This is a genomic window from Streptomyces sp. NPDC033136, assembly GCF_055578235.1.
The window spans coordinates 202,073-317,415 of the sequence record NZ_JBVIPD010000007.1 but is presented as its reverse complement, the minus strand read 5'-3'; the positions used below and the strand labels follow the sequence as shown (position 1 = coordinate 317,415).

Sequence of the window (115,343 nt, the reverse complement as noted above, 5' to 3'; positions counted from 1 at the left end):
CACGTGCTGCGGGAGCCGAGCGTCCGGCCCTTCGCACCACCCCGGCCCCGGCGCCCGCGGGCAGAGACCGCCGCGCGAGGCCGCCGGGAGGCGCGCTGGGCGGACCTGGAGCATCTGCGGCGCACCAGTCCGATGAGCGACGCGGTCCTCGACGAGGTGAGCGGACGGCACATCCGCAGCGGCGACCACTGGCTGATCGACTTCGCGTCGTGCAACTACCTGGGCTTCGACTGGGACCCGGAGGTCATGGCGGCCGTCGGCCCGGCGGTGCGCCGGTGGGGCACGCACCCCAGCTGGTCACGGCTGCTGGGCAGTCCGCGGCTGTACCCCGACATCGAGGAGCGGCTCGCCGCGCTGCTGGGCGCGCCGGACACGCTGCTGCTGCCGACGCTGACGCTGGTCCACTCCTCGGTGATCCCGGCGCTGGCCGAGGACGGCCACGTCTTCGTGGAGGCGACCGCGCACCGGACGGTCTACGACGGCTGCGTCGTGGCCCGTGCGCAGGGCGCGATCCTGCACCGTTTCCATGCCGAGCGGCTCGACGAACTGCGCACCCTGCTGGCCGCGGTGCCGCGGGGCACGCCCCGGCTGGTGTGCCTGGACGGCGTCAACAGCATGACCGGCAACATCCCGGACCTGCCCGGGCTGGCGGCGGTGTGCCGCGCCGAGGGAGCGACGCTGTACGTCGACGACGCGCACGGGTTCGGGGTGATCGGGGAACGCGGACCGGGCGAGACGTGCCCGTACGGCATGCGCGGCAACTGCGTGGTGCGGCACACCGGCGAGTCGTACGACGGGATCGTGCTCGTCGGCGGCTTCTCCAAGGCCTATTCGTCCCTGCTGGCGTTCGTCGCGCTGCCGTCGGAGCTGAAGAACCGGCTGAAGACCGCCGCCGCCCCGTACCTGTACTCGGGGCCGTCGCCGACGGCGTCGCTGGCCACCGCGCTGGCCGGGCTGGCAGTCAACGAGCGCCGGGGCGACGCGATCCGGGCCGACCTGTACCGCAAGACGGTCCGGGTGCTCGATCACCTGGAGTCCATGGGGGTGAGCACCCTCAACACGGACCGGCTGCCCATCGTGGAGGTCCCGCTGGCGAACCCGGCGGACCTGGACGCGGTCGCCGCGTTCCTGTGGGAGGAGAGCGTCTATGTGACGCTGGCCGCCTACCCGCTGGTCCCGCGCGACCGGGTGGGCTTCCGCGTTCAGCTCACGGCCCTCAACTCCGACGAGGACATCACGCATCTGAACGCGACCCTGACCCGGTTGTCCGAACGCTTCCCGCTGCGGCTGAAGGGCTAGACGGCCATGACGACGCACAACGACGACGTGGACTGGGACCGCTGGCCGGTCGCCGACTACCTCGCCGAGAACTACCGCGAGGTGCATCCCTCGGACGCGGCGGTCATCGCGCACCACTGCGCCTTCTACCGGCGCTTCGCACCGGGCGCCCTGGCGCGCTCGGTGGAGTTCGGGGCGGGCCCCAACCTCTACCCGCTGATGCTCGCGTCGGCCGCGAGCCGCAGGATCGACGCCGTGGACGCGGGGGCGAGCAATGTCGCCTACCTGACCGACCAGATCTGTCACCGTCCGGACGCGAGCTGGCTCCCGTTCCACGCGCTGTGCCGGCGGCTCAACCCCGACGTGCCCGCGACCCTGGCCGGGGCACTGGCGCGGGTGGACATCGTTCATGCCGATGTCCGGGCCCTGCGGCCGGGCACGTACGCACTGGCCTCCATGCACTTCGTCGCCGAGGGCGCCACGGAGGACTTCGACGAGTTCGCCGACTTCTGCCGCACCTTCGTCCGCACGGTCGTCCCGGGTGGCCACCTGGTCGCCGCCTTCATGGAGGACATGCCGACCTACCGCATCGGCCCGGCCTCCCGCTGGCCGGGCTGCCCGGTGAACCCGGCCACCGTCACCGAGGTGTTCACCCCGCTGACCCGCGACCTGGACGTGACCCACATCGACGTGGACCCCACCCTGCCGGACTACGGGGACTCGGGGATGGTGCTGCTGACGGGGGTGGCGGGGGCGGTCTGAGGCAGGGCCGTCCGCGGACCGGTCCCGCCGGGGCCCCACCGGCGACTGCGCCGCCGACAGGGCCTTCGACGACGGCTCAGCCCTCCGCCCCGGGGCGGAACCGCCGGCGCAGTACCACTCCCCCGAGGACCAGCGCCGCGCTCGCCGCGACGGTCTGGAGAATGTGGTCCGTGCCGGTGTGCGCCAGGGCACCCGTGGTGCGGGGGGCGGCGTGCGGTTCCGGCGCGGGGGCCGGGAGCGTCCGGGGCGGGGTGGACGGCTCCGGGTCCGGCTTCGGCGGGTGGTGGGGCCGGTCCGGGCGGGCGGGGCGGTCGCCGGGGGTGCCGGGGGTGTTCGAGGACGCGTTGCCGGTGGAGGCGTTGCCGATGCCGACCACGTTCACGGAGTTGCCCGTGACGTTGACCGGCAGATCGACGGGCAGCTGCACGCCGTTGCCGGTGACCACGCCCGGTGAATCCTTGCCGCCGGCCTCGGCTACCGCGCCGCCGGGCTCGGCGTGCCGGCCGCGCGGCCGGTCGTCCTCGTTGGCGCAGCTGTTGCCCGCGGCGGGGTTCAGGAGCCCCACCACGTTCACGGTGTTCCCGCACACGTTCACCGGGACGTGCACCGGCAGCTGGATGGTGTTGCCGGAGACCACCCCGGGCGAACCGGCCGCGGAGCCGTCCGCCCCGGAACCGGCGTACGCGGGGGCGGTCATGGCCATCGCGCCCGAGGCGGCGGCGACGGCGATCACACCGTTTCGGGTAACCCGTCTCATAGGTTGCCTGCCTTCCAGACATCGTCGCGGGCACTCACCCGCACGGGATAGAACGCGGGGCGCCCGGTCCGAGTTATGGCTTATCCGCCTTTCACCCCATCGAGCGGCCCGGTTGTCGAACGAGCGGTAAAGCCTCTCGTATGCGGGACGCGGCGGCGCAGGACAGGGCGCTTTGCCGGGCCCCGCTCGCCCGGAGGCGGGGCTTCCGGGGCCCGCTTAAGGTGGGCGAGGGCGCCGTTTCCCGGTCCGCTGCGCGGCGTCCCGCGTCCCTGGAGGCATCGATGCTGGCCAAGCTGTCCACGCCCCCCTCGATACGGCGCTGCGCTGTCACCTCGACGGCCGGGCTCGCCCTGCTGGGCACAGCACTGCCGGCCGCCGACGGCCCTCCGCCCGGCCTGACACGCTTCTACGACCAGAAGGTCACCTGGTCGACGTGCGACGGCGCGGAGATGCCGAAAGACCTCCAGTGCGGGAAGGTCACCGTCCCGCTCGACTACGCCGAGCCGGGAAAGGGCACCCTCGACCTCGCCGTCGCCCGCTACCGGGCCACGGGCAAGTCGCGGGGCTCGGTGCTGCTGAACTTCGGTGGCCCGGGCGGTCAGGGCGTGGCCCAGCTCGCCATGGGCGGCAAGGACTTCATGGGCCTGACGAACGGCTACGACGTGGTCTCCTTCGACCCGCGAGGCGTCGGCCGCTCCTCGCCGGTCAGCTGCGGCAGCGCTTCCGACCCCCTGGCCGCGACCGACGGCGACGCCGACGCGGCCGATCCCCAGGCCGTGCTCGAGGAACTGCGCGCGGCGGCGGCCGAGTGCGCCGACCACTCGGGCCCGGTCCTGCCCCACATCGGCACGGTGAACGCCGCCCGCGACCTGGACGTCATGCGCGACGCGCTCGGCGACGACAAGCTCAACTACCTGGGGTTCTCCTACGGAAGCCGGCTCGGGGCGGTGTACGCGGCCGAGTACCCCGAGAAGGTCGGCAGGATGGTGCTGGACGGCGTCGACACGCTGACCCAGCCGCTGGCCGAGCAGGGCATGGTGGGCGCGCAGGGGCAGCAGACCGCGCTGGAGAACTTCCTCACCTGGTGCACCGAGGACATCGCCTGCCCCTTCGGCCGGAACCCCCGGGAGGCGAGGGAGCACGTCGTGCAGGTGGTCGAGTCGCTGGACAAGGACCCGGTACCGACGGACTTCGGCGAGGAGTTCTCCGGCCAGGACTTCGCGGGGGCCCTCGGACAGGGCCTCTACAGCAGGGAGCTGTGGCCCTCGCTGCAGCGGGCCATCGCCCAACTGCTGGAGGACGGTGACACGCGCGGCCTGGAGGCCTTCCTGTCCGGCGGCTTCACCCTCCCCTTGAAGCGGGCCCCGCACGCCGGACTCACCGACCCGGAGGACGTGCCTCTGGACAACCTGCCGGCGGCGCTGATGGCGGTGAACTGCGCGGACGATCCCGACCGTCCCTCCGCCGCGCAGATCACCCGGGACCTCGGCCGGCTGCGCGCCCGCTACGAGCAGGCATCCCCGGTCTTCGGCCGGTACCGGCTCACCCAGGTGCTGATGTGCTACGGCCGCCCCAAGGGCACCGACTACATCCGCGACAAGGTCAAGGACGTCGACACGCCGAAGATGCTACTCGTCGGCACCCGGGGTGACCCGGCCACGCCCTACCGCTGGACCGTGGAGACGGCGAAGCGGCTCGGGTCGTCGGCCGTGGTGCTCGACAACCGGGGCGAGGGCCACACCGGCTACGGCTCCTCCAAGTGCGTGCACAGCAAGGTCGACGCCTTCCTGCTGTTCGGCACCCTCCCGCCGGACGGCAGCTCCTGCGGCTCCGACCGCGACGCCGAGTGATCCGGCGCGCCCCGGGCGGGCGCCCTCGCCACCTCGCCGGGGCGAGGCCGGGGGAAGGCTCGACCTCGAAGGGGGGTGACGATTGCCCCGAATGCCCTATGGGCGAATTCGCTCTATCGTTCTGCTATGGAGCACGTTCTGAGTCCCGCGACCCTTGCCGAGCTGCGGCGCCCGCGCCCCTACCCCGCGGTCTCCGTGCTGACGCCGACCCACCGGCGCGAGCCCTACAACGCCCAGGACCAGGTCCGGCTGCGCAATGTGGTGGCCGAGGCCAAGAGGCAGCTGGAAGCCGATCCGGAGGTCTCCCGGGAGCGACGCACCGAGGTCTCCCGGCACCTCGACCGGGCGCTGTCCGAGGTCGATCTGACGCACGCCGAGGACGGTCTGGTCATCTTCGCCGCTCCCGGCGAACACCAGGTGTGGTCGCTCGCCAGGTCCGTGCCCGAACGTGTGGTGCTCTCGGACACCTTCCTCACCCGCAACCTCGTCTCCGCCCAGACCGCCGATCGCGCGTTCTGGGCGCTGTCGCTCGCCCCCGACCGGGCGACCCTGTGGAACGGCGGGTCCGGCCGGGTCACCGAGGCGCGCGTCGGCGGCTTCCCGCTGACCCGGCGCGTGGAGAACTTCGACCCGGAGCGGCAGCAGCGGATCGGGGACCAGCCGAGCGCCTTCCGCGAGGAACGCACCCGCCAGTTCCTGCGCGAGGCGGACGCGGCGATGAGCACCGTCCTGCGCGATCGCCCCCGGCGGCTGTACGTCACCGGCGAGCCGGCCGCCCTCTCGCTGCTCGACGAGGTCGGCGGCGCGGCCAAGGGAGCGGTGCACGTCCCGCGCGGCGGGCTTGCGCACGGCACGCCCGAGGCCGTGTGGCAGGCCCTGCGGCCGGTCATCGAGGACGAGGCCCGCAGGAGCACTGACGCCGTGACCCGGGCCCTCGAAGCGGCCCGCGGGCGGCGGGAGTTCGCCGCCGGCGTCGACGAGCTGTGGCAGAGTGCCCGCGACGGCCGCGTCCGGCTGCTGGCCGTCGAGGAGAACTACCGCGTGACGGTCCATGACGCCGGGGACCATCTGATCCTCACCGGGAGCGGCGACCTCGACTCCCGCGAGGACATCGTGGACGAGATCGTCGAGCAGTGCCTGGAGACCGGGGCGGACGTCCGCTTCGTTCCGGACGGCACCCTCGCAGAGGCGGACGGCATCGCCGGGGTCCTGAGGTACTGACCAAGGGCTCGAACACAGGGCCGTCGAACACGCGCCGCACACCCGCACGAGCGGTCCCGGCGAGGCGCCAAATACCCTGTGTAATCTACGACTTGGACCTCCGAGGGACCCGCTCCGCACCTACCTCGGAGTAACTCCGGGAGACTGTGGCATATGCCAGAAGCACCACCGTATCGTGTGGCGCCAAATCCCTTACAGGGCGTCGCGGGCTGTGCAACAGTCGTAACGGTCCCTCCGTCCGCCTTGGTCGTACCGTCCCCGCATCGGAGTGCGTCATGCCGTCCCACCTCTCCGCGGACCGCCCCGCCGCCCAGCCGCCCGGACGCGGCTCGGTCGACGCGCTCATATCGCAGACGCGGCGGCTCAAGGGCGAGGTGGACGCGGTGCGCCGCGATGCCGAGGGGGAGGAAGCCGACCACCCGCGAGGACGCTGGCAGCGTGCCGTGTACGACCTCGCCCTGCACCAGCTCGACGACCTCGACGAGCACCTGGCCCAGTTGCGGGACGGCCCCCCGCCCACCACGGCGGACCCGGGGCGCGCCGCACCCCCGCAGGGCTCGCTGCTCAGCCGGGTCGGCAGCGCCGAGTGGAACCTCCTCAACGACGAGGCACGTTGGTCCGGCGAGCTCTACCAGATCCTGGGCCGCGACCCCGCCGCTCCCCCGCTCACCCTCGACGATCTGCCGTCGATCGTGCTCGACGAGGACCGGCCGAAGCTGACGGCGATGGTCACGGACTGCCTCGTCGACGCCCGCCCCATCGACGGCGAGTTCCGCATCACCCGTCGGGGCGGCGACGTACGGACCGTGCACATGATGGGCGAACCGGTGCTCGACACTGACGGCAGCACCGCCTCGATGTGGGCCGTGCTGCGCGATGTCAGCGAACTGCGCCGCAGCCAGCGGGTGGTGAGCGAGACCCGTGACTCGCTCCACCACCAGCGGGAGGCCGCGCGGGGCGAGCACCGGCTCGCGGTCGGGCTGCAGGAGGCCGTGCTGCCGCCATGGCACGGCTCCCTGCGGCTCCCGCACGGCGGCGCCGGGGTCCTCGACCTCGCCGCCCGTCATCTGCCGGCGTCGACGCACACCCTCATCGGCGGCGACTGGTACGACGCGCTCGAACTGGCCGGCGGAGAAACGCTCCTGAGCGTCGGCGACCTCACCGGCCAGGGCGTCGGCGTCACGTCGAACACGACCATGCTGCTCGGCGCCGTACGCGGTATGGCGATGGCAGGCACCCAGCCGGGACAGCTCATGGCCTGGCTGAACCAGTTACTCGACGCCACCGTACAGCCCGCCCTCGGCAGCGCCCTCTGCTGCCGCTACCGGCCCGGGGCCCGCACTCTGACGTGGGCGCAGGCCGGGCACCCCGCCCCGCTGCTGTTCCGCGACGGGACGGGGCGCGTGCTGAGCGCACCGGACGGCGTCCTGCTCGGCGCCACCTCGGACCCTGTCTACGGGCAGGCCGAAGTGACCCTCGAGCCGGGCGACCTGCTCCTCCTGCACACCGATGGCCTGGTGCCCGGGCACACCGGAACGGCTGCCGCCAACCTCCTCCTCGACCTGGCCCCCCGCTTTGCCGGGAGCGGCACCGCCGAGGACTGCGTACGGACGGTCGTCGAGGAGTTCGGCGTGAGCGAGCGCGAGGACCACGCCTGCGTGCTCGTCGCCCACGTCACGTCATAGGGAACTCAGGCCTGTGCGTTGCCGCCTCCCCGGCCCTTCGTCTTCGGCAGGGCGAGCTCGATCTCCTCCCGCAGCTCCTGGATCTTCGGGTAACCCGAGTACTGGGCTGTCAGCCGGTACATCTGGCGCAGCCGGTCCCAGGTGCGGTGGGAGGAGTTGGATCCCATCGACACCAGGGCCAGCCGCGCGTAGCGGTCGGCCTGTTCGGGGTCGTCGGCGATGAAGCAGGCCGAGGCCATCGACAGGTAGTCGAAGATCTTCGACCGCTGCCGGCCGTCGACCCGCAGAGCGAGGGCCCTCTCCGCGTAGTACTGCGCGTGCACGGCCGCGTCCGGCTCGAACTCCGCCAGCGTGCGGTAGGACAGGGCCTGCATGCCGTACAAGTCGGCCTCGTCGAACAGCTGCATCCAGCTCGGCGCCGGGACATCGCCCTTGTCGGAGACGAAGAGGTCCTCCGCCTGCCCCAGGGTGCGCCGCATCGCCTGGCCCTTGCCCATGGAGGCCTGCGCCCAGGCCTCGACGGTGCACAGCATGGCCTGGGTGCGCGGCAGCACCTCCTCGCCGGAGCCGGACTGGGCCAGCTTCATGAGGTCCAGGGCGTCGTCCGGCCGGCCCAGGTGCACCATCTGGCGGGCAGCCCGGGAGAGCGCCTCGCCGGCCCGGGGCCGGTCGCCGCCCTCTCTCGCCGCGTGGGCGGCGATGACGAAGTACTTCTGGGCCGTGGGTTCGAGGCCGACGTCGTGCGACATCCAGCCCGCGAGGACGGCGAGATTGGCGGCGACGCCCCACAGGCGCCGCTGCAGATGGGGTGGATGACGGTAGGCGAGCATGCCGCCCACCTCGTTGAGCTGGCCCACCACGGCCTTGCGCTGGAGCCCGCCGCCGCGGGAGGCGTCCCAGGCGCGGAACACCTCGACCGAGCGCTCCAGTTCCTCGACCTCCTGCGACCCGATCGGGGCGGCCTCGTAGCGGTCGAACCCGGCGGGGTCGGCCTGCAGCGGATGGTTGAGGTCGGGGGCGTCGGCCGTCAGGGCAGGGTCGGTGTGCAGCCAGTCGTACATGGCGCTGCTGAGTGCGGATCCCGCGGCGAGCGCGGCGCCCGCGCCCACCAAGCCGCGTCGGTTGAGCATGAGGTCCATTCCCGTGAATTCGGTGAGGACCGCGGCGGTCCGCTCGGGCGCCCACGGCACTCCGTCGGGAGACTCCGCACTCCCGCCGTCCTGCCGTTTCCCCGCACGCCCGTGCCGGACCAGACCGATGTCCTCGATGGTCACGACACGGCCGAGACGCTCGGTGAACAGAGCCGCCAGCACCCGCGGCACCGGATCGCGCGGGATCTCTCCCGTGTCGATCCAACGCCGCACCCGGGAGGTGTCGGTCGCCAGCTGGGGATGGCCCATGGCCGCCGCCTGCCGGTTGACCAGCCTCGCGAGTTCGCCCTTGGACCAGCCGGCCAGGCCGAACAGGTCCGCGAGCCGGGTGTTGGATTGTCCGCTCACGTCAAGCCCCCAGGTTCTCGGCTGAGTTGACAGTAGCCCGGCCGGACTTGCCGGGCGACTATTCGCCAGGGTTCGCCAGGGTGCGCCAGATGGTGTGCCACCGGCCATCCGGTGTCAGGTAGGAACGCGCCACCCCGACCCGGTCGCCGCAGGGACATTCCCCAGGGTGATCCCGGACGACCGGGCCGGGGGGTGCGCTGTCATCGCAGGCACACGAAGGGATCTGTCCCGCCCATGTACGCAGCATCGTCCTCCGTGTCCGCACCGCCCCGGCCGCTGCACCCGCGTCCCGCGGACAGCGGCCCCTACCTCGCCCCCGCTCGGCCGGCGGCCCCCGTGCTCGGCGCGGGCAGGGCCCGGCGCGGCGCGGTCCTCGGTTCCGAACCGCTCAGCGGGAGACTCGACTTGTCCGGCCCCCAGGGCGCGCAGCTGCGCACGGCGATCGCGTCCGTGCACCGCATCTGTCCGGAGTTCGCCCCGGTGCAGGTCCTGCGCCGCAACGGACGGTCCGTGCTCCTGGCCGGTACGACCGGTCGCACCACGGCTGTCGCCAAGTGTTTACTGGACCACTCCCCCGCCTGGTCCGAGCGGATCCGCCACGAGATAGCGGCATACCGCTCGTTCGTCCGGCACCGCCCTCCGGTGCGGGCGCCGAGACTGATCGCGGCGGACCCGGACAACTGCACACTCGTGATCGAGCGGATGCCCGGGCGGGTGGCGGCCCTCCAGCGGCACCCGGCCGAGGCGCCACCCCGGGCTGACATCAGGACGGCGCTCGGCGCGATCTGCCGGCTGAACGCCTGGCGGCCGCCGGCGGGCACGTTCGATACCCCGCTCGATTACGCGGGCCGGATCTCGCGGTACCACGAACTGGGCCTGCTCACCGACCGTGACCTGGGGGATCTGCAGAAGCTGCTGCACGGCATCGCGCAGGCGGCCGGGCGGCAGGGTATGGGCCAGTTCTGCCACGGTGACGCACTGCTGTCGAACATCCTCCTGTCACCGGCCGGTCCAGTGCTGGTGGACTGGGAGCACGCGGGCTGGTACCTGCCGGGCTACGACCTGGCGACGCTGTGGTCGGTGCTGGGGGACGCACCGGTCGCGCGTCGGCAGATCAGCCAGATCGCGCAGTCGGCGGGCCCGGCGTCCAGGGATGCCTTCCTGGTGAACCTGATGCTGGTGCTGACCCGTGAGATCCGTAGGTACGAGACGGCCGTGCAGCGTTCGATGCACGACGCGGCCCCGGCGGCACCGGGCTCGGCCCACTCCGGTGCTGCGCCGTCCGGCGAGGAGCAGCGCCTGCTGCTACGGCGGCTGCACGACGACTGCCAGATGGCCCGGCGGGCCGTGCGCGCGGCGGTCGGCACTCGCTGACGGTGACGAAAGGGCCGCTGTGCGCCTGGTCAGGCGCACAGCGGCCCTTTCGTGTGCGGGCTGCCGCCGGGTTCAGTCCTGCTGGAAGAGCTCCGCGGGAAGTGGTTTGAGCAGGGCGTACAGGTCGTCCGTGATGGGGCGGTCCCAGGCCGCGATGGTCACCAGGACGTTGTCGCTGCGGTCGAACTGGACGCAGGAGATGCGGCCCTCGGAGAGCTTGACGCGCCGCACGATCAGGAGGTTGTCGCCCTGCATCACGGGGGCGTCCTCGATGCCGACGACGGTGATCTCCTCGTCGTTCTCCAGTGCCAGCAGGAGCTGGGCCACCTCGAAGGGGACCTGTCCCTCGGGGACCTCCCGGGCCGGTGAGCCCTCCGGCAGGTTGCCGATGATCATCGCGGGGCCGCGGCCGCCGAACAGGTCGTAGCGCAGGAAGACGCCCTGGCAGGTGCCGTCGGGCGCGGGCAGCAGTCCCGCACCGAGGTTGCCGGGCCAGTCGCCCGGGTCCATGGCCAGAACGTCGAAGTCGGGCCCGGCGGGGGTGGCGCTACGGCGGCGGAGGAACGACATGTTGCCCATGGTACGTGTCCCGGCCTGCGAAGTGCCGAGCGGGCGGCGGACTCGTCGGGCCGGACTGTCGCCTCGGGCCGTGGGTGAGGGGGGCCGGTCGGGCCCGGCGCCGCCGTGGGTGAGGGGGCTAGGCCGTGTTTTAGAAGTCCCCGTGGAAGAGGGAGCGGCGTTCGGTGCGTGCTCTCGGCGTGCCGGGCGTCGCGACGGTGTGGGTCAATGAACCTACGCCCTGGCCGCCGTCCACGCCCTGTTCGAGCACGGGCTTCGCGCACCTGAGGAACTGGCGTGCGCTGGCCAAGGGGCGTCCCGTAAGTCGCGCAAATCAGGCGCCTATGGGTCTATCTCATCCCTTCAAATTGGTTGACATTCAGGGGTGGAATGTCGGACGTTCAGCCGTGGCCCACCGAACAGGGACGGAGAGATGGCACGCAGATGACTTTCCGAGGAGGGAACCCGAACCCAGGGCGCGGGCGGCGCCCGGCGGCGCCTGCCGCGGTGGACGCGGGCTCGTGGCATGAGCTGAGGCAACTGGTTCCCGTGAAGAGTGTCTCGGCGCAGGTGCACACCGCAGGGCGGGTGAAGGACCTAGGAAAGGCGGTGCAGTTCAGCTGGCCTGGGGTGTACTTCGAAGGCCGCTTCCGCGGGACCGGGCTCGGGGTGGTACTCGACTGCGCGGCCGCCGACTACGACGTCCAGGTTGACGGGGCCACCGTCGCCACCCTGTTCACACCCGGCGACACCACGCACTGGATCAACGGCCTGCGGGACGGCGAGCACACGGTCCGGGTCGTCAAACGCAACGACACTCCGGGGGACACCAGCACGTTCGGAGGCTTCGTCGCACCCGGGGGCGCCGTACTGAGCAAGCCAGCGCCACGGGACCGCCAGATCGAGTTCATCGGGGACTCCCTCACGGTGGGCTACGGCAATGTCTCGGGCACCCGGGACTGCAATCCGGAGCAGCTCAAGCGGAACACCAACACCGACGTGAGCCACGGCGCCCTCACCGCCCAGCAGCTGGAGGCCGATTACCAGATCAACGGCTTGTCCGGCCTCGGAATGGTGCGCAACGTCGCTGGCATCTGCCCGGACGTCACGTACCGGACCTACTACGACCGCGCTTTGCTGAACGTGGACGGCGATATCTGGCAGAACCCGGGGACGTGGCGCCCCCAGATCGTGGTGGTCAACCTCGGCTCCAACGACTTCTCCGACCTCACCCCCGGTGAACCGTGGACGCCTGACAGCCTCGCGGCCGCCTACCGCACCGCCTACGGCAAGTTCCTCCGGAAACTGCGGACGCGCTACGGTGCCGGCACCACCCTCGTGGCCGTCGGCTTCGACAGAAACGCCGAGCATGTGCGGCAGGTCGTCGAGGCGCGCAACAATGCTGGCGACAGCGGGGTTCACTACTGGTTCCTCGATCAAGTGGGCCTGGACTTCCTCGGATGTGACGGGCACACCTCGGCTCACGACGACCGGGTGATCGCCGACCGCCTTGCCCCGTTCCTCAGGAGCCTGCGAACGGGATGGTGAGGGACATGGCCACCCGTGAACCGGGCCAGGGACTGCTGCCCCCCGCCGTAGCCTCCGGACCCCCTGCGTGCCCTGCCGCTGGGCAACTTGATCACCTGGGTCGAGGCCAGCAGCACGGGCGACGGGGGGTCCGCTGTGGGACAGGCCACCTCGGCAGCGGTCCCCGGCCTCGGCCCCGCTGTCGGGTCTGCCGCCAGGCGAGAAGCTGATCTCGTAGCCGAACTGGACGTCGCCTTATGCAGCGCCCATCGCCTCTGTCTCCCGTCGATCCTCTGACCTGATCGCGGCAGAAGGACATGTGGGACCGAGACGTCCGACAGGTCACAGCCACTCGTTGATCGCGGCGATGAGGACGGTCGCTTTGAAGCGGACCGCGAGCTTGTCGAACCGCGTGGCCACGGCCCGGTTCCGCTTGAGCCGGTTGATGCCGCACTCGACCGCGTGCCGGGCCTTGTAGTCCTCGCGGTCGAAGGCCGGAGGACGCCCACCGGCCGCTCCCCGTCGTTTCGCGGTGGCCTGCCTGGTCGGCAGGTTCTGGGATCGTGCAGCGGATCCCGCGGCGCCGCAGATAGGCACGGTTCGCCCGTGATGAATACGCTTTGTCGCCTCGCACCCGCAGCGGACGAACCCTGGGCCGCCCCAGTCCGAGACGAGGAACCCGGATGGCTTCCAGCACGGCCGTGAACTGCGGGCTGTCACCCCGCTGCCCTGCTGTGACCAGCAGCGACAACGGCCGCTGCCCTTGCTCACAGGCCAGGTGAATCTTCGTGGTCCAGCCGCCGCGGGACCTGCCCAAGCCGTGATCGTCAGGCTCGCTCTGGTGGCCGCCCGGCGGTTCCTTCTGTGCTTGACCGTCCCGCCGGGCACCGGCCGCGTGCTGATGTGCCCGGCAGATCGTGGAGTCGACGTTCACCTCCCAGGTGATCAGCCCGACTGCGTCCGCCCGCGCTTGCAGCCTGCTCAGTACCGACGACCAGACCCCATCGCGTTGCCAGCGGCGGAAGAGCCCGTAGACCGTCTGCCACGGACCGTACTCCGCCGGCAGATCCCGCCACGGGGACCCAGTCCGAACCCGCCAACGGATCCCATTGATCAGCTTCCGCTGGCACACCGACGGCCTGCCCAACACCGCGACCGGCAGCAACGGGCACAACACTGCCCACTGGTCATCAGAAAGATCCCCTCGCCCCACACCGAGATCATCACGGCACGATGCGAGACACTGGAAGCACTTCTAAAACACCGCCTGGGCCCGTCGCCCTGTGTCGCTGGTGGTGGCGGGCGACCCGGGCGGGGTTGCCGCAGGACGGCTTGCACCACTCCTGGCGTGGGTGTTCCTTGAGGAAGTACCGCACGGGGCGCGGCGCGTGGCAGGCCAGCAGCCGGTCCCGGCCGGGGCTCGCCAGGAACGCGATCACCGCGTGCGCGAGGGCCCCGGTCAGGTCTGCGGCGGTGCGGGCGGGCTGCCGGTGGAGGACCGGGGCGGTCCCCTCGGCCCAGAACAGGGCCGGCACGGTGGGGGTGCGGGCGGCCGCCTCGTTCAGGTGCCGCACGGCCTCGGGCAGGGGTATGAGCCGGGCCGCGTCCGCGGGGCTCGGCTTGCCGGGGCGCACGGCCCGGGCGAAGAGGGCACGGACGGCGGAACGCAGCTCACGGACGGCGGCGGGCTGCCGGCGGCGAAACGGCCGAACTCCGGCAGGACCTCGGGGTGTGCCCGGCCCCGGGCCGTCAGGTCCGCCGGGACGCTCAGGTCGTCGGCGATGCCGCCGTTGCCGTCGTGCCGGACGGTGAGGGCCAGGTCCGGGCGAGCCGGGCGTTCCTGTCGATCGGTTCCCGCATGCGGTCGATGATGGGCCACCCGAATCCATGACGGCGGGGTCAGTCCTCCCCCGGTGCCGGCGGGATCACCGCGACGGGGCTCGCGGCGTGCAGCAGGACGGCGTGGGTGACCGAGCCCATCATGCGGGCCGGGGCCAGCAGGCGCCTCCGGTGGCGGCCCACGACGACGAGGTCCGCGCCCCGGGAGGCCGCCACGAGGTGCCCGGCCGCGTCACCCGCCACCGCGACCACCTCCACCCGGACGTCGGGGTGCCGCTCGCGGTGCGGGGCGAGGAACCCCTCGGCGAGAACCCGCGCCTCGGCCTGGATGACGTCCTGGTCGACGACCGGCGGGGGAATCTCCCCGGGCAGCAGCCACGGCTGCGCGGGCCACGGATAGGCGGCGACCGCCTGGAGCCGGGCGCCACGCCGGGCGGCCTCGGCGAAGGCGAACTCGAGGGTGGCCTCGTCGGGGCCGTCCACTTTCAGTCCGACGACCACGCGCGAGCCGGGACCGGCCGGCGGCTCGCCGTGGACCTCACGCCCCGGCCGGGGCACCACGACGACGGGGCACTCGGCGTCGCGGGCGGCGGCCATGCCGTTCGAGCCGAGCAGCAGGCTCGCGAAGCCGCCGCGGCCCCGGGAGCCGAGCACGAGCAGCTGGGCGGTCGCACCCAGTTCGGGCAGGACCGCGCCGGTCGCGCCCTCCAGGCCGACGTACTCGGTGTCCGGCCGGCCGCCCTGGCCCTCCAGGTGAGTGCGGACCCGGTCGAGAACGGGGTCGTCCTGCGGGTCGGCCGGCCCGGCGGCGAGGTTCTCGGGCTGTGCCCAGTGGGCGTACTGGCGTACGTGGACCACGCGCAGGGGTGCCGCGCGCCGGTGAGCGGCGTCGACGGCCCATTCCAGGGCGCGCAGGGCGTCGTCCGAACCGTCGACCGCGGCGACGACCGGCAGGGTGTTCATGGGGTTCCTCACCTCCGGGGGTACGACTGTCCCCTCCCGTGCCAGCCTGACGCAGGCGGCGGCTCCGGGAAGATGCCTCGGGTCGCGTGTCCGGAAAACGCGGGCGGAACACCCCGGATCGGCCGTCGGATCACGACCGCCCGGGCGGGTTCACGCCTGCCTTCAGGTGAGGTCGAACTCCCCTTCCCGCGCTCCCGAGACGAACGCGCCCCACTCGGCGGGTGTGAAGATCAGGGAAGGGCTCTCGGGGCGGGCGCTGTTCCGCATGGCGATGAAGCCCTCCACGAAGGCGATCTGGACATCCCCCCGCCCCCGGCTGCTGGACTGCCACTGCGCGTTGGTGAGGTCCAGCTCCGGCTTGTCCCAGCCTGTGAGCGGGCGCTGCTGGGTGGTGGTCTCGGCCACGTCCGTGCTCCTCCCGGTTCGTCGTCCGCGGCCAGCCTAGCGATCGTGCCCCATGGCCAACAGGGCACGTGAAGGGGACCTTTCAGGAGTCCGGGGGCCGGGCTCCCACGAGCCACATGGAGAAGAACTGCGATCCGCCGCCGTAGGCGTGTCCGAGGACCCTGCGGGCGCCGTCCACCTGGTGTTCTCCGGCCTGCCCGCGCACCTGGAGCGCCGCCTCCGCGAAGCGGATCATGCCGGAGGCGCCGATCGGGTTGGCGGAGAGCACTCCGCCCGACATGTTGACGGGCAGGTCCCCGTCCAGTTCGGTGACGCCCGCCTCGGTGAGCTTCCAGCCCTCGCCCTCGCCGGCGAAGCCGAGGTTCTCCAGCCACATCGGCTCGTACCAGGAGAAGGGCACGTAGATCTCGGCGCCGTCGATCTCGCGGCGGGGGTCGGTGATGCCGGCCTGCCGGTAGACGTCGGCCGCGCAGTCCCGGCCGGCCCTCGGGGAGACGAAGTCCTTGCCGGCGAAGAGGGTGGGTTCGCTGCGCATCGCGCCGCCGAGCATCCAGGCGGGCGCTCGCGGTGCCCGGGCGGCTCCGGCACGGTCGGTGAGGATCATCGCGCAGGCTCCGTCGGAGGAAGGACAGGTCTCCGAGTAGCGGACCGGGTCCCACAGCATGGGCGAGGCCATGACCCTGTCGAGGGTGATGTCGTGCTCGTGCAGGTGGGCGTAGGGGTTCCTCAGCGCGTTGCGCCGGTCCTTGTAGGCGACGAGGGCGCCGATGGTCTCGGGGGCGCCGCTGCGTCGCATGTACGCGCGGATGTGCGGGGCGAAGAATCCGCCGGCCCCGGCGAGCAGGGGCTGCTGGAAGGGGACGGGCAGGGACAGGCCCCACATGGCGTTCGACTCGGACTGTTTTTCGAAGGCGAGGGTCAGGACGGTGCCGTGGACGCGGGCGGCGACGAGGTTCGCGGCGACGAGGGCGGTGGATCCGCCGACGGAGCCCGCGGTGTGCACACGGAGCATGGGCTTGCCGACGGCGCCGAGGGCGTCGGCGAGGTAGAGCTCCGGCATCATGACGCCCTCGAAGAAGTCGGGCGCCTTGCCGATCACGACGGCGTCGATGTCGGCCCAAGTCAACTCGGCGTCATGGAGGGCGCGTTGGGCTGCCTCCCGGACGAGTCCCGCGATGGAGACGTCCCGGCGGGCGGCGACGTGCCGGGTCTGGCCGATGCCGACGACGGCCACGGGCTCCTTGCTCATCGGGGTTCCCCTTCGAGTACGGCGACCAGGTTCTGCTGGAGGCAGGGGCCGGACGTGGCGTGGGCGAGGGCGCGGCAGGACGCGCCGCGGTGGATCCGGGCGGCGGCCTCTCCGATGCGGATGAGACCGGCGGCCATGATCGGGTTGGCGGCGAGGGCACCGCCGGAGGGGTTGACGCGCACGTCGTCGCCGAGGCGGAGGGCCTTGCGGAGAACGATCTCCTGGGCGGTGAAGGGCGCGTGCAGTTCGGCGGTGTCGACGGGCCGCTCGAAGACCCCGGCCCGCTCGGCGGCGAGGCGGGTGGACGGCGAGTCGGTCAGATCGCGCACACCGAGGCCGTGTGCCTCGATGCGGTGGTCGATGCCGCGTATCCAGGCGGGGCGCGCGCACAGCTCACGGGCCCGGTCGCCCGCCGCGAGGAGCACGGCGGCGGCCCCGTCGCCGACGGGCGCGCAGTCGCCGGTGCGCAGGGGCTGTACGAGGTAGTCGCCCTGCGGCACGGGTCCGCGCAGCTGGGCGTGGGGGTGGTCGCTCGCGTTGTCCCGGTTGCGGGCGGCGACGGCGGCGAGCGCGGTTTCGTCGGTGTCTCCGGCGTCGATGAGGGCCTGCGCCTGGAGGGCGGCGAGGGCCACGGAGTCGGGCCACAGGGGTGCCACGTAGTACGGGTCGAGCTGCCGGGTGAGGACGTCGCGCACCGAGCCGGGCGAGGACTTGCCGTACGAGTAGACCAGCGCGGTGTCGGCGTCGCCGGTGAGGAGCTTGGTCCAGGCTTCGTACAGGGCCCAGGCGCCGTCCATCTCGACATGGGACTCGGAGATCGGCGGCCAGGCGCCGACGCCGTCGAGGGCGAGGGTGAAGGAGAAGGCGCGGCCTGCGAGGTAGTCGCTGGAGCCGGAGCAGGTGAAGTCGATGTCGGAGGTCTTCAGGCCGGTCCGGTCGAGGACCTCGTGCAGCACCGGCATGAGCATCTCCACCTCGGAGAGCTCGTCGCTGGTGCGCCGGTGCTCGGTCTGGGCGAAGGCCACGACGGCGATCTCGCGGTCCCGCGGTGCGCTCGTCACAGCAGCTCCCTGTAGGTGTCGTAGTCCGCGTCCGGTTCGCCGGTGGGCCGGTAGTGGCCGGGATGGCGGCCGCCCTCGGTCCACACGGGTTCGACGCGCAGCCCCATGCGGACCTCGTCGTACGGGATACCGCCGATCCGGCCGTGCAGTGCGAGGTCGGCGCCGTCGAGGGCGATGTGGGCGTAGACGTAGGGCACCTCGATGTCGAGGTTCTTCGCCTTGATGTTGACGATGCAGAACGTCGTCACTGTGCCGCGCGGCCCCACCTCGACCTGGTCGGACGTGGCCACCCCGCAGGTGGGGCACGCACCCCTCGGCGGGACGTAGACCTTGCGGCAGGCGGGGCAGCGCTCGCCGACGGTCCGCCGGCCGGAGAGGGCGTTGAGGTAGGCGCTCTGGGCGCGGCCGGGGGTGTAGGTGTAGTCGAGGCGGGCGGCGGCGACGATGCCGGTGACCGGGTCTTCGAACTCACCCGTGTGCCCCGCCGGTTGGGCCCGGCTGCCGTCGTACGGCTCGAAGCAGGCGATGTCCGTGATGGCACCGGTGCGTTCGGCCGCCCAGCGGACGCGGACGCGCATGCCGGTGTGCACGGCGGCCGGGCCAGGGGCGTCGAGGGCGTGCAGGAGGGCGGTGTCGGCGCCGTCGAGGCGGACCAGGGCCCAGGCGAAGGGGGTGGTGAGGGGCTGGCCGCGGCGGGGGGCGTGGTTCCAGGCCCAGGTGGTGACGGTGCCGGTGGGGGCGACCTCGACGAGGTCGCGAATCTCCTCGGCGGTGACGGGGTCGTACTCGACGGGCGGGACGAGGGTGCGACCGTCCCGGGTGCGCACGCCGAGGACGACGCGTTCGCGCAGGCCGGTCAGGAAGGCGCTCTGGACGGGGCCGAGGGAGCGGGTGAAGGGAAACTCGACGACGAGGGGGGCTTTGAGGACTTCGGGCATGCCGGACGGCTCCTTCGGTCAGGCGCGCTTGTAGACGGGCGGTCGTTTCTCCGCGAAGGCGCGGGCCCCCTCCTTGGCGTCGGCGGTGTCGAAGACGGGCCAGCCGCGGGTGAGTTCGGCCGCGAGACCGTCGGACTCGGTCATCTCGGCGGTCTCGTAGACGGAGGCCTTGACGGCCTCGACGGCCAGCGGGCCGCATGAGTTGATCCGCTCGGCGATCTCGAGTGCCCGGCCCAGTGCGGTGCCGTCGGGTACGACGTGGCCGATCAGCCCGATGGCTGCGGCCTCGCGGGCGCTGTAGGGGCGGCCGGTGAGGAGCATCTCCAGGGCGTGGGTGCGCGGGATCTGGCGTTGCAGCCGGACCGTGGATCCGCCGATGGGGAAAAGGCCGCGCTTCACCTCGAACAGGCCGAAGGTCGCGGACTCGCCGGCGACGCGGATGTCGGTGCCCTGGAGAATCTCGGTGCCGCCCGCGACGCAGTACCCCTCGACGGCCGCGATCACCGGCTTGCGGGGGCGGTGGTGGCGCAGCATCGCCTTCCAGTGCAGGTCGGGGTCGGCCTTGAGCCGGTCGCGGTACTCCTCGCCGGCCATGCCGTTCCCAGCGAGGGCCTTGAGGTCCATGCCCGAGCAGAACGAGCCGCCCGCGCCGGTGAACACGATCGAGCGGACGGAGTCGTCCGCGTCGGCTTCGAGCCAGCCGTCGTGGAGGCCGACGAGCATCGGCAGCGAGAGCGCGTTCCTGGCCTCCGGCCTGTTGAGCGTGAGCACCAGTGTGGCGCCTTCGCGCTGCACGGTGAGGTGTTCCGTCCCACCCATGACCAACTCCCCTCTCGAAGAACGAGAACAGGTTGCAGTAGGGAGGGAGGCACTTCAAGGGCTTTCTGACAGGCAGTCAGATTTTCTCGCGCGGGCCCTTCACAGTTGGACCGCCCTTTGCTCTGATGACCGGCGAACCGTCCGATGCCAGGCACGTCCCGGGTCAGGAGGAGCGGTGGAGTACAACCTTGCCGACCTGTTCGAGTCGGTCGTCGACGTCGTTCCCGGCCGTGAGGCGCTCGTCCACATAGACCATCCCGGTACGGGAGCGGAGCGCCGGCTGACGTACGCGGAGCTGGACGCGGCGGCCAACCGCGTCGGCCACCATCTGCTCGACAGCGGGATACGGCCCGGTGAGCACCTCGGCCTCCATCTCTGCAACGGGGTGGAGTACCTGCAGACGGTGCTCGGTTGCCTGAAGGCGCGGATCGTCCCGGTCAACGTCAACTACCGCTACGTCGAGGAGGAGTTGGCCTACCTCTACCGGGACTCGGATCTAGCGGCGCTGGTCTTCGACGCGGAGTTCACGGACCGGGTGGCGGCGGCACGGACCCGAGCGCAGAGGCTGCGGCATCTGATCCGGGTGGGCGCTCCCCCGCCGGGGGCCGCCGCGCTGCCCTGCGTGGAGTTCACCCGTGTGGAGGCCGCGGGGTCGCCCGAGCGCGGCTTCCCGGCCCGCTCGCCCGATGACCAGTTCATCATCTACACCGGCGGTACGACCGGAATGCCCAAGGGCGTGATGTGGCGGCAGGAGGATCTTTTCTTCGCGGGTCTCGGCGGGGGCGCGCCGACGGGTGAGCCGGTGAAGAAGCCGGAGGAACTCGCCGAGCGGGTCGCGGCCGGCGGGGAGGGAATCACGTTCTTCCCCACCGCCCCGCTGATGCACGGCACCTCCACGCTCACGGCGTTCATCGGCTTCAACTTCGGGCAGCGGGTCGTGATCCACCGCAAGTTCGTGCCCGAGGAGGTGCTGCGGACCGTGGAGAAGGAGAAGGTCAGCAGTATCTCGCTGGTGGGCGACGCGATGCTGCGGCCACTGATCGACGCGCTTCGCGGTCCGCTGCGGCACATCGACCGCTCGTCGCTGTTCAGCGTGTCGTCGTCCGGCGCGATCATGTCGGACACGGTGCGCCGGGAGTTCCAGGAGCTGGTGCCGAACGCCATGCTGCTGAACAACTTCGGCTCCTCGGAGTCCGGGTTCAACGGCACGGCGACGGAGGACTCGGGACCCGAGCGGGGCTTCCGGGTACGGGTCAACTCCCGGACGCAGGTGGTGGACCCGGCCACGTACGAGCCTGTCGCCGCCGGTGAGGTGGGCCGGGTCGCCCAGTGCGGACATGTGCCGCTCGGCTACTACAACGACCCGGACAAGACCGCCGCGGCCTTCTTCGAGAAGGACGGCGAGCGGTGGGTGCTGCTCGGCGACATGGCCACCGTCGACGAGGCGGGCGTGGTCACCGTCCTGGGCCGTGGCTCGCAGTGCATCAACACCGGTGGCGAGAAGGTGTACCCGGAGGAGGTCGAGCAGGCTCTCAAGGCCCACCCGGACGTCTACGACGCGCTGGTGGCCGGGGTGCCGGACCCTCGGTGGGGCCACCATGTGGCGGCCGTGGTCCAGTTGCGCGAGGGGGCGGCGCGGCCGTCGCTGGAGGACATCCGGGCGCACTGCCGTGACCGGCTCGCCGGCTACAAGATCCCGCGCCAGCTGGTGTTCACGGAGTCGGTGCAGCGGTCGCCGAGCGGCAAGGCGGACTACCGGTGGGCACGGGAGGTCGCGGTGGCGGCGGACGGGTGATTCTCCGGCCCGCCGATTGAACCCTGAGTGACGTGCGGACGTACTGATGATGGCAGGCTCGGTCACCGAGCTCTGTTTGCTATGCCATGGCATGACCGCACGGAAGGACCACCGGGTGTCGCTCTTCACTCGCTCCCACCAGCAGTCGGACACGACCGAGGGCGGCGCGGAACCGGATGACGACGCCGGTGCGGCGGGACGGGGCGGGGAACCGGGCGCGGAGCCGGGCGCGGAGAACTCGGAGGACACGGACAGCGCGAAGGGCACGGCCGAGCCGGACGGGGAGACCGACGCCGGTGCGGCGGAAGCGGACGCCGAGGCCGGTGCGGCGGAAGCGGACGGGTACGCCGACGCCGGTGCGGCGGAAGCAGCCCGGGAGGCCGACACCGGTACGACGGGAGCAAGCCGGGACGGGGACACCGACGCGACCGACCCGGACGACCGAGTACCGGAAACCGGCACCAGCGCCTCCGACCCCGACGACGGAGTACCGGACACCGCCACCACCGCCTCCGACCCGGACACCGCCACCACCGCCTCCGGCCCGGACAGCGGCACCGCCGCCCGTGGCGAGGGCGACGCGCGGGAAGCAACCCCCCGGAGCACCCCGGACGCAGCAACGAGCGGGACCAAGCCCGGCTGGTTCGGCTGGCGGCGGCGCCACCCCCGTGCCGCACGCGGTGTCTCCGTCGGGACGACCGTGCTGGCCGGGGCGCTGGTGGTGTTCGCGCTGCTGCTGCCGAACCGGACCGAACGGCTCGAGTTCACGTCGTTCGTCCGCATCCCCGCCGAGGGTGTGCTGCTCGCCGGGCTGCTGCTCGCGCTGCCGCCGAGGCCCCGGCGGATCATGGCGGTCGTCTCGGGTGTGTTCCTGGGGCTGGTCACGGTCCTGAAGTTCGTCGACATGGGCTTCTACCAGGTGCTGGCACGGCCCTTCGACCTGGTCCTGGACTGGATTCTCATCGAACACGCCACGGACTTCCTGAAGGAGACGTTCGGCCGTACCGGACAGGTGCTGGCCGTGATCGGGGTGATCGTCCTGTTCGTCGCGCTGCTCGTGCTCACCACGCTCGCGGTGGTGCGGCTGACGAACCTGATGGTCGGCCACCGCCCCGTCGCGGCCCGTACGACACTGATCCTCGGCACGGCGTGGATGACCTGTATGACCCTGGGCGTGCAGGTCGGCGGCGCGCCCCTCGCCACCAAGGGCAACGCTGAGTTGCTCGCCAACCGGGCGGACCAGGTGCGGGCGGGCCTGGAAGACGCCCGGGTCTTCGAGAAGCAGGCCGCCGCGGACGCCTTCGCGCAGACGCCGCCGGACCAGTTGCTCACGGGGCTGCGTGGCAAGGACGTCCTGTTCACCTTCATCGAAAGCTACGGCCGGGTCGCGATCGACGACCCCGCGATGGCGCCGCACCTCGACGCGGTGCTCGACGAAGGCACCGAGTCGCTGAAGGCGTCCGGGTTCGCGTCGCGCAGCGGCTGGCTGGAGTCACCGGTGACGGGCGCGGGCAGCTGGCTCGCCCACTCCACCTTCCTGTCCGGCCTGTGGATCAAGAACCAGCAGCGGTACCGCAGCCTGACCACGAGCGACCGCATGACGCTGACCAAGTACTTCGGCAAGACGGGTGCCTGGCGGACCGTCGGCATCGTCCCGGGTGTGCGGCGGGCCTGGCCGGAGGGCAAGTTCTTCGGCCTGGACCACATCTACGACTCCGAGCACCTCGGTTACCACGGCCCGTACTTCAGCTGGACGCCGGTGCCCGACCAGTTCAGCATGGAGGCCTTCGAGCGGCTGGAGCACGGCAAGAAGGACCGCGAGCCGATCATGGCGGAGATCATTCTCGCCTCCAGTCACAACCCCTGGTCCCCCATCGCCCGGATGATCGACTGGGAGGACCTCGGCGACGGCTCGGTGTTCCACCGGATCAAGAAGGAGGGCACCGACCCCACCGAGGTCTGGAAGGACCCGGAGAAGGTGCGCACCGAGTACCGGCGCGCCATCGAGTACTCGATCCAAAGCCTGACCGAGTGGGTCGAGCGCTACGGCGACGAGGACACGGTGCTGGTCTTCCTCGGCGACCACCAGCCGGTGCCGACCGTCACCGCCGGGGACACCGGAAAGGACGTGCCGGTCACGATCGTCGCCCACGACAAGAAGGTCCTGGACCGGGTTGCCGACTGGGGCTGGACGGACGGCCTCAAGCCGGCCCAGAACGCGCCCCGGTGGGGCATGGACAAGTTCCGCGACCGCTTCATGACGGCCTACGGTCCGCAGGGCTGAGGAACTCCTCCACGACCGCGAGGAACTCCTTCGGCCGGGCCTCGTACGGCGCGCTGCTGTGTGTCCATGCCGGGCACGGTAGGCGAGCGGTACTCCCGGGACAGGGTGCTCTGCCGACAGCAGAGGGACGCACCGTGCGCGCTCCCGTCCGGGGCGTGGAAGATCGGCATGGCCCTGACTCCTCGTCCCGGGGGCGCCGCGGCGCAATGGGTTCTCCCGTCGGCGTCAGCCCTCGGACGCCGCGAGGCCGGCACCGCCCCCGAACCTCTCCCTGAGTTCCCGCTTGAGGATCTTCCCGCTGGCGTTGCGCGGGAGGTGCTCCACGAACTCCACGCGCTTCGGCGCCTTGAAGGGGGCGAGTCTGTCGCGGACGTGATCGATGAGTTCCGTCTCCGAGACCTGGCCGCGCGGGACGACGACGGCTGTGACCGCCTCGATCCAGCGCTCGTCCGGCAGGCCCACGACCGCGGCCTCGGCGACGCCGGGGTGGGTGTACAGCGCGTCCTCGACCTGGCGTGAGGCGATGACGACGCCACCGGAGTTGATGACGTCCTTCACCCGGTCGACGATCGTGAAGTAGCCGTGCGCGTCGCGTACCGCGAGGTCGCCGGAGCGGAACCAGCCGTCGCGGAAGGCCTCGGCGGTCTCCTCGGGCTTGTCCCAGTAGCCCTCGCACAGTTGCGGGGAGCGGTAGACGATCTCGCCGGGGGTGCCGTCGGGGACGTCCTTGCCGTCCTCGTCGACCACGCGCGCGTCGACGAACAGCACGGGCCGGCCGCAGGAGTCCATGCGGCCCTTGTGCTCGTCGGGGGCGAGGACCGTGGCCAGGGGGCCGATCTCGCTCTGGCCGAAGCAGTTGTAGAAGGCCAGGCCCGGCAGGCGCTCCCGCAGCCGTTCCAGTACCGGGACCGGCATGATCGACGCACCGTAGTAGGCCTTGCGCAGACCGCTCAGATCCCGGGTGGCGAAGTCGGGGCGGTTCGACAGGGCGATCCAGACGGTGGGCGGCGCGAACAGGCTGTCCGCGCGGCCCGCTTCGATCAGGTCGAAGAGGCGGTCGCCGTCGGGTGCGTCGAGGATGACGTTCGTCGCGCCGACGGTGAGGTACGGCAGCAGGAACACGTGCATCTGCGCCGAGTGGTACAGAGGCAGCGCGTGCACGGGGCGGTCACCCGCACTGAGGTCGAGTGCGGTGATCGCGCTCAGGTACTCGTGCACCAGGGCGCGGTGCGTCATCATCGCGCCCTTGGGCAGAGCGGTCGTCCCGGAGGTGTACAGCAGTTGCACGAGGTCCTCGGCGCGCGGCTCGGGGCCGTCGTACGCGGGTGCCTCGGGCAGCCGTTCGAGCAGCGAGTCGTCGGCGTCACGCAGGGACAACGTCCTTACCCCGTGCGGTAGTCGCCCTGCGAGGTCCGGGTCGGTGAGGACCAGGGAGCTGCCGGACTGGCGGACGATGTAGGCGAGGTCGTCGCCGGACAGGTTCTGGTTGACGGGTACGTGCACGAGGCCGGCGCGGGCGCAGGCCAGGAAGGCGATCAGGTAGGCGTCGGAGTTGTGGCCGTAGGCGCCGACCCGGTCCCCGGGGGTCAGCCCCTGGCCGAGGAGCACGCTCGCCGCGCGGGAGACGGCGGTGTGCAGTTCGTCGTACGTCCAGGTCCGCTCGGCGTACTCCACCGCGACGCGCGCCGGTGTGCGCCGGGCGCTGCGCCGCAGGACTCCGTCGACCGTGCTGCCGTGTCCGGGCGTCGTCATGCCACAAGATCCTCGGTTCATCGCCGGAGGAGGTCAAGGACCCCGGGCAAGACGGGCCGAGGCGGTGATCGGCCACGGTCGGGCAACCCTGCCGCCGTCGAGGGCGTCCGGTGTCATGAAACCGACGGACGTTCGAATCAGTTTCGTACGCTCGTCACTCCTTTCCCTCGACGATGTTGGAGGGCACGATGCGCAGCCGTCTGAGACGACTCGTTCTCGGGGCCACGGCCCTGTTCACCACCGCGTCCGCGTTACCCGCGGCCGCCGCCACGACCGGGCAGGCAGAGCAGCACCCGTCCCGCGACGGCCTGTCCGCCGTCATCCGCTACACCGAGTACGGCATTCCGCACATCCTCGCGAAGAACTACGCGGACCTGGGCTTCGGTACGGGCTGGGCGCAGGCCGCCGACGAGGTGTGCACGCTCGCCGACGGGTTCGTGACGCTGCGGGGCGAGCGGTCCCGGTACTTCGGCGCCGATGCGCCGGCCGGCGGCGATCTCTCGGCGGCCAGGACGAACCTCGCCAGCGACCTGTACTTCCGCGGGGTCCGCGAGAGCCGCACGGTGGAGAAGCTGCTCGCCGAGCGGGCGCCCGTGGGGCCGAGCCGTGAGGTCCGGGACATGATGCGGGGCTGGGCTGCCGGTTACAACGCCTGGCTGAAACAGAAGAAGATCACGGATCCGGCCTGTGCGGACGTGCCCTGGGTCCGGCCGGTCACCGAGCTGGACGTGGCGGCCCGTGGTCTCGCCATCGCCTCGATATCCGGCGAGGGACGGTTCGTGGACACGATCACGGCCGCGCAGCCACCGACCGGGGCCGGCGCCGGCACCGGCGCCCCGTCCGCCCGCACGCCGGGCGCGAAGACCGTGGCGAAGGCAGCGGGCGAGCTGTGGGGCGACCCCGGCATGGGCTCCAACGCGGTCGCCTTCCGCGGTGACACGACGGCGAACGGCCGTGGCCTGCTGCTGGGCAACCCGCACTATCCGTGGGACGGCGGGCGCCGGTTCTGGCAGTCGCAGCAGACCATCCCGGGCGAGCTGAACGTGTCCGGCGGGTCCCTGCTCGGCACCCCGGCGATCTCCATCGGGTTCAACGCACATGTGGCGTGGAGTCACACCGTCTCCACCGGCATTCCGGCCAACTTCCACCAGCTGACACTCGATCCGGACGATCCCACGACCTACCTCGTGGACGGCAGGCCGGAGCGCATGAAGAAGCGGATCGTGACGGTCGCGGTGAAGGACGGCACGCCGGTGACCCGCACCCAGTGGTGGACCCGCTACGGCCCCGTCGTCACCTCCCTCAGCCCCCAGGTCCCGCTGCCGTGGACCGGCAAGGCGGCGTACGCCCTCAACGACCCGAACGCCGCGAACCTCCGCTTCGCGGACACCTCGCTGGGCTTCAGCAAGGCGCGGAGTACAGCCGATGTCCTCGCCTCCCTCGACCGGCACCAGGGCATTCCCTGGGTGAACACGATCGCCGCCGACCGCGCGGGGCACTCCCTCTACACCCAGTCCCAGGTACTCCCGCGCGTCACCGACGAGTTGGCCGAGCGCTGCTCGACGGAACTCGGCAGGACCACCTACCCGGCATCCGGGATCGCGATCCTCGACGGCTCGCGCGGCGACTGCGCTCTCGGCAGCGACCCCGGCGCCGTCGTACCGGGGATCTTCGGCCCGGCGAGGATGCCGACGCTGAAGGACGCCCCGTACGCGGAGAACTCCAACGGGACCGCGTGGATGACCAACGCCGACCAGCCGCTCACCGGCTACGAGCGGATTTTCGGCACGGTGGGCACTCAGCTCGGCCTGCGCACCCGTGGCGCGATCGAGGACGTGGACGCGATGGCGGACCGCGGCGGCCTGACCGTACGCGACCTGCAACGGCAGCAGTTCGCCAATCGGGTTCCCGCGGGTGACCTCGCCGCCGGGGACGTGGCACGAGCGTGCGCCGCGCTGCCCGGCGGTACGGCGACGGGCAGCGACGGCACAGCGGTCGATGTGTCGGGGGCCTGCGGCGTGCTGAAGGTGTGGGACCGCACCATGGACACCGGGAGCCGGGGAGCGCTGCTCTTCGACCGGTTCTGGCGCGGGCTCGAACGGGCGGTGCCGGCCGACCGGTTGTGGAAGGTGCCGTTCTCGGCGGCGGATCCGGTCCGTACCCCGAACACCCTGAACACCGACGCGCCCGGCTTCTCCACCGCGCTCGCCGACGCGGTGGGCGAGCTCCGGGCCGCGGGCATCGCGCTCGACGCGCCGCTGGGCGCGCACCAGTTCGTCGTCCGCCACGCCGAGCGCCTGCCCGTGCCGGGCGGCGCGGGACGGCTCGGCGTGTGGAACGTGATCGAGCCGACGTGGGACGCGGCCGGCGGCGGCTATACGAAGGTGCCGTTCGGGAGCAGCCACCTCCAAGCGGTCGGCTGGGACGGCAGCCGCTGCCCGGTGGCGCGCACGCTGCTGACGTACTCCCAGTCGTCGAACCCGAAGTCGCCGCACTTCGCCGATCAGACCCGGCTGTTCTCCGGTGAGAAGTGGGTGACGTCGCGCTTCTGCGAGAAGGACATCCTGTCCTCGCCCGAGCTGAGGGTCGTGCGGGTGCACGAGCGCCGCTGACCGTGCGCGAGGTGTGCCGCCCCCAGGGGCGGCACACCGTTCAGGCCCCTCCCGGCGCGGAGGCATGACGATCGCGGCCGAAGCCCCAGTGGCCGAAGCCTCGGTGGCCGAGCCGCGGGGCGGTCTCACACCGGTCGCGTCCGGCCCTCCCAGTACGGCTCGCGCAGCCGTCGCTTGTACAGCTTGCCGTTGGGGTCGCGGGGCATCTCGGTGATGAAGTCGACGCTCCGGGGCCGTTTGTACCCGGCGAGCCGGTGGGCGCAGTGGTCGAGGAGGCCGGCCGCGAGGGCGGGTCCGGGCCGGTGTCCGGGGGCCGGTTCGACGACGGCCTTGACCTCCTCGCCCCAGTCGTCGTGGGGGATGCCGAAGACGGCGGCGTCCGCGACGGCGGGGTGGGCGAGCAGGGCCGACTCGATCTCGGCCGGGTAGATGTTGACCCCGCCGGAGATGATCAGGTCGATCTTGCGGTCGCGCAGGAAGAGGTAGCCGTCCTCGTCGAGATGGCCGAGGTCGCCGACGGTGAAGAAGTCGCCGATGCGGTTCTTGCGGGTCTTGGCCTCGTCCTTGTGGTAAGAGAAGCCGCCGGTGTTCATCTTCATGTACACGGTGCCCAGTTCACCGGGCTGCAGCCGGTTGCCGTCGTCGTCGAAGATCGCGAGTTCGCTGATGGGCCAGGCCTTGCCGACGGTGCCGGGCCTCTTCAGCCAGTCCTCGGCGGTGGCGAAGGCGCCGCCGCCCTCGCTGGCCGCGTAGTACTCCTCCACACAGGGGCCCCACCAGTCGAGCATGGCCCGTTTCACGTGGTCGGGGCAGGGGGCGGCACCGTGGATGGCGTGCCGCATGGAGGAGACGTCGTAACGCTCCTTCACCTCGTCGGGCAGGGCCAGCAGGCGGTGGAACTGGGTGGGGACCATGTGGGTGTGGGTGCAGCGGTGGGCGTCGATGAGGCGGAGCATCTCCTGAGGTGTCCACTTGTCCATCAGGACCAGCCGGTGCCCGATGTGCAGGGACGCTCCGGCGAACTGGAGGACGGCCGTGTGGTAGAGCGGCGAGCACACCAGGTGGACGTTGGCGTCGAACGGCCGGATGCCGAAGATGCCGAGGAAGCCGCCGAGGTAGGCCTCCTCCGGGGGTTTGCCGGGCAGCGGGCGGCGGATGCCGCGGGGGCGGCCGGTGGTGCCCGAGGTGTAGTTCATGACCCAGCCGAGGGTGCGGTCGCCGGGCGCCGACTCGGGGTTCCCGTCGAGGAGTTCGGTGTACGGCCGGAAGCCCTCGACCGTGCCGACGGCGTACCGGTGGGTGCCCGGCAGGCCGGCCTCGTCGGCGGCGTGGCGGGCCGCCTCGGCGAAGCGCTCGTGGGCGAGGAGGACCTTGGCGCCCGAGTCGGAGACGATCCAGGCGATCTCCGGCCCGACCAGGTGGTGGTTGACGGGGACGAGGTAGAAACCGGCCTGGCTGGCGGCGAGGTAGGCGGTGAGGAACTCCACGCCGTTGGGCAGGACCACCGCGAAGGTGTCGCCGCGTTCCAGTCCGGCCGCGCGCAGGCCGTGCACGAGCCGGTTGGCGGCGGCGTGCAGGCGTCCGGCGCTCCATTCCTCGCCGTCGGGTGCGACGAGTACGTCACGGCCGGGGTCGTCGGTGGCCTGGGCCCAGAATCCCACGGGAGGTGTGCTCACGGCCGGCCGCTCCTTCCGGCGATGCGGTTGACGCGGTCCACGGCCTTCTCGAAGCCGCGGGTGAGGTCGTCGAAGACCGCCTTGACGCTGCGTTCGCTGGTCATCCGCCCGACGATCTGCCCGACGGGTGTGCCGAGCAGCGGTTCGACCTCGTACTTCTGGATGCGTGAGACGGCCTCGGCGACCAGCAGGCCCTGCAGCGGCATGGGCAGCGGGCCGGGCCCGGCCGGGTCCTCCCAGGCGTCGGTCCACTCGGTGCGCAACTGGCGGGCGGGCTTGCCGCTCAGGGCGCGGGAGCGGACGGTGTCGCCGGAGCCGGCCGCGAGGAGCTTGCGGGTCAGGGCGGGCGAGTGGAGGTCCGCCTCTGTGGTGGTCAGCCACAGGGAGCCCAGCCATACACCTTGGGCACCGAGGGCGAACGCGGCAGCCGCCTGCTGTCCGCTGCCGATACCACCGGCCGCCAGGACGGGCAGGGGGGCCACCGCGTCGACGACCTCGGGGATGAGCACCATGGAGGCGATCTCGCCGGTGTGACCGCCGGCCTCGTAGCCCTGCGCCACGACGAGGTCGATCCCGGCGTCCTGGTGCTTGCGGGCGTGCCGGGCGCTGCCCGCGAGCGCGGCGACGAGGACGTCCTGGTCATGGGCGCGGGCAATGACGTCGGCGGGCGGAGAGCCGAGGGCGTTGGCGAGGAGTCCGATCGGGTAGTCGAAGGCGACGTCGAGCTGGCCGCGGGCGACCTGCTCCATCCAGCCGGTGATGCGCCAGCCGGCCGCCTCGCCCTCGGCGAGCTCGGGCACGCCGTGCTTGGCCAGGGTGTCCCGGACGAACTGCCGGTGCCCCTCGGGGATCATCGCCTCGACATCGGCCTCGGTGACGCCCTCCACCTTCTTCGCCGGCATCACGACGTCCAGGCCGTACGGCCTGCCGTCCACGTGCGCCTCGATCCAGTCCAGGTCGCGTTTGAGCTCGTCGGGGGCGGTGTAGCGGACCGCGCCGAGCACGCCGAAGCCGCCGGCCCGGCTGATGGCCGCGGCGACGGCGGGGAACGGCGTGAAGCCGAAGACGGCGTGCTCGATTCCCAGTTTCTGGCTCAGCTCCGTCTGCATGGGCGCAGGATGCCGGAGTCCCGCGGAGGACGGAAGAGATTTTCTGATGATCCGTCAGATTTTCTGCTCCCCCGTCGGATCGTCCCGGTCTCGCCTTCACCGCGCACCGCGTTCACTGCCCGGTTCGCCGAGGCGGGCGCCGGACATACTTTCGGGGACACGCGCGACGGTTGAGGCGAAGGGGCACGAGGTGACCGACAGAGCGGCGAGCGGTGAACTGACCCGGCGTCAACTGGGCAGAGCGGGCCTGGCACTGGGCGGTGCGCTGGCCCTCGCCCCGCTGCCCGCCGGACCCGCCGAGGCCGTCCCGGCGGCGACCGGCCCCCGCCCCACCCTGCGGCACGGCTCCGCCGCACGCGCCGGGCTGCTCCCCTCCCATCTGCGCCGGCTCGTCACCGACGCCGAGGCCTTCCTCGGCCCCTCCCCCGAACACCCCTGGTACGCGGGCGCCGTCCTGCTCGCCGGACGCGGGGGCACGGTGGCGCTGCACCGGCCCATCGGCATGGCGGTGCGCTACCGGGCCTACGACGAGAAGACCGACACCGGCGTCGAGTTCCCGCCGGACCAGCGGATCCCCATGGCCCGGGACACCGTCTTCGACCTGGCGTCGGTGTCGAAGCTGTTCACCTCGATCCTCGCCGTTCAGCAGACGGAGCGGGGTGGCCTGGAACTGGAGGCGACGGTCGCCTCATACCTGCCGGACTTCGGGCGCGCGGGCAAGCAGGACATCACGATCCGCCAGCTCCTCACGCACACCTCGGGCTTCCGCGCCTGGATCCCGCTCTACAGCGCGCCGACGCACGAGGAGAAGCTCCAGCTCATCTGGAACGAGGCGCCGGTCAGCACGCCGGGGACGGCGTACCTGTACTCGGACCTGAACCTCATCTCGCTCCAGCTCGTGCTGGAACGGATCACGGGCCGCTCCCTGGACACCCTCCTGCGCGACGAGATCACCGCGCCGCTCGGCATGCGCCGCACCCGCTACAACCCGCCCGCCTCCTGGCGGCCCGGGATCGCGGCCACGGAGGACGCCCGCAAACCGTGGTCCGGGCTGGACCGGGGCCTGGTGTGGGGCGAGGTGCACGACGAGAACGCCTTCGGCCTGGGCGGCGTGGCGGGCCACGCGGGCGTGTTCTCCGACGCGTGGGACCTCGCGGTCCTCGGCCGTACGCTGCTCAACGGCGGTGTCTACGGGCGGGCGCGGATCCTGGCCCCGGAGTCGGTGGAGCTGATGTTCACCGACTTCAACACCGCCTTCCCCGGCGATGAGCACGGCCTCGGCTTCGAGCTCTACCAGCACTGGTACATGGGCGCGATGGCCACACCGCGCACGGCTGGGCACACCGGCTTCACGGGCACCTCGCTGGTGCTCGACCCGACGACCGACTCGTTCCTCGTCGTCCTCGGCAACTCGGTTCATCCCGTGCGCGGTTGGCGTTCCGGGTCCGCTCCCCGGGTCGCCGCCGCCGACCACCTGGCGCGCGCCGTGCCGGTCCGGCCCGTACGGGGGCGCACGGCCTGGTTCTCCGGTATGGCCGTCGCGGCCACGGCGACGCTCGCCCTCCCCGCGCTCGACACGTCCGCCGGCCGGGCGCGGCTGCGCTGCGCGCTGTGGTGGGACACCGAGCCGGAGGCCGACGCGCTGGTCCTGGAGGCCTCGGCCGACGGCGGGACGACATGGCAGCCGGTGCCCTTCACGACGTCCCGCCGCGGCGAGGCCCCCGAGCGGCACCCGGCGGGCTCGGTCACCGGATGGTCCGGCCGCGTCTGGCACCGGCTCACCGCCGCACTGCCCGCCGCTCGCGGGCTCGTCCTGCGCTGGCGGTACGCGACGGACCGGCGGTACGCCGGCCGCGGCTGCTACGTCGACGGGCTGCGTGTGGGGGCGGCCGGCGGCGTCCTGTTCGACGAGGCGCGCCCGGCGGACGCGTCGCGGATCGAAGCGGTGGGATGGGCGCCTTCGGCCGACTGAGGGGTCAGGGGCCGGTGTTCTCCAGTACCGCCATCGCCGCGTTGTGCCCGGGCACCCCGCTGACCCCGCCCCCGCGCACCGCGCCCGCCCCGCACAGCAGCACGTTCGCGTGCCGGGTCTCCACGCCCCAGCGGCCGGTGCCGTCCTGGGCGTAGGGCCAGCTCAGCTCGCGGTGGAAGATGTTGCCGCCGGGCAGGCCGAGGTCCCGCTCCAGGTCGAGCGGGGTCCGCGCCTCGATGCAGGGGCGTCCGTCCGCGTCGGTGGCCAGGCAGTCGGCGAGGGGTTCGGCCAGATGGGCGTCGAGCTGGGCGAGCGTGGACTTCAGGAGCTCCTCGCGGACGGCGGCGTTGTCCCGGTCGAACAGGCGGGCCGGGGTGTGCAGGCCGAAGAGGGTGAGGGTCTGGTAGCCCTGCTCGGCCAGGCCCGGGCCGAGAATGGTCGGGTCGGTGAGCGAGTGGCAGTAGATCTCCGAGGGCGGCGCGACGGGCAGGTCACCGGCGGCCGCCTGGGCGTGGGCGGTGGCCAGTTGCTCGTAGCCCTCGGCGATGTGGAAGGTACCGGCGAAGGCCTGGCGCGGGTCGACGGAGCTGTCACGCAGCTGCGGCAGCCGCTTGAGCAGCATGTTCACCTTCAGCTGGGCGCCCTCGGCAGGGGCCGGGGGCGGGTCGCCGGTCAGTTCCGCGAGGGCTTGCGGGGAGGCGTTCACCAGCACGTGCCGGGCGGCGACGGTGCCCTCGCCGTCGGCCGTGCGGTACGTGACCTCGGCCGTTGCGCCGTCCGTGGCGATACGCACCGCCTCGTGCCCGGTGGCGAGGACCGTCCCCGCGGCGCGTGCCGTGTCGGCGAGCGCGTCGGTGAGGGCGCCCATGCCGCCGACCGGAACGTCCCAGTCGCCGGTGCCGCCGCCGATCACGTGGTAGAGGAAGCAACGGTTCTGCTTCAGCGAGGGGTCGTGGGCGTCGGTGAAGGTGCCGATGAGCGCGTCGGTGAGGACGACACCGCGCACCAGGTCGTCCGCGAAGCGCTCCTCGACGGCGCCGCCGATCGGCTCCTCGAACAGCGTGCGCCAGGCCTCCTCGTCGTCGAGACCGCTGCGCAGTTCATCGCGCGTGGGCAGCGGCTCCGTGAGGGTCGGGAAAATCCGCTGGGCGGCGCGGCCGGTCATGCCGTAGAACTCCTGCCAGGCCCGATACTCGCGGTCGGAGCCGGTGAGCCGGGCGAAGGCCTCCCGGGTACGCCGTTCGCCGCCGCCGACGAGGAGGCCGGTGGGGTGGCCGTCGCGTTCGGTCGGCGTGTAGGAGGAGACGGTGCGGGTGCGGACGCGGAAGTCCAGACCGAGGTCCCGGACGATTTTCTTCGGCAGCAGGCTGACCAGGTACGAGTAGCGGGACAGCCGGGCGTCGACCCCGGCGAAGGGGCGGGTGGACACCGCCGCGCCGCCGGTGTGGTCCAGCCGCTCCAGGACCAGCACGGAGCGGCCCGCCCGGGCCAGGTAGGCGGCGGCGACCAGGCCGTTGTGGCCGCCGCCGACGATGACGGCGTCGTACGTCCGGTGTGCGCGGGGTCCCTCGGGTGCGGTCATGGTTCTTGGTAACACGGGGTGATCCGGGTCGGCCAGACGGACGGCGGCGCCCCCGGCCGCCCGGCCGGGAGGATCCCCGGGCCGGTCCGGCCACCGGGTTCGCCCAGTCAGCGCCCGGCCGGTGCCCGCTGCTCCCGCAGCGCCGCCACCCTGCGGTACAGCGCCACGGCCTCGGCGCCGCGGCCCAGTTGCTCCAGACAGTGCGCCTCGTCGTTGCGGCTGGCGAGGGTGTCGGGGTGGTCCGCACCGAGGACGCGTTCGCGGGCGGCGGCCACGCGCCGGTACTCGGTGAGCGCGTCGGCCCAGCGGCCCAGCCAGCCCAGGCCCACGGCGACCTCGCGGCGGCTGACCAGAGTGTCCGGGTGGTCCGGGCCGAGGACCCGCTCGCGGTGGGCGCAGACGTCCCGGGACTCGGCGAGGGCCTCCTCCCAGCGGCCGAGCCGGCCCAGGTTGACGCAGCGGCCGTGGCGGGCGCGCAGGGTCTCGGGGTGGGTGGGTCCCTGGACACGAGTACGGTCCTCGGCCAGGTCGCGGTAGAGGTCCAGGGCCTGAGCGCTGCGGCCGAGGCGGCCCAGGCTGATGCCGATCTCGTGCCGGGCGGCGAGGGTGTCGGCGTGGTCGGGGCCGAGGGCGCGGCCACGGGCCTCGGCGACCTCGCGGTAGGTCTCCAGGGCTTCCGTCCAGCGGCCCAACTGACCGAGGGCGTAGGCGACTTCAAAGCGGGTGACCAGGGTGTCGGGGTGGTCCGGGCCGAGGACACGGGCGCGGGCGTCGGCCACCTCGCGGGCCGTGCGGTAGGAGTCCTCCAGGCGGCCGAGGCGGCTGAGGTTGAAGGCGAGGTTGTGGCGGCAGCGCAGGGTGTCGGGATGGTCCGGGCCCATGGTGCGCTCCCGGGCGGTGAGCACCGACGTGTAGACGCGGTGGGCGTCGAAGGGGCGGCCCAGCTGGCCGAACACGTAGGCCATCTCCTGGCGGGCGGCCAGGGTGTCCGGGTGGTCGGCGCCGAGGGTGCGGATCCTGACCTCGGTGACGTGCTTGTACTCGCGCAGGGCGTCGAGGGCGCGGCCGGTGCGGCTGAGGGTGAAGGCGACCTCGTAGCGACTGGCGAGGGTGTCGGGGTGGTCGGGGCCGAGCAGGTGCTCGCGTTCGGCGGCGACCGCGCGGTGCACCTCCCCCGCCTCCGCCCAGCGGCCGAGTCTGCCGAGGCTCAGGCCCGCGTTGTGCCGGCCGGCCAGGGCGGCACGAACCTCCGGGGGCGGGGCGGGCCGCTCCTCGGGGGCGGGTTCCTCGACGGGGCCGATGGCGGGCCGGGCGATCCACTCGCCGGACAGGCCCGCCGCCGGGTCGGGAGGCGTGCCGGCCAGTCCGGCACCGGCCGCCTTGTGGCCGGTGGTCATGCCCCGGGTCCAGGACGGCAGCCGGCCCGCGAGTGCCGGCGCGCCGGGAGCGGAGCGGGGCGCCGCGACGGCCGGCACGTACGCCGGGGCGGCCCGGTGCGCGCTGATCCTCCGCGCCAGCTCGCGTGCGTCGTCGGGTCTCTCCGCGGGCTCCTTGGCCAGGAGGTCGAGGATGACCCGCTCCAGGTACTCCGGCAGTTCCGCGCGGTGTTCGCGCGGCGGCCTGGGCGGGGTGTCGCGGTGGCCGACGAGGATCGCCCAGGCGTCGTCGAGGTCGAACGGCGGCACGCCGGTGGCCATCTCGTAGAGCACGCACCCGAACGAGTACAGGTCGCTGCGCTGATCGACCTCGGTGCCGCTGATCTGCTCCGGGGACATGTACAGCGGGGTGCCCATGGCGATGCCGGTGCCGGTCAGCCGGGAGGTGAAGCCGATGTCGTGGCCGAGTCGGGCGATGCCGAAGTCGCAGATCTTCACCGTCCCGTCGCCGAGCCGCACGATGTTGGCGGGCTTCAGGTCGCGGTGGACGATGCTTTGTTCATGGCAGTAGGCGAGGGCGGCGGCGACCTGCTCGGCGATCTCCACGACGTCCGCGACCGGCAGCGGATGCCGCTTGTTGTCCTCCAGCAGCTGGCTGAGGTTGCGGCCGTCCAGCAGCTCCATCACGAGGTAGAGGACGCCGTCGGACTCGCCGAAGTCGTGCACGACGGTGATGCCCCGGTGCTGCAGCGCGGCGGCCACCCGGGCCTCGCGGCGAAACCGTTCCCGCAGGACCCGGGTGAAGGCGTGGTCGTGGTTCGGGCCCAGTGGTTTCAGGCACTTGACGGCGACGTGCCGGCCCAGGGACTCGTCCCGTGCCCGCCACACCTCGCCCATGCCGCCGCGCCCGATCCGATCGAGCAGCCGGTAACGGCCATGGATCAGCCTGGTGTCCCCCATGTCGCGCGACGCTCCCCCCCGGTAGCTGTTCGCCCGCCCTCCCCTGGTCCACCCAGTATGGCGGCCTATCGTCCGAGTTTGTACGGGGCCGGACGTACGTCCGGGCCGAGCCGCGCCATGGCCCGCAGGATGTGTTTGGGCGGGAGTCGCCACCGCACACGTGCGGGAACGCGGCGCAGCAGGTGGCCGGTGAGGCGCAGTTGCCGGGAAACGGTGGCGGGTGCGGAGGCCGGTCTGCCGTACAACTCGTGGGCGTACGGTGGCAGGGAGGCGTACGCCAGGTGTGCCACGCGCCGCCACAGCACTGCGCGCGCCGGTACGAGGAGCGGGTGCGTCGGAGGGCGGAGCAGGAAGTCGTCCACCTCGCGTGCCTCGGGTCCGGCGGCCAGGTCCGGGCGGACCTTCTCGAAGTACTCCGCCATGCCGGACCGGTCGGCGGGTACGGCGCCGGGGCCGAGGCCCACCAGGCGTGCGCTCTCCTGGTGTTCGGCGGGGTAGCGGTCGGCCTCGGCGTCGGTGAGCCGGAATCCCGACCTGCGCAGCACGTGCAGATAGGAGTCGATCTCGGCGCAGTGCACCCACCCGAGCCTGTTGCGGGCGTGCTCGACCAGGTCGAAGCGGGCTGCTGTGAGGTACAGACGCAGGTGTCGCCTCACACCGGCACCGCCGTTGCGGGGTGCAGGACGCCGACCCGAAGTCGCCACAACTCGTCCAGGCGTTCGGCGTCATAGGCCAGGTGCGAGACGACAAGGACTGAGCGGCCCGCATCGCGTAACCGTGCCGCCAGGTCCCAGAAGCGCTGGTAGGTGTCCCAGTCGAAACCCTGGTAGGGCTCGTCAAGCAATCGTGGAGTCCGTGCGCGCACGGCCACCGGCCTTGACCAAGCCGTGCTCCGCAGCGGCCTCAAGGACACGGTCCAAGAGCTCGGCCCCGGCGTCTCCCGCGATCAGCCGGTCCCTGAACTCGGTGAGCACTGAGTGTCGAATCCCGGGTCGGTCAGCTCCAGCCCCAGCAAGTACTTCCAGTCCAGCCGCCCGCGCACCGCGTCCGCGGTCTGCCGGTCCGACAGGCCGAACCGCATGACCGAGACGAGCGCCAGCCTGCCCGGTGACCACGCAGGCTTCCCCCTGTTTGGGTACAGCTCGGTGAAGTCCGCGTCCGAGAACAGCTCGCCCAACCCGTCACGGATCCCCATGGCCAGGCTGCCCTTCGGAAACGCAGCCCGCACCACCCGGGCCGTCTCCTCGGGGACCCCGTCGATCTTCCTGGCGTGCAACGACACCGACACCCTCCCCAACACAACGTCGGCCTTCACGACCACAACGGGTCGTGAAGGCCGACGTCACGTTCAGCCCCAGGATTCGCCAACAGCGTCTTCCAACTGCCGGGGGCGTGGCGCTTCGCATGCCAACCGCACCTGATCGCTGTCGTCGCTGGGCAGTGTCCGGGTATCAACCCGGGTCGGCAGGTGTGAGGCGTGCGGCACCGGCCTGGCTGCTGCTCGCGGCCATGTGCAGTGGCTGTTGCTCTGGTGGTGGTCGTCAAGGGGCAGCAGAGGGGCGTCCCGGGCGCAGCGGGCCCTCGCGCTTGGCGGTGGCGCCGAGGGCGGACGGCTCAGGAACTTCGTCGGTCCAACACGCTCAACACCAGCCCCGGTCGGCGGCTGGAGCCAACGTCATCCGGATTTGACCTGGGCCCCTGTGCGCCGGTCTGACAGGGTGGCAGGCGGTGGCAGCAGCCCCGCCGCGGAGACCGTCAGGTCCGTCCGGTAGCCGTAGCCGTTCGACCGCGACGGTGCCGCATTGAGGACACAGCCGAGGAAACGGGCGTTCAAGGCGGTCAGCGCTTCAAGGGACTGGCGGAGGTGGCGGGTCCTGGTTTTGGGGCACCGCGCGACGAGGAAGGTGCCGTCGGCGAGCCCTGCCAGGACACCGGCGTCAGCGTACGGCAGCAGTGGGGGCAGATCGAAGAGAACGACGTCGTAGCACTCCCTCAGCCGGGACAGTAGTTCCTTGCATCTTCCGGAAGCCAGCAGTTCGCTGGGGTGGGGCGGCAGCGGCCCAGCGGGGAGAATCATCGGACCGCCCTCGCCGAACTGCTGGACCACCTCTTCCAGTCGGGCGTGGCCGGACAGCACGGTCGTCAGTCCTTCCGCATCCCCCAGACCCAGGTACTGTCCACTGCGCGGTCGACGCAGGTCGGCTTCGACCAGAAGGACACGGCGCCCGCCACGGGCCATGGCGATCGCCAAGTTGCAGGCGATGTTCGACTTTCCTTCGTTGGCCACAGGGCTTGTGATCGCGATGAGACGGGGCGGGGAGTTCATCTCGACGCACTCCAGGTGGGTGCGCAGGCGGACGAACGCCTCCGACCACGCGCCCTGGGGGCTGTGCAGGATCAGTGGATTGCGGGGGACGTTCGCATCGTACGGAATCGAGCCCAGGACGGGCGCGCCTGTCGCCTCGCGCAGATCGTCGATGCCCCTGACCTTGTCGTCCGTCAGAGCCCGCAGCCGTGTCAGGCCGACGCCGACCAGCGATCCCAGCAGCGCACCCAGGAGCCCGTTGAGCAACGGCCTGGGTGATACCGGACGGTTTGGTGCTGTCGCCCGGTCCAGCAACTCCGCGCTGACTGATCCCATCCCGTCGTGGCGAATCCACCCCACACGGGGCAGCAGGACTTTGGCGGTGGCGTTGGCGATCGCGGCGGCCTTGTCGGCCGTCGGCGCGTCGGCGGTGAGCGCGAGGATCTGCACCCCCCCCTGGGTGTCAGCGCGGATGTGGCGGACAACCTGCCTGGTCGGCAGCCCCATGGTCTTGGCCGTGGCCTCGGCGACCTTGCCGGATTCGGCGAGCCGCGCGATGGTCGGCATCAGGTTCTGGGTGGCGTTGCTGACGTAGATCTGCTCACCGGAGACGGCGCCGCCGGTGACGAGCACGGTCGCGGTGGCCTCGTACCTCGGAGGCGTCATCGCGGTCACCACCAGGGCCCCGGCGATTCCGGCCAGGAGCGACAGCAGCACAAGCCCGCCGTTGCGCCAGGCCATGGAAAGCACCCGGGTGGCATCACGTGAGGTCGCCACTGGGCCCTCCCTTCGACAGGATGCCGGCGGCCGTCTTCGCGGAGTGGGTGACGGGCCCACGGCCGGGCTGGACTGACGCCTTGTGGCCGGTGCGGCCCTGGCCCGGCAGGTGAGGGACGAGGCGAAGGCGGAAGTGGCCACCGTGCCCGTCCAGCCATTGCGGGGCCCGCCCGGTGAGCGCGGACAGGCCGGACGCGTGGACGGTGATCTGGACGTCCGTCCGATCGGTGAGGACATCGAAGAGGCTGATCCAGTGTTCGGTGCGCTGTCCGGCAGCGGCGGTCAGAACGTGCATCGGCCCTCCCTTCTCATAGTGCTGGCGGTCGCGGTCAGGGCGATGCGGGCCACGTGCCACCAGGCCCTGCCCCGAGCAGGGTGCTGCCCGCGGCGGCGTGCGACGGAGAGCCCGACGCCCAGCAGCGCGCGGAGCAGCACCGCCGCCCTCACCAGGGGGTAGGTGCGGCGTCGGTGCCGGGCGAAGAACCGGAGCATGCTGCGGTACAGATGGGGCCAGATCCACGACGGATCTCGGCTGCTTGCCCCGACGACGTGTATGGCTTCGACCTCGGGTACGTAGTACACGCGGGCCCCGAGCCGTCCCGCCTGCCAGCACAGTTCCTCGTCCTCGTAGTACATGAAGTAGCCCTCGTCGAGACCGCCGAGCTGTTCGAGCAGCCCGGTGCGAATGGCCATGCAGGCTCCGGACACCCAGTCCACCGGGACGGGCGGTCCGGGGTTGCGGCAGACGTCATAGGTACGTCGCCGGGTTCTGCCGGACAGCAGGCGGCGCAACCCGACCGGCATCAGGCTTCCGCCGAAGCGGCTGGCCAGCACGGAGGTCAGCGACTCGAACGGGTGGGCGCTGACGGCGACGCGCCCGTCGGTACCGACGAGCCGGGGACCCGCGATGCCGACATCGGGCCGGGCTTGCAGCAGGGCTACCAGGGCTCGGGCGGTGGCCGGCGGCACCACGCAGTCGGGATTCACCAGAAGCACGATGTCGGTGTCCACCGTGGGGAGTGCCTGGTTCACCGCGGCCGCGAATCCGATGTTGGTCGGGTTGACAGTCCGCGCAACTGTGGGGAACCGGGTGGCGAGCAGCCGTGCGGTCCCGTCCGTGGACGCGTTGTCGACCACGCGTACCGCCAGCCCGGCACCGCGCAACGCGGTCAGGCAGTCGGCGATGTGGGCCTCGGAGTGATAGGTGACGACGATCGCGGTGGCGACGGGCCCGGCGGTGCCCGGCTCGTCGGCTCCGGTCCGTTCGGCCGTCATGGGCGACCTCCTGTGGTCGGTGGATCGGTGGTCCAGGTCCGGGTGGTGAGCAGCGTCAGCGCGGGCAGTAGCCCCAGTTCCCAATGGCCGTCGGTGGGGCCCGCGAAAGCCGCCGCCGCCAGGAAGCCGCAGAGGAGAGCACCGAAGGCCAGAGGGATGCCCTCCCGCACGGCGAGGGCCGCGCGCAGTGGGCGCAGCAGCGGCCACAGGACGGCGATGAGGCCGACGAGGCCCAGATTGGCGAGGATCATCACCCAGAAGACGTGGTAGGTCGGCCCCACGTCGGTGATCTTGAAGGTGGGGAGGTAGACGTCGCGGGTCGTCTGGCCGAGACCGGCTCCGGTCAGCGGCCAGTCGGCGAAGACGCGCAGCCCGACCATCGCCTCGGGTGTCCGGTAGCCGGCCGTTTCGTTCAGGTGCTCGCCGGACAGCAGGATCCGGGCGCGCAGCCCGGCGCTGACCGTGGCTCCGCAGACCACGAGCACGGTTGCCCCGACCGCGGCCATGACCACGCTGAGGCGGACTCGCCTGGTGCCGCGCACCAGCAGAACCAGCAGGCCGACCCCGGCGGCCAGCCACATGGCCCGGTAGCCCGCGACAGCCGTGTCGGCAGCGAAGAGGGTGATCAACGCTCCCAGACCGACGCGTCGCCACCCGCGGGTGCGGCCGGCGACGACGAGCAGTGGCACAAGGGCGAGTACCGAGAGCAGACCGCCGTGCCGCCCCGGCATCGTGAGCTCCACCGCGGCGAGGGCGGCCGCCCCGGTCACATAGAGCACCGCCGCCGCTCGCATCCTGCGCGCGTTGGTCAGGGTGTGGGTGGTGACGAAGAAGTAAGCAGGGATGACGCCCATGTGATAGGTGGCGATCAGCACCTGGTGTGGGGCGTGTCCGCGTGCCAGACCGAACAGCGCGCCGGCCAGGGCGATCACCGCCAGGAGCGCCATCGCCTGGTCCACGGCGGTTCGCCGGGGTCGGTCGTCGGCCGCAGAGGCGGCGCGGCGTACCAGCAGCGCCAGGCAACCGATCGCCAGTACGCCGGTGTGAAGGGCCGTGATGAAGGCGACATCGGAAGTGCCCAGCGCCTTGGTGGCCGCGACGCCACCGACGATGCCGACCGGGAGAACGGCCCATGGCCACAGGACAAAGGTCACCAGACACACCAGGGCCGCGCCGGGCAGGATGCTCAGACGACCGGGAAGCACTTCCGCCGAAAGGGCTCCGGCGGAGCCGAGAGCGGCCGCGAGGCAAGCGGCCGACGCGGGAACGACGAGCTTCCCCGGAACGACGAGCTTCCCCGGAACGAGGAGCTTCCTCGGAACGACGAGCAGCCCGCTCATGGGCCGGTCCTCTCCAGCCCCTCGAGCAGGCCCCGGATCTGCTCGCCCCGCGCCGACCAGCTGTTGCGGGCCGCGGCGGCGCGACGCCGGGCCAGCGCGGCCGGGCAGTGGCGCGAGTCCAATGCCTCCTCGATGGCCTGGACGAACCCTTGCGGGCCGGAGCCTAGATGGACGAGACCGGCCATCGGGATCAGAGACGGCAGCGGTGTGGCGGCGACAGGTTTACCTACGGCCAGGTACTCGTACAGCTTCTTCGGGTGCACGTAGTCGATCCGGCCGCCCACCCGATAAGGGATCAGGCCGACATCACAGGCACGCAGTACGGCGGGCATCCCGTCAAAGTCGACCGGACCCCGCAGATGTACGTTGGGCAGTCCCGCCAGCGGTGCGCGGCCGGTACGGGTGGACGGCCCGACCAGCAGGAAGGTCCAGTGGGGGCGAAGACGGGCCACGGCGGCGAGGAGTTCCGCGTCAAAGGCCCGGCTGTCGATCGCCCCGGCATAGACGAGCCGGGGACCGGCCAGCTGTGTGATCCACTCGGCGAGCGGACCTTCCGCGACGAATCTCTCCGGATCGCACCCGTTGGGGACGATCACGGGCGGGCGCCGCGAGGGCGGCAGCCATCGCGGCAGCGCCGACGACGAGGCCAGGACGAGATCTGCGGCGCCGACCGCCTTCCGCAGGGCGCTGCGCAGGTAGGGGCGGTTCCAGCGGTGCGTGAACGTCCAGTCCAGGTCCACCGCGTCGTAGACGAGCACATCTTCCCCCAGCCGGCCGGCTGTCGGCGCGGCCAGGTCTTCATCGATCCACAGGAATCTCCGGCTGCCCGGGCGGTGGTCCAGCCAGCGGCGCACCAGCGCTGCGGCAACCCGGCGGTTGATCCAGTTGAGCGGGGGCAGCAGCCGGCCGAACGGCACCACGGTGGGAGGCACCGCGTGCCACAGGGATGGGGCGACCTGGCTGACGTCGAAGGTCCAGCGAGGGCGTCGGCCCGGCGGGTCGACGAACAACACCCGGCGGTCGACTGCGAGTTCCCGGGCGAGGGCATGCTGACGGTGCGCTCCGGCGAGCCAGGGCACTCCGCTGAGCATCACCGACCAGCTTCGCCCGTCACCGTCCGGCAGGGGGCCTACGTCGCCCTGGACGACGGCCCAGAGATCCCGCAGCCCCAGTTGACCGCGCCACCGCAGCGCGCGCCGAACCAGCCAGTCCACAAGCACCAGGGCCTTGAGTGTCCGCAACCGCCATCGGGGCTGTGTGACCCCGGCGTAGCGGATGAGCCCGTCGAGACGGAACTTGCTGCGAACGGCGGAGCCCAGCAGGCGGGTCGACGCACCGAGAGTGTGCGTAACGACCGCGTCCGGTGTCATCCAGAGCCGATGGCCGGCGAGGCGGAGGTTGCGGGCGAGCAGAACGTCATTGAAATAGAGCGGAAACCGCTCGTCGAAGACTTCGGCCGGATCCAGCACGGCACGGCGTAGCAGCAGACAGCTCGCGGACGGTTGTTCCACCTGCCCCTGGCGGGACAGGTCCGCTCCGCTCATGAGGTGTTCGCGCCATGGGCGCCTGAAACCCGGCACGTACCGCAGCGTGGTGGCCAACGCCACCAGGCTGCGGAACGTGGGCAGGCGCATGTAGTGCTGTTGAACGCTGCCGTCAGGGTTGAGGTACAGCGGCGCCACACCAGCCACGTCGGGGCGCTCGCGCAGGAAACCGGCGAGGGCTGTGAGTGCTCCGGGCCACAGACGGACATCACTGTTGAGGAGAAGGATCATGTCCCCGCGAGCTCGGGCGTATGCCTGGTTGACCGCCGTGGCAAAGCCGAGGTTCCGCTCGTTGCGGAGAAGCAGCACGTTCGGGTGGGCGGCAAGCATGTCCGGGGAGCCGTCCCGCGACCCGTTGTCGACGACGATCACCTCATACCGCACCCCATCGGTCGCGGCACGGGGCAGAGAGTCCAGACAAGCACGGGTTTCGGCACAGGTGTTCCAGCTCACCAGGAGCACCGAGACTTCGGGCAGGGTCATGAGCTGCGCCACCCCGGCAGCCGGGCGGGCAGTTCGAGCACTTCGCGGACCGGGTGCTGCCGGATCCCGGTGAGGCCAGCCCGGATGAGAGGGCACAACACCCCGTACCGCAGCCGTGCCGTGATGTTGGGATCTCCGGTCAGCCGGTCGTGAGCAGCCTGAGGCAACTGTGCAGACGCGCCCATCAGATTAATCATGTGAAGCACGACCACCCTCCGAGCAGCAGACTGCCCGATCGACACCACACGACACTCCCAGTCGCATTGATTCATTTCAACCTCGGTCAGAGGTGGCTTTACTGGGTGTCGGCCTATTCGGTCAGACGGTAATGGTGTCGACATCGATTCAATTCCGACACGTCGGCGTGTCGTCTGCTTTTACTGCATTCGCGCTACTCGTCTTTGCGATTCTCAGTCATTGCGGCGCCGGAGGGGTGTAGGTGCGACACCCCTCCGGGTGGTCATCGCCCCCGTGGCGTTAGCTCTGCTTGACATGGCGTTATATCTGCCTGCGCCAGGATTTTTCTCGTCGCGGCCGGCCCTGCCGCCGGGCCGGTACCCATCCACCGAGAAGGTGTGAGGAGCGTGGAAAGTGACTACGTCTCGCAGACGGCGTAACGTCCTCGCCTCCGCGGCAGCAGCCGCTGTCGTCGTCGCCGGCCCGCTGGTGCCCGCAGAGACGGCACATGCCGAGTACCCGCCGAATGCACCCGGTCTGAGCATCGATACGACAGGGATCGCCGGTGATCCGCTCATTTTCACCGCGAAGGGGTTCGCCGCCAAGCAGCAGGTCGTCGCGGAACTCATCTCGAAGGCACCGGTGCTGGGCACGTTCTTCGCCGACTCGAAGGGCACGGTCTCGGGGACCGTCACGATCCCCGCCACCACCAAGCGCGGCCCACACACCTTCAGACTCACCGCCCGTGATCCGGACCTGGTCCTGTCAGCGGTGATCAATGTGCTGCCGCGACACCAGAAGCCCCCACCGGACGGTCAGCTCCCTGAGACCGGTTCCGGCCAGAGGACCTTCGTCATGTTCGGCACGGCTGTGGGTTTGCTGGCAGCCGGCGGGGGAGCCGTCCTGGTGGTACGACGTCGGCGCACGCGCCGCTGACCCGGCCGCCACCATGCAGTACTCCCCGGCCCCTGGAAGCACACATCCCGCACAACCGCACCGCCGACGTCGGCGAGTCCGATATCTGCCGGCGGCCGTCGTGTTCCTGCTCCTGGCGGGAGCGGCCTGGATCGCTGTCACCGGTCTGATCGCCCGTACCGAACTGCTGGCCGCACAGCGGGATCTGCACACGCTGCGGCAGTCGGTCAACGCAGGGCCGTCGCGGGACTCCGCCGCCGCACCTGTGCCTGGCACGTCGAAAGCCGAGGCGGCGCTGCGTTCCGCGGCGGCACACGCCGCCCGAGCGCACGACCTCACCACCGGGCCCGCTTGGTACCCGGCCACGCACCTGCCCTTCCTCGGTGACCTGGCACGTGTCGTGCGCGGCACGGCGCACGCCGCTGACCGGTTGACCCACGATGTGCTCAGTCCCCTCGTCCGCAGCGTCCCGGATCTCACGGCCGACGCACGAGGCGGCGATACCCATCACCTGCTGACCGCCCTGCACGACGCGGCCCCGGCACTCGAGCGCGCCGCGCGGGAGGCCGCGGAAGTCCGTGCCCAGGCCCGCGGGCTGCCACACGCCACCTGGTTGCCGGCAGCCGAGCGGGCCCGTACGCAACTGGTCCGCCAACTCGACCGGCTTGCCCCGACGACGGCCGACGCCGCCCTTGCGGCCCGGCTCCTTCCGCCGATGCTGGGGGAACAGGGGCCGCGGCGTTACTTCGTGGTCTTCCAGAACACCGCCGAAGCCCGCGGTACCGGCGGGCTGCCCGGGGCCTTCACGGTGGTCACGGCCGACAGGGGCCGCATCGGCTTCGACACCTTCGGCAATGACACCGTGCTGCAGCCGACCCGGCCCACAGTGGACCTGGGAACGGATTACGCCGCCCTGTACGCCGCCAACGAGCCCACTCAGTTCTGGGGGAACTCCAATCTCAGCCCTCACTTTCCCTATGCGGCCCGAATCTGGGCCGAGGCATGGAGAGAGCACAGTGGCCAGAAGGTGGACGGGGTGCTCGCCGTCGACCCCACTGTGCTGGGCCGGCTGCTGGAGGCCACCGGGCCGGCCCGTCTGCCCGACGGCACCCTGCTCACCGGCGCCAACGCCGTGGAGCTCACCGAGCGCACGAGCTACGCGGCCTATCAGGACGTCACCGCCCGCAAAGCGTTCTTCCTCGACGTCGCCCGCACCGCCGCCACACAGCTGACCGGCGCCGCCAAGGATCCGCGGCGGATTCCCGCGCTGCTGCGGGCCGTGTACGACGCGCAGCGGGACGCACGTCTGAAGGTATGGAGCACGCTCCCGGCCGAGCAACGCCTCATCGAGCCCATGGCATTCAGCGGCTCACTCCCCAAAGACGCGGGCCCCTTCGCCGGGGTCGTCGTCAACAACGCGGCGGCCACCAAGCTCGACTACTACCTCGACCGAAGGCTGACGTGGGAGCCGGGCCCCTGCACCCCGCACGGACGAACGGTCACCGCCACCGTGACGCTGACCAACCGGGCGCCGGCCTCGGGACTCCCGGCCTACGTCACCGACCGCCTCGACACCCGGGCCCGTTCCTCCCGGCCGGGTGACAACCGACTGCTGGTCTCCTACTACGCCAGTGCGGGAGCCGCCCTGACCGGGGCGATGCTGGACGGGCGTCGTATCCCGCTGAACCATGCCGTCGAACACGGCCACCCGGTGTACACCCTCGATCTGGAACTGCCGGCGGGGAGCACCCGCACCCTGAGGCTGCACCTGTCGGAGCCGGTCACCGATCGTGCCCCGACCCTGCTGCGCCAACAGCTGGTGAATCCGCTGCGGACCGAGGTGAAGCCGTACCCGCCATGCCGCCGTTGACGACGGCCGTCAGCCGTTCGGATCCGTCACCGGTCAGCCGGGCACCGGCGTGGCGAGCGGCCCACCCACTCCCCGATCCGCATGACACGGCGACGCGGCCCCGCCCCACCCTGGGCCGCAGTTCGCGTACCACCGTTACCCGCTCCCCGGGCCCCGGTTGCGGCGTGGCGCCCTGGGGGGCGGCAGGGCTTCCCGCCCCGGTCGTTGACGGCGGCTTGCCGAGAGCTGGGCGACCGGGAGGCCTCGGGAGCGATCAGCGGATCGGCGGGTTCTCCGGCAGGCGGGCGAGCAGCCGCAGATGATCGCCGAGCCGCGGATGGGTGGCACGCGGTGAGCCGCAAGCGCCCCAGTCGGCGAACAGCAGCGACATCCCCGACGGGCTGGGCAGACGGGAGGGCCTCATGTAGTACCGGGCGAAGACGGTGTCGCAGCGCTCGACCACAAAACCGCACTCCTCCACCAGCGTCGTCAACGACCGCGCCGAGAAGTGCCAGCGGTGGCAGTCCGGCTGCAGATGCGGCCATGATCCACCCTGCCGTTGGGCGGAGGACGATGCGATGTTCGGCACTTCGAGGGCGAGCCATCCTCCGGCTGTGAGCGATGCCTGGGCCTTGGTGAGGAACCGCCGGGGCTCGTCGACGTGTTCGAGCACATGGAAGGCGCACACGGCGTCCACCGCGGTGGTCGGTGTGACCGTCTCGAAGCAGCCCTGTCGTACCGGCATCCTGAGCTTGTCCCGCGCGTGGCGGACACAGACCTCGGACAGTTCCACTCCGTCGGCTGCGATGCCGGCTCTCCGGGCGGCTTCGACGAAGTAACCGCCTGCTGAGCCGGCCTCCAGCAGAGACCTCGGGCGGGTGGCCGACAGGAGCCACCGCATCCGTCGGGCGGCTTCGTACCGCCACTGCCCGGCGCGGGCGAAGTAGCGTCGGTAGTAGTTGCCGTCGAAGAGGTCCCACTGGTGTGCCCCATCGCCGTTCGCGGCGGTCCAGTGGAACGCGCAGGCCGGGCAACGGCGCAGCAATCCGCCGAAGACCGGCTCGTCGCCCGCGGCCTGGTGGCAGAGGGGGCAGCGGGTCGCTTCCGTCTGCAAGGTCATGCGTTGCTCCTTTTCCGCGCGGGAACCGCGCCGCGATGTGGTGTCAACCCGGCAAGAGCCATGCGCAGCCGGGCCAGGTCCGATGCGCCGAAGAATCCGAGCAGGGCCAGCAGCGCGGCCGCGACCAGCACGGTCAGGCCACCCCGGCAGGCGACTGCCACGGCGGCGTCGGCCCGGTCCGTCCCGGGAGCCAGTTGGAACGTGACCAGACGGGCAAGGACTCCCGCCGTCACGGCCGCGAAGACGGGTGGCCACAGTGCCCGCAGCAGCGGTGCCACCGGCCGCCGGGATCTGCTGTGAAAGTGCGCGAAGAAGTAGACGGTGCTCCCGAAGGCCGCCAATGTGGTCGCCAGCGGCACCCCCCACGGACCGAGAAGCCGAAGCAGCGGAACGGTGAGCAGCAGATTGAGCACGGCGGCCAGCACCGCGCCGCGGGTCTCACACCCGGGCCTGCCCTCGGCCCGGGTCACCATCGCGGCCGCGCCGGCGATCACACTCGCGGCGCAGCCGGGGGCCAGGACCATGATGGTCACGGACGCGGCAGGCAATGGACGGCCGAGCCACATCCGCACCAGCGGATCGGCCGACACCACCAGGACGGTGGCCGCGACCGCGGCGAACGCCGTCAGATACCGGGTCAGATCGATGTAGAGCCGGTCGAGCCGACCGGGTTCATCGTCGGCCGCCGCGGCAGCCGACGGGAAGGCTGCCGTGAGAATGACCCCCGAAGGCCACCGCAGCAGCCCGACAAGGCGGCTGCCCAGGTCGTATCCAGCTACCGCCGACGGACTGTGGAAGCCTGCGAGCACCAGCCGGTCCGTCTCGCTGTTGACCGCGGCTGCCGCGCCTGCCACCTGGACACGTGAGCCGTACGACGCCACGTACGCCACATCGGACGGTCTGATGTCCCGCAGGCTGGGCGTCAGCCGAGCGGCGTACCGTCGGGCCAAGCACACGAACATCAGTGCCCGCAACGCACTGCTCACCACCACCGAGGCGGCCAGCTCGACCAGCCCGCCGCCCAGCGTGACCACCGCTGCCGCGAGCCCTGCGCCGAGCACCGCGGTGCCGGCGACGACCCAGGCCACCGGGCCATAGCGCTGGGTGCCCTCGAGCACGCTCCGCCAGGGCAGCGCGAGGCTGTCGAGAAGAAAGCCCACCAGCAGGAACAGGGCGGCGCCCCGCGCCGGCGCGGAGAGCTCATCCAGATGGAACACGCGGGCCAGCCACGGCCAGCAGATCGCCGTCCCGGCAAGGGCCAGCGCGGCGAGAACGGCGCCCCACACAACGCCCAGGCCCAGTACGGCGCAGACTTGTCGCTGCCGCCCGCTTTCGGCGGCTCGGGCGACCTCCCGGATCTGAATCGAGCCGAGCCCCAGATCGGCGAGCGACACGATGGCGATCAGACCCGTAAGCAGCGCCCACACACCGTACGAGCGGGCGCCGATGCTCCCGTACACCACCGGGAGCGACGCGACGCCGGCCAGCGCGGTGGCGACCCTGGCTGCGAGAAGCCTGGCGCTGTTGCCGGCCACCCGAGCCGCAACGGCTTCGGCCGGAGCGGCGCCACCGCTGGAGAACCCGGGCGGGCTAGCCACCGGAAACCCACCCGGGCCGGTCGGGAGCACAGAACGGATCACGCTTCATAGCATTTATGTTTTGCCGTCAGATCCCAGGCTCACCACTTGAGAAGCCAGGATTGCGTCATAAGGGAGCGAATCACTACACGCATGCACGCCGGTACCTACCAGGATGACGCCGTTCGCCCTGTTAATCTCCGGCCACAAAGGGCCTTTTCCCCAATAAGATCGAGTACTCAATCATGCCGGAATCCAAGACAGTCGGCGGGCAGCACGGCACACCCCTCAGTTCGCCGAGCCATGCTCGGCCATCACGCCACGATGCTCAGCGGATGAGCGGCCTGCGCTGCGTGTGCTGCGGGAGCCGCAGTTTCACGCAGCGTCCGGCCTTGTGGCCGAAGCTGATCGAAGAGTGGCAGCTGAGCGAGGAGGAGGCCGGCTATATCGATCGGCAGCAGGGTTTGCATTGCACCCGCTGCGGGGCAAGCCTCCGGTCTCTGGCCCTGGCCCATGCGATCATGAAGGTCTACGGCTCGACGAGACTTTTTCCCGTCTTCATGCTTCGCCATCCTCTGCTCAAGGTCCTTGAGATCAATCGGGCCGGAACTCTTCACCGCTTCCTGCGGAGGATGCCACGCACGAAGCTGATGAGCTTCCCCGATATTGATATGATGGCGCTTCCCTTCGATAACGCGTCGATGGACTTGGTTGTGCATTCGGACACGTTGGAGCATGTGCCCGATCCTGTGCAGGGGCTGCGCGAGTGCTTTCGCGTGGTCCGGCCGCGAGGCTGGGTCTGCTTCACGATTCCGGTTGTCGTCGGCCGGCTGACGCAGACGAGGGCCGGTAAGCCCCCGAGTTACCACGGAGTGCCGCCGGAGGGGACACCCGACTGCCTCGTCCAGACGGAGTACGGCGCCGACATGTGGACCCACGTCATGGAGGCCGGCGGCGGCGAGTGCCGCATCATCCGTCTCGAGTTTCCCGCCGCTCTCGCCATCGCCGCCCGTAAATTCTAGTTCGGCGTCCCGGTCGTGGCTGGGGGCTGGTCGGAATCCTGCTCCGCTCGACGCGTCGGCCGTGTCACGGTGCGGCGGTCCAAGGCCGTGCCGTGCGCGAGGTGCTGCCAGGTGTGGCAGAGGTCGTCGGCGATCCTGCGCCAGCTGAATTCGTTGTCGGCACGGCTGCGTCCCTCGGCGGCGAGCCGCCGGGTGAGGCCGGGCTCGTCGCGGATCCGGGCCAGCCGGTCCGCGAGCGCCGCGGCGTCGCCGGCGGGAAAGAGCAGGCCCGTGGAGCCGATGACGTGGGGGATGTCTCCGACGTCGCTGCCGACAACGGGGACGCCGCAGGCCATGGCCTCGATCAGGACCCGCCCGAACTGCTCCCGCAGCGGGATGCCGATCCAGGGCACCACATTGCGCTGCACGATCTCGACCGACGGCAACGCCAGCACGCTCATCCGGGCCAGCAGCGAGGGCAGTTCAGCATGGTCCGCCCACGGTGTGAGGCGGACCCGCCCCGGACGGCGCTCACTTGCCCGCCGTACCTCGCCGCTCAGGGATCCGTCGCCCACCACCTGCAGGTCGCAGTCGAGAAGCTCCGCGGCCAGGAGCAGGTCGCCGATGCCCTTGTGCGGCTCCAACCGGCCGACGAATCCCACGGTGAACGTCTGCGGGCGCTCCTGCTCGAAGGGGCGGAAGACCCCGGTGTCGACCCCCAGTGGCACGACGGTCGCAGGCCCTGTGTAGCCCTTGGCGCGCAGCACGCGCAGTGCGCTCGGGGTGATCGGGAACGCATGGCTGACAGCACGGTAGGCACGCCGTTCCAGGAGCGGGAACGGGAACGGGAAGCGCATCACGATGTTCTGGGCTGCGTAAAGGGTGACCGGTGTACCCGGCCGGATCCGGTCGCGCAGCCTGATCGCCTGCCAGGTGGACAGGTAGGCGGCCTCACCGATGACATGCACGACGTCCGGTGCGGGCACGTCGCGCAACGCGTGCCCCGCGCCAGGGCCGAAGAGTACAGAGGCCATGTGACCGGTGCTGTCTTCCCCGAGCAGATGAGGCCGGAGCACGGGGCGGAAGTTGCGGTATCGGTCTGCCAGTCCGCGCAGCCCTCGCTCGGTCAGCGGTGATACGTCGGCGGCGACCACCGTCAAGGTGACGTCGGGGCGGTCTGCGAGCGCGGCGAAGAGGTCCAACCAGTGTTCTGTGCGCTTTCCGACCACAGTGATCAAGATGTGCATGGCATGACATCCTTCTCGTTCAGGCGGCTGGTAGTGAGAGCGGGCCGGACCTCGCCGGCCCGTGCCTGGGCCCTGAGGTTCCGGGTGAGGGAACATTCGCGCCGGGGAACGGCGGTGAGGGCCCACGCCGAGAGACGCCCGGGCCAGGGCCAGTGCCCTCGCCCGTCACCGGCGGGTAGCTGTGCCGCCGGTGACGGCCGAAGAACCGGAGCATGCTCCCGTACACATGTGGCCGCAGCTATATGGCATCCCTGCTGCTCGCTCTGCGGAGGTGCACGGCCGTGAGGGCCGGCACATACAGCACCTGGGCTCCGCATCGCCAGGCCCGCAGGCACAGTTCCTCGTCCGCGTAGTACATGAAGTCGCCCTCGTCGAGACCACCGATCTCGGCCAGCAGGGAGGCCCGCACCGCCAGGCAGGCCCCGGACACCCAGTCGACGGTCACCGCACGCCCGTAGCGGCCGCAGTCGGCGTAGGTACGGCGCCGTTTCCTGCCCCAGAACAGCTGGTGCAGTCCCAGCGGCGCCAGGCTGCCGCTGAGGCGACCGGTCAACGCCAAGGCGAGGGAACCGAAGGGATGTGCGCTGGCCACGAGCCGCCCGTCCGGGTCGATGATGCGGGGACCGACAACACCTACCTCAGGCCGGAGCCGCAGCGTGGTGACCAGAGCCCGTGCGGTGGGTTCCCGCAGGATGCACTCGGGATCGACCAGAAGCACGACGCTTCCGACGGCGCCCGGCAGCGCCTGGTTGACGGCCGCGGCGAAGCCGACATGGACGGGGTTGGCGATCAGCTCGATCTCGGGGAAGTGTGCCGCGACAACGTGCACGGTGCCGTCGGTGGACGCGTTGTCCACGACGCTCACCCGCAGCCCGGCGTGACGCAGGGCTGACAGGCAGGCCACGACATGGTCCTGAGAGTTGGAGGTCACCACGATCGCGGTGGCATCCAGATCACTCACAGGTGCCGCCGTCCCGGTGGTGCGGGCGCTCGGGCCGGCGCTAGCCACGGGGAAATCCACGGAGCAGATCGAGCAGCGTGCGCACGAGCAGCATGAGGTCCAGGCGGGGGGAATGGCAGCCCACATAGAGCAGGTCGCAGCGGAGCTTTTCCTCCACACTCGCTCGGTAGCCACCGGTGAGCTGTGCGATACCCGTGAGTCCCGGCCGGACCAGGTGGCGCAGGTCGTAGTGGGGGACGTTCCCGAAAGTCGCGATGAGTTCGGAACGCTCCGGGCGAGGCCCCACCAGACTCATCTCGCCGCGCACGACATTCCACAACTGCGGCAGCTCATCCAGCCTGGAGCGGCGCAGGAACCGGCCGAATGGAGTCATCCGTGGATCGTCGGCGGCAGCCAGCACCGGCCCTGTCGCCTGCTCCGCGTCCACTCTCATCGTGCGGAATTTGATGATGCGGAAGGGCCGGCCACCCGCGCCCACCCTGTCCTGGAAGTAGAACATGGGGCCGCCCCGGCAGAGCAGCATCGCGATGGCGAGCATGATCGGAATGACGAGGGGCGCGCCCAAAGTCACCAGCAAAAGATCGGACGCTCTCTTGATCCGAGCGCTGGAGGCGCGGTTCCGCGCAGTTGCCCGAAGCCGCAGCCACGGCAGCCCGCCGAATCGGTAGAAGCGTGCCGAACCGAGCAACCCATAGGCAGGGTGCGCCAATACGAATACTTTGACGCGATGCGCTCTGCACAGCTCCACCAACCGGTAGTCGAGGCCTTCCAAAGAGGCCTTCACCAGGAGCAGATCGGGATGATGCAGCATCAGAGACGTCTCGAAATCGGCGCATCCTTCGGAGAACGTGAAGCGCCTGACGACGTCGAACTCTTCCTCCAGATTGTCTGAATGCCCGATCTCCTGTGCCGACTCGGCTACGATGATCTTTCTTTTCCTCCTCCACCGCACTACGGAGGGCGATGGAACCTGACGGGACCGCCAGCTGGCTCTCCCGGTCGAAGAGCTCTCGGTGACCGGAATCAGGGTGGCGCGGTTCATTCGCATTACTCCATTTCAGTTGCGAGATCGCACACCTCAGTGAAGCCAGTCAAACCCTGGGCTTCAGGAGTCAATCACACAATACGTATGGAGAAGCGGCTGGCGCCCTGCGAAACTGGAAAGACTACCTGTTGGGAGCAAAGGCTGTACGGTCGCGTCCTGCCGTCGATGAGAGCAGTGCTTGAGCGCCATGAGAAGGCTGCTTTGGTGCGGATGGAGGAACTGCGGGCTGAGTTCGAGCGGGTGAAGGAAGCCCTCGCGGCGGGATCATGACGGTCTCCCAGGACCCGGTGGTGGCATCTCCACCAGAGGCTTCACGTGCTTGTCTACGCGTCGGACGCCGACGCGTAGACAGCTCTGCCCTCCGTTTCCTCACACAGCAGTTGCGGCGGCACCGCCGTGCGATCGGCTCCCGTTGGCGGCGCCTGAGTGCCGACCGCCAGGCTTTGCTCACCCTCGCCCATCTGCGGATGGGGCACACGCATGCCCAGCTCGCGGCCGGGTTCGGCGTCGGAACCACGACGGCCTACCGCTATGTCACCGAGGCCGTCGACCTCCTGGCCGCTCTCGCCTCCGGACGGGCCGACGCTGTGCGGACCGCGTCGGTGAAGGCGTATCTGATCCTGGACGACACGCTGCTGCCGATCGACCGCATCGCCGCGGACCGGCATAGTCGGCACCCTCGCCGAGGCCGGCATTCAGTGCTGGGCCGACAAGGGTTACCGGGGTGCCGGCGGCACGATCCGCTCCCCGTGCTGGGGACGGGGGGAGACCCTCCCCACAGGCCAGAAGGCGGTGAACCGGTCCCACGCGAGGATCAGGGCACTCGTCGAGCAGGCCGTCGCCACCCTCCAGTCCTGGAGGCTCCTCCGCAAAATGCGAGTGAAGAGTGAAGGTGGAAAAGGGGTCAGTGCGGCCCCAAAGCTAACCTCCCTGTTTCGCCTGGGGTGGGCTGAGCTGGTGGATCTGTGATCTCGGTTGCCGGCCGCCGTGCGGGCAGGGCTGTGGCCCGACGCTCGGGTCGGGTGCTCCAGGATTCCTCGGGGCGTGGGTGGGCAGGGTCTGTCGCGGTTCAGGTAGCTGGTCGGGGCAAGGCCGTGAGGCGGGTGAATGCACTGGTCAGCTCGTGTCGCCAGGGCCAGGTCACGGCGATCCGCAGGTGGAGGCGGCGGCCTCCGCGGGTGATGCGGGCGGCTGCGTGCAGCAGCCGGTAGCGGAGCTTCTTCGGCTCGGCCGTGGCCAACTCGCCTTCCAGTAGCAGTATGTGAGTCCAGGCGAGCAGGTCGACACCGGTCAGAGACAGTTCGAGCCAGGCAGCGTTGATCGAGAAGTGGCGGGAGGGGAAGCAGCCGAAGCCGGTGCTCTTCCCCACAGTTCCGGCGCAGCCGAAGGCAACATCAACCGGCTGAAGATGCTGAAACGTCAGATGTTCGACCGGGCCGGCCTCGATCTTCTTCGCAGACGCGTCCTGCCCGCGCGATGAGTCCAGCCCGTCCGGATCACAAGATTCGAGATTGCCGGCAGAACCTTGAGCTTTCACCTACCCGGCTGAGAGTTTGGTAAGGCTCCCCTTATATGCTGACGTCGCCGATCAAGCCCCGGACCGGGCCCCAGCGGCGTGCCCGATCTTCCCGCACGACAGGATCCGACATGCGCACCACCTCCCGCGGCCTCATAGCGGCGCTCGCTCTCACCCCTCTGCTGGCCGGCTGCTTCGCCCCTGGCGACAGCGACGCCGGCACCGGCGCGGGATCGGGCGGGCGGCTGCGGGTCGCGCTGGCCATACCGCCGGTGCAGGCACTCTCTCCCTATAGCAACGACGCCACCGTACTGAGCAAGCTGTCCGTCGCCGAGGGCCTCACCGCCCTCGACAAGAACGGCACGGCGAAGCCCGCGCTGGCGAAGTCCTGGAAGCAGGACGGCGACAACACCTGGACCTTCGAGCTGCGCAAGGCCGAGTTCCAGGACGGCACCGAGCTCACCGCCCAGTCCGTCGTCAACGCGCTCGACCACGCGGGCGCCGCCAAGCCCAAGCCCCGCGTCCTGAGCGACGTGTCACTGACCGCCAAGGCCGAGGACGCCGACACCGTCACCCTCACCACCAAGTCGCCCGACCCGGTGCTGCCGCTGCGGCTGGCCAGCCCCGCACTGGCCATCCTGTCGGCGAAGGCGTACGCGAAGGACGGCGCCGTCAGCCCCGTCGGCACCGGCACCGGTCCGTTCGCGATCACCCGGCTGAACGGCAAGACCAAGGCGACGCTCGACCGCTTCGACGGCTACTGGGGCGGCAAGGCGAAGGCACCCGGCATCGACGTCAGCTGGATCGCGGACGGCACGGCCCGGGCCAACGCGCTGCGCGGCGGCGAGACCGACATCGCCGAGTGGATCCCGACCGCCCAGGCGAAGCTGCTCGACAAGGAGACCCGGCACGAGGTCCCCTCGGTGCGCACCGACAGCCTGATCCTGAACACCGGCAGCGGCCTGTTCACCGACGCCGGTCTGCGGGCCGCCGCCCGGAAGGCCGTCGACGGCTCCGCGCTGGTCGACTCCGTCTTCGGCGGCTACGCCGACCCCGCGCAGGGCCTGTTCGGGCCCGCCGTCCCCTGGGCCGCCGGCAAGCGCGCCGAGGTGACGGGCCGCGCCAAGGCCGCGACCGCCGCCGAGGTGAGGGCCGGGACCAAGGGCAGGACGCTGCGGCTGGCCACCTACACCAACCGCGCCGAGCTGCCCGAGGCGGCGACCGTGCTCCAGCAGCAGCTGCAGAAGGCCGGGTTCACCGTGAAGCAGGACGTGCGCGAGTACACGCAGATGGAGGCCGACCTGCTCGCCGGGAAGTACGACGCCCTCGTCTTCTCCCGGGTGACGCTGCTCGACACCGGTGACGCGGTCGACTACCTCGCCAGCGACTTCACCAGCGAGGGCGTCTACAACATCGCCGGCCTGAAGGACGCCGCGGTGGACAAGGCCATCCGGGCCGCCGCCGCGGAGCGGGAGGCCGGGAGCCGCCAGGAGAAGATCATGCGGGCGGAGGCGGAGATCCTGCGCACCGACGCGGTGGTGCCGCTGGTCCACGAGCAGGTCGTGCAGGGCATCGCGTCCGGTGTCGAGGGCGTCATCCTCGACCCGCGCGAGCGGTCCCTGGTCGACGTCGACACGCGCCTGAAGTAGCCGCATGAGCCTCGCGCACGCCCCCGCCGCCGCCCGCCCGTCCCGCTGGCCGGCGACGGCCGGCCGTGTGCTCGCCGGAGCCGCGCTGCTCGGCGCGGTGGCCCTGCTGCCGTGGCTGTCCGGCGCGGACCCGGCCCGCACGGTGCTGCGCGCCCGTTCCGCCGACCAGAACCCCACGCCGGCGGAACTGGCCGCCGTGCGCGAGCAGTTGGGACTGGACGAGGGCCCTCTGGTCCATCTCGCGCACTGGCTGGGCGGCCTGCCGCGGGGGGACGCGGGCGTCTCGTGGGTCTCCGGCGAACCGGTCATGCCGCAGGTGGGGACGGCCCTGTCGGTCTCCCTGACAATGATGCTGGGCGCGTTCGCGGTCACGGCCCTGGTGGCCGGAGCGGTGTGCGCCCGTACGGTCTTCCTCGGTTCCCGGCGTCGGCTGCGGCAAGACCGGGCGGGCGCCACGGCCGCCGTGCTGGCCGCGCTGCCGAAGTTCCTGCTCGCCTCGGTGCTGGCCACGGTGTGCGGGGTGTGGTGGGGCTGGTTCCCGTCCAGCGGGTGGGAGGGGCCGCAGTCGATGGTGCTGCCCTCGCTGGCCCTGGGCATCCCGTCGGGCGCGATGCTCGGCGGGCTGCTCGACCAAGCGCTGCCCGCCGCGTTCCACGAACCGTGGGCGCGCACGGCGTACGCCGTCGGACTCCCGCCCGGCCACATCGCCCGCGACGCGCTGCGACGCTCCCTGCCCGGCATGCTGCCCCAGTTGCTGCCGACCGTCGTGGCCCTGGTCGGCGGTGCGGTCGCGGTGGAGAAGATCTTCAACATCCCCGGGCTCGGCCGGCTCGCCCTGGAGGCGGCCGTCGCGCAGGACCTCCCGGTGCTGCAGACCGCGACGCTGGCCCTGGTCCTGCTCGGTGTCGCCGCGGGCATGCTGATCCGGGCCCTGCGTCACGCCCTCCTCGGCCGGCCTCTGCGTGACGGCGCCCTGCCGGCTCTGCACCGGCCCCCGCTCACGGTGCCGCGCTCCCTGCGCCAGGTCACCGCGGCCTGCGCCCTGATCCTGATCGCCCTCGTCACGGCGGGGCTGCTGCGCGACCCGCTCCAGGTCGACACGGCGGCACGGCTGCTGACCCCGTCCCTCGAACACCCCCTGGGCACGGACGCCCTGGGCCGTGACCTGCTGGCCCGCCTGGGCCACGGGGCACTGCGCACGGCAGGGGTCGCCCTGGTCGTGACGGCGGTCAGCGCCGTCACCGGACTGCTGCTGGGCATGGCACCGCGGACGAGCGCGGGCCCGACCGAAGTCGTGTCGACGCTGCCCGCCGTGCTCGCGGGCCTGCTCATCGCGGGCGTGACCGGACCGTCGGTGTGGGGCGCGGCGTGCGCGGTCTGCGTGGTCGGCTGGAGTCCGTACGCCGCCCAGACCGCCGCCCTGCTCGAACAGGAACGCGCGAGCGGACACATCGCCGCGTCCGTCGCACTCGGCGCGGGGCGGCTGCACCTGCTGCTCCGCCACCTGCTCCCCGCGGTGATCCCGGCCCTGCTCCGCAACGCCCTGCTCCGGCTGCCCACGACGGTCCTGGTCCTGGCCTCCCTCGGCTTCCTGGGCCTGGGCGAACAGCCGCCCACCCCCGAGTGGGGCCGCCTGCTGTCGGAGAACCAGCCGTACGCCGAACTGGCCCCCTGGACCGTGCTCGGCCCGGCCGCCGCGCTGGTGGTGCTGTCCGTGCTGGCGGTGACGGGCAGCGTGCTGGGACGCGAGAAGGGCGAGTAGCGCGCGTCCCGGCATGCCGTGCCGGGGCACAGGGGGCGTTTGCTGCGCCGCCGGCACCTCCACACCGTCGAACGACGGCTCCTCGGCTGCGATCCGGAGTCGGGCCGGAAGTGCACGTCCCCGCACGTCGCGGTGCCGGTGCCGGACGCTCGGGGAGCGGTGCCGCCGGGGTTCGATGGACATGCCCACTCTCTCGGTCGACGGAAGGCGGATGGCGGCACCGGCCACCGTCCTGTGCACGGATGTCCCGCCGCCGCGGTGGCTGCCGAGGACGAAGAGGAAGCGGCGGGACAGTGGGGGCTCCTTGGTCGGCGCGTGGACGACTGCCGCGTGGCGTGGTCCGGCCGGATGACGTCGTGTGGTCCGGGTGCCCCGGCGGTACCGGACGGACCGGCACATCGGGACACGGCGGCCCCTCGGCCCGAGGAGTACGGCGGCCGGGAACCGGACAGGGCCGGCAGCCGCCGCACCGGGCCTTGGTGCGGCACGGCATCCACTGTGCTGCACACGGCGCGATCCAACGAGCAAACAGTTTTGGGACGACTGCGGTACCTACCACTGCCGTTGGTACGTCTGGTGGTAGCAGGCAGGACGCCCGGCTGCCGGCGGCTGCCGTCAAGACGTCGTGACCGGTGCCGCCCAGGGGTCGTCCGCGGTTCAGCCTGACGCCGGGGGTTCACGCGCGGCGTGCACGAACTGACGCACGGTGCGTGACCCAGCGACCAGGAACACCGCCGCCCGCCCCGCGAGGCCGGTGGGCGTCCCGCGAGCCGCCGAATCCGATTGCGTCCCGCCAGGTGGTGTAGGGGATCAAGGTGCTGGAATTCGCAGGTCGGCGGCGGTTGTTCAGTACGACCGAGAGCTCAACTCGCCTCAGCGGGGCGCCTCGTGGATCGCCGCCCTCTACGAAGATCGCCTGGGGCCTTGCACCGGAACGCACAATGCTTGATCCCCTACACCACGACGCGGGACACGACCCCGAATCCGCCGAGCGGCCGCCACCCGAGCGCGGGGCATCGCGACACCAGCGGCACGTGCCGATGGCGCGCCGGGGCCAGTGCCGAACGACCGAGGCCGCCCCTCCTGGCCGACCAAGGCGTTCCCACGGCCGACCAAGGCGTTCCCACGGCTGACCGAGGCGGTCCTGCGGCGGCGGCACCACCACGTCGGCACACCGCGACTTGCTCCGGCAAAGAGTTACCGCAGCGTTACCAGACCGGGCGCTGCCAACTTTAACTAACAGTGCTAGTTTTTCGCGCACCCTGCAACGAAGCAGCGCGAGGAGTGACCTGTGAGCCGTTACAGAAGCCGTCCGCGTTCCCCCTTCAACCGCCTCACCGCCGCCGCGATCGCCACCGTGGTCTGCGCCGGCGTCGGCGCGGCCTCGGCCGGCGCCACCGAGACCGGTTCCGAGCCTGTCGTGTCCCGGGGCGTCACCATCCCGGCCTTCTACACCCCGCCAGCTCAACTGCCCGCCGCCAACGGCACCTTGATCCGGCAGGAGCCCCTCCCCCTGGGACTCTCGCTGCCCGGCCTCGACGGCCGCCCCCTGCCGGGCACCGCCACCCGCCTGATGTACAAGTCCACCGACTCGGGCGGCCGGGCCGTCGCGGTCACCGGCGCCTACATCGAGCCATCGGCGAAGTGGGAGGGCGACGGGCCCCGTCCCCTGGTGGCGGTGGCCTCGGGCACCATGGGCCAGGGCGACCAGTGCGCGCCCTCGTTCGCCCTGCAACACCCGCTCACCATCAGCGGGGAGACCCTGTCCGTCGCCTACGACAACCTGGCGATCTACCGCCTCCTCGCCACCGGAGCGGCCGTCGTCGTCACCGACTACGTCGGCCTGGGCGCCACCGACCGGCTGCACACCTACGTCAACCGCCTGGACGGGGGGCACGCGGTGCTGGACGCCGTCCGTGCGGCGCGCTCTCTCCCCGGTACGACCCTCACCTCCGGCTCCCGCGTGGGCCTGTACGGCTACAGCGAGGGCGGCGGCGCCAGCGCGGCGGCGGCCGAACTCCAGCCCACCTACGCGCCCGACATCCAACTGGCCGGCACCTACGCGGGCGCGCCGCCCGCCGACCTGACCGCCACCATGAAGGGGATCGACGGGAGCGCCCTGGTCAGCGCCCTGGGCTGGTCGGTCAACGGCTTCACCCAGGCCTACCCCGAAGTGCGCGCCCTCCTCGATGCGCACCTCAACGACGCCGGACGCAAAGCCCTCGCCGACACGTCGACCATGTGCGTCGGCGAAGCGATCCTCAGCTACGGCTTCACCCGGAGCACCGCCTGGACGACCAGCGGCAAACCCATCGGCGACATCATCGCCGCCGAACCCCGCGCCCAGGCCGTCCTCGACGAACAGCGCATCGGGACGCTCAAGCCGTCCGGCCCGGTCCGTGTGGCCACCGGCGTCCACGACGACATCGTGCCGCACGGCCAGGCCCGCCAACTGGCCGTGGACTGGTGCCGCAAGGGCGCCAACGTCACCTACGAGGCCGTAGACCTGCCCAACCTCGGCGACAGGATCCTCACCAACCACCTCGCCCCTCTCCTGGCCGACCAGGGAGCGGCGATCTCATGGCTCACCGACCGTCTGGAGGGCGAGCGAGCCGCGTCCAACTGCTGGACGATGCCCTTCCAGCGCTGACCGAGCCATCCGGCGGCCCGCCCACGGCGGCGGCCGGCGGCGGAGCGGCAGCGGTTGTCCGGACGTCCTTGCCCCGCGCCCACGTCTACGACGCGGGCGCGGTCTGAGGCCGGTCGCCCAGCTGTGCCGGAGCCGGAGAACCCGCCGCAACGTACCCCGGGAAGACGATCTGGGCGGAGCAGGCCCTGACGACGGGACGACCGCGCGTACGGCCACCATCCGCGTCTGAGTCCCTCCACGTACGCGGCTGGCGCCGGGATGCGCCCTCCTCCCGCTGCCTCCACGATGAAGACATGGTTCCCGTCGGTCCCGCCGACCGTGCGTTCCGGGCCCGGGCCGACCGGCGCGGGCGGCCCGGAGACAGGCTGATCGAGTCCCTGGCCGAAGCCAGGGCGGGAACAGCGAACGGTCCCGAGGGCTGGGCTCCGGGTGTCGCCGCCCGAGCCCGACTGCCCGCTGCCGCCGCGCTCGGACCCGCGCCTCACTGCGCGGACCTCGCCGCCCCGCACAGCCGCCGTCATGTCCGGGTGTGCGCCGCTACCGCCTGCTTCGCGGCACGGGCCGGACGCCACCTCAAGGACGTCGAGGACGCACCCGGTGGGCAGACGGCGACTGCGCGGGCGCGGAGGCTGTCTGCCCTCAGCCCCGGGCGGAGCTCCCCGCGATGTCACGCTCGGCGACGTCCACCAGCTGCCGGCCGAGGTCGCGCAGGGCCCGGCCCGCCGCCAGTTCGTCACCGATCTCCGGCACGTCCGTGTCCTCGGGGTTGCGGTGCGCGTCCCCGTGCCCGGAGAGCTCCGTCGTCCCGGTGTCAAGCACCGCACGTGCCTTGGTCGTTCCCTCCTCCTCGAAGAGGTGGAGGCGCACCTTCCATTCCACTGTATGCGGCATCACTGTCCTCCTCGTCTCGGGTGCGGAGCGTCTCGGTGCGGGCCGGGACGCGTGGTGCTCCGCACCTGGTAGCGCCGGTCCGCGTCCACGGATGAGGCGGCGACGGTGTCCTCGATACGACGCCGGACCTGGCCGGCGAGGGCGGTCAGCTGCTGCGAGGTCCTCGCCCGTGGCGCGACGGGGGCCCGGATGCGGCGTGCCGCGGGCGGGAGCCCGGCCAGGTCGGCGGCGAGCCGCTCCGCGCTCTCGTCCAGGGTGGGGCGCCCGGTGGTGCGCCTCCCGCCCCGCATCACCGTGTCCAGCAGCGGTACGCCCTCCCCGGGCGGCCTCTCGTCACGCAGTCCGATCACGTCCGCGTATCCGGGGCGGCGGAACACCTGCTTCTGCCCGGGAGCGGTCACCTTGGCCGACGAGAGCTTCATCACCGGCCGGCCGTCGTACTCGACCATCTTGTAGGCGGAGTCCAGGAACGGGGCGTCGGCCGAGACCCCGACGCGGGTGCCGACGGCGTAGAGGTCGATCGGCACTCCGGAGCGGACCAGTTCGTCCACGCCGTACTCGTCGAGACCGCCGCTGGCGATGATCCGTACGTCCGGCAGTCCTTCCGCGTCGAGGAGGGCGCGTGCCCGCACTGCCAGGGCTCCCAGAGCGCCGCTGTCCAGCCGTACGGCCGAGCCGGGCCCGCGGTCCAGGTCCCGCAGCACGCGGGCCGCTGCCCGGACCCCCTGCTCGGTGTCGTAGGTGTCCACCAGGAACGTCAGCGGGCCGGGGTGGGCGCGGGCGAAGGCCTGGAAGGCCGCCTCCTCGGTGCCGAACGCCTCGACGTACGAGTGGGCCATGGTGCCGACAGCCGTCAGCCCTTCGGCGGTGGCCGCGGCCACGTTGCTCGTTCCGGCGAAACCGGCCAGGGCGCTCAGCCGGGCGGCCTGGTAGCCGGCTTCGGGACCGTGGGTACGGCGGAGTGAGAAGTCCACGACCGGGTGTCCCGCCGCGGCCAGGACGCATCGCGCGGCCTTCGAGGCGATCGTCGTCTGGTGGTTGACCTGGTTGAGGAGGTACGTCTCGACCAGCTGGGCCTGCGGGAGCGGAGCGGTCACTTCCAGCAGCGGCTCGCCCGCCAGCACGATCCGTCCCTCCGGCACCGCCCGTACCTGTCCGGTGAACTCCGTACCGAGCAACGGCTCCAGGTCACGCGCCGGACGACGCAGGGCCGAGGCGAAGGCGTCCGCATCCTCCGGGCCGACCCGGAAGCCGGACAGGAAGTCCAGCGACGACTCCAGCCCGGCGGCCACGAGAAAGCCCCGGTCGGGCGGCAGGTCGCGGACGAACAAGCTGAACGTCGCCGGGCCGGTCATCCCCTCCCTCAGGTACGACATCGCCATCGTGACCTCGTACAGGTCTGTGGTCGTCGCATCGGACATCGGCGTCACCTCCTGGACGGCGTTGCGGCCGCCTGGCCTGTCACCTGTCGAACCGCGCGGACCAGAGGGGCTCCACCCGGTCCCATTCGGCGTCCCACTGGGCGTACCTTCTGCGGTTCAGGGCCAGGCGCACTCCTCCGCGCGCCGCGAGGAAGCCGGCGTACACGCCGGCCGCCGTCATGCCTCCCATCAGCCAGCCGGTGGCCTGCGCGTTGCTCGCGGGCATCGGCGGGGCCTGAACGTTCCCCTCACGGTCGACCCAGATCCGTACGTTCGAGCCCGGGGTCTCGTCCAGTGGTACCCGGGCGCTTCCCGTCCGCTGCCGGCCGTCCTCATCGGTCCACTTGAGCTGAACCTCCTGTTTCTCGTTCGCGGCGCTGCCCCGTGCCGCTTCCGGGGCCGCGGTCACCTGTGCGGTGACCTGGAGCCGCTCCGCGGCCTGACCTCGGACGGTGCGCATCGTCGAATCGTGGACGGCCGTCCCCGCGCTCACCGAAGCCGCGGGAAGCCCGAGGACAAGCACGGCCAGCAGGAGACGGGAGCACCAGGTCTCGACCCGATCGGACCCGCGCCTCAGTGGGTTGACGTCCTTGTGCCGGTGCTTCTCCTGGTGCGGTCGGTGGGGACCGGATGCCTGCGACGGATCCTGTGCGCTCATGATCTCGCCTCCAGCTGTGGCTGGTGCTCCCTCCACCCTGCCTTGTCTCCCCCACCACCCTCCACCGCGGACGAAGCCCGGTCCCAGGGCCGAAGGTCCCTGCCCACCGGCCACTCGGCCCGCTGTGCTCGCCGCCCGTCACCGGTTCAGATCTGGGGAACGACCACGATCGGACACGGCGCGTGATGCAGCACCGCGTGGTTGACCAGACCCAACTGCAGCCCCACGTGCGGCAGCCCGTGCCGGACCGCCTCGTCCACGGCCCAGTCCACCGCCTCCAGGCTCGCCTCGGACCCGTCGACGCCGGCCACCAGGGGAACGGTCACCGCTCCCACCTCCTTCTCCGGACTTCGCGCCCGTCCGGGCGCCGCCCGCCGGGACCACATGCGCCGCGAGGGGATCTGGGGTAGTCCTCGATGTAGAAGCGCGGTGTTCCTGTGGATCGGCGGTCCTGACGGTGTGGCCGCACTCACGTCCTTCCAGCTTCGTACAACATGGAGGCAGTCGCCATGGAACGAGCCCTCACCGTCGGCCTCGACGGCTCGCCCGAGAGCCTGGCCGCCGCCCGGTGGGCCGCGGACGAGGCCGAGCGGCGCGATCTCACCCTGCGTCTGCTGCACGCCTGGCCCCTGCTCGTACCCGAACCGGCTCGCGCCCCCGCTGAGGTCGATCAGAACTACTGGGCGAAGCGGCTCATGCACAACGCCCAGGCGGAGCTCCGGGCACGGCACCCGGGTCTCACCGTCGTCGGCGATCTGGTCTCCGATGACGCCCAGAACGCGCTGATCCATGCCGCGAAGGAGTCCGAGATGCTCGTGCTCGGCTCGCAGGGCCTGGCTGTCGTGGAGAGCTACTTCCTCGGCGACATCAGCCTGGCCGTCGTCGCACGGGCCGAGCGGCCCGTGGTGCTGGTGCGCGCCGAGCGGCCGGGACGGGAGCACGTGCCCGAATCCACTGGCCCGGGCGATGTCGTCGTGGCCCTGAAACTGCACAGCCCGTGCGACGACCTGCTCGAGTTCGCCTTCACCACCGCCGCCGCGCGAGGCGTACTGCTGCGCGCGGTCCATGGCCGCAGCCTGCCGCTGCACGCGTACACGCCCTGGGGCGTGGACCACACCGTGACCCAGGAGGAGCAGCTGGACGCGCACAAGGGCCTGCGGCGGGTCCTGCGCCCCTGGCGCGAGAAGTTTCCGGGCGTCACCATGTCCGACAGCGTCCGCCTCGACAGCCCCGCCAAGGCGGTCGTGGCCGCCGCCTCGGGCGCCGCGGTACTGGTCGTCGGACGACGCAAACACCACCCTCCCCTGTCGCCCCGTCTGGGCCCCGTGGCTCAGGCCGCGGCCCACCACGCTCCCTGCCCGGTCGCCGTCGTCCCCCATGACTGAGCCGGACCACGCCGCGATGCCGACGGGCTCGGCGCGGCGGGACGAGGCCCCCGGCCCCCCGTCCTTCGCGCGCGCCGAGGTGCGCGAGACCCACACGGCGGTGGTGCTCTTCGTCGGAGACCGCGCCTACAAGGTGAAGAAGCCAGTCGACCTGGCGTTCCTGGACCACAGCACCGTCGCCGCCCGGCGGGCCACATGTGAGCGAGAGGTCGTCCTCAACCGCCGCTTCGCCCCTGACGTCTACCTCGGCGTCGGCGAGTTCAGCAGCCCGGACGCGGACGCGCCCGAGCCCGTCGTGGTGATGCGCCGCATGCCCGCCGAGCGCCGCCTCTCCCGCCTCGTACGGGACGGAGCGGCCGTCGACGACGTGCTTCGGGCCGTCGCCCGGTTGCTCGCCACCCACCACGCGAGCGCACCCCGCAGCCGGGAGGTGGACGAGGAGGGGACGCGCGACGCGCTGTCGTCGCGCTGGGAAGCGAGCTTCGCCCAGGTCCGCGCCCTGGCCGCCAACGGCTCCGCGCCCGACGGGGTGGCGGAGATCGAGCGCCTGGTGCGCCGCTACCTCGCCGGCCGCGAGCCCCTGTTCGACCGGCGGATCGCGCAGCGGCGCGTGGTCGACGGCCACGGAGACCTGCTCGCCGAGGACGTCTTCTGCCTCGACGACGGTCCTCGCGTCCTGGACTGCCTGGAGTTCGACGACCACCTCCGCTACGTCGACGGCCTGGACGACGCCGCCTTCCTCGCCATGGACCTGGAGCAACTCGGCGCCCCGGAGGCCGCGGCGTTCTTCCTCGCCGAGTACGGCGAGTACTCCGGCGACCCGGCGCCTCCCTCCCTGCGCCACCACTACGTCGCGTACCGCGCGTTCGTCCGGGCCAAGGTCTCCCTGATCCAGGCCCGTCAGGGCACGCCCGGCGCACAGGCGGCGGCACGCCGACTGATCACCACCGCCCTGCGGCACCTGCGTGCCTCCGCCGTCGGCCTGACCCTGGTCGGCGGGCTCCCGGGCAGCGGCAAGTCCACGCTCGCCGGCGCGCTCGCCGATCGTCTCGGCGTCACGCTGCTCAGCAGCGACCGCCTCCGCAAGGAACTGGCGGGCATCCCGGCGGAGCAGCCGGCCGGCGCCGCCTACGGCGAGGGCCTGTACTCCCCGGAATGGACGAGCAGGACGTACGCGGCCCTCCTCGACCGCGCTTCGACCCTGCTGTCCCAGGGCGAGTCCGTCGTCCTGGACGCCACCTGGCACGACGCGGGACAGCGTGAAGCCGCACTGGGCGTGGCCGAACGCGCGCAGGCCGACCTCGTCGCCCTGCACTGCCAGGTGCCGGACGAGGTGACCGCGACCCGCCTGACCACCCGCGCTCCCGGGGCGTCCGACGCCGGCCCCGACGTGGCCGCCGCCATGGCCGCCACGGAACCGGCCTGGCCCGAGGCCGTCAGAGTCGACACGAGCGGCTCCCTGGCGGCCGCGGTGGTGCAGGCACTGGCAGCGATCCGCCCGCGCGCCGACAGCCAGGCCCCGGTCTTCCGTCGCCCCTACATGGAGCCGGACTGAGCGAGTCGGGACGCCGCGCGGGGCCGGGGCGGTCAACCGACTGCCGGACCACGGCACCAGGTCTCGCGGGACGCGGCACACTCCCTCATGGTGGTGGGTACGGGAGGGGTTCCAGCCCCGCACCAGGCGCGGCAGGACCGCGCACCGCCCGCCCGTCACGGCGCTTGGGGAGGAGGCCATCATGGGTGAACAAGGGCCCCTGGCACCTGGCGAGGCATGGCGGTCCGTGGCCGCTTGCTTCCTCTCCACCTTCGGGCTGCTCGCAGGGCGCCGGGTCCGGCTGCCGAAGAAACGGCAAGGGATGCGGCTCCGCTTCGCCGACGGCACCTCGGCCCGCGTGTACCGGGAGACCCGCCTCGGCAGCGGCTCGGCGAAGAACCCCTGCACGCTGGTGGTCGCCTTCCGGCTGCGTCTGGTCCGCGGGCCCGCGCACGCCCTGTTCCGCGCGGAGAGTCTGCTGAACACCCCGCTGTTCGTCGGTTTCCCCGGCTTCGCCTCGAAGCTGTGGCTGGCCCACGACGAGCGCGACCGCTACCGCGGGGTGTACGAGTGGGACGGCCCGGAACGGGCCGAACACTACGCCCGCTCCCTGTGGCGGGTACTGGCGCTGGTCAGCGTGCCGGGTTCGATCCACTACACCGTCCTGCCCGGCCTGCGCCGCGACGAGGCCCTCGCCGGCCCGGGACCGGGCGACGGCCCGGCCCCGGGCTACGACGCCGCGGCCTGGTGGCGCGTACGGGGCACGGCGTGACGACGGCGGTGGACGTCCTCGTGGCCGGGGCCGGTCCGGCCGGCCTCACCCTGGCCCTGCAGGCCCATGATCACGGAGCGCGGATCCGGATCGTCGAGCGGCGTCCCGAGGCTTTCCGGCCCTCCCGCGCCCTCATCCTGCATCCACGCACCCTGGAGGTCCTGCGCCCCCTCGGTGTCACGGACGCCCTGCTGGAGGTGGCGGACACCGCCCCGGCCGCCACCCTTCACCTCGGCTCCCGCGCCGCCGAAGCGAGCCTCGCGGACCTCGCCCTGCCCGACACGGCGTTCCCGCACCTGTCGCTCGTGCGGCAGATGGACGTCGAGAGGGTTCTGGCACAGGCACTGGCCGACCGCGGGGTGGCGGTGGAACGTGGCACCGAACTGGTCACCGCACGCGATGACGGGAACGGCGCGCGGGCCGTGCTGCGCACGCAGCAGGGCATTGAGGAGATCGGCTGCCTCTTCGTCGGCGGCTGCGACGGCCCCGCCAGCACCGTGCGGTCCTGCGCCGGCATCGGGTGGCCCGGCAGGCCCTACACCGAAGAGGTGGTTCTCGCGGACCTCGACCTCAGCAGCAGCCCCGGGGGCCCCGATGCCCAGCTGTTCGCCGGGCGTCAAGGGCTGCTGTTCCTGTTCCCCCTGGGCGAGCAGGCCACCTGGCGGCTGCTGGCCACGCGGGCGTCTCACCGTGGGACCGACCTGGACTTCGGCCAGCCCGGACCCGCCGTCGCGAGGACCGAGCTCCAGCGGCTCCTGGGCGACGCCGGACTGGACGCACGGATCGAGCGCCTCGCCTGGTCGGCACGGGTGCCGTTGCAGTTCCGCCTCGCCCGGCGGTTCCGCCAGGGGCGGCTCTTCCTCGCGGGGGACGCGGCGCACAACTACTCGCCCGCCACCGGCCAGGGCATGAACGCCGGCGTCCAGGACGCCGCGAATCTCGGCTGGAAGCTCGCCTTCGCGGCCGGCTGCTCCGGCGGTCCCGCGGGCGAGTGGGCTGCCGACGTGCTGCTCGACTCCTACGACAGGGAGCGCAGGCCGGCCGCCTGCCGACGGCTGATCCTCACGCACACGGCGTTCTGGGCAGAGGCGTCGACCGGTCCTGTCCCTTCATGGCTGCGCGCGGTGACCGCCGCTCGCGCCGCCCCGGCCGTGCCGGTCCTCCTGGACCGGCGGCGGCTGGTCGCGGAGGGGATCCGCCTCATCTCCCAGCTACGGGTGAACTATCGGCGCAGCCCCCTGTCGGTAGAGGGAACACCGCGCCTTGTCGGCGCTCCACGCCCGGGAGACCGCCTGCCGGACGCGACCGTCAGCCTCGGCGGGCCTCCACACCGGTTGCACGCACTCCTGGCACGCCCGGGCGTACACCTGCTGCTCCAGCGCGACGCCGATCCGCCACCACACGCGGTGCTCGGCCCCCATGTCACCCTCCTCCGGCTGGCGAACAGCCCCGGCAGCGGCGTGGTGGCCGTCCGCCCGGACGGACACGTCGGCTTCCGGTGCGGACGAGCCGACGCGGCCGGGCTGGGCGGCTGGCTGTCACTGGTCTGCGCCGCGGCCCGGTCACCGAGCCGGCCGTGGCCGCCGGGCGCCGCCGGATGACGGCGCCCGGCGGTCCCGGTTGCCCTCGCAGGCGGTGAGAGCGACGGTGGAGGGGGCAGCCGAGGGAGCCAGGGAGTGGGTGACCATGCGAGCACTCGTCTACCACGGCCCCGAACAGACCTCCTGGGACACGGTCGCGGACCCGGAGATCGAGGACCCGACCGACGTGGTCGTACGCGTCGACGTCACCACCGTCTGCGGCAGCGACCTGCACATCCGGCACGGGCACCTGCCCGAGGTGAAACCAGGAACGGTCCTCGGCCACGAGGCCGTCGGCGAGATCGTGGAAGCCGGCCGCGAGGTGCACTCCGTCGTCCCCGGGGATCAGGTGATCGTGTCGTCCGTTTCGGCCTGCGGCCACTGCCGGCTCTGCCGGGACGGCATGTTCGGGCAGTGCCGGGGCGGGGGCGGCTGGATCCTCGGGAATCTGGTCAACGGGACACAGGCGGAGCTCGTACGGGTGCCCTTCGCCGACTACTCGGTACGGCGGCGGCCCGACTCCCTGACGCTCGATGACGCGGTGCTGCTCGCCGAGGTCCTCCCGACCGCCTACGAGGTCGGCGTGCGGAACGGACACGTGGGCCCCGGGGACACCGTCGTCGTGGTGGGGGCCGGCCCCGTCGGTCTCGCCGCGGTCATCGTGGCACGCGTCTACTCGCCACGCAGGGTCATCGCCGTGGACCTCTCCCGTCCCCGGCTGGAAGCCGCCACCCGCCTGGGAGCCGACGCCGCCGAGGTGCCCGGACGGCTGATCGCCGACCTGGCCGAGGGACCCGGCGCGGACGTGGCCATCGAGGCCGCCGGAGACCCGGAGAGCTTCATCCTGTGCACCCGGGTCGTACGCCCGGGCGGGCACATCGCCAACATCGGTACGCACGGCAAACCGGCCACGCTGCATCTCGAGGCGCTGTGGCGCAAGAACATGACGATCAGCACCGGCCAGGTCGACACCTCCTCCACACCCTGGCTGCTCGACCTCGTGACGTCCGGACGCCTGCACATCTCCCCGCTCGTCACCCACACGTTCGGCCTCAGCCGGATGGAGGACGCCTACGAGGTGTTCTCCCACGGTACCGACACCGGCGCCCTCAAGGTGGTCTTGCACCGCGAATAGAACATCCGGGCCCCGACCTGGACCGTGCGGGAGGCTGAGGCGGCCTATGCGCACGCCTTCGTGGGTGCGGGCATCGGCGCCGCCCTCGCCGGGATGCGGCCGATCGTCGAGTGCCCCACCAGGACGAGCCCGGCGGTGGTTCAGGGTTTGGTGAGAGGACCGGCGTGCAGGGCGTTGCGTCGGCGCCGGTACTCCTCCTCGTCGATCTCCCCGCGGGCGAGCCGGTCCCCAAGGATCTGCTCGGACGTCTGCGGCGCGGCGGGGGTGTGATCGTGCTCGTGAGACCGGTTCACAGCGCGGTAGATCAGCACTCCCACCGCGATGATCAGCGCCCAGAACACGACCATGCTGGCGGACATGGCGAACCAGCCCCATCCGCTGACGTCGTGGCCGTACCAGAACATCGCCACTCACCTGCTTCGGTTCTTTCGGCGATCGGGGCCGGACGCTGGGGTCCGGCGCCTCGAGGAACCCGTGTCCTCGTCTTCATCGTGCCTCTGCCGGGGTCGGCGTGCTGGGGTCGGACGGGCCCCGAGCGGGTGGGCCCTTCGGCCCCTACCGGGGTGCTGTAGGGATACGGGACGCCGTGGGTGCCGTCAATGCCGGCCGTGAAGCTGATCGCCGCCCCCACCACCTGGTCAGCCGCCGCGTCCCGGCCGATCCGGCCGTCTACGCCGACAAGCCCGGCCGTACCGCGCGCCTGAGGATCATCAACGCCGGCAGTGACGCCGCAGACCGGGCCGTCCTCGGTGGCCACGGGATGACGATCACTCACGCCGACGCACCGGCTCCGGCCGCGCGCCCACGGCCACGGCCACGGTGCGGCCGACATCACAGGCCGGGAGCACCCCAGAGGGGGAACCAGCGCGTCAGATCCTGCTCGATGCGCAGGTCGTCCTTGACTATGCTCCTGACCTGCAGTTCGAGCGGGTTGTCGCGCTTCTCGCCGGGCTGGGGTGCGAAGGGGTAGAACGTGCCGCGCTTGTAGAGGTAGACCAGGGCCAGGGGGCGGAGCTCGGCGTCGTGGAAGGCGACGAGGGAGCAGAGCAGTTGGGGACCGAATCCACTGTCCCGCAGGGCGGCGTTGACCGCGTGCAGGTCGTTGACGAGTGCGGGCAGGTCGTCCGGCCCGCGGCGCGAGAGCAGCCATGAGTAACCGTAGTCGTCGCGGCTGAACTCCACGGGCATACCGCCGCGTTCGGGGTCGGAGTCCAGCAGGGCCCGTACGTCCTGCTGGACTTGGCTGAAGGCGCCGCCTTCGATACTGGCGAAGCAGACCGAGCCCGCTCCGGTCGGTGTGAAGCCGACGGCCGCCTGGAGTGTGATCGCCGCCGAGGGCAGGCCGAAGAGCTGGTCGAGGTCGGGCTTGACCGGCTTGCTCCGTCCCAGCAGGGCATCGAGGAAACCCACGGGCGTTCAGCTCCTTCCTGTCGTTCCCGGTCGGGGCACCGCCCGCCGTTCCGGGTGGCCGGTACGGCAATGGGCGGCGGTCATGCCGTCTCGCCCAGCTCCGCGGAGATCTCCGCGAGCGCCTCCAGACGCCGCTCCAGGCTGGGATGGGTGGAGAACACCCTGGCCACCGCGGTGCCGGGCCCGAGGGCGGGGGTGAAGAAGAACGCGTTGAACGCCTGTGCGGTACGCAGGTCCCGAGTCGGGATACGGGCCATGTCGCCGGTGACCTTGGTCAGCGCCGAGGCCAGGGCGGAGGGCCGCGCGGTGAGCATGGCTGCGGCCCGGTCGGCGGCCAGTTCGCGATAGCGGGACAGCGCCCGGATCAGCAGGAAGCTGATCACGTAGACCAGGACGGAGACCGCCATGACGAGTGCGATCGCCGCCGCGGCGTTCTGGTCGCGACTGCGCCCGCCGAACAGCTGGGAGTAGAAGGCGAAACGGACGACGAGGCCCGCGAGCACGCCCAGGAACGAGGCGATGGTGATCACTGCGACATCGCGGTGCGCGACATGGGACAGCTCGTGGGCCAGGACGCCTTCGAGCTCGGCGGGTTCCAGGCGGCGCTGAAGCCCGGTGGTCACGCAGACGACGGCGTGGTCGGCGTTGCGGCCGGTGGCGAACGCGTTGGGCAGGTCCATCCGGGAAACGGCCACCCGTGGTTTGGGCATGTCCGCGGCGGCGCACAGCCGGTCGATGACGCCGTGCAACTGGGGCGCCTCCTCCCGGGTGACCAGGCGGCCGCGCATGGCGTACAGGGCGATCCGGTCGGAGTACCAGTACTGGGCGGCCAGCAGCCCGGCGGCGATGACGACCACCAGGACGACGGACTTGAGCAGCACGATCAGCGCGGCGACGAACGCCACGTACAGCAGCCCGAGCAGGAACATCGTGACCAGCATCCGGGCGGTGAGCTGCCGGTCGGGCTCGAATCGGCTGCGCATCGCCATCACCCCGGGATCAGGCCCTCGTCGGAGAGCAGCTTCCGAACCTGTGTGAGGCTGGTGTCCTCGTCAGGCAGGACCAGGTCGGACGGGGCGATCGTCCGGTCCGGCACGGGCGTGCCGTAGCTGCGCACCGCGTCCAGCAGGGCCGACAGGGCCCCGGCGAACACCGTCTCGTCGCCGGCGTCTGCCGCCGACTGCAGGGCGGTATCGAGCTCGTTGAGCCGGTCGAGGTGGTCGTCGGCGATCTCGTACTGGCCCTCGCCGAGAATTCGCATGATCATCATGTCGCCTCCTGGTCCGGCGGGCCCTTCTCGGCGCTCTTGCCTTCGACGGCCGGCGGGGTGGCGGACGCCGGGAGCCGGGCTTTCATCCGGGCCAGTTCCCGGTCCACGTCCTGGCCCGTGGCGCGCTCGAGTTCGGCCTGGATGTCGTCGCGGCCGGCCGGGAGGGTGGCGTCCTCCAGGGCTCCGGAGGCGAGCAGTTCGTCCAGTGCCCCGGCGCGGGCCTGCAGCTGTTGTGTCTTGTCCTCGGCGCGCTGCATGGCCAGGCCGACATCGCCGAGTTCCTCGCCGATACCGGTGACGGCCTCGGTGATGCGGGTCTGGGCCTCGGCCGCCGTGTAGCGGGCCTTGATGGTCTCCTTGCTGGTGCGGAAGCTGTCCACCTTCGCCTGCAGTCGCTGGGAGGCAAGGGTGAGTTTCTCCTCCTCGGCCTGCAGCACCGCCTGCTGGGCCTGCAGGTCCGTGAGCTGGGAGTCCACGGCGGTACGCCGGCTCAGGGCCTCGCGGGCGAGGTCCTCGCGTCCGGCCCCGAGCGCCCGCTGAGCCTGTCCCTCCAGCTTGCCGCCGGACTGGCGCAGCTGGTTGATCTGCAGGTCGACGCGCTTGCGGCTGGTGGCCACATCCGCCACACCACGTCGTACCTTCCGCAGCATCTCCTGCTGCTGGACATAGGAGTAGTCCAGTGCCTCGCGCGGGTCCTCGGCCCGGTCCAGGGCCTTGTTCGCCTTCGTCCGGAAGAGGGTGGCTATGCGGTGGGTGATGCTGGTCATAGCGGCCTGCCTCCTCTCGATCGGTGAGGAATCAGCCAGTCCGTGCCCCGTCCGCGGGACACCTCCAGGCTCCGGCGGCGTGGTCCGGGCCGCAACCCTGGTCCTGGCGTCGTTCACGGCCTTGACGGCAGGCACGGGCAACACCGCACACCCCCATCCTGCGCCTCCGGCGCGAGGCGTGCTGGTCGGGCGGCCATGGTCGCGAAGAGGCCGGAGGCTGCGCAGCACCCGGGGCGGCCGTCGGTCCCGGCCACGGCCCGATCGACGATCATGCCCGGGGAGTTCCCGCTTGCCCGCCCGCCGCCGCGATCGTCGGCGTCCGGCTGCTCCGGCCGAGGTCACGAGGCTCGGGGCCGGCCGGCGCGCACCGCCCGCCGCCTCCTGTGCCCGCGGCAGGACCGTCGGGGACTCCGCATCCGGTGCGGGAGCCGGAGCGGTCCTGCCGTGGAACAGTGGAACAGAGGCGGCACGGGCCGCGTGGTTCCCGCTGAGGTGCGCGCCGAGCGGAGGAGGACGCGATGAGTCACCCGGTGCTGGCGGGTATCGACGGGTCCGCGCACAGTGCGTCGGCAGCGGACTGGGCGGCACAGGAGGCCGCGCTGCGTGGTGTTCCGCTGCACTTGGTACAGGCCTCCCCGCCACTTCCGGGCACCCCCGTGCCGGTACCGGCCGCGGACAGGCTGCGCGACATGGGTGAGCGGATGCTTCAGCGGGCGGTCAGCGACCTCGGCGACCGCTACCCGGACCTCGAGGTACGGGGTGAACAGTCCGACAGCGCCCCGGTCTCGGCACTTCTCGCCGCCGCGCACGCTGCCGGCATCGTCGTCGTCGGTACGCGGGGGACGGGCGGTTTCGACGGACTCGCGGTCGGCTCCGTGGCCTTGCGGATGGCGATGGCAGCACCGTGCCCCGTCGTACTGGTGCCCCAAGGGCACCCCGGCATCATCGGGGACGCGTCGCACCCGGCACGCGACGCCGCCCGGATGGTGGTCGGTTTCGACGCGCACCACCCGGTCGGTGAGGTGGCGGACTTCGCGTTCTCGGCCGCCGAGTCGCGGGGATCCCGTCTGCGGGTGGTCCAGGCATGGGCCCTTCCGGCCGACTCCGTGTCCCCCCGGACTCTGGCGGTCACCGAGGAGGACCGCGCCACCTGGGAGGACCAGGAGGTCCTGCGGCTCTCCGACGCCCTGCGCGTGTGGCAGGAGAAGTATCCGCGGGTGGCCGTCCGCCCCGACGTCGTGCTGCTCCACCCGGCGGAAGCGCTCCTGAACACGTCCCGCGGAGCGGAACTGCTCATCGTGGGCCGCCGTACCGATCCGCAGGCGGTCGAGGGCAGGCTGGGGTCCGTCACCCACGCCGTGCTGCACCACACCCGCTGCCCGGTGGCGGTCGTGCCGCACGGTCGCTGAAGTCGGATCAGCGGCTGTGACGGCGATCCGGCAGAGGCCTGGCGCGGTCAGCCGAAGAACACCTCGAACTCGTCGTACAGCGACCGGTCGACCCGCTTGGTCTTCTCCGTGGCGTCCGCGAGGGGGACGCGGACGATGTTCGCGCCCTGGAGGGCGACCATCACGCCGAAGTCACCGTCATTGACCGCGTCGACGGCGTGCAGCCCGAAGCGGGTGGCCAGCCACCGGTCGAAGGCGCTCGGCGTACCGCCCCGCTGGATGTGCCCCAGGACCGTGGTACGGGCGTCCGTGCCGGTGCGTGCCGAGATCTCCTGGGCCAGCCACTCGCCGATGCCGGACAGCCGCACATGGCCGAATTCGTCAAGCGTCTGGTCCTTGAGCATCATCTGTCCCTCGTGAGGGACGGCCCCCTCGGCCACGACGACGATCGGCGCATAGTTGATCTTGAATCGGCTCCGCACCCACGCACAGACCTGCTCGATGTCGAACGGCCGCTCCGGGATGAGGATCACGTTGGCGCCGCCCGCGACACCGGCGTGCATCGCGATCCACCCGGAGTGCCGTCCCATCACTTCGACCACCAGGGTGCGCATGTGCGATTCGGCCGTGGTGTGGAGGCGGTCGATGGCCTCGGTCGCGATGCCGACGGCGGTGTGGAAGCCGAAGGTGTAGTCGGTGCCGGAAACATCGTTGTCGATGGTCTTCGGCACGCCGACCAGGTTGATCCCCTGCCGGCTCAGTTCGGTGGCCACTCCGAGCGTGTCCTCGCCGCCGATCACGACGAGCGCGTCCACGTCGTGCCCGGCGAGGGTGTCCTGCACGCGTCGCAGCCCGTCCTCGTGTTTGAGCGGGTTGGTTCGGGAGGAGCCGAGGATGGTTCCGCCGCGGGGGAGGATGCCGCGCACGCTGGAGACGTCGAGCGGCACCACATTGCCCTGGAGCGCGCCGAGCCAGCCGTCTCGCAGGCCGACGAGGTCAAAGGCGTACTCCTGGACGCCTTTGCGGACGACGCTGCGGATCACAGCGTTGAGGCCGGGACAGTCGCCGCCGCCCGTCAGCACGCCAACCCTCATGGCTTCCTCCCATCGGCTGCTCACCGGCCTGGTTGCAGCCTTCTCCGCGGTCGAATCCGCTGCCGGAGGTCACGGGACACCTCCTCTCCAGCCTCCCTCCGTTCGGTCCGCAGTGGCTACTCGACGGCCCGGGACCCGGGTGGCTCGCACGATGCCCCAAGGGGGCGCCGGGCTCGTGCGACCACTGCCTCATGGGTGGTCGTCGCTCCTTCGCGGGCGACGAGCCAGGCGTGCGCGACGACGGCGACGCGGTGACCGCACCGGTCCGGAGTGGCGGCGCCCGGTCGCCGAGGAGGCCACCCCGCCGTCTCGGCACGGCGCTCGCGTCACTCACCGAGACCGCTGCCGGCGCCTGACGCCGCCTGCCCGCAGCCGACCGGTAGCCCCTCCGCCGCGCCCGGGGTCCGGTGCGGCGAGAGACGGTGATCGAGCACCGTCGCGCTGTCCGGTGTCAGCCGTCGCCACCTCGGGGGGGGCGGCAGCGCCCCGGCAAAGCGCAATAGACCGATCGGTTTTCATTTTGTCCACTCGAGTAACCTCGCGGTATGACCACCGTAGGGAAGTCAAGTACCAGAGAGCGGCTACTGGAGGCGGCGGCCACGCTCACCTACCGAGACGGTGTCGGCATCGGCGTCGAGGCGCTGTGCAAGGCGGCGGGGGTGTCGAAGCGTTCCCTGTACCAGCTGTTCGAGAGCAAGGACGAACTGCTGGCGGCGAGCCTGGGGGAACGCGCCTCCGCCTTCGCGGCCGGGCTCCTGCCGGCGGCGGACGACGGCCGTCCACCCCGCGAGCGGATCCTGCACGTCTTCGACCAGCTGGAGGAGCAGGCGAGTGAGCCCGACTTCCAAGGCTGTCGGTACCTGGCTGCTCAGATCGAGCTCAAAGACCAGAGCCACCCTGCAAGCCAGGTGGCCCACCAGGTCAAAGAGAATCTGACCGCCTTCTTCCGCGCCGAGGCCGAACGGGGCGGGGCGAGCCATCCCGACCTGCTGGCCCGGCAGCTCAGCCTGGTCTTCGACGGCGCCAGTGCCCGCGCGGGGATCGGAGCCGACAAGCTGACCGGGCTCGTCACACCCACGGTGACCACTCTGCTCGACGCGGCAGGCATGCGCTGACGCACCCCCGGGCTGACGGCTCCCCGCCCCTGATTCCCGCAACCGGTGCAGGCCTCCAGCCTGTTCGCCGCCGCCCGCGAACCCATGATCCGCCTCCGCGACACGGTGAACGAGACCATCCATCTCTCGGTGCCCGACGCGCTGCACAGCATGGTCGTCGTCGACCGCGTCGACTGCGACCACCCCGTACGGACCTTCCACACCATCGGCGACACCTCACCGCTGCACGCCACAGCCACCGGGCACGCGATCCTCGCCCATCTCCCGCATCCCGAGGTCGACGAGTTCGCCACGGGCACGTTCGAGGGATACGGCGAGGAGACCATCACCGACCCCGAGGAGCTGCGCACGGAACTCCGGCGGGTCAGGGAGCGTGGCTACTCCGTCAACCACAACCAGTACCTCCAGGGGATCTGCGCCATCTCCGCACCCGTCCTGGACGGTGACGGCGTCCCGCTGGCCGCCGTGGCCGTCTCCCTGCCTGATTCACGCTTCGAGCCCGGTCGGCTCGCGGAGCTGGGGCGACTGGTGACCGAGACGGCGGCGGAGATCACCGCGCGCCACCTGCGCTGAGGGCGCCTTCGGCCCGGCCCGCCCTACGGCGAGGCAGGGCCCTCCCCGTGCCCGGCCAGGAGGACAGAGCGGCCGGGCACGGCGTGGCCCGCGCGGTGTGCGATGCGGCGAATGTCAGGGCAGGACCGCCGTCATCGCACAGGCACCGCGAGGTACTGGTACTCCAGGAACTCGTCGATCCCGACCCGGCCGCCCTCGCGGCCCAGCCCGGACTGCTTGACGCCGCCGAAGGGGGCGGCCGGGTTGGAGACGAGGCCGGTGTTGAGGCCGACCATTCCGACCTCCAGACGCTCGCTGACCCGCAGGGCGCGGTCCAGGCCCTCGGTGAAGACGTAGCCGACGAGGCCCCAGGGGGTGTCGTTGGCCCGGCGGATCACCTCGTCCTCGTCGTCGAAGGTGAGGATCGCCGCGACCGGGCCGAAGATCTCCGTGTCCATCAGGCGGCTGTCGGCATCGACGTCGGTGAGCACGGTCGGCGGGTAGAAGCAGCCCGGCCCCTCGGGCGTACGGCCGCCGACGAGCACCCGGGCGCCGCGCTCCACCGCGTCGGCCACCAGTTCCTCGACCTTGGCCCGTCCGACCCTGTCGATCAGCGGGCCGACGTCGACGCCGTCCCGGGTGCCGGGGCCCACGACCAGCGCGCCCATGCGCTCGGCCAGGCGACGCCCGAACTCCTCCGCCACGGAGGAGTGGACGAAGAACCGGTTGGCGGCGGTGCAGGCCTCGCCCATGTTGCGCATCTTGGCGACCATCGCGCCGTCGACCGCCTTGTCCAGGTCGGCGTCCTCGAAGACGACGAACGGCGCGTTCCCGCCCAGCTCCATCGAGGTCCGCACGACCGCCTCCGCGCTCTGGGCGAGCAGCAGGCGTCCCACGTTGGTGGAGCCGGTGAAGGACAGCTTGCGGATCCGGCCGCCGCGCAGGAGCGGTTCGCACACCTCCCCCGCACGGGAGGTGGTGACGACGTTCAGCACCCCGTCCGGCAGCCCGGCCTCCTGGAGGATCGCGGCGAGAGCCAGGCTGGACAGAGGGGTCTGCGGGGCCGGCTTGAGGATCATCGTGCAGCCGGCGGCGATCGCCGGGCCGATCTTGCGGGTGCCCATGGCCAGCGGGAAGTTCCACGGGGTGATCAGCAGACAGGGGCCGACCGGGCGGCGGGAGAGCAGCATGCGGTTGCGGCCGTCGGGCAGGACGCCGTGGCCGCCGTCGATACGGACGGCCTCCTCGGAGAACCAGCGGAAGAACTCGGCCGCGTACGCCACCTCGCCCCTGGCCTCCGCCAGCGGCTTGCCCATCTCGGCCGTCATCAGGTGGGCCAACTCGTCGGTGCGCTCGACGATGATCTCGTACGCCCGGCGCAGGATCTCGCTGCGCACCCGGGGCGCCGTACGGGCCCACGCCTCCTGCGCCCGGACGGCCGCCTCCTCGGCGCGCTGGGCGTCCTTGGCGCCGGCGTCGGCGACGTGGGCGAGGATCTCACCGGTCGCGGGGTCGTCCACGGGCATGGTGGCGCCGTCCGCGGCGTCCGTCCAGGTCCCGCCGATGAACAACTGCGTGGGTGTGTCGGTCATGACGTCTCTCCTGGTGGAACGGCTTGATCGGCGGCAGGGTCGAGGAGTTCCGCGAGGTGCAGGGCGCGGATGCCCCGGTCACCGGCGAGGTGGTCGATCTGGGTGGCGCAGCTGAAGCCGTCCGCGACGACGACGGTCGGCGTGTCCTGGTCGATGCCGTCGAGGCGTGGCTTCAGAGCCAGGTCGGCGACGGCCATCGATGTGTCGTAGTGCTGCGCCTCGAAGCCGAAGTTTCCGGCGAGTCCACAGCAGCCCTCGGCCTCGTCGACCTTGACCACACCCAATTGGCGCAGCAGGTCGGTGGGGCGGCTGCCCTTGAAGGTGGCGTACTCGTGGCAGTGGGCCTGCAGGACGACGTCGGCCGGCAGCTCGGGGGGCGTCCAGTCGGGGGCGGCCAGGTCGGTCAGGGCGCCGGTGAAGGTGTGGACGCGCTCCGCGACCCGACGGGCGGCGTCCGTGCCGAGGAGCTCGGGCACGTCACGCTTGAGGGCGGCGGCGCAGCTGGGTTCGGCCACGACGACGGGCCGCTCGTCACCGTTGTCGAGGTGGGCGACCGTACGGGCCATGATGCGGCGGGCGACGGACAGCTGGCCGGTGCTGACCCAGGTCAGGCCGCAGCACAGGCCGTCCTCCACCGTGCAGGGGATTCCCGCGTCGGCGAGCACGCGGCTCGCGGCGCCCGCCACCTCCGGACGAAACGCACGCGTGAAGCTGTCGATGAAGAGCACAGCCCTCGCTGATTCGCCGGTCTTCGCACCGCGCAGGACCCCGCGCGATGCGCGCCGGGAGGCGAAGGCCGGGATCCGGCGCTTCGTGGTCACCCCTCCCAGCCGGGCGAGCAGCTTGCCGACCGGTCCGCGCAGCAGCGCGTTGACCGGGCGGGCGGCGTATCCGGCCACGGCCGAGGTCAGCGGCAGCCAGCCCAGCGAGTAGTGGGAGCGGGGCCGGATCCTGCCCTTGTAGTGCTGGTGCAGGAACTCCGCCTTGTAGGTGGCCATGTCGACGCCGACCGGGCAGTCGCTGGAGCACGCCTTGCAGGACAGGCACAGGTCGAGGGCGTCGCGTACCTCCGTCGAGCGCCAGCCGCCCTGGACGAGGTCGCCCCGCACCATCTCCTGAAGGAGTCGGGCCCGGCCCCGGGTGGAGTCGGTCTCCTCCCCGGTGGCCCGGTAGCTCGGGCACATCACACCGCCCGCGTCGCTGCGGCAGCGGCCCACGCCGACGCAGCGGCGTACCGCGCCCGCGAAGCCGTCCTCGTCATGCGGGAAGGAGAAATCAGTCGCCGGGGGCTGGATCTGGTGCAGCGCGAGATCGGCGTCGAGCGGGGCCGGGGCCACGATCACGCCCGGGTTGAGCAGCCCCTCGGGGTCGAATACATCCTTGAAGGCGGTGAAGGCCCGGATCATGCGGTGGCTGTACATGACCTCCAGCAGCTCACCGCGCGCCCGCCCGTCGCCGTGCTCGCCGGACAGGGTCCCGCCGTGCGCGACGACCAGGGCTGCCGCCTCGTGCAGGAAGCGGCGGGCGGCAGTGCGGCCCACGTCCGTCGCGAGGTCGAAGTCGATGCGCACATGGACGCACCCCGCGCCGAAGTGCCCGTACATCACGCCGGTGAGTACATGGGAGGCGAGCAGCTTGCGGAAGTCCCGCAAATAGCCGGCGAGGTTCTCGGGCGCGACCGCCGAATCCTCCCAGCCGGGCCAGGACTCCCCACCGTCGACGAGGCGGGCGGCCAGGCCGGCCCCGTCTTCGCGGACTCGCCACAAGGAGCGCCGTTCGGCCGCGCTCTCCACGACCCGCCCGCCGGTCATCCGGCCCTGTGCCTTGAGCACGTCGAGGAGCTGGGCCGCGCGGGTGTTGACCGTGGCCTCGTCGTCGCCGTCGAGTTCGACATACAGCCAGGCCCGCCCTTCGGGCAGTCCGGTCACGGAGTCCGGGCCGCGGCGGGCGCGCATGGTAGCGACGATCGCCTCGTCCATGCCCTCCACGGCGGTGGGATTCCAGCGCAGGATCTCCGGCACGTCCTCGGCCGCGTCGACGACATCGTCGTAGCCGAGAGTGAGAAGCGTGGAAGCCTGTGCGGTCGCCACCAAGCGGACCGTCGCGGCGGTGACGACCGCACAGGAGCCCTCGGTGCCGACCAGGGCGCGGGCCATGTCGAAGCCGTGCTCGGGCAGCAGGTGGTGCAGCTGATAGCCGGAGACCTGACGGGGAATGCGGCCCAGCTCGGTACGGATCGGCGCCAGGTTGTCCGCGATCAGACGGCGTATGTCCGCCTCGAGACGGGCGACGAGTTCGGCGTCCTGCGGGTCCACCGCGTGCAGTCCGGTGCGGTCGGCGACAGCGCGCACGCCGTCGACCGTCACGATCTCCAGCGCCTCGATGTGCGAGCTGGTACGCCCGTGCCGCACGGACCGGTTGCCGCACGCGTCGTTGCCAATCATGCCGCCGAGCGTGCAGCGGCTGTGCGAGGACGGGTCGGGGCCGAAGGAGAGCCCGTGCAGGGCGGTCGCGCTCTGCAGTGCGTCGAGGACGACTCCGGCCTCGACACGCGCGGTCCCGCTGGCCGGGTCGATGTCCAGGATCCGGTTCATGTACCGGGAGAAGTCCAGGACAACGCCCGGCCCGACCGCGTTGCCGGCCATGCTGGTCCCGCCGCCGCGCGCGGTGATGGGAACGCCCGTCTCCTTGCAGGCCCGCAGCACCGCGACCACGTCGTCGGCGCTGCGGGGGAAGGCCACAGCCTGCGGGGGGACACGGTAGTTGGAGGCGTCGTAGGCGTACTGGCCGAGGGCGCCCGGGCCGGATTCCATCCGCAGGCCGGGAGCCGTCCTGGTGAGGCGGGCGGTCAGCCGCGCCACGCTATCGCTCATCGCGGCGATGCTCCTGAGGTACCGGCTTCCACCGCGGTCGCCCACGCCTGGAGGCCCTCGTCCACCGCCGTCTCGTCGATGACGAGCGCCGGGATCATCCGTACGACCTGGTTCCACGCGCCGCACAGCAGCAGGAGCAGGCCCTCGTCGATCGCGGCGCGCTGCACTCGGGCGGCGGTCTCGGGGTCGGGGCCGCCGTCCTCGGTGACGAACTCGGTAGCCAGCATCAGGCCCAGGCCGCGGACGTCGCCGATGCCCGGCGTGCGGTCGGCCACCGCCTCCAGGCCGTGGCGCAGCCGCTTGCCCATCGCGTCGGCGTTCTCGACGAGCCTCTCGTCGCGTACGACGTCGAGGGTGGCGACGGCCGCCGCGCAGGCCACGGCGTTGGCACCGTACGTGCCGCCCTGCGAGCCCGGCCACGCCTTCGCCATCAGCTCCTCGGAGGCGGCGATGCCGGACAGTGGGAAGCCGCTGGCCAGCCCCTTGGCGGTGACGAGGATGTCCGGGGTGACGCCGAAGTGGTCGTGGCCCCAGAAGCGGCCCGTGCGGCCGACACCGGTCTGCACCTCGTCGAGGATGAGGAGGAAGCCGTGCCGGTCTGCGCGTTCCCGCAGTCCTTCCATGAAGGCGCGGTTCGCCGGGACGTAGCCGCCTTCGCCGAGCACCGGCTCGACAATGATCGCGGCCGTGTCGGCGGGGGACGAGATCGTCTGGAGGGTGTAGTCGAGCTCCTGGAGGGCGAAGCGGGTGGCGGTCTCCTCGTCCCAGCCGTAGCGGTAGGCCGACGGAAACGGGGTGACGACCACGCCGCTCATCAGCGGGGAGAAACCGGAGCGGAAGCGGGTACCGGAGGTGGTCATGGAGGCGGCGGCGACCGTACGGCCGTGGAAGCCGCCGTGGCAGACGACGACGTTGGGGCGGCCGGTGGCCTGGCGGGCAAGGCGCAGCGCGGCCTCGACGGCCTCGCTGCCGGAGTTGGTGAAGAACAGGCTGTCCAGTCCGGCCGGCAGCACTTCGCCCAGCTTCTCGACGAGCTGCCGCAGCGGCTGGTGCATGACAGTCGTGTACTGGCCGTGCACCAGCGTGCCCACCTGCTCCTGCGCCGCCGCTACGACCTTGGGGTGGCAGTGCCCGGTGCTGGTGACGCCGATGCCGGCGGTGAAGTCGAGGTAGCGGCGGCCGTCCTCACCGTAGAGGTGGACGCCCTCGCCCCGGACCGCCACCACGGGCGTGGCCTGGCGAAGGTGCGGCGACAGTGCGGTCATGTTGTCTCCCGGCCTCGGTGCTCTGGCTGCTGCGGTATCCCGAGCATCTCCGCGGACCGGGGGTGCGCCAACGTGCGATCTGTCCGGTCGGGCCGCGACATCCGGACGTTGTGTCAGCCTCACCGGGGTCGTGCCGGGTGCCGATCGCTCACGGACCGCTCTTGCGCAGGTCAGCGACGCTTGTCACAGTGGCCGGGCACTCCCGGGCGCTGAGCCGTGCTCGAGCAGGGGACCCCATGGAGACACCGTGAACGACAACCACCCGGTCGGCCGTGGGCCCACCCGCGCACTCACCGTCGCCGACGTCCTGGCCCTTCCCGTGCTGGCAGCCGGACAGCCCCAGGTCGTCACCGGTGTGGCCCACCTAGAGCGGCCGGTCGGGTGGGTCCACATCACCGAACTGACCGACCCCGCGTCCTTCCTCAAGGGCGGCGAACTCGTCCTGACCACCGGAATGCCGCTCCCGGACGACGTGCCGGGCGTGCGCAGGTACGTCGACGAACTCGCCGACGTCGGGGCAGCTGCGCTGGTCATCGAACTCGTGCGTCGCTATCACCGCCCGCCGGACGCACTCGTGGACGCCTGCCGCCTGCGGGGCCTTCCCCTCGTCACGCTCGCCAAGGACGTCAACTTCCTGGAGGTCACCCAGGTCGTGCACGCCCTCCTGCTCGGCAACCAGGCGGACGCGATGCGCCGCACCCAGCGCATCCACGAGGTGTTCACCGCCCTGACCCTGCGCGGTGCCGGCCCGGAGGACGTGGTGCGCGCGGCGGCGGAGATGTGCGGCCGCACGGTCGTCCTGGAGAACCTGGTGCACCAGGCACTGATCTGCGAACCGTCCGGAGGCACGGTGGAGGAGGCGCTCACCGGTTGGGAACAGCGGTCCAGAGCCACCGGGGCCGACGACCACACGGCGGCATGCGGACCAGCCCGCTGGCTCACCGCACCCGTCGAGTACCAGGGCGAGCGCTGGGGCCGTGTGGTCATGCTCCCGGCCCGTGCCGACGGCCCCGCCTTCGGGCCGGAGGAGATCACCGTGCTGGAGAGGACCGCGATGGCACTGACCGTCGCCCGCCTCATCCATCACACCCCCTGGGGACGCACCGCACACCGAAACGCCCTGCGCGACCTGGTGGACCAGCGCCACCGCTCCGCCGAGGACGCCCGCGCCCGCTGCGCCGCACTGGGCCTGCCGTCCGACCGAAGCCGGTTCGTCGCGATTCTGGTGGACCTCCGCACAGACAGAGGGGGGACCGAGGCCGAGACCCGCCTGTTCCAGGAGCTGCGGACGGCAGGCGTCTCGGCCCTCGTCGGCGAGTTGGCCCCCGACCGCCTTGGCATCCTGCTGGCTCTGCGTCCCTCCCAACCCTGGCGCCCCATCGTCGAACGACTGTGCAGCACCGCGCTCATCCTGGCCCCCCAGGCAGTGGTGAGCATCGGCTCGGAGATCACGGACCTCTCCGACGCCGCCCGCTCGTTCCGCGAGGCGGCCCGCGTCGCCGAGGCCACCCCACCCGGCCAGCCCCTCCCCCCGGGCCGGTCCTTCCACGAGCTGTCCGACATCGGCCTGCACCGCCTGCTGTACGCCCTCCGCGAGGACACTCGCATCCAGGAGTACGCCGAACAGCAGCTCGGGCGACTAATCGATCATGACACCCAGCACGGCACCGACCTGCTGACGACCCTGCGCCACTACCTCGAAGCGGCCGGCAACAAGACCACCGCCGCACGCCGGGGCGGCCTCTCCCGCGAAACCATGTACCAACGCCTGCGCACCATCGAGCGTCTCCTCGACCGCGACCTGGAATCCGGCGAACAGCGCACCGAACTCCACGCGGCTCTCACGGCACTCGATGTGCTGCGAGCCCACTGACGGGGCACCAAGGCTACGAGAGGCACGACCGCACGGGCCTTACCGAGGACGCGCATCAAGTGGTCACGATCGCTGAACGCTGTCCTGTGTCAGGAGTCAGGTCCGGACCCGGGACAGCATCCTCTCCCGCCCGTCACACCCTCTCCCCTCCAGAAACACAGAGCATGCTAAGTGCCAGCACCCGGAGCACCCTGGATCAGACACCGGCCGCGGCACAGAGTGGCACGAATGGCCTTCCACCAGGCATGACTCCAGATCGAGGCCACAACCGTCGCAGGCCCTTACGCAATCCTCGTGGCTACGGCGCGAGCGGAGGCCGGCGCGCAGATGAGCCTCGCCTCGCAGTTTTGTGCCAACTGTAAATCCTCGTCACAACCCGTCAGCGCCGAACCCGGGGCATCCCCAGCCCGATCCACGAGATGATCTCCCGCTGGATCTCGTTGTTGCCGCCGCCGAAGGTGAAGATGACCGCCGAGCGATAGCCGCGTTCCAGTTCGCCGCGCAGGACCGCGCCCGCCGAACCCTCCTTCAGGGTGCCAGGGGCGGCGACGATCTCCATCAGCCAGGCGTAGGCGTCGCGGCGGGCCTCCGAACCGTAGACCTTGACGGCGGAGGCGTCCTGCGGGGTGAGGGTGCCGTCCTGGACCGCGCCGACCATCTGCCAGTTGAGCAGTTTCAGCGCGTCCAGCCGGGCGTGAGTGCGGGCCAGGAGACGGCGTACCCAGGGCAGGTCGGCGACGCGGCGGCCGTCGGCGAGCTTGGTCTCCATCGCCCAGCGCTGTACGTCGTACAGGGCGCGGATCGCCATGGTGCCGTGGGCTGCCAGGGTCACGCGCTCGTGGTTGAGCTGGTTGGTGATCAGCCGCCAGCCCTGGTTCTCGGCGCCGACCCGGCGGGAGACGGGCACGCGGACGTTCTCGTAGTAGCTGGCGGTGGTGTCGTGCGAGGCGAGGGTGTTGATGAGGGTGCAGGAGTAGCCGGGGGCGGAGGTCGGCACCAGGAGCATGGTGATGCCCTTGTGCGGCGGGGCCTCCGGGTCGGTGCGTACGGCCAGCCACACCCAGTCGGCCGTGTCGCCGTTGGTCGTCCAGATCTTCTGGCCGTCGACGACGTACGTGTCGCCGTCCCGTACCGCGCGGGTCCGCAGCGAGGCCAGGTCGGTGCCGGCGCCGGGCTCGCTGTAGCCGATGGCGAAGTCGATCTCGCCGGCGAGGATCTTGGGCAGGAAGTACGCCTTCTGCTCGTCGGTGCCGTACTGCATGATCGTCGGACCCACGGTGTTCAGTGCCATGAGCGGCAGCGGCACGCCGGCCTGGGCGGCCTCGTCGAAGAAGATGAACTGCTCCATCGCCGTGAGGCCGCGCCCGCCGTACTGCTTCGGCCAGCCCACGCCGAGCCAGCCGTCGGCGCCCAGCCTCCGGATGGTCTCGCGGTAGAACCGCTTCTGGGCGGCCGGAGCGCCGCGCCGGGCATAGGCGTTGTCCGGGACCAGGCCGGCGAAGTAGGCGCGCAGTTCGGTGCGCAGCCGCTGCTGCTCGGGCGTGTATTCGAGGTGCACGGCGCCTCCAGGGTCCCCGGACCGGTCCTGTTGGCGCACACCGTAGAACGTGTTTCAGAAATTGGGAATGGCCTTGCACCTCCGGTCGGTCACCCCACTGGCGGGACGGGGTGTCTTCTCTCGTGACGAGGTGTCTCCAGGTGCCGGGTCAGTTCAGCGTCGCGAGGAAGTCCGTGCAGGCACGCGCGCACGCACGGCAGGCCGCCGCCGAGTCCTCCGCTCCGGGCTGGCGGTCGAAGACATGTGCGGCCTCCAGGCACACGGACCGGCACCACTCCACCTGGATCCGGATGCTGTTCTCGTCCACCTGGTTCTGCTCGGACAGCACACGGCAGGTCGCGTCGCAGACCTCCGCGCACATGATGCCCTTGCGTCGTACGAGTTCCTGGTTCTCGGTGCCGTCGGGATCCACGAGGCTCGCACGCAGGGCGCACGCCCGGGCGCACTCGGTGCACGCCTGCGCGCATGCGAAGCGGTCCTCCAGGAACCGGAACAGCTCCTGCTGGGATGTCGTCGAAGTCACACCGCTCGGGTAGCCCGGGTCACCGCCGGTCAAACCCAGGGTTCCGCACCGCTCGCGGCCTGGTCCTCGCGGCCCGGGTGAGCCGGGTTCGCGGTGCGGACCAGGGGTACTCGCGTGCCATGAATACCGCATGGATGGAGATGGCCGCGGGCCGCGGCGCCCTCGGCATCGGGCTGGGTGTGGCGGGTGTGGTGGTCGTGGCCCTCCTGCTGGGGGCCTTCGTCCTCGGCTTTCGCACCAAGCGCAAGGAGCCGCCCGCACCGCGCCCGGAGGAGCAGCCGCGGCTGCCCGACGGGGGCCCGGTCCGCGAGACGAGTGAGCACCGTGAGCCCCAGGAGGTGCCGAGAAGCGAGGAGCGTCTGACGCCCCACGAACTGAAGGCGCACGGCAATCACAGCGGCCGGACGAGCCCGTCCCAGGAACGCCCCCGCTGGAACGAGGGCAGCAGCGGCTCGTTCGGCAGCGGCGGCTCCGGCGGCCGCTGACCCCCGCTCACGCGGCCCGTCCCCAGCCTCGCGTCGTGCGCAAGCACGCCCCTACACGTCGCACACAGGGAAGTGAGAACCATGACAGATCCCGCCCGCAGCACCCTGCCGCTGCCCGACTACGACCAGCTGCCGCTCGGTGGTCTGGAGAGCCGTGTGCGGTCGCTGTCCGCGGACGAGGTCGAGGAGTTGCTGGCGTACGAGCGGTCGCACGCCGACCGGCTGCCGGTGACCGAGCTGCTGGGCGCCCGGCTCGACCAGTTGCGCGCGGGCGCGGAGCCGACGTCCGGCGACCCGGGCGCCCTGCGGCCGGAGACGGGCAAGGGCAGCCGGGGAGGCTCTCCCGTGTCGCCCGCGACCTCGCCCGAGCCGTTCAGCGCGCCGCCGCACGGCACGCCCGACCAGCGGGGCAAGCCGAAGGGCGACCGCAGGTAGGACGCACCGCCACCCCGGCGGAATCCCCGCCGTACCGACAGAAGGGCCCGTGCCGACGCACGGGCCCTTTCCCGTCCGGCGCACGGGAAAGGGAGTGAGTTGGATCATAGGTCTGGGGTGCAGCGAGAGGCGGGGGCCGGCGTCTGCTGCCGGGGGTCGCGCATCAGACGTGACAGGTCCCGCCAGCCGGCCAGGACGTCAGGGAGACCCTGTACCGGGACATGCGAGGCTCGACTCCGCGGCCGGGCGGCATACTGATCTTGCACTGCGCGAAGACACTGCGCGAAGACCGGGCCGGACCACCGGAGAGGGGATGACGGGACGTGACCACCGAGGGAGCGAGCGGGTGGGGGACGCCCGACGAGCCGGACGGCGCTCCCCCACTCCCGGACGAGGTGTGGCTGAGGTTCCTCACGGACAGCGAGTCCGCCCTACGGGCCTCGGCGCCGAGGGAGCCCTCCGCCAGGGAGCGGGCGGCGGGGCGGCAGCTCCAGCCCCCGCACGCCGTCGGTGACCTGTGGCAGCCGGAGGATCTGTGGGTCCGCGTGGCCTGGCGGGATCTGGACCGGCGTGGCAAGGTCCGGCGTGTGGGGCGGGTCGTCGCCACCGCTGCCGCCGTCGCCGTGGCCCTCGGGGCCTGTTCCCTGCTGTCCACCGGCACGGGCCCGGACAGCAGGCCCGGGCAAGGCACCGTCCGCCAGGTCGAGGAAGCGACCGCGCCTCTGCCCACGGCCACTCCCTTCCCGTCCGGCTCGCCCTTCCCCGAGGCGCCCAGGTAGCCCACGCGGGACGGGGACGGTCCCGCCCAGCCGCCCCGGATGAGCTCACAGACCTGAGGGGTCCTTTCACCATGCCCGCCCGGGTCGCACGGCCTGGCGCCCTGCGACGCACGGCACCGAACCCCGCGGCCCGATCGGACGCTCGTGATGAAGGGACCCCTGGGGCCTGCACACCGACCAGGCCGGCATCCCGCCGTCCCGCCCGTCCCGCTGCCCGCGCTCGTCCTGACGGCCGTCACCACGAGGAACGGCGGCCCGGCGCACGGTCCGACGGCCACCAAGGCACCGGCCAGGTACACCATCGGCCTCCCGCCGAGGCATCCGGACAGCGCGGACAGCGGCCCCTCAGCCCGTCTTCCACCCCCGCCGCGTGTCGATCCGCTCCCACTCCGCCTCCCACTGCGCCATGCGCCGGCGGTCCAGCGCCAGGCGGGTCAGCCGCGCAGCTCCCAGGACCGCCCCGCCCGCGAAGGCCCCTGCCAGCGCGCCGCCCATGGCGGTGTGGAGCCAGGCCTCACCCTCGGTCACCGGTGGGGTCGTGATGTCCCCGCCGCGGTTCACCCACACCTGGACCGTGCTCCCCGCGGGGGTCCTGGGCGGTACCCGTGCCTCATCCTTGTGAGTCGAGCCGTCCGGAGCGGTCCACCGCACCTCGCCCCACACCCGGTGGTCACTCGCCGCGCGGGCCGGTGACGGGCCGGGCGCGTCCTTGACCAGTACCGCGGGGACCTCGCGGCTCTCGGCCCGCTGGCGTTCGACGGCCCGCTCGACCGCACCCGCCGCCAGCAGCCCGGCGATGAGCCCCCCGAGCAGGGCGAGCCCCCAGCCGGCGAGCACGACCCAGGCCTCGACGACGTCGACGCGCCGCTTGAGCGCGTTGTGTCGCCACCGCCACCATCGCACGGTCGTACGCTCTGACGCTTTCATCGGCCGACACCCCCTCATGAGCACCGGCAGCACCCTTCCAGTGTGCTCCCTTCACGGCCGGACGGCGCTGTCAGCCGGCGGTCGTCACCGGCCACCGCCTCCAGGGCCGGTCGTCCACGCCCGTGCGGACATCGGACACCCCTGTCGCCGCGGTGGCCCGAGGAGAGGTCTTCCGGCGCGTCACGGCATCGTGCTCTGGGCGCTGATCAGCTCGGTGACCGCACGCAGCCCGCCGTGCGCGAGGGCGGCGCGCTGCCGGTCCGCGCCGGTGCCCTCCTGCAGGAGGCGGTGGACCAGGGACGTGACCTGACGGCTGTCGCCGGACGTGTCGAGGGCGGGAGCGACGTGCCGCAGGAACTCGTAGAGCACGTCGCCGGCGCGGTGCGGTGCGCCGTCGGGGTCGATCAGGGTGGCGCCGAGGCCGTGCCGGGCGGCGTGCCACATCGAGGCCTGCAGGAGCTCCGGGGCGCAGTAGGGCGTGGGCGCGTCGGCGGCGGTCTCGGCCAGGGCGGTCTCCACCATGGCCCGGATGACGGCGGCGAGCATGACCGCCTCGTCCGCGCGCAGTTGGACGTCGAGGCACCGCACCTCGATGGTGGGATAGTTCGCCGACAGGCGGGCCTGCCAGTAGAGCTGACCGGTGTCGGAGATCAGACCGGCCTCCAGCAGCCGCTCCACGCGGCGGTCGTAGTCCGCGGCGTCGCGGAAGTGCGGGGGCATACCGCTGACCGGCCAGCGACTGAAGATCACCGTGCGCCAGCTTGCGAAGCCCGTGTCGTGGCCGTCCCACAGCGGTGAGTTCGCGGCCATGGCGGTCAGCGTCGGCAGCCGGACCCGGATCCGGTTCAGGACCTGCACGCCCGCCTCGCGGTCTGGCACCGCGACGTGCACGTGCGTGCCGTTGACCAGCTGCTCCGCCACCAGCTGCGGCGCCTGCGTGACCATGGCGCGGTAGCGGGCCTGGTCGGTGACGGCGATGGGACGGCCGTGCCGCACCGGCGGTGTCCCGCACACCCCGATCCGGCAGCCGTGCTCCTCGGCGGCCCCTCCGACGGCGTGCCGCAGCCGCAGGAGATGGCCTCCGACCTCCTCCAGGGTGCCGCACACGGGGGTGGCCACCTCGACCTGCGCCTGGAGCAGCTCGTACTGCACCTCCTGGTCGGCCACCAGACGTCCCACGCCCGCCGCGGCGCGCACCTTGTCCGCCTGGGGCACCGGCAGACCCGTGACCGGGTCGAGCAGCAGGTACTCCTCTTCCACGCCGATCGTCGTCATCGACCACCCTCTGTTCCGCCCGGGGGCCGGGCCGGATCCCGGTGCGCCGGGCCGGCGCACCTCACGCAGCGAGTGGCACGCGCGTGTGCTACCCGAGTGCCGCGACCGCTCGCGGACAAACCATGACACAGACGCAGAAACCGCTTGCACCGAAAAGGGTACGCGGGCTCGCCCTGTCGCCGAGCCGTCCCTCGACCGCGATCATGAAGGTTCTCGCCGGGCCGGCCCGGACGCGTCGGCCCCGCCTCCGTCACCGCCACCGTCACGCGCCGTCGTGCGCCAACGGCGTTCACCCCGCCGCCCGGTCGAATGGATCATTCCGCCGTTCGGCTCAGGGGCACGCCGCATCGGGCGAGGGCGACGAACCGGAAGAGCTAGGTTCCTCCCGGTCGGATGACCCGTCACGCATCGCTGCTGCCGATAGAGGACTGATGGCGACACACACTGAACCGGTTGCGCCGGTACCCGCGGTGGAGCGCCGCGGCAGAGGGAAGGTGGTCGTCTCCTGGATGACGACCACCGATCACAAGAAGATCGGGCACCTGTACCTGATCACGTCGTTCGGGTTCTTCCTGATCGCCGGGGCACTGGCGATGGCCATCCGGGCGGAGCTGGCCCGGCCGGGCCTGCAGATGCTGTCCGGCGAGCAGTACAACCAGGCGTTCACCATGCACGGCACGATCATGCTGCTGCTGTTCGCGACGCCCACGTTCGCCGGCTTCGCCAACGCCGTCATGCCACTGCAGATCGGCTCACCCGACGTGGCCTTCCCGCGGCTGAACATGCTCTCGTACTGGCTGTTCCTGTTCGGCGGCCTGATCGTGCTCGCCAGTCTCCTCACCCCGCAGGGGGCGGCCGACTTCGGCTGGACCGCGTACACCCCGCTCAGCGGTGGTGAACGCACCCCGCAGATCGGCGGAGACCTGTGGATCATGGGGCTGGCGCTGTCCGGCTTCGGTACGATCCTCGGCTCGGTCAACTTCATCACCACCATCATCTGCATGCGCGCACCCGGCATGACCATGTTCCGGATGCCGATCTTCACCTGGAACGTGCTGCTCACCTCGGTGCTGGTGCTCCTGGCCTTCCCCGTCCTGGCCGCCGCGCTGCTCGTACTGGAGGCAGACCGGCGCTTCGGCGCCCAGGTGTTCGCCGCGGAGAACGGGGGCGCCGTCCTGTGGCAGCACCTGTTCTGGTTCTTCGGCCACCCCGAGGTCTACATCCTGGCGCTGCCGTTCTTCGGCGTGATCACCGAGATCATCCCCGTCTTCGCCCGTAAGCCGATCTTCGGGTACACGGGGCTGATCGGCGCCACCATCTCCATCGCCGGGCTGTCGGTGACAGTGTGGGCACACCACATGTTCGCGACCGGCGCGGTGCTGCTGCCGTTCTTCTCCTTCATGACGTATCTGATCGCGGTGCCGACGGGTGTGAAGTTCTTCAACTGGATCGGCACCATGTGGAGAGGCTCGCTGTCGTTCGAACCACCCATGCTGTGGGCGGCCGGGTTCCTGGTCACCTTCCTCTTCGGCGGCCTGACCGGCGTCGTCCTGGGCTCTCCGCCGCTCGACTGGCACGTCACCGACAGCTACTTCGTGGTCGCCCACTTCCACTACGTGCTGTTCGGCACCATCGTGTTCGCGATGTTCGGCGGGTTCAGCTTCTGGTGGCCGAAGATGACCGGCACGATGCTCGACGACCGCCTGGAGAAGATCCACTTCTGGACGCTGTTCATCGGCTTCCACATGACGTTCCTGGTGCAGCACTGGCTCGGGGCGGAGGGCATGCCCCGCAGGTACGCCGACTATCTCGCCGCCGACGGTTTCACCGCGCTCAACACCGTCTCCACGATCGGCGCCTTCCTCCTCGGCCTGTCCACGCTGCCCTTCCTCTACAACGTGTGGCGGACCGCCCAGAAGGGCGAGAAGGTCGAGGTCGACGACCCCTGGGGATACGGCCGGTCGCTGGAATGGGCCACTTCCTGCCCGCCGCCCCGCCACAACTTCGTCACCCTGCCGAAGATCCGCTCCGAGTCGCCCGCCTTCGACCTGCGCCACCCGTACGTGGCGAGCCTGGACCAGGCGGAGAACACCGGACGGCGCGATGTCACGGAGGCCGAGGGGCACAAGGGCGAACGGCCATGACACACCGCGGACATGAGGCGTCGGCCGGCGAACAGGGCAGCGCTCTGGCCCACGAGGCCGAGGGCTACCTCCTCGCTCGGACCCACCGCGACCAGGCCCGGCGGGAGGCCGAGGAGCTCTGCGCCCGGATGCCGTGGCTGACCACGGCCCAAGCGGAGGAACTCACCGGCCACTACGTCCGCCAGCGCCTCGGCACCACCCGCCGACTGCTGCTCGGCACGGTCCAGCGGGCCGCCGAGCTGCGGCAGGAGTACGAGGACCGCTACGCCCGTCTCCGGCGCGACCTGCTCAGACGCCACGCGGCCGGGGCCTGCGCCGTCCTCGCCTGTGCCGCCGGGGTGAGCGCACTGACCTGTGTGCTCACCCGCTGACGGCCCCGGTCACCGGCCGTGGGCGTTTTCACGGGGCAGGAGCCCGGCACCGGCGTGGCGGCCGGGGCGAAACGGGCGTGGCGCTGCCCGGGGCTGGGGCCGTTCCGGGCGGCCGGGCCCCGGATGCCGATGGACGAGCAGCGGAGCGGACGCCGTCCCTGAGCCCGGGATCGGGATCGGCGCCGATCAGCCCGTAGGGACGCGCAGGGCCAGGACAGCGACATCGTCGTCGTTGCCGTAGGGGCGGACACGGCGCAGGAGCTGGTCGGTGAACGAGGCCAGGGGGCGGTGGGCCAGAGCGGCGGCGTGCTGGCGCAGCCGGTTCAGTCCCGCGTCGAGGGTGTCGCCGGGCGCTTCGATGAGGCCGTCGGTGTACAGCACCAGGGTCGATCCGGGCGCAAGCAGCGCGGTGGCGTCGGGGCGCAGGGTGCCCGTCTGGGTGCCCAGGAGGATGCCGTGTCCGTCGGTGAGGTAGCTCGCCAGGCCGTCCCTGCTGATCAGCAGCGGCGGCGGGTGGCCGGCGTTGGTCCAGAACAGCCGCCAGTGACCGTCCTCGGCCTTCTCGATCCGGGCGAAGATCATGGTGGCCATGTCGACGTCGGTGATGTGCTGGATCGCCTCGTCGAGGCGCTCGACGATCCGGCTCGGGGGTTCGTGCTGCGACCAGGCGTAGGCGCGGAGCATGTTGCGGACCTGCGCCATGCCGGCCGCCGCCTCCAGGTCGTGGCCCACGACGTCGCCCACGGCCAGGGCGGTGGAGGCGTCGGCCAGGGGGAAGGCGTCGTACCAGTCGCCGCCGACCTGGGAGGCGTCGGGTGCGGGCAGGTAGCGGACCGTCATCTCCAGGCCGGGCACGCCCGGCATCTGGGGCAGCAGATGGTTCTGCATGGTCTCGGCCACCATGCGCTGACGCTGGTAGAGGCGGGCGTTGTCCAGCGCCAGTCCGGCCCGGCGTGCGATGTCCTCGATCAGGGGGAGGTCCACGGAGGTGAAGGCCGCCGGGTTCTCGTCGCGGCCCAGGGTGAGGGCTCCCAGGACCGCGCGGGTGCTGCGGATGGGGGCGATGGCCGCGGAGTGCATCCCCGTGGCCTCGAACAGACGGCGCTGCTCGACCGCTGTCCCGGAGTCCGGTGGCCCCTGGTAGGTCTGCGGGCCCGCCAGAGTTGAGGCGACGCCGCGCAGCGCTCGGGACAGGGGCATCGGCGACTCCTGGGAGATCGGCGGCATCGGCCCCTGCAGATCTTCGTGGTGCACGAGGGTGTCACCGCTGGCGTGGACCACGACGGTGCGCCACACCTCGTCGCGTTCGGTGATCAGGTCGACGATCGCCCAGTCCGCGAGCCGGGGCACGACCAGGGCCACCAGCCGCCGCAGCGCCTCGTCGACGTCGAGGGTGGAGGTCAGCTGGGCGGTGGTCTCGGCCAGCAGGGCCAGCCGGTGCAATTCCGACAGCGGCTGGGCCGACGGCTCCGGCTGCGGGCCGACGTCCTGCGGATGTTCGGGGGTGTGGAAGACGACGAGCGTGCCCATCTGCAGGTCGCCGATGGCGTACGGGGTGATCAGCCAGGAGATGCGCAGCAGCGAACCGTCGGCACACGCGAAGTAGTCCTCGTCGGCCTGGGCCGTGCGTCCGGCGTGGAACGCCTGCCGCATGCCGCACTGGGTGCGCGGCAGCGGCTGCCCCTGCGGGCCGCGGTGCAGCAGGTCGTGCGCGTCGTGGCCGAGGAGTTCCCGGGCGGTCCGGCCCACCAGGTGCTCGGCGCGGGCGTTGACGGCGAGGATGCAGCCCTGCTCGTCGACGACGTAGGCGCCGGCGCCGATGGCTTCCAGCACGCCGGTCATGACCGCGGAAACCGCCGGCAAGGGCCCCCCGCGAACGGTCTCCGTACCCTCCGGCCCCACCATCGCGGCCTCCTTGCTGATCGCGCCGGCACCCGGTCCACCGGCATGGTGCTTGGCTTGCCTTCCCCGTATGCCCAAGCGCGAGGGAAATCCACGTCACCCGGCGGCCCGGCTCCGCGGCCACCGGAGTGCCCGCGCCGGGCTGCTCCCCGGCCCTCGGACTCCCGGCCCTCGGGGGTGCGGCGCTCAGGGGTGCGGCGCTCAGGGGTGCGGCCCTCGCCCTCGGCGTACTGCCGGTGTGTGGCTCGGGCGGGGCCGGCCAGGGCGAAGTTGACCGACGTGGCTGGTGAGGTTGGCCCAGCCGGTCTGGTCGAAGAAGCTCCGTTCGACGCCGTCGGCCGTGAGAGAACGGCTCCCGGCTGGGATCGCCGCGGTGGGAGCGGCGGGCGTAATGAGGACGTCGTACTGACCGTCGGCGAAGAACCGGTGCCACGTCTGCTGGAGCCGGAGGCGCTCCTCGCTGGCGCGGAGCCAGGAGCGGTGTGTCTGCGTGCGGTGGCGGAGGATGGCGGCCTGTGTGCTCGCGTCGTCCGTGTGCAGGTCACGGGCGGCGGCGAGTTCGGCCGCGTCGGCGGCATCGTCGGTGGCGGCCTGCTCGAAGAGGCGGCGGGATTCGGCGAAGCCGACCGACCCCGCAGTGCGGTGGACACTGGCGCCGGCGGAGGCGAGTGTCCCTTCGAGGGAGGCGACAGCATCGGCGATGTTGCGGTCGACGGGGCAGCTCGCGTCGTCGGCCCACGCCGCCACACGGAGCTGGCCGATCGGGCGCTGCGCTGTGGGCAGCGTGACGCTCCAGGGGTTGTTCCCGTCGGGTGACGGTGTCGTCAGTGCGGCGAGGAGCAGGTCGAGGTCGCGGGGGTGGCGGGCCAGGAGGCCGGGGTGACCATGTCGCTGCTGGTGATCCATCCCGGCGGGCGGGGATGTGGCTGCGGGCAGCTCCTGTCCATGAAGCCCTCGGGCCCGGTGACGGGCTTCGCTGGCCTCGCGGACGGCGGCATCGAGGTACTGGCGGGTCACGAACCGGCCGTCCCGGATCTCGACGGCTCGGCGGTAGAGCCGGATCGAGATGCGACGGAAGCGGCGCCGCTGGGCCGGGTCGACCCTGTCGATCGGCAACGATGATCTCTGTCGCCCTGTTCAGGCTCCAGGCTTGAGCCGAGCGCTCCCCATGGCCGGGCAGGTCGACGGCGACTACCGGGAATTCGTCCCGGAGTGCAGCAAGCTGCACGCTCCACTGCCCCGCGCTGAAGCGCGTCCCGTGAACGAAGACTATGGGCACTGCATCCGCTGCCGTCATCACTTCCCCCAGGGGGTACCGTCCAGCCGACTTTACCGGCGCGGTCTCCCTCGCGATCAAGGGAGATGCTGGAAGTGTCCTACCAGGCAACTGTGGTGCTTAGTCAAGCGAGTTCATCGGTGGACCGTCGTCGGTAGTGGCTGCGTCGGGCTGTCGCCTGGTGGTGTCTGCGCCAGGGGGACCAGTGCGGACTCGCCTACTGGGAGGACACAGCCGCCTCCGGCGGCCGGATCACCGACATGTCCGCCTTCGACTCGATGTGGAACACCATCACTGCCCCAGTACGGCTCCGACAGCCTGGTCCACTTCGAGCCGATGAACGAACCCCACAGTTACAGCGCGTGGTTCTGTAACGGCGACAACGCTGTCGGCGCGGCAGTCCAATTCACCCTCAGCGACGACGCCTCCGCCACCGGCACCGGCTGTCACAACCGGCTAGGTGGCACGCTGCCGCTGGTTGTGCTGACGAATGGCGTGATGTCGACTGTCGTGGTGAGCAGTAGTTCTGCGGTGTCGATCGCTGCGACCGAACCGCGCTGCTTGGCCAGTCGCTCGGCGTGGGGGGCCAGCCGGACGTCCGGGCCTTGACGGACCGGGGTGACGTCGAGGTGGAGGGTCACCTCGTCCTGTCCGCGGAATCCGGCGAGGTCGATCGTCCACGGCTCGCCGCACCAGAACAGGTCGTCGAACGGTTCCGCGTCGGGCCGGCTGATCTGTGCGACGTCGCCGACCAGGGTGACACGGAGCACCGCCCGTTCGGCATCGTAGGGAATGGACCGTATGGTCAGCTGGTACCGGCTGCCGTGCTCGCGGATCTCGGCCCGGGTGGGGGCACTTGCGCGGCCGTTGAACGACCGAGGAACACCTCGCCTACCGGAAGCGCCCCGGACCAGGGTGACCTCCACGGGCGACGCCGGGTACTCCACGGAAATGGTGTGCCGGCGCCAGCTCCTCGTGCTCGTGTCGAAGACCTCGACCGTTCCCGCCGTTTCGGCCAGTGCCAGCGGGGCGCCGTCCCTGGTCACGATCTCGGCGTCGCTGAGTACGAGGTGGCGGCGCCCGAAGAGGGTCGGCGTCCAGGCCCGTAACGCCTGGTCGGGATCGAGCACGAGCACGTGGAACCGTCCGGCTGTTGGTGCGGTGAAGGTGACGGCCGCGCCGCCCGGCTCGACGGTCACCACCAGCTGCCCGTCGGCACGCTCAGCGTGCGCCGTGCTCTGGTAGCTGCCCGGGACACACACCTGGGCCGGCAGGCCCGGGTGAGCGTGCATGACCAGGATCGGGGTGCCGTCATCGGCCGTCAGCTCGGTGAGCACGTTGGCTGTGGCCCAGCGGATCCGCAACCCGCCTACGGACAACCCGACCGGAAGGCACCACAACGCACCGGGCGGCACATCGACGGGCTGCGGCGGGAAGACGACCGGTGCACCGTCATCCAGCCGGATCGCGAATCGCACACCGGGCACGGTGGCGAGGGGCTCGACTGCCTGGTGGTTGCTGACGAAGACGAAGCCCTCCGTGCCGTCGCTGCGCAGGCACCAGCGCAGTCGCCGGTCGTCCCGGTTCGCCGGGCTGGCGGCGTCTTCGGGGAAAGTCGTCACCATGCCCGCCAGCCGTGAGCCGAAGGCCTCGAGGAAGCTGTGCTGCTGCGCGAGGCGGCGGAAGCTCTCCCGCACCCGCAGATCGCGACCGACAGGGGCGCCGAAGTCGTAGTTGAATCTGGGCAGGTCGTTCGGGTAGCCGGTGGCATGCGATTCCTGCAGCCCGTCGGCGGTGTCCGGATTCGTTCCGCCGACATACATGTAGTAGCCCTGCCACACCGAACCGCTGCCGAGCTTGACGTGCGCGACCGCGGCGATGTCGAGAGCGGATGGGACGGGCCGGCGGTGGTAGGCAACGGCCATGCCGCCGCCGAGCTCACAGGTGGCCGGTGGCAGGTCGGAGTGCTTCTGCCCGGCCTTGCCGGTCCAGTTGGCGTCGGCGAGATCCTTGCCCACTCCCGGATCGTCCCACTGGTCGGTGAAGAAGAAGTGGGTGCGGAACGAGTCGTCCCATCCCTCGTGGGCGTCCACCCAGAACCCTTCGGAGTAGCCGGAGTACACCGGGAAGACCTCGGGGATCGGCAGTTGCGCATTGCCCCAGCCGGTGGCTGTCCACAGCGGTGGGTTGATGCCCGCGGCCTGTGCCATCGCCTTGAGGGTGCGGATGTGCCGGGGATTGTCGTACAACTCGTTCTCGATCTGGACCGCTATGACCGGCCCTGCGGGCGCGCACAGCGGACCGAGCTCGCGGCCGAGGTGGCCGAAGTACCGCTCGACATCGGCCAGATATCCGGCGGAGTCGGTTCGCCTCGCTTCATGCTTGGCAACGAGCCAGTCCGGGTGGCCGCCGTGGCGAACCTCTCCGTGGCACCACGGTCCGATTCGGACGATCACCGGGAGCCTCTCGGCGGCGCACAGCCGGAGGAACGCACCGAGGTCACGATCGCCGGTGAAGTCGGGGTCGGAGTCCGGCAGGGGCTGATGGTGATTCCAGAAGACGTACGTCGAGACAAGGTTCACTCCGCCGGCCCGGAGCAGTTCGAGAGCCAGCCGTCGGCGCTCACGGTTCAGCCGGCTGAAATGGATCTCGCCGCTGATGGGAAACCAGCGGCGGCCGTCGCGCAGCAGCGATCGGTTGGTCACGACCAACCCGGACGCAGGATCGCTTGCCTCCGAAGTCACGACGCGCTCGGCGGCGGGTGACGGGCGATGGCGGATGCGGTAAGCGGCAGGTGGCCTGGGCGCGCCGACGGTGGGAACAGGGACGGAACTCATCGCAGGCCCCCGGCTGCTTCGAGCTGATTGATGAGGTCTCGGGCCGGCTCGTGACCGGGATCGGCGACAAGCACGGCGTCAAGCTGATGCCTTGCGGCGACGGGATCGCCTGCCAGCAGGGCAAGTTGTGCACCAAGCAGCTGGACCGTGATGTCGAGGCGTCGTTGCGGATCCTCGTCGAAGAGAATCAGCGACGGCAGCGAGGTGGCGAAGTAGTCGATGACGGCCGGTGTCCGGGCGAGCTGCTCGGCATGCCGGGCCAGGCCGGTCATCAACTCGTCGGCGTATTCGGACTCACCCAGCCGGCGAGCCGCCAGAATCGAGTAGTAGGTGTTCTCCGAGAAGTCCGACGGGCTCATCTCGGCGAAGTCGCCTCGCGATGCGGCAGCCTCCCGCCAGTACCGCTTCGCGTTGTGGTGATCTCCTGCCGCGTCCAGGGCGATGCCCATCGCCAGGAACAGCCGGGCCGGACTGCCCAGTGGGTGGCGCCTTTCACCGAGCGACCCGGGTGGGTTCAACGCAGCTTCGACGTGCGTGACGGCCGCCGCGGTGTCGCCGCGTGCCAATGCCTGCTCCGCCAAGGACAGTCTGGTCCGCTCCCAGGCCCGCAGCACCTGGCCCTCTCCGCCCTCCCACGGCTGGAAACGGCGATTTACCAACATCTCGAGGGCCTCGCCGGCTCGGCCGACGGTGACCAGCAATTGGGCGTACGCCACCGCCAGGTCGTCCCGCTCGACAAGCGCCGACGGAAACTGCTCGAGCCGGTGGAGGCGGACATCCACCGGCACCCCGATGCGCTTGAACAGCTGGTCGGACTCGGACAACAGCCGGGCATCTCCCGGTGCTTGCCGCACCGCCTGTTCATACGCCGCGGTGGCCGCCTGCGGATCGTGCCGGTGGTTGTAGGAGGCGACCGCGATATTGCGCCACACCACGGGGTCGGAGGGATCGAGGGCGACCGACTGCTGCCAGTGGCTGATGGCGTGGTCGACCCGGTTGTGGGCGTAGTACCAGTGGCCGAGCAGCGCGGCCGCTGTGGCGTCGGCAGGGTCGGCCGCCAGCGCGGCCTCCAGCGCAGCGACGTCGTCGAGGCGGGAGAGGAAGTTCCAGGTGCGGTCTCCTGAGCGCGCGGGCTCGCGCCGCAGCCGCGTGCGCCGCGTCGCCGAGGCGGTCCGCGGCCACCGCGGCGTGGTAGTCGGCGACCACCGCGCAGGCCGTCTGGCCGAGCGGGCGATGCGCATCTGCGGCGCGGGTGTCGTCGAGTAGTTTCCATGCGGTCCGCGACTCGCCGATCCGGGCGTATTCGACCGCCAGGTCGAGCAGCGTCTGCGCCTCCGTGTGGCCGCGGGTGGTGTCCAGGCGGCCTGCCAGATGCAGCGCCCAGACGTCCAGCGGGTCAAGCGCCAGCGTCTCGGCGAGGCGAGGAACTGCTCGGCCTGCGCGATGTGCTCCACGCGGCGCAGCAGCACCGGCGTCGGCCCGATGGTCGTAGCCGCCGAAGAAGTCCCCTTGCGAGCCAAGGCACATGTACGACGTCGGAACCGGGATGTTGCGGGGCCAGTCCAGCCGGTCGCCCGGCACGCGGCGCGGGCTGTCCGGGCGGCTGTCCAGGTCGCGCCGACTCGGATAGTCGACCCCGTAATACGAGCCCGTTGCCACCGGAAAGGTGCTGATCGCCCGTTTCGCGTGATCGGCGACCACGGAGACGTCGGAAGGAAAGAACGACTGGTAGTCGGCGTGCACCCGGGCACCACCCCGCCCGCCGACCATGGCCCGGCGAGCCCGACCAACGCCGGTTTGATGACCGGATTGGCATAGAACATCGGGTAGCCGGTCCGTTTGTCGACCGCGACCTGGATCCGCCCACCCAGCTCAGGAAGAATCAGCAGGCGCAGGTAGGCGTTCTCCAGATGCAGCCCCAACCATTGGCGGTCGGTGCGGGCCTCCCCAACTCGATCATGAAAGGGCAAAGGAAACACCCGGCCAGAAGATCCCTGATAAACCCGGCGATCGAGGTACGCGGGGTATCGGCAGGGCGACTCGGGCAGGTACGTCGGGATGGTGACCGGTGCAGCCCAGGTCGCCACCGGTGCGTCCACCAGGCGTTGCGGACGTTGCGGCAGATCGAAGTCAGGTGCGAGCACGGATCAGACGCTAGGCTCGTGCCAGGGCGTTCGGAATGCAGGGATCGACTGCCAACCTGGACGATTCTCTGATCCTCACTAGACTTGCGCGATGCGCCTGCGCGACGGCTTTCCTGGTCAGAGACTGCACGTGCTGCCTCGACTTCTGGTCAACCAAGCACAGCAGCGCAAGCCGACCTCACGCATGCTGGTCACCGACGCCGGATACTTCCCGCATGCGGCGATGCACGGTCGATCTCGGCCGGCCGGCGCAGGCGAAACGATTGTGATCATGTGCGCGGACGGCAGCGGCTGGTGCGAACTTGCCGGGGTCAAGCACGACGTGGGTCCGAACGAGGTACTGATCATTCCCGCGGGGGTACCCCACAGCTACTACGCCGTCGCGGCCGAGCCGTGGTCGAGCTGGTGGTTGCACATCACCGGTGATGACGTCCCCGACCTCCTTGCCGCCGTAGGCCTCACGGTTGCCGCACCGAGGGCCCCGATGGCCGACCCGGTGCGTGCCTTCGCGTTCGTGGAGAGCATCTGCGATGACCTGGCTCGCGACGAGACGGCCGCGAGTCTCACCGCAGCCGCCGGCGCGGCGTGGCACCTGCTCGCCCAACTGGCCGCCGAACGCGACGTACGGTGGGTGGCCCAGGAGCCTGTCGCCCGCGTACAGGACCACCTTCGCGCGCATCTCGCAGCGCCCGTCAACCTGCCCGCGCTCGCCGCCCTGGCCGGGTACAGCACCTCACACTTCTCCGCCCGGTTCCGCACGGTGACCGGCTTCTCCGTCACCGAATACGTCAAGCGCCTGCGGATGTCCCTGGCACGTCAGCTGCTCATCACGAGCGACCACAGCGTGGCTGAGATCGCTGCCGCCGTCGGCTATCCCGATCCCTTCTACTTCTCCCGTCACTTCACCGCCGTCAACGGCGTCAGCCCGCGCGAGTTCCGCCGTCGCGCCAAGGAGGAAAACGCTCCTCGTCCCCCTGCGTGATCGCGTCGGTCGCCTACCCGGCGCTGCGGTACGGCGCCAGCCGGTAGGCGCAGCGATCGAAAGTTTAACCGTTTGTATTGACACTCTTTCAGGTGTGGGGTTAGTTTCCGAGTCCCCAATTGTTAAAGCGTTTTCATGCGTCCTTCGATTGGAGCGCTCGTGCCTCAGCTTCCCCGCCGCACGCAGCTGACCGGCACCGCTCCGGCGGGCGCCGCGAGCCAGCCCCCCACGCTGCCGGCAGGCCAACGCATCAGCCGGCGCCGCTTCCTCACCAGTTCGGCGCTGGCCGGTGGCGCGTTGACCGTGCCGCTGCTCGGAGCCTGCAACGCCAGCACGGAGTCCGGTGACGGCAAGACCGTCCTGACCGTCATGTACAAGAACAACGAGCTGACGAAGGAGCAGATCGCCGACTTCGAGGCCAAGAACCCCGATATCAAGATCAGCTTCATTGAGCACGACGGCACCCGGCTCAACGCGATGCTCGCCTCGAACGAGCCGCCGGACCTCGTGCGCGGGCCGGCCGTCGGCAGCGCACGGACCAACGCGCAGGGGTTGGCCACCGAGCTGGACCCGTACCTGGACAAGAGCAGCGTGCTGAACAAGGAAGACCTGCTGCCTGTCAACGACAGCTTCCGGTGGGACGGCAAGCAGATCGGCCGTGGCCCGTACTACGGGCTCGTCAAGGACTGGAGCCAGGACGCGACGCTCTGGTACAACCGGGCGCTGTTCGAAGAGGCCAAGATCGAGCAACTGAGCACGACCGAGCCGATCTCCTACGACGAGCTGTTGGAGATCGGGAAGAAGCTGACCAAGAAGAGCGGTGGCAAGACTCAGGTCTACGGCCTCGGCTTGGAATGGGCATGGAACCTGTACGCACCGATCTCGATGATGATTCTCCAGCAGGGCGGCGATGTCTACAGCGCGGACCTGACCGAGACCGACATGACCACGCCGGAGGCCCTGCGAGCGCTGCGATGGTACGTCGACTTCGCCAAGGCCGGCGTCGGTCCCACCTCCCTGGACCCGGCGCCGGACGGCGCCGACCTGTCGCTGTTCCTCGCCAAGCGGATGGCGATCACCCAGGACGGTTACTGGTACGGCGGCAATTTCGTCGAAGAGTCCGACGAGATCAAGAACAACATCGCGATGGCGCCCGCGCCGGTGATGGGCGACAACCGGATCAGCCCGACGTACGCGGGCTGGGGCGCCTACATCCCCGCGAAGGCCAAGCACAAGGCCGAGGCCTGGAGGCTCATGGAGTACTTCATGGCCGGGGAGCCGTCGGAGGACCGAGCCAAGAGCGGCTGGGGCATTCCGGCCTTGGAGTCGCAGCTGGAGCTGATGCCACAGGAACTGCCGTACCAGAAGCAGGTTTATCAGACGCAGCAGGCCGAGTTGGAGTACGCCGGGCAACTGCCCGACTCTCCCTACATCGGCGGCGCCACCGCATGGGACCCCGTACTCGACAAGCACCTTCAGCGGGCCATCAAGGGCGAGGTCACCGTCGAGGCCGCAGGCAAGGCGATCACCGACGAGATCAACAAAAAGCTGAAGCAGGGCAAGGAGCAGATCGGCTAGTGGCCGCCATGGCAACGAAAAGGGCGCGGGGCGGCAGGAAAGGCTGGCAGCGGTACTCCAGCCGGACGTTCTACCTGTTCGTCTCGCCGTGGCTGCTCGGCTTCGTGCTGCTCACGGCGCTACCGCTCGGCTACGCGTTAGCGATCAGCTTTACCAACTTCGACGGTCGCAGCCCGCGTTGGCGCTGGGTGGGCTTGCGCAACTACGCCGAGCTCTTTGGTGACGCGGATGCCCTCGCCAGCCTGGTCCGCACCCTCGCGTTCACTGCGATCGCGGTGCCGCTCATGGTGGCCGGCGGGCTCGGTCTGGCGGTGCTGCTCAATCAGCGGCTGAGGGCGGTCGGACTGTTCCGCGCGATCTTCTTCCTGCCATCGGTCGTCCCGGTGGTCGCCACGGCCATCATGTGGAAGCTGATCTTCAACCGGGACGCCGGCATCCTCAACGAGATTCTGGATCTGATCAGCATCCCTCCGATCACCTGGCTGGTCGACCCGAACGCGTTCTACGCGCTGGTCATCCTTATCCTGTGGGGACTCGGCGGCGGGATGGTGATCATGCTTGCCGCCCTGCAGGGCGTACCGGCTGAACTGGAAGAGGCGGCGGTCACCGACGGCGCCAACCGCTGGCAGGTGTTCCGGCACGTCACCGTTCCGATGATCTCGCCGGTCATCTTCTTCCAGGTGGTGACCGGCATCATCTTCACCTTCCAGATCGTCATTCAGCCGCTGTTGCTGGCGCAGACGCGTGAGGTCGGCCAGGTGACTCACGTGCCGGAGAGCACCCACGTGTTCATGGTGCAGGTTTACGAGGAGTACTTCGCCAACAATCGCTACGGTTACGGCTCCGCGATGCTGTGGGTGTTCTTCCTGGTCATCCTGGTCGTCACGCTCATCGTGCTGCGGTCCAGCCGGCTGTGGGTGCATTACGAGGTCGACAGCGAGGCTGAACGATGACGCAGACCACCGAGGCCACGCCGCCCGCCGTCAGCACACGGCCGGCTACCCGGCGCCGGCCACGCCGTCGGGGCAACGCGGCGCGCACCTACCTGATCCTGATGGCACTCGCGGTATTTTTCGTTGGTCCGTTCGTCTGGCTTGTGCTTGCCGCGTTGAAGACCAAGGCGGAATGGGTGACGATCCCGGCGAAGATCCTGCCGGAGGAACCGCAGTGGGGGAACTTCACGCAGGCCCTCACCGAGATCAACTTCCCGGCATACCTGGGGAACTCGGCGTTCCTGTCGTTCGTGTTCGCGACTCTTGTGACGTTGTCCAGCGCGGCGGTCGGGTTTGGCTTCGCCCGCCTGCGTGGGCGCGGCAAACGCCCGCTGTTCGTGTTGGTGCTGTCCACCATGATGCTGCCGCAGATCCTCACCCTGATCCCGACGTACGTGCTGTTCGCCAGGGTGGGACTGGTCAACACGTACTGGCCATGGGTGATGTGGGGCCTCGCGGCGTCGCCATTCCTGGTGTTCTTGTTCCGCCAGTTCTTCGCCGCCATCCCCGCCGAACTGGAGGAGGCGGCGATCATCGACGGGTGCGGGTACGGCCGGATCTTCGTGCAGATCTTCCTGCCGCTGTCCCGGCCCGCGCTGTTGACTTCTTTTCTGCTCTCGTTCACCTGGACCTGGGGCGATTGGATCGCCCCGGCCCTGTTCCTCGATCCCGACCAGACCACACTGTCGGTCGCTATCGCCTCGTTCTACCTCGACCCTCATGGCAACCCCGACGCCACGGTGCAGGCGGCCGCCGCCACCCTCTACGTGGTACCCGTCCTGGTGGTCTTCCTGTTCGCTCAGCGCTACTTCATCCGCGGCGTTGTCAGTTCGGGCTTGAAGGGATAATCCTCGACACCCTTGGTTCTGGCGGTCGCCGATGGTGACATCGAAGCCCGTGTACCAACACGTGGCGTGACAAGGGCATCGGCCAGACCATTCACGACCTGCTGCGCCGGCAGGTGCGGGAAATGGCTCGTCGGAAGGCGGACCCGAACCTGGTGGTGCTCGGCACCCAGAGCGTGCACGCGGCGGCCGGAGTGCCCGCTGAGTCGACGGGGCGCGATGCGGCAAAAAAGTACCGGGCCGCAAGCGCGGCCTGGCCGTTGACGTTCTGGGGTTGGTGATCGCGGTAGTCGTGGCGGCCGCGTCTGCGCACGAGAACGCCGTCGGCATCGCGCTGCTGGACAAGGTCGCCGCCGACACCGACGCCGTGGAGAAGGCCCTGGTCGACCAGGGCCTCAAGAACGCCGCCGTCACGCACGGGGAAAAGGTGGGCATCGAGGTGGAGGTCGTGGAGCGCGATCCCGCGCATACGGGGTTCGTTCCCCAGGCCAAGGGGTGGGTCGTGGAACCCGCCTATGGGATCTTGATGTTGCACCGCAGGCTGGTGCGCGACTACGGGCATCTGCCCCGCAGTTCGCAGTCGCGGGTGTACTGGGCGATGACCGCGGTGATACTGCGTCGGCTGACCTCGGCGACCGTGCCCGCCTGACGCACCGCATGACCGGCGGGGAGCTGACGCTCGGCGCGGTGCTGGCACGGCTGGAGGAGCGGGAACGCGAGATCACCGCGCAGGCCGAGACGACGCGGGAACAGATCACGCAGCTGACCACACAGCTCGACGAACTCGGCCGGGCCGCCGAAGAAGTTCGGATCACCCACAAGACACTGCTGGCACCGCCCGGCCCGCAACCGCCCGCGCCGCCGGCACCGAAACTGCCGGACCATCCGGCCTGCCAGCAGATCATGGCGGTGTTCACTGCGGCCGACCATCCGCTGCGTGCGCGACAGGCGCGCGAGGCGATGGACGTGGCGGTCGCGCCCAACAACATCAACAACGTCCGCCTCAAGCCCGCCTCAAGCTCAAACGGCTGGCCGACCGCGGGATCCCGGCCGAGACCGAGCCAGGCTTGTTCACCCGGCCTCGGCCGTAGTCGACTCCTTCGTCGCTGTCTACTTGTCAGCGTAGGTAGCTGACCAGGGACAGGTTGTGTTCGCGGACTCCCTCGACGACCAGGTCCGCCATCCTTCCAGCGCCGTACTCGGAGAAGTGGGTGTTGTCCTTGTACCCGTCCTCCTCTTGGCGCAGGTAGAGCCTGGCGGAGGCGTTCGGACCCAGCGACTCCACCAGCTCCTTGCTCTTGGCGGTCAGGTCGATCACCGGCACGTTGAGCTGGGAGCCGACCCTGTGCATCTCCGCCGGCAGGTCGACGCCCATGCCGTTGACATGTCGCGCGGTAGGAGTGAGCCGGTCGCCGTTGAAGTGCCGCCGTACCGGTGGCGTGACCAGAACGGGGTCGCCACCCCTCTCCCGCACCTGGTTGATCATGGAAGTGAGGTTGCTGCGGTACGCCGATGCCGACGTGGACTTGTCGTTGTGTCCGAACTGGATGAATACCAGGTCGTCCCTCTTGATCAGCGGCTTCATCGTCGGGAACAGCTTCGAGTTGCGCAGGAAGCTCCCCGAGCTCTCGCCGGAGTCGCCGTAGTTGGCGACGACCGCGCCCGCCGACACGTGCGTGGGCATGAGCTGCCCCCAACCGGTCCACGGTGCGAGCATCTGGTCACACGTCGTCGAGTCACCCGCCAGGTACACCACCAGCGGGTCGTTCGCCGCCTGCACCGTCAGACCGGACAGCTTCGGCGCCGAACCGGCGAAGGTGACGTCCAGTCCGGGGTTACCCGTCCCGCCTTGGCCGGTCGGTTGGCCCTCTGGCTGCCGGACGTTGATGGTGTAGGTGTGCTTGGTGATCGTGCCGGCCGCGGTGTTGACCGCGGGCAGGATGCGGCGGCGGGCCTCCACCGACATCGAGGTGTTGCCCGCGGTGTCACGGTCGCCGATCCATGCGGTGACTTCGTAGTTGCCGGGAGCGACGTCGAAGTGGCACACGATCGGCGAACTGCGGACGCACTCCCGCGGCCAGCCGGGTGGCTGTGGTGGGGCGTCTCCGAGTTCGATGTCGAGGTGGTCGATGTTGGGTAGGCCGTTGGTGCTGGTGGGGTTGAGCCGGATGGTGTTGTCACCGGAGTTCAGTTGCACGACCGAGGTTGTGGTGGTCCAGTTGCTCCAACCGCTGGTGGGCGCGAATGACGTCGACAGCACCGTGTCGCCGTTGACGATCAGATCGGCAGGGCGTGTTGTGGTGGAGCCGTTGGCGTAGCCGATGGTGATCGTTGCGGTATCGGCCTCCGGGGCGTTCACGGTGAATTGGGCTGCGGCGCCGATTTCCTGGTCGCCGTTGCAGAATCCGGTGCCGGAGTAGCCGGAGTGGTTCGTGTCGATGGTGCCGTCGCAGGTTGCCGGGGCGGTCTCGGCCTCGTAACGGGTCTCCGCCGCGGCGGCGGCCACCGTGGGGCTGGTGAGGAGTCCGGCACTGGCCAATGCTGCGGCGAGTCCGGCACAGAGCAGCGACACACGCCGCCTAGACGAGCGCATGATGGACCTCCGAAAAGTGATCGAATCGCCTGGAATACAGGACGCAGCTTGCCTGGCCGGCGGAGCAAGAGGGCCAGCTTGGTAGGTGGCATGGTGGGGTGGGGCGCCGCCGGATCTTCGGCCCGCCCCATTCCACATCGCCGCTGCCCGGCGGCAGCGCCCACGGGTGCATGGCGAAGACCGCGACAGGCGCTCCGGCACGGATGGATTCCTTCGGTGACGAAGCCGACGTAAAACGGTTACTAAACAAGAAGCGGGCAGCTGTCAAGGGAGACGGCAGCAATCATCGAGTGGTGGATGTAAGCGCATTACCTCGTGAGCACTGGCCAACACCGGCGCGGTGCGGGTCGGCGACGCCAGCCGTTCGTCGCCGCGCTGATCGTCGCCCTTGTCCATGATCGTGGTGCGCCAGGACCGCGCGGAGGCGGCCGCAGGCCCTTCGTTCACCAATCCAGTGGTGCCGAGGTCCAACCGCGCCGACCCGACGTTGGTCCAGCACGACGGCCAGTACTACTACGTCGCCACCAACGTGGACGTCCGACATCCTGACGCGCCGCGCTTGGACGACCACAACTGGGGCACCGAGCCTGGTGCCGAAGTCCGGCAGTGGACCTGCAACAGTCAGGGGTCCTTTCTCCGTCCAGCGGTGGGTGGTCGACTGACCGACGCAAGGTCGTCAGGACACGCGGGGACGGGCCGAATTGCGTATCACCAGGTGCGTCCCGAGGAGGACGTGCGGTGGTGCGCCGCCGCGTTCCTCGTGCTCCAGTGCGAGGCGCACCGCGGTGCGCCCGGCCTCCTCGTGGGACAGGTGCACGGTGGTGAGGTCGAGATCGAGCGATGGCTGAAGGTCGTCGAATCCCACTATCGACACATCGTCTGGCACCTGGAGCCCGCCCTCGGCCAGCGCCCGGACGGCACCGCCGGCGATGAGGTCGTTGAGGGCGAAGACCGCGGTGAAGTCGCGCGGGCCGGCGGCCAGCCGCTCCTTCATCATCCGGTAACCCTCGTGCCACATCATCATGCCCTCGACCTCCAGCGCTGGGTCGTGCGGCACGCGGTGCGCCGCCAGCGCCCGGCGGTACCCGGCCACCCGGCCATCGGCGGTGGTGTAGCCGGGACGGCTGCCGAGGCACAGGATCCGCTCGTGTCCCGCGGACAGCAGGTGGCTGGTCGCCGCGAACGCGCCACCGTCGTTGTCGTACTCCACGACGACCGCGGGCACATCGGTGCCGAGCGGTGGGCGGCCGCACAGCACCAGCCGGGACCCGCTGGCGGCAAGGGCCTGCGCGTACCGGGCCATGCGCCTGTGGTACTTCTCGTCGGCAACCACGTTGCCGACCAGGATGACCGCCTCGGCATGCTGCTCACGCATGAACTGCACCATGGCGAGCTCGCGCTCGGGGTCGCCGCCGGTCGTGCCGACCAGGCACAGCCTGCCTTCGGCGGCGGTCTGCGCCTCCACGCCCTGGGCGATCTGCGCATAGGCCGGTGAGATCACCGAGTTGAGCACGATGGCGAGGCTTTTGGCCGGCGCGCCGGCAAGAGCGCGGGCGTGGGCATTGGCCACGTAGTCCAGTTCCTCGACGGCGTGCATCACGCGCTCGCGGGTGGCGGGTGAGGCCGGGTAGTCGCCGCTGAGGATTCGTGAGACCGTGGCGACGGAGACCCCTGCCCGGCGCGCCACCTCGCGGATCGTGGACCGCTGTTTGCCGTGGGCAGGCTCGCCAGTCCGTCGCGCCATATTGATCGGCCTTCCCGTCACCACGGTATCGGATGCATCGTTGAGGAAACGGTTACATATCCTTTATACCTTGTCAGCGGCGGCCTCTGAGGCCAGCGAACGGGCTCGCCCTCCACTGGGTAGCGCGCGTAGCTGACCCTGGTACCGAGCAGGACCTCGATCCGCTCCCCGTCCGGCAAGCCGCAGCGTGACCTCGTCGCCGTCGACGGACGCGGTGACCGACGCGCAGTGCGGCGGGATCGCGCGGCACTCTCCTGATCCGTCCAGACCGGATGATCCGCGGGCAGCAGTCCAAGAAACGCCTTGCCCGCCCAGTACGGCGAGGCCGGACCGGAGTAGTGCTGGGTGGCGGGCAGGAAACGGTCGTACCACCCGAGGCCGAACAGTCCGCGCTCGTCCGGCACGCCGTGTTCGGCGAAGTGCCGCAGCACGCCGCCGGCGATCCGTCGGGAACGGCCGGCGGGCAGCGGTGTCGCATCCGTCAGCTCGCCCAGCCACAGCGGTGAGACGCCGGCGTACCGGTAGCACAGCGACCGCCCCTGGTGCTCCGGCGCAACGTCACCGGCGAACATGTGCTGGTACTGCTGCAGGAAGAGGCGCAGCCGCTCGCGGTACACCTCCCGTGCTACCGGTCGCCGGACACCCTGGCCCACAGCGACGGGTACAGGTGCATGGCCCACCCGGCGTAGACAATGAGTCTTGACATGACCAAGACATACTTGGTCCACTGCGGTAGCGCGACAGTAAGCGTTTCAACACCGGGGACAGGTGGAGGGCAATGAGGCCCGAACTATCCCGTCGCACCGTTCCAGTCGGCGCGGCGGTGACCGGTGCGGCGAGCGGACTGCGCGCACCACGGCAGGCGGCCGCCGCACCGAGTGATCAGCGACCCGCGCCGCGACCCTGGCGCAGCGGTGCGGCGGGCGCAGGTCGCCGGGCGCGCAACCCCCGATCTGGCCGCCTGGGATACACGGGTGAGCAGCCGGCTGCACCTCGTGCCTGCCTGGGGCGACTACAGCCCGCGCCGGCTATCCGACCGCTGCTTCGGCGTCCGCAAACGTACCAGCACTGGTTATGGCTGGATCCAGGCCGGCACCGGCGGCCGCGCGTCCGGCCTCGGCTGCGTCGGCGGGATCAGCGGCGGGCTCGCCTTCGGCATACGCGACTTCCGGCAGCCGCACCCCACGCAGCTCGACATCCGCGGCGCGGCCGGGAAGACCGCCGAGGTGACGACCTGGCTCTTGCCGCCCGATGCCACACCTATGGATCTGCGCTTCTACCACGGCGGGATGGGCCAGGACACCTACTCCGGCAACAACACCATCCGGCTCGACCCGACCGCAGCAGCAGGACTGCTCCAACGTCGACTACACGGAAATCGGCCCCAACACCTAACACCACCCACAGCGGTCAGGAGGGCATCCCGATCTCCGATGCCCACCGAACCCGACACCTGAGGAGGTACATCATGCGCAGAGATCATGCGCACGGCCGGACGCAGACCCGATCGCCAGGCCGGGCGAGGAAACTGACCATGGCCGCGCTCGCGGCCGTCGTCGGGCTCCTTATCGCCACCGTGGTAGCCCACCCGGCGTCGGCGGATGAGAATTCGTATCAGCGGGGTCCCGATCCGACCAGGGAAGGTGTCGCGGACTCGCGGGGCAGCTTCGCCACCGCCCAAGTGAGTGTGCCACGGGGCAACGGCTTCGGCGGCGGGGTGATCTACTACCCGACCGACACCAGCCAGGGCACGTTCGGCGCGGTCGCCATCGTGCCGGGCTACACCGCCACCTGGGCAGCTGAAGGGGCCTGGATGGGGCATTGGCTGGCGTCGTTCGGGTTCGTGGTCATCGGGATAGACACCATCAACCGCAACGACCGGGAGACCTCGCGGGGGACCCAGTTGCTGGCGGCGATGGACTACCTGACGCAGCGCAGTCCGGTGCGTGACCGCGTCGACGCGAGCCGGGTGGCGGGGATGGGCCACTCGATGGGTGGCGGCGGCGCCGTGTACGCGGCCCTGCAGCGACCGTCGTTGAAGGCCGCGGTCGGGCTGGCGCCGTACAGCCCGTCGCGGGACTTGGACAACATGCGGGTCCCCACCTTGCTGGTGGCCGGCGAGAACGACACGGTCACCACGCCGGCCAGCACCCGCGGCCTCTACAACAGCATTCCGGCCTCGACGGAGCGGGCGTACCTCGAACTGTCCGACGCCGATCACAGCTTCCCCACCTCGAACAACTCGGTGATGATGCGCAAGGTCATCCCCTGGCTGAAGATCTTCGTCGACCACGACACGCGCTACAGCCAGTTCATGTGCCCGCTGATGGACTGGACCGGTGTCAAGGCGTACCGCAGCAGTTGCCCGCTTGACCCGGACGGACCGACCGATTCGTCGTTCAGCCTGGTCGGCGCCGATTCCGGCAGGTGTCTGGACGTCCCAGCCGCCGCCCAGACCAACGGCACCGGGCTGATCATCTACACCTGCAACGGGGCGGCCAATCAGCGTTGGACCCACACGGCGGCCGGCGAGTTGCGTGTCTACGGCAACGCCAAGTGCATGGAAGCGGGCGGCAGCGCGGGCAGCCGGGCAGTGATCAACTCGTGTACCGGCGGCGACATGCAGAAGTGGACGTTGAACGCCAACGGCTCGGTCACGAACGTCCAATCCGGTCTCTGTCTGGACGTCAGCGGCCGCAGCACCGCCAACAACGCCACCGTCAACGTCTGGACCTGCCACAACGGCCCCAACCAGACCTGGGACCGGCAACCCCCTGCCCCCTGAGAGGGCGGTATGAGACCTGATGCCCGATTCTTCGTTTCGTGCGGGACAAGCGGGCAGGTCGTGGCGACCTCGTTCCCCCGCTGATCGCGGTTGTCGTTCGGCTCCACTTCCTGCCGTTGGCGGCGGTGCTCGAGCAGCCTCGACTGCGAATACCGGCGCGCCTGTTGATCGCTTCCGGGGCGGCTGGAGTGACCGTCCGGCTCACGAACGGCCCGGACGAGACCGTTCGCCTCGTGGTAGGCCCTATTTCTGCGCTCTCCCTGTGGGATATGGCGAATTGCACAGTCGCAGGGGTGGCATCTGCTGCCGGGACAAGGGGGCGGCGATTGAGGGCTACCACGACGCATGACGGCCATCCTGTCTTGGTGGCATAGCGAGTGGGGCGGGGGGGGGGGGGGGGGGGGGGGGGGGGAAAAGGGGGGGGGGGGGGGGGGGGGAAAGAAAGATAAAGCGCGCCGGCGGCACCCCCCCCTGGAAGAACACAAAAAAAGAAAAAG

Annotated in this window: 85 protein-coding genes and 11 pseudogenes (1 of these 96 cut by a window edge); 41 read left to right on the top strand and 55 right to left on the bottom strand. The window is 71.0% G+C overall.

Going from position 1 to position 115,343, the window contains the following annotated elements; translation table 11 throughout:
* On the top strand, positions 1-1,299 hold the 3' portion of the coding sequence (locus ACZ5TL_RS16440) for an aminotransferase class I/II-fold pyridoxal phosphate-dependent enzyme (protein ID WP_468590397.1). The gene continues 2,982 nt to the left of window position 1, outside the view; the window shows 1,299 of its 4,281 coding nt (coding positions 2,983-4,281); its start codon lies off the left edge, out of view; it ends in the stop codon at positions 1,297-1,299.
* A gap of 6 nt (positions 1,300-1,305) precedes the next feature.
* A complete protein-coding gene (locus ACZ5TL_RS16435) occupies positions 1,306-2,040 on the top strand; it encodes a class I SAM-dependent methyltransferase (RefSeq protein ID WP_468590396.1) in 735 nt (244 codons plus the stop codon).
* Positions 2,041-2,116: 76 nt separating this feature from the next.
* Here the strand turns inward: ACZ5TL_RS16435 and ACZ5TL_RS16430 are convergent, their stop codons facing one another.
* On the bottom strand, positions 2,117-2,797 hold the full coding sequence (locus tag ACZ5TL_RS16430; protein WP_468590395.1) for a chaplin: 681 nt from the start codon (positions 2,795-2,797) through the stop codon (positions 2,117-2,119).
* A 281-nt stretch (positions 2,798-3,078) separates the two neighbouring features.
* Here ACZ5TL_RS16430 and ACZ5TL_RS16425 point away from each other — a divergent pair, with 281 nt between their 5' ends.
* The 3 genes from ACZ5TL_RS16425 (at position 3,079) to ACZ5TL_RS16415 (ending at position 7,553) form a co-directional block, all read left to right on the top strand.
* Positions 3,079-4,647 carry an alpha/beta hydrolase gene (locus tag ACZ5TL_RS16425; protein WP_468590393.1) on the top strand — a complete coding sequence of 523 codons (1,569 nt, stop codon included), beginning with the start codon at positions 3,079-3,081 and terminating at the stop codon, positions 4,645-4,647.
* 126 nt (positions 4,648-4,773) lie between these two features.
* Entirely contained in the window at positions 4,774-5,868 is a 1,095-nt protein-coding gene (locus ACZ5TL_RS16420) for a baeRF3 domain-containing protein (protein WP_468590392.1), read from the top strand.
* A 275-nt stretch (positions 5,869-6,143) separates the two neighbouring features.
* The gene (locus ACZ5TL_RS16415) at positions 6,144-7,553 is read left to right on the top strand and encodes a PP2C family protein-serine/threonine phosphatase (protein ID WP_468590391.1); all 1,410 of its coding nucleotides are present in this window, start codon (positions 6,144-6,146) and stop codon (positions 7,551-7,553) included.
* A 5-nt stretch (positions 7,554-7,558) separates the two neighbouring features.
* Here ACZ5TL_RS16415 and ACZ5TL_RS16410 read toward each other — a convergent pair whose 3' ends face one another.
* On the bottom strand, positions 7,559-9,052 hold the full coding sequence (locus ACZ5TL_RS16410) for a DNA-binding protein NsdB (protein WP_468590390.1): 1,494 nt from the start codon (positions 9,050-9,052) through the stop codon (positions 7,559-7,561).
* A gap of 234 nt (positions 9,053-9,286) precedes the next feature.
* Here ACZ5TL_RS16410 and ACZ5TL_RS16405 point away from each other — a divergent pair, with 234 nt between their 5' ends.
* Positions 9,287-10,426, top strand: coding sequence for an aminoglycoside phosphotransferase family protein (locus tag ACZ5TL_RS16405; protein WP_468590389.1), 1,140 nt, complete (start codon positions 9,287-9,289; stop codon positions 10,424-10,426).
* A 72-nt stretch (positions 10,427-10,498) separates the two neighbouring features.
* On the opposite strand, the gene ACZ5TL_RS16400 is transcribed toward ACZ5TL_RS16405, so the two are convergent.
* A complete protein-coding gene (locus ACZ5TL_RS16400) occupies positions 10,499-10,996 on the bottom strand; it encodes a hypothetical protein (RefSeq protein WP_468590388.1) in 498 nt (165 codons plus the stop codon).
* Between the two features lie 432 nt (positions 10,997-11,428).
* On the opposite strand from ACZ5TL_RS16400, the gene ACZ5TL_RS16395 reads away from it, so the two are divergent.
* A complete protein-coding gene (locus ACZ5TL_RS16395) occupies positions 11,429-12,532 on the top strand; it encodes an SGNH/GDSL hydrolase family protein (RefSeq protein WP_468590386.1) in 1,104 nt (367 codons plus the stop codon).
* Positions 12,533-12,853: 321 nt separating this feature from the next.
* Here ACZ5TL_RS16395 and ACZ5TL_RS16390 read toward each other — a convergent pair.
* The 8 genes from ACZ5TL_RS16390 to ACZ5TL_RS16355 all read right to left on the bottom strand — a co-directional run bounded on the left by ACZ5TL_RS16390 (position 12,854) and on the right by ACZ5TL_RS16355 (position 19,785).
* Positions 12,854-13,724 (bottom strand): IS5 family transposase gene (locus ACZ5TL_RS16390; protein WP_468590385.1). Its coding sequence is split into 2 segments (ribosomal slippage): positions 12,854-13,039 and positions 13,041-13,724, totalling 870 coding nucleotides; the frame shifts between segments, so codons are not numbered across the junction.
* 10 nt (positions 13,725-13,734) lie between these two features.
* Complete coding sequence (locus ACZ5TL_RS16385) at positions 13,735-14,400, bottom strand: CGNR zinc finger domain-containing protein (RefSeq protein ID WP_468590383.1); 666 nt, start codon at positions 14,398-14,400, stop codon at positions 13,735-13,737.
* 10 nt (positions 14,401-14,410) lie between these two features.
* Positions 14,411-15,313, bottom strand: a complete 903-nt coding sequence (locus ACZ5TL_RS16380; protein WP_468590382.1) for a universal stress protein — start codon at positions 15,311-15,313, stop codon at positions 14,411-14,413.
* A 162-nt stretch (positions 15,314-15,475) separates the two neighbouring features.
* A complete protein-coding gene (locus ACZ5TL_RS16375; protein WP_010033039.1) occupies positions 15,476-15,718 on the bottom strand; it encodes a DUF397 domain-containing protein in 243 nt (80 codons plus the stop codon).
* 82 nt (positions 15,719-15,800) lie between these two features.
* The gene (locus tag ACZ5TL_RS16370) at positions 15,801-16,967 is read right to left on the bottom strand and encodes a thiolase domain-containing protein (protein WP_468590380.1); all 1,167 of its coding nucleotides are present in this window, start codon (positions 16,965-16,967) and stop codon (positions 15,801-15,803) included.
* Positions 16,964-18,028: a thiolase domain-containing protein gene (locus ACZ5TL_RS16365; RefSeq protein ID WP_468590378.1), complete on the bottom strand. Its 1,065-nt coding sequence runs from the start codon at positions 18,026-18,028 to the stop codon at positions 16,964-16,966. Before ACZ5TL_RS16365 ends, ACZ5TL_RS16370 begins: the two co-directional genes overlap by 4 nt.
* Positions 18,025-18,966: a Zn-ribbon domain-containing OB-fold protein gene (locus tag ACZ5TL_RS16360; RefSeq protein ID WP_468590376.1), complete on the bottom strand. Its 942-nt coding sequence runs from the start codon at positions 18,964-18,966 to the stop codon at positions 18,025-18,027. Before ACZ5TL_RS16360 ends, ACZ5TL_RS16365 begins: the two co-directional genes overlap by 4 nt.
* 18 nt (positions 18,967-18,984) lie before the next feature.
* Positions 18,985-19,785 carry a crotonase/enoyl-CoA hydratase family protein gene (locus tag ACZ5TL_RS16355; RefSeq protein ID WP_468590374.1) on the bottom strand — a complete coding sequence of 267 codons (801 nt, stop codon included), beginning with the start codon at positions 19,783-19,785 and terminating at the stop codon, positions 18,985-18,987.
* 175 nt (positions 19,786-19,960) lie between these two features.
* On the opposite strand from ACZ5TL_RS16355, the gene ACZ5TL_RS16350 reads away from it, so the two are divergent.
* Positions 19,961-21,580 carry an acyl-CoA synthetase gene (locus tag ACZ5TL_RS16350; RefSeq protein WP_468590373.1) on the top strand — a complete coding sequence of 540 codons (1,620 nt, stop codon included), beginning with the start codon at positions 19,961-19,963 and terminating at the stop codon, positions 21,578-21,580.
* A 91-nt stretch (positions 21,581-21,671) separates the two neighbouring features.
* Positions 21,672-23,864 carry a sulfatase gene (locus ACZ5TL_RS16345; protein ID WP_468590371.1) on the top strand — a complete coding sequence of 731 codons (2,193 nt, stop codon included), beginning with the start codon at positions 21,672-21,674 and terminating at the stop codon, positions 23,862-23,864.
* Between the two features lie 225 nt (positions 23,865-24,089).
* Here ACZ5TL_RS16345 and ACZ5TL_RS16340 read toward each other — a convergent pair whose 3' ends face one another.
* Complete coding sequence (locus ACZ5TL_RS16340; RefSeq protein WP_468590369.1) at positions 24,090-25,616, bottom strand: acyl-CoA synthetase; 1,527 nt, start codon at positions 25,614-25,616, stop codon at positions 24,090-24,092.
* Between the two features lie 188 nt (positions 25,617-25,804).
* Between ACZ5TL_RS16340 and ACZ5TL_RS16335 the strand changes: the two genes are divergently transcribed.
* Entirely contained in the window at positions 25,805-28,228 is a 2,424-nt protein-coding gene (locus tag ACZ5TL_RS16335; RefSeq protein ID WP_468590368.1) for a penicillin acylase family protein, read from the top strand.
* 125 nt (positions 28,229-28,353) lie between these two features.
* On the opposite strand, the gene ACZ5TL_RS16330 is transcribed toward ACZ5TL_RS16335, so the two are convergent.
* Both ACZ5TL_RS16330 and ACZ5TL_RS16325 read right to left on the bottom strand, forming a co-directional pair.
* On the bottom strand, positions 28,354-29,904 hold the full coding sequence (locus ACZ5TL_RS16330) for an acyl-CoA synthetase (RefSeq protein WP_468590366.1): 1,551 nt from the start codon (positions 29,902-29,904) through the stop codon (positions 28,354-28,356).
* The gene (locus tag ACZ5TL_RS16325; RefSeq protein ID WP_468590364.1) at positions 29,901-31,013 is read right to left on the bottom strand and encodes an NAD(P)H-dependent flavin oxidoreductase; all 1,113 of its coding nucleotides are present in this window, start codon (positions 31,011-31,013) and stop codon (positions 29,901-29,903) included. Before ACZ5TL_RS16325 ends, ACZ5TL_RS16330 begins: the two co-directional genes overlap by 4 nt.
* Positions 31,014-31,203: 190 nt before the next feature.
* Here ACZ5TL_RS16325 and ACZ5TL_RS16320 point away from each other — a divergent pair, with 190 nt between their 5' ends.
* The gene (locus tag ACZ5TL_RS16320; protein WP_468590362.1) at positions 31,204-32,985 is read left to right on the top strand and encodes a serine hydrolase domain-containing protein; all 1,782 of its coding nucleotides are present in this window, start codon (positions 31,204-31,206) and stop codon (positions 32,983-32,985) included.
* A 4-nt stretch (positions 32,986-32,989) separates the two neighbouring features.
* Here the strand turns inward: ACZ5TL_RS16320 and ACZ5TL_RS16315 are convergent, their stop codons facing one another.
* The 10 genes and pseudogenes from ACZ5TL_RS16315 to ACZ5TL_RS16270 all read right to left on the bottom strand — a co-directional run bounded on the left by ACZ5TL_RS16315 (position 32,990) and on the right by ACZ5TL_RS16270 (position 44,627).
* Positions 32,990-34,567, bottom strand: a complete 1,578-nt coding sequence (locus tag ACZ5TL_RS16315; RefSeq protein WP_468590360.1) for a phytoene desaturase family protein — start codon at positions 34,565-34,567, stop codon at positions 32,990-32,992.
* 107 nt (positions 34,568-34,674) lie between these two features.
* Complete coding sequence (locus tag ACZ5TL_RS16310; protein WP_468590358.1) at positions 34,675-36,903, bottom strand: serine/threonine-protein kinase; 2,229 nt, start codon at positions 36,901-36,903, stop codon at positions 34,675-34,677.
* A gap of 65 nt (positions 36,904-36,968) precedes the next feature.
* A pseudogene (locus ACZ5TL_RS16305) lies at positions 36,969-37,601 on the bottom strand (oxygenase MpaB family protein); the annotation flags it as partial.
* Positions 37,556-37,747, bottom strand: a pseudogene (locus ACZ5TL_RS16300) (ABC transporter ATP-binding protein); the annotation flags it as partial. The pseudogenes ACZ5TL_RS16300 and ACZ5TL_RS16305, both read right to left, overlap by 46 nt.
* Before the next feature lies 1 nt (position 37,748).
* A pseudogene (locus ACZ5TL_RS16295) lies at positions 37,749-38,185 on the bottom strand (transposase); the annotation flags it as partial.
* A 393-nt stretch (positions 38,186-38,578) separates the two neighbouring features.
* Positions 38,579-39,985, bottom strand: a complete 1,407-nt coding sequence (locus ACZ5TL_RS16290; protein WP_468590357.1) for a tyrosine-protein kinase domain-containing protein — start codon at positions 39,983-39,985, stop codon at positions 38,579-38,581.
* Positions 39,969-40,280: a hypothetical protein gene (locus ACZ5TL_RS16285; protein ID WP_468590356.1), complete on the bottom strand. Its 312-nt coding sequence runs from the start codon at positions 40,278-40,280 to the stop codon at positions 39,969-39,971. The genes ACZ5TL_RS16290 and ACZ5TL_RS16285 overlap by 17 nt, the downstream gene beginning before the upstream one ends.
* Complete coding sequence (locus ACZ5TL_RS16280; RefSeq protein ID WP_468590354.1) at positions 40,268-41,260, bottom strand: glycosyltransferase family 2 protein; 993 nt, start codon at positions 41,258-41,260, stop codon at positions 40,268-40,270. Before ACZ5TL_RS16280 ends, ACZ5TL_RS16285 begins: the two co-directional genes overlap by 13 nt.
* The gene (locus tag ACZ5TL_RS16275; protein ID WP_468590352.1) at positions 41,257-42,600 is read right to left on the bottom strand and encodes an O-antigen ligase family protein; all 1,344 of its coding nucleotides are present in this window, start codon (positions 42,598-42,600) and stop codon (positions 41,257-41,259) included. The genes ACZ5TL_RS16280 and ACZ5TL_RS16275 overlap by 4 nt, the downstream gene beginning before the upstream one ends.
* Positions 42,597-44,627: a glycosyltransferase gene (locus ACZ5TL_RS16270; RefSeq protein ID WP_468590351.1), complete on the bottom strand. Its 2,031-nt coding sequence runs from the start codon at positions 44,625-44,627 to the stop codon at positions 42,597-42,599. Before ACZ5TL_RS16270 ends, ACZ5TL_RS16275 begins: the two co-directional genes overlap by 4 nt.
* Positions 44,628-45,218: 591 nt before the next feature.
* On the opposite strand from ACZ5TL_RS16270, the gene ACZ5TL_RS16265 reads away from it, so the two are divergent.
* A complete protein-coding gene (locus ACZ5TL_RS16265; protein WP_468590350.1) occupies positions 45,219-45,740 on the top strand; it encodes an LAETG motif-containing sortase-dependent surface protein in 522 nt (173 codons plus the stop codon).
* A gap of 100 nt (positions 45,741-45,840) precedes the next feature.
* A complete protein-coding gene (locus ACZ5TL_RS16260; RefSeq protein WP_468590349.1) occupies positions 45,841-47,589 on the top strand; it encodes a DUF4012 domain-containing protein in 1,749 nt (582 codons plus the stop codon).
* A 253-nt stretch (positions 47,590-47,842) separates the two neighbouring features.
* Here ACZ5TL_RS16260 and ACZ5TL_RS16255 read toward each other — a convergent pair whose 3' ends face one another.
* The gene (locus ACZ5TL_RS16255) at positions 47,843-48,688 is read right to left on the bottom strand and encodes a class I SAM-dependent methyltransferase (RefSeq protein ID WP_468590347.1); all 846 of its coding nucleotides are present in this window, start codon (positions 48,686-48,688) and stop codon (positions 47,843-47,845) included.
* Complete coding sequence (locus ACZ5TL_RS16250; protein WP_468590345.1) at positions 48,685-50,223, bottom strand: lipopolysaccharide biosynthesis protein; 1,539 nt, start codon at positions 50,221-50,223, stop codon at positions 48,685-48,687. Before ACZ5TL_RS16250 ends, ACZ5TL_RS16255 begins: the two co-directional genes overlap by 4 nt.
* 377 nt (positions 50,224-50,600) lie before the next feature.
* On the opposite strand from ACZ5TL_RS16250, the gene ACZ5TL_RS16245 reads away from it, so the two are divergent.
* Positions 50,601-51,287 (top strand): methyltransferase domain-containing protein, encoded by a 687-nt coding sequence (locus ACZ5TL_RS16245; RefSeq protein ID WP_468590343.1) that lies wholly within the window; start codon positions 50,601-50,603, stop codon positions 51,285-51,287.
* Here ACZ5TL_RS16245 and ACZ5TL_RS16240 read toward each other — a convergent pair.
* From ACZ5TL_RS16240 to ACZ5TL_RS16230, 3 genes are all read right to left on the bottom strand, one after another.
* A complete protein-coding gene (locus ACZ5TL_RS16240) occupies positions 51,284-52,513 on the bottom strand; it encodes a glycosyltransferase family 4 protein (protein ID WP_468590342.1) in 1,230 nt (409 codons plus the stop codon). The two genes, ACZ5TL_RS16245 and ACZ5TL_RS16240, sit on opposite strands and share 4 nt — an antisense overlap.
* Positions 52,514-52,751: 238 nt before the next feature.
* Positions 52,752-53,474, bottom strand: a complete 723-nt coding sequence (locus ACZ5TL_RS16235; protein WP_468590340.1) for a glycosyltransferase — start codon at positions 53,472-53,474, stop codon at positions 52,752-52,754.
* A gap of 40 nt (positions 53,475-53,514) precedes the next feature.
* The gene (locus ACZ5TL_RS16230; RefSeq protein ID WP_468590339.1) at positions 53,515-54,516 is read right to left on the bottom strand and encodes a sugar transferase; all 1,002 of its coding nucleotides are present in this window, start codon (positions 54,514-54,516) and stop codon (positions 53,515-53,517) included.
* A gap of 318 nt (positions 54,517-54,834) precedes the next feature.
* Here ACZ5TL_RS16230 and ACZ5TL_RS16225 point away from each other — a divergent pair.
* Positions 54,835-55,398, top strand: a pseudogene (locus ACZ5TL_RS16225) (transposase family protein); the annotation flags it as partial.
* 190 nt (positions 55,399-55,588) lie between these two features.
* On the opposite strand, the pseudogene ACZ5TL_RS16220 reads toward ACZ5TL_RS16225, so the two are convergent.
* Positions 55,589-55,885 (bottom strand): annotated as a pseudogene (locus ACZ5TL_RS16220) (transposase); the annotation flags it as partial.
* 281 nt (positions 55,886-56,166) lie between these two features.
* Between ACZ5TL_RS16220 and ACZ5TL_RS16215 the strand changes: the two are divergent.
* The 3 genes from ACZ5TL_RS16215 (at position 56,167) to ACZ5TL_RS16205 (ending at position 62,096) form a co-directional block, all read left to right on the top strand.
* A complete protein-coding gene (locus ACZ5TL_RS16215; protein ID WP_468590337.1) occupies positions 56,167-57,684 on the top strand; it encodes an ABC transporter substrate-binding protein in 1,518 nt (505 codons plus the stop codon).
* Positions 57,685-57,688: 4 nt separating this feature from the next.
* Positions 57,689-59,446, top strand: coding sequence for an ABC transporter permease subunit (locus ACZ5TL_RS16210; protein WP_468590335.1), 1,758 nt, complete (start codon positions 57,689-57,691; stop codon positions 59,444-59,446).
* Between the two features lie 1,291 nt (positions 59,447-60,737).
* Positions 60,738-62,096, top strand: coding sequence for a lipase family protein (locus tag ACZ5TL_RS16205; protein WP_468590334.1), 1,359 nt, complete (start codon positions 60,738-60,740; stop codon positions 62,094-62,096).
* A gap of 639 nt (positions 62,097-62,735) precedes the next feature.
* Here ACZ5TL_RS16205 and ACZ5TL_RS16200 read toward each other — a convergent pair.
* From ACZ5TL_RS16200 to ACZ5TL_RS16185, 4 genes and pseudogenes are all read right to left on the bottom strand, one after another.
* Positions 62,736-62,987: a DUF1876 domain-containing protein gene (locus ACZ5TL_RS16200; protein ID WP_468590332.1), complete on the bottom strand. Its 252-nt coding sequence runs from the start codon at positions 62,985-62,987 to the stop codon at positions 62,736-62,738.
* On the bottom strand, positions 62,987-64,408 hold the full coding sequence (locus ACZ5TL_RS16195; RefSeq protein ID WP_468590331.1) for a nicotinate phosphoribosyltransferase: 1,422 nt from the start codon (positions 64,406-64,408) through the stop codon (positions 62,987-62,989). Before ACZ5TL_RS16195 ends, ACZ5TL_RS16200 begins: the two co-directional genes overlap by 1 nt.
* Before the next feature lie 40 nt (positions 64,409-64,448).
* On the bottom strand, positions 64,449-65,066 hold the full coding sequence (locus ACZ5TL_RS16190) for an Rv1733c family protein (protein ID WP_468590330.1): 618 nt from the start codon (positions 65,064-65,066) through the stop codon (positions 64,449-64,451).
* Between the two features lie 230 nt (positions 65,067-65,296).
* Positions 65,297-65,452, bottom strand: a pseudogene (locus ACZ5TL_RS16185) (universal stress protein); the annotation flags it as partial.
* 123 nt (positions 65,453-65,575) lie between these two features.
* On the opposite strand from ACZ5TL_RS16185, the gene ACZ5TL_RS16180 reads away from it, so the two are divergent.
* The 5 genes from ACZ5TL_RS16180 to ACZ5TL_RS16160 all read left to right on the top strand — a co-directional run bounded on the left by ACZ5TL_RS16180 (position 65,576) and on the right by ACZ5TL_RS16160 (position 71,472).
* Positions 65,576-66,451 (top strand): universal stress protein, encoded by an 876-nt coding sequence (locus ACZ5TL_RS16180; RefSeq protein WP_468590328.1) that lies wholly within the window; start codon positions 65,576-65,578, stop codon positions 66,449-66,451.
* A gap of 79 nt (positions 66,452-66,530) precedes the next feature.
* Complete coding sequence (locus ACZ5TL_RS16175) at positions 66,531-68,006, top strand: bifunctional aminoglycoside phosphotransferase/ATP-binding protein (protein ID WP_468590532.1); 1,476 nt, start codon at positions 66,531-66,533, stop codon at positions 68,004-68,006.
* Between the two features lie 181 nt (positions 68,007-68,187).
* Positions 68,188-68,757, top strand: coding sequence for a hypothetical protein (locus tag ACZ5TL_RS16170; protein WP_468590326.1), 570 nt, complete (start codon positions 68,188-68,190; stop codon positions 68,755-68,757).
* Positions 68,754-70,358, top strand: a complete 1,605-nt coding sequence (locus ACZ5TL_RS16165) for an FAD-dependent monooxygenase (protein WP_468590325.1) — start codon at positions 68,754-68,756, stop codon at positions 70,356-70,358. Before ACZ5TL_RS16170 ends, ACZ5TL_RS16165 begins: the two co-directional genes overlap by 4 nt.
* Before the next feature lie 85 nt (positions 70,359-70,443).
* Entirely contained in the window at positions 70,444-71,472 is a 1,029-nt protein-coding gene (locus ACZ5TL_RS16160) for an alcohol dehydrogenase catalytic domain-containing protein (protein WP_468590530.1), read from the top strand.
* A 140-nt stretch (positions 71,473-71,612) separates the two neighbouring features.
* Here ACZ5TL_RS16160 and ACZ5TL_RS16155 read toward each other — a convergent pair whose 3' ends face one another.
* Positions 71,613-71,876, bottom strand: a complete 264-nt coding sequence (locus ACZ5TL_RS16155; RefSeq protein ID WP_468590324.1) for an SHOCT domain-containing protein — start codon at positions 71,874-71,876, stop codon at positions 71,613-71,615.
* Positions 71,877-71,983: 107 nt separating this feature from the next.
* Between ACZ5TL_RS16155 and ACZ5TL_RS16150 the strand changes: the two are divergent.
* A pseudogene (locus tag ACZ5TL_RS16150) lies at positions 71,984-72,244 on the top strand (cupredoxin domain-containing protein); the annotation flags it as partial.
* A 59-nt stretch (positions 72,245-72,303) separates the two neighbouring features.
* On the opposite strand, the gene pspAB reads toward ACZ5TL_RS16150, so the two are convergent.
* The 4 genes from pspAB to ACZ5TL_RS16130 all read right to left on the bottom strand — a co-directional run bounded on the left by pspAB (position 72,304) and on the right by ACZ5TL_RS16130 (position 74,919).
* Entirely contained in the window at positions 72,304-72,882 is a 579-nt protein-coding gene (pspAB, locus tag ACZ5TL_RS16145; RefSeq protein ID WP_468590323.1) for a PspA-associated protein PspAB, read from the bottom strand.
* A gap of 80 nt (positions 72,883-72,962) precedes the next feature.
* Positions 72,963-73,865 (bottom strand): zinc metalloprotease HtpX, encoded by a 903-nt coding sequence (gene htpX / locus ACZ5TL_RS16140; RefSeq protein WP_468590322.1) that lies wholly within the window; start codon positions 73,863-73,865, stop codon positions 72,963-72,965.
* A gap of 5 nt (positions 73,866-73,870) precedes the next feature.
* Positions 73,871-74,149, bottom strand: coding sequence for a PspA-associated protein PspAA (pspAA, locus tag ACZ5TL_RS16135; protein ID WP_468590529.1), 279 nt, complete (start codon positions 74,147-74,149; stop codon positions 73,871-73,873).
* The gene (locus tag ACZ5TL_RS16130) at positions 74,149-74,919 is read right to left on the bottom strand and encodes a PspA/IM30 family protein (RefSeq protein WP_468590321.1); all 771 of its coding nucleotides are present in this window, start codon (positions 74,917-74,919) and stop codon (positions 74,149-74,151) included. Before ACZ5TL_RS16130 ends, pspAA begins: the two co-directional genes overlap by 1 nt.
* A 518-nt stretch (positions 74,920-75,437) precedes the next feature.
* Here ACZ5TL_RS16130 and ACZ5TL_RS16125 point away from each other — a divergent pair.
* Positions 75,438-76,328 carry a universal stress protein gene (locus ACZ5TL_RS16125; protein WP_468590319.1) on the top strand — a complete coding sequence of 297 codons (891 nt, stop codon included), beginning with the start codon at positions 75,438-75,440 and terminating at the stop codon, positions 76,326-76,328.
* Positions 76,329-76,375: 47 nt separating this feature from the next.
* On the opposite strand, the gene ACZ5TL_RS16120 is transcribed toward ACZ5TL_RS16125, so the two are convergent.
* Positions 76,376-77,401 (bottom strand): 6-phosphofructokinase, encoded by a 1,026-nt coding sequence (locus tag ACZ5TL_RS16120; protein WP_468590318.1) that lies wholly within the window; start codon positions 77,399-77,401, stop codon positions 76,376-76,378.
* Between the two features lie 545 nt (positions 77,402-77,946).
* On the opposite strand from ACZ5TL_RS16120, the gene ACZ5TL_RS16115 reads away from it, so the two are divergent.
* Both ACZ5TL_RS16115 and ACZ5TL_RS16110 read left to right on the top strand, forming a co-directional pair.
* On the top strand, positions 77,947-78,516 hold the full coding sequence (locus ACZ5TL_RS16115) for a TetR/AcrR family transcriptional regulator (RefSeq protein ID WP_468590317.1): 570 nt from the start codon (positions 77,947-77,949) through the stop codon (positions 78,514-78,516).
* Between the two features lie 45 nt (positions 78,517-78,561).
* Entirely contained in the window at positions 78,562-79,089 is a 528-nt protein-coding gene (locus ACZ5TL_RS16110; RefSeq protein WP_468590315.1) for an IclR family transcriptional regulator, read from the top strand.
* Positions 79,090-79,220: 131 nt separating this feature from the next.
* Here ACZ5TL_RS16110 and ACZ5TL_RS16105 read toward each other — a convergent pair whose 3' ends face one another.
* From ACZ5TL_RS16105 to ACZ5TL_RS16095, 3 genes are read right to left on the bottom strand one after another with little or no spacing between them, the layout of a single operon-like run.
* Entirely contained in the window at positions 79,221-80,660 is a 1,440-nt protein-coding gene (locus ACZ5TL_RS16105) for an NAD-dependent succinate-semialdehyde dehydrogenase (protein ID WP_468590313.1), read from the bottom strand.
* Positions 80,657-83,533 carry an FAD-binding and (Fe-S)-binding domain-containing protein gene (locus ACZ5TL_RS16100; RefSeq protein WP_468590311.1) on the bottom strand — a complete coding sequence of 959 codons (2,877 nt, stop codon included), beginning with the start codon at positions 83,531-83,533 and terminating at the stop codon, positions 80,657-80,659. The genes ACZ5TL_RS16105 and ACZ5TL_RS16100 overlap by 4 nt, the downstream gene beginning before the upstream one ends.
* Positions 83,530-84,798 (bottom strand): aspartate aminotransferase family protein, encoded by a 1,269-nt coding sequence (locus ACZ5TL_RS16095; RefSeq protein ID WP_468590310.1) that lies wholly within the window; start codon positions 84,796-84,798, stop codon positions 83,530-83,532. The genes ACZ5TL_RS16100 and ACZ5TL_RS16095 overlap by 4 nt, the downstream gene beginning before the upstream one ends.
* Before the next feature lie 247 nt (positions 84,799-85,045).
* Here ACZ5TL_RS16095 and ACZ5TL_RS16090 point away from each other — a divergent pair, with 247 nt between their 5' ends.
* Positions 85,046-86,671, top strand: a complete 1,626-nt coding sequence (locus ACZ5TL_RS16090; protein WP_468590309.1) for a PucR family transcriptional regulator — start codon at positions 85,046-85,048, stop codon at positions 86,669-86,671.
* Between the two features lie 379 nt (positions 86,672-87,050).
* On the opposite strand, the gene ACZ5TL_RS16085 is transcribed toward ACZ5TL_RS16090, so the two are convergent.
* A complete protein-coding gene (locus ACZ5TL_RS16085) occupies positions 87,051-88,229 on the bottom strand; it encodes an acyl-CoA dehydrogenase family protein (protein WP_468590307.1) in 1,179 nt (392 codons plus the stop codon).
* A gap of 148 nt (positions 88,230-88,377) precedes the next feature.
* Positions 88,378-88,752 carry a four-helix bundle copper-binding protein gene (locus ACZ5TL_RS16080; RefSeq protein ID WP_468590306.1) on the bottom strand — a complete coding sequence of 125 codons (375 nt, stop codon included), beginning with the start codon at positions 88,750-88,752 and terminating at the stop codon, positions 88,378-88,380.
* Between the two features lie 119 nt (positions 88,753-88,871).
* Here ACZ5TL_RS16080 and ACZ5TL_RS16075 point away from each other — a divergent pair, with 119 nt between their 5' ends.
* From ACZ5TL_RS16075 to ACZ5TL_RS16065, 3 genes are all read left to right on the top strand, one after another.
* Positions 88,872-89,237, top strand: a complete 366-nt coding sequence (locus ACZ5TL_RS16075; RefSeq protein ID WP_468590304.1) for a DUF6479 family protein — start codon at positions 88,872-88,874, stop codon at positions 89,235-89,237.
* Positions 89,238-89,318: 81 nt separating this feature from the next.
* A complete protein-coding gene (locus ACZ5TL_RS16070; protein ID WP_468590303.1) occupies positions 89,319-89,672 on the top strand; it encodes a DUF8129 domain-containing protein in 354 nt (117 codons plus the stop codon).
* A gap of 323 nt (positions 89,673-89,995) precedes the next feature.
* Positions 89,996-90,451 (top strand): hypothetical protein, encoded by a 456-nt coding sequence (locus ACZ5TL_RS16065; RefSeq protein ID WP_468590301.1) that lies wholly within the window; start codon positions 89,996-89,998, stop codon positions 90,449-90,451.
* 345 nt (positions 90,452-90,796) lie between these two features.
* On the opposite strand, the gene ACZ5TL_RS16060 is transcribed toward ACZ5TL_RS16065, so the two are convergent.
* On the bottom strand, positions 90,797-91,378 hold the full coding sequence (locus ACZ5TL_RS16060; protein WP_468590300.1) for an Rv1733c family protein: 582 nt from the start codon (positions 91,376-91,378) through the stop codon (positions 90,797-90,799).
* A 180-nt stretch (positions 91,379-91,558) separates the two neighbouring features.
* Entirely contained in the window at positions 91,559-92,653 is a 1,095-nt protein-coding gene (locus tag ACZ5TL_RS16055) for a carboxylate-amine ligase (protein WP_468590298.1), read from the bottom strand.
* A 431-nt stretch (positions 92,654-93,084) separates the two neighbouring features.
* Here ACZ5TL_RS16055 and ctaD point away from each other — a divergent pair, with 431 nt between their 5' ends.
* Entirely contained in the window at positions 93,085-94,797 is a 1,713-nt protein-coding gene (gene ctaD, locus ACZ5TL_RS16050) for an aa3-type cytochrome oxidase subunit I (RefSeq protein WP_468590296.1), read from the top strand.
* Positions 94,794-95,168: a hypothetical protein gene (locus ACZ5TL_RS16045; protein ID WP_468590295.1), complete on the top strand. Its 375-nt coding sequence runs from the start codon at positions 94,794-94,796 to the stop codon at positions 95,166-95,168. Before ctaD ends, ACZ5TL_RS16045 begins: the two co-directional genes overlap by 4 nt.
* Positions 95,169-95,354: 186 nt before the next feature.
* Here ACZ5TL_RS16045 and ACZ5TL_RS16040 read toward each other — a convergent pair whose 3' ends face one another.
* From ACZ5TL_RS16040 to ACZ5TL_RS16020, 5 genes and pseudogenes are all read right to left on the bottom strand, one after another.
* On the bottom strand, positions 95,355-97,073 hold the full coding sequence (locus ACZ5TL_RS16040) for a SpoIIE family protein phosphatase (RefSeq protein ID WP_468590293.1): 1,719 nt from the start codon (positions 97,071-97,073) through the stop codon (positions 95,355-95,357).
* Positions 97,074-97,271: 198 nt separating this feature from the next.
* Positions 97,272-98,186: an amidase family protein gene (locus ACZ5TL_RS16035; RefSeq protein WP_468590291.1), complete on the bottom strand. Its 915-nt coding sequence runs from the start codon at positions 98,184-98,186 to the stop codon at positions 97,272-97,274.
* 49 nt (positions 98,187-98,235) lie between these two features.
* Positions 98,236-98,367 (bottom strand): annotated as a pseudogene (locus tag ACZ5TL_RS16030) (alpha/beta fold hydrolase); the annotation flags it as partial.
* 425 nt (positions 98,368-98,792) lie between these two features.
* The gene (locus tag ACZ5TL_RS16025) at positions 98,793-101,051 is read right to left on the bottom strand and encodes a beta-galactosidase (protein ID WP_468590290.1); all 2,259 of its coding nucleotides are present in this window, start codon (positions 101,049-101,051) and stop codon (positions 98,793-98,795) included.
* A 128-nt stretch (positions 101,052-101,179) separates the two neighbouring features.
* A complete protein-coding gene (locus ACZ5TL_RS16020; RefSeq protein ID WP_468590288.1) occupies positions 101,180-103,327 on the bottom strand; it encodes a tetratricopeptide repeat protein in 2,148 nt (715 codons plus the stop codon).
* A 91-nt stretch (positions 103,328-103,418) separates the two neighbouring features.
* Here ACZ5TL_RS16020 and ACZ5TL_RS16015 point away from each other — a divergent pair, with 91 nt between their 5' ends.
* From ACZ5TL_RS16015 to ACZ5TL_RS15990, 6 genes and pseudogenes are all read left to right on the top strand, one after another.
* Positions 103,419-104,309: an AraC family transcriptional regulator gene (locus tag ACZ5TL_RS16015; RefSeq protein ID WP_468590287.1), complete on the top strand. Its 891-nt coding sequence runs from the start codon at positions 103,419-103,421 to the stop codon at positions 104,307-104,309.
* Between the two features lie 159 nt (positions 104,310-104,468).
* Complete coding sequence (locus ACZ5TL_RS16010) at positions 104,469-105,887, top strand: ABC transporter substrate-binding protein (RefSeq protein ID WP_468590286.1); 1,419 nt, start codon at positions 104,469-104,471, stop codon at positions 105,885-105,887.
* Positions 105,888-105,895: 8 nt separating this feature from the next.
* A complete protein-coding gene (locus ACZ5TL_RS16005) occupies positions 105,896-106,840 on the top strand; it encodes a carbohydrate ABC transporter permease (protein ID WP_468590527.1) in 945 nt (314 codons plus the stop codon).
* On the top strand, positions 106,837-107,727 hold the full coding sequence (locus ACZ5TL_RS16000; RefSeq protein WP_468590285.1) for a carbohydrate ABC transporter permease: 891 nt from the start codon (positions 106,837-106,839) through the stop codon (positions 107,725-107,727). Before ACZ5TL_RS16005 ends, ACZ5TL_RS16000 begins: the two co-directional genes overlap by 4 nt.
* Before the next feature lie 62 nt (positions 107,728-107,789).
* Positions 107,790-108,373 (top strand): annotated as a pseudogene (locus ACZ5TL_RS15995) (transposase); the annotation flags it as partial.
* Between the two features lie 8 nt (positions 108,374-108,381).
* On the top strand, positions 108,382-108,858 hold the full coding sequence (locus ACZ5TL_RS15990; RefSeq protein WP_468590283.1) for a hypothetical protein: 477 nt from the start codon (positions 108,382-108,384) through the stop codon (positions 108,856-108,858).
* Here ACZ5TL_RS15990 and ACZ5TL_RS15985 read toward each other — a convergent pair.
* The 3 genes and pseudogenes from ACZ5TL_RS15985 to ACZ5TL_RS15975 form a co-directional block, all read right to left on the bottom strand.
* Positions 108,842-110,317 (bottom strand): GDSL-type esterase/lipase family protein, encoded by a 1,476-nt coding sequence (locus tag ACZ5TL_RS15985; RefSeq protein ID WP_468590282.1) that lies wholly within the window; start codon positions 110,315-110,317, stop codon positions 108,842-108,844. The genes ACZ5TL_RS15990 and ACZ5TL_RS15985 overlap by 17 nt on opposite strands.
* Positions 110,318-110,993: 676 nt before the next feature.
* Positions 110,994-112,061, bottom strand: coding sequence for a LacI family DNA-binding transcriptional regulator (locus ACZ5TL_RS15980; protein ID WP_468590280.1), 1,068 nt, complete (start codon positions 112,059-112,061; stop codon positions 110,994-110,996).
* Between the two features lie 251 nt (positions 112,062-112,312).
* Positions 112,313-112,749, bottom strand: a pseudogene (locus ACZ5TL_RS15975) (DUF2264 domain-containing protein); the annotation flags it as partial.
* A 193-nt stretch (positions 112,750-112,942) separates the two neighbouring features.
* Between ACZ5TL_RS15975 and ACZ5TL_RS15970 the strand changes: the two are divergent.
* Together ACZ5TL_RS15970 and ACZ5TL_RS15965 are read left to right on the top strand one after the other, a co-directional pair.
* Positions 112,943-113,368: pseudogene (locus ACZ5TL_RS15970) on the top strand (exo-rhamnogalacturonan lyase family protein); the annotation flags it as partial.
* Between the two features lie 227 nt (positions 113,369-113,595).
* On the top strand, positions 113,596-114,846 hold the full coding sequence (locus ACZ5TL_RS15965; protein WP_468590279.1) for a poly(ethylene terephthalate) hydrolase family protein: 1,251 nt from the start codon (positions 113,596-113,598) through the stop codon (positions 114,844-114,846).
* Positions 114,847-115,343: the final 497 nt, after the last annotated feature.

What these genes read in the sequence shown, in the direction of transcription:
- ACZ5TL_RS16405 (WP_468590389.1), top strand. Translation starts at nt 9,287, where the DNA reads ATGTACGCAGCATCGTCCTCCGTGTCCGCACCGCCCCGGCCGCTGCAC.
- ACZ5TL_RS16040 (WP_468590293.1), bottom strand. Translation starts at nt 97,073, where the DNA reads ATGGTGGGGCCGGAGGGTACGGAGACCGTTCGCGGGGGGCCCTTGCCG.
- ACZ5TL_RS16230 (WP_468590339.1), bottom strand. Translation starts at nt 54,516, where the DNA reads ATGAACCGCGCCACCCTGATTCCGGTCACCGAGAGCTCTTCGACCGGG.
- ACZ5TL_RS16385 (WP_468590383.1), bottom strand. Translation starts at nt 14,400, where the DNA reads ATGGATTCGGGTGGCCCATCATCGACCGCATGCGGGAACCGATCGACA.
- ACZ5TL_RS16075 (WP_468590304.1), top strand. Translation starts at nt 88,872, where the DNA reads ATGAATACCGCATGGATGGAGATGGCCGCGGGCCGCGGCGCCCTCGGC.
- ACZ5TL_RS16285 (WP_468590356.1), bottom strand. Translation starts at nt 40,280, where the DNA reads ATGCACGTTCTGACCGCCGCTGCCGGACAGCGCACCGAACACTGGATC.
- ACZ5TL_RS16190 (WP_468590330.1), bottom strand. Translation starts at nt 65,066, where the DNA reads ATGAGCGCACAGGATCCGTCGCAGGCATCCGGTCCCCACCGACCGCAC.
- ACZ5TL_RS15965 (WP_468590279.1), top strand. Translation starts at nt 113,596, where the DNA reads ATGGCCGCGCTCGCGGCCGTCGTCGGGCTCCTTATCGCCACCGTGGTA.
- ACZ5TL_RS16100 (WP_468590311.1), bottom strand. Translation starts at nt 83,533, where the DNA reads ATGAGCGATAGCGTGGCGCGGCTGACCGCCCGCCTCACCAGGACGGCT.
- ACZ5TL_RS16280 (WP_468590354.1), bottom strand. Translation starts at nt 41,260, where the DNA reads ATGACGGCCGAACGGACCGGAGCCGACGAGCCGGGCACCGCCGGGCCC.
- ACZ5TL_RS16275 (WP_468590352.1), bottom strand. Translation starts at nt 42,600, where the DNA reads ATGAGCGGGCTGCTCGTCGTTCCGAGGAAGCTCCTCGTTCCGGGGAAG.
- ACZ5TL_RS16045 (WP_468590295.1), top strand. Translation starts at nt 94,794, where the DNA reads ATGACACACCGCGGACATGAGGCGTCGGCCGGCGAACAGGGCAGCGCT.
- ACZ5TL_RS16420 (WP_468590392.1), top strand. Translation starts at nt 4,774, where the DNA reads ATGGAGCACGTTCTGAGTCCCGCGACCCTTGCCGAGCTGCGGCGCCCG.
- ACZ5TL_RS16125 (WP_468590319.1), top strand. Translation starts at nt 75,438, where the DNA reads ATGAGTCACCCGGTGCTGGCGGGTATCGACGGGTCCGCGCACAGTGCG.
- ACZ5TL_RS16180 (WP_468590328.1), top strand. Translation starts at nt 65,576, where the DNA reads ATGGAACGAGCCCTCACCGTCGGCCTCGACGGCTCGCCCGAGAGCCTG.
- ACZ5TL_RS16435 (WP_468590396.1), top strand. Translation starts at nt 1,306, where the DNA reads ATGACGACGCACAACGACGACGTGGACTGGGACCGCTGGCCGGTCGCC.
- pspAA (WP_468590529.1), bottom strand. Translation starts at nt 74,149, where the DNA reads ATGATCATGCGAATTCTCGGCGAGGGCCAGTACGAGATCGCCGACGAC.
- ACZ5TL_RS16255 (WP_468590347.1), bottom strand. Translation starts at nt 48,688, where the DNA reads ATGACCTTGCAGACGGAAGCGACCCGCTGCCCCCTCTGCCACCAGGCC.
- ACZ5TL_RS16370 (WP_468590380.1), bottom strand. Translation starts at nt 16,967, where the DNA reads ATGAGCAAGGAGCCCGTGGCCGTCGTCGGCATCGGCCAGACCCGGCAC.
- ACZ5TL_RS16415 (WP_468590391.1), top strand. Translation starts at nt 6,144, where the DNA reads ATGCCGTCCCACCTCTCCGCGGACCGCCCCGCCGCCCAGCCGCCCGGA.
- ACZ5TL_RS16430 (WP_468590395.1), bottom strand. Translation starts at nt 2,797, where the DNA reads ATGAGACGGGTTACCCGAAACGGTGTGATCGCCGTCGCCGCCGCCTCG.
- ACZ5TL_RS16355 (WP_468590374.1), bottom strand. Translation starts at nt 19,785, where the DNA reads ATGGGTGGGACGGAACACCTCACCGTGCAGCGCGAAGGCGCCACACTG.
- ACZ5TL_RS16315 (WP_468590360.1), bottom strand. Translation starts at nt 34,567, where the DNA reads ATGACCGCACCCGAGGGACCCCGCGCACACCGGACGTACGACGCCGTC.
- ACZ5TL_RS16215 (WP_468590337.1), top strand. Translation starts at nt 56,167, where the DNA reads ATGCGCACCACCTCCCGCGGCCTCATAGCGGCGCTCGCTCTCACCCCT.
- ACZ5TL_RS16155 (WP_468590324.1), bottom strand. Translation starts at nt 71,876, where the DNA reads ATGTTCTGGTACGGCCACGACGTCAGCGGATGGGGCTGGTTCGCCATG.
- ACZ5TL_RS15980 (WP_468590280.1), bottom strand. Translation starts at nt 112,061, where the DNA reads ATGGCGCGACGGACTGGCGAGCCTGCCCACGGCAAACAGCGGTCCACG.
- ACZ5TL_RS16425 (WP_468590393.1), top strand. Translation starts at nt 3,079, where the DNA reads ATGCTGGCCAAGCTGTCCACGCCCCCCTCGATACGGCGCTGCGCTGTC.
- ACZ5TL_RS16055 (WP_468590298.1), bottom strand. Translation starts at nt 92,653, where the DNA reads ATGACGACGATCGGCGTGGAAGAGGAGTACCTGCTGCTCGACCCGGTC.
- ACZ5TL_RS16360 (WP_468590376.1), bottom strand. Translation starts at nt 18,966, where the DNA reads ATGCCCGAAGTCCTCAAAGCCCCCCTCGTCGTCGAGTTTCCCTTCACC.
- ACZ5TL_RS16335 (WP_468590368.1), top strand. Translation starts at nt 25,805, where the DNA reads ATGCGCAGCCGTCTGAGACGACTCGTTCTCGGGGCCACGGCCCTGTTC.
- ACZ5TL_RS16160 (WP_468590530.1), top strand. Translation starts at nt 70,444, where the DNA reads ATGCGAGCACTCGTCTACCACGGCCCCGAACAGACCTCCTGGGACACG.
- ACZ5TL_RS16245 (WP_468590343.1), top strand. Translation starts at nt 50,601, where the DNA reads ATGAGCGGCCTGCGCTGCGTGTGCTGCGGGAGCCGCAGTTTCACGCAG.
- ACZ5TL_RS16200 (WP_468590332.1), bottom strand. Translation starts at nt 62,987, where the DNA reads ATGCCGCATACAGTGGAATGGAAGGTGCGCCTCCACCTCTTCGAGGAG.
- ACZ5TL_RS16325 (WP_468590364.1), bottom strand. Translation starts at nt 31,013, where the DNA reads ATGCAGACGGAGCTGAGCCAGAAACTGGGAATCGAGCACGCCGTCTTC.
- ACZ5TL_RS16195 (WP_468590331.1), bottom strand. Translation starts at nt 64,408, where the DNA reads ATGTCCGATGCGACGACCACAGACCTGTACGAGGTCACGATGGCGATG.
- ACZ5TL_RS16240 (WP_468590342.1), bottom strand. Translation starts at nt 52,513, where the DNA reads ATGCACATCTTGATCACTGTGGTCGGAAAGCGCACAGAACACTGGTTG.
- ACZ5TL_RS16120 (WP_468590318.1), bottom strand. Translation starts at nt 77,401, where the DNA reads ATGAGGGTTGGCGTGCTGACGGGCGGCGGCGACTGTCCCGGCCTCAAC.
- ACZ5TL_RS16005 (WP_468590527.1), top strand. Translation starts at nt 105,896, where the DNA reads ATGGCAACGAAAAGGGCGCGGGGCGGCAGGAAAGGCTGGCAGCGGTAC.
- ACZ5TL_RS16170 (WP_468590326.1), top strand. Translation starts at nt 68,188, where the DNA reads ATGGGTGAACAAGGGCCCCTGGCACCTGGCGAGGCATGGCGGTCCGTG.
- ACZ5TL_RS16270 (WP_468590351.1), bottom strand. Translation starts at nt 44,627, where the DNA reads ATGACCCTGCCCGAAGTCTCGGTGCTCCTGGTGAGCTGGAACACCTGT.
- ACZ5TL_RS16400 (WP_468590388.1), bottom strand. Translation starts at nt 10,996, where the DNA reads ATGTCGTTCCTCCGCCGCCGTAGCGCCACCCCCGCCGGGCCCGACTTC.
- ACZ5TL_RS15990 (WP_468590283.1), top strand. Translation starts at nt 108,382, where the DNA reads ATGACCGGCGGGGAGCTGACGCTCGGCGCGGTGCTGGCACGGCTGGAG.
- ACZ5TL_RS16105 (WP_468590313.1), bottom strand. Translation starts at nt 80,660, where the DNA reads ATGACCGACACACCCACGCAGTTGTTCATCGGCGGGACCTGGACGGAC.
- ctaD (WP_468590296.1), top strand. Translation starts at nt 93,085, where the DNA reads ATGGCGACACACACTGAACCGGTTGCGCCGGTACCCGCGGTGGAGCGC.
- ACZ5TL_RS15985 (WP_468590282.1), bottom strand. Translation starts at nt 110,317, where the DNA reads ATGCGCTCGTCTAGGCGGCGTGTGTCGCTGCTCTGTGCCGGACTCGCC.
- htpX (WP_468590322.1), bottom strand. Translation starts at nt 73,865, where the DNA reads ATGCGCAGCCGATTCGAGCCCGACCGGCAGCTCACCGCCCGGATGCTG.
- ACZ5TL_RS16015 (WP_468590287.1), top strand. Translation starts at nt 103,419, where the DNA reads ATGCGCCTGCGCGACGGCTTTCCTGGTCAGAGACTGCACGTGCTGCCT.
- ACZ5TL_RS16210 (WP_468590335.1), top strand. Translation starts at nt 57,689, where the DNA reads ATGAGCCTCGCGCACGCCCCCGCCGCCGCCCGCCCGTCCCGCTGGCCG.
- ACZ5TL_RS16095 (WP_468590310.1), bottom strand. Translation starts at nt 84,798, where the DNA reads ATGACCGCACTGTCGCCGCACCTTCGCCAGGCCACGCCCGTGGTGGCG.
- ACZ5TL_RS16000 (WP_468590285.1), top strand. Translation starts at nt 106,837, where the DNA reads ATGACGCAGACCACCGAGGCCACGCCGCCCGCCGTCAGCACACGGCCG.
- ACZ5TL_RS16115 (WP_468590317.1), top strand. Translation starts at nt 77,947, where the DNA reads ATGACCACCGTAGGGAAGTCAAGTACCAGAGAGCGGCTACTGGAGGCG.
- ACZ5TL_RS16070 (WP_468590303.1), top strand. Translation starts at nt 89,319, where the DNA reads ATGACAGATCCCGCCCGCAGCACCCTGCCGCTGCCCGACTACGACCAG.
- ACZ5TL_RS16060 (WP_468590300.1), bottom strand. Translation starts at nt 91,378, where the DNA reads ATGAAAGCGTCAGAGCGTACGACCGTGCGATGGTGGCGGTGGCGACAC.
- ACZ5TL_RS16380 (WP_468590382.1), bottom strand. Translation starts at nt 15,313, where the DNA reads ATGAACACCCTGCCGGTCGTCGCCGCGGTCGACGGTTCGGACGACGCC.
- ACZ5TL_RS16310 (WP_468590358.1), bottom strand. Translation starts at nt 36,903, where the DNA reads ATGGGGGACACCAGGCTGATCCATGGCCGTTACCGGCTGCTCGATCGG.
- ACZ5TL_RS16130 (WP_468590321.1), bottom strand. Translation starts at nt 74,919, where the DNA reads ATGACCAGCATCACCCACCGCATAGCCACCCTCTTCCGGACGAAGGCG.
- ACZ5TL_RS16345 (WP_468590371.1), top strand. Translation starts at nt 21,672, where the DNA reads ATGACCGCACGGAAGGACCACCGGGTGTCGCTCTTCACTCGCTCCCAC.
- ACZ5TL_RS16395 (WP_468590386.1), top strand. Translation starts at nt 11,429, where the DNA reads ATGACTTTCCGAGGAGGGAACCCGAACCCAGGGCGCGGGCGGCGCCCG.
- ACZ5TL_RS16340 (WP_468590369.1), bottom strand. Translation starts at nt 25,616, where the DNA reads ATGACGACGCCCGGACACGGCAGCACGGTCGACGGAGTCCTGCGGCGC.